This is a genomic window from Komagataeibacter europaeus (assembly GCF_002173515.1).
GTDB classification, from domain to species: Bacteria; Pseudomonadota; Alphaproteobacteria; order Acetobacterales; family Acetobacteraceae; genus Komagataeibacter; species Komagataeibacter europaeus.
Genome location: NZ_CP021467.1, coordinates 810,861 through 926,203 on the forward strand (window position 1 = coordinate 810,861; position 115,343 = coordinate 926,203).

Sequence of the window (115,343 nt, forward strand, 5' to 3'; positions counted from 1 at the left end):
TGCCTTGGCCGCATCCGACAGGTAGCCGCCGCGCCGCCACGCCAGCGTCATGTGCCAGAGCATGCCCGGCCCATCGAGCGCGATGGCACGAATGCCGTCATGCTGGCGCGTTTCCACCATCATGCGCGGCAGGAAACCGATACCCAGTCCCGCCGCGATCAGGTCGAACAGGAATTCAACCTGGGTTGAGCGTGCCGTGACCTTCGGCATGAAGCCATTGCGGCGGCAGACGGCAAGCACGATCTGGTTCAGCGAAAACCCTGTCTCGAACAGCAGGAACGCTGAATCGGCAAAGGCGGTGATCGGCACCGACCGGCGCGCGGCAAGCGGATGCGCCGCCGCGACGACAGCCACGACCGGTTCCACGCACACATCCTGCCATGCGAATTCATCGGACAGGGGCAGAAGCAGGCCGGCAAGGTCGATTTCACCCGCGCGCAGCAGATCCTTCAGGTCCTGGCAGCCACGTTCGATCAGGTGGATCCCGATCCCGGGATACCGGTCGCGAAACGCGACGAAAGTGGGCGCAAACAGCGTGTCGCTGCCGATTGGCGGCAGGCCAAGCCGCAATTCGCCGCGCTTCAGCCCGCGCAGTTCCCGCAGTTCCACCAGCAGGTCGTCGCGTTCAGCCAGGATCGTCCGGGCCCGGCGCAGAACCACGTTACCGGCGTCCGTCAGCGTGATGCCGGGGGCCGCCCGGTCAATCAGGACAAGACCGAGTTCATCCTCCAGACGCTTCACCGCCTTGCTGACGGTTGACTGGGTGGACAGCACCGCCTTGGCCGCCTGCGAGAAACCGCCTTCACGCACGACCGCGATGAACAGGCGTAATGTATTGATATCCATATTCTATTCCATATCGGACTTGTATTCATTCAACCAATTCGTTTTTTTCACGTCCACGTCATTTCCCGCGCCGCATGCGGGGGAATAATCCTCTCCCTACCGGCCGCAGAGCCGGGCAGGGGGAAGGAGTTCGTCACATGGCGACTGGAACCGATGACTTTGGTGACTTTGACTATATTGTAATCGGCGCGGGCAGTGCGGGTTGTGTACTTGCAAACCGTCTCAGCGCCGATCCACGCAACAGGGTGCTGGTACTGGAAGCCGGCGGCAACGACAACTGGATATGGATCCATATCCCGGTCGGCTACCTGTTCGCGATGGGGAACCCGCGTGCCGACTGGATGTTCAGGACCGATCCGGAATCCCATCTGGGCAACCGCGTGCTGAATTACCCGCGCGGGCGGCTGCTGGGCGGGTGTTCGTCGATCAACGGCATGATCTACATGCGCGGGCAGGCCGCCGATTATGACGGCTGGCGGCAAATGGGCAATACGGGATGGGGATGGGATGATGTCCTGCCCTATTTCATCAAGGCGGAGGATAACTTCGCGGGCGCCAGCGCCTTTCATGGCGTGGGCGGGCCGCTGCATGTCGACCGGCAGCGGTTGCGCTGGAAGCTGCTTGATGCCTTCCGCGACGCCGCCGCACAGGCTGGCATCGCGAAGATCGACGACTTCAACCGGGGTGACAACGAAGGGTCATCCTATTTTCAGGTCACGCAGAAACACGGGTTTCGCTGGAGTGCCGCGCGCGGCTACCTGCACCCGGTCATGAAGCGGCCCAACCTGCGCGTGCAGACCGGCGCGCTGGTCCATCGCGTCCTGTTCCGCGATGGTCGCGCAATCGGGGTGCGCTTTGAAGCCAACGGCGTGGTGCGGAGTGTCCACGCCCGTGCCGAGGTGATCGTGTCTGCGGGCGCGATCGGAACGCCTGCCATCCTGCAGCGTTCAGGCATCGGGCCGGGTGAACGGCTGCAGGCATTTGGCATCGAGGTTGTAAAGGATCTGCCCGGCGTGGGTGAAAACCTTCAGGACCACCTCCAGATCCGCAGCGCCTACAGGGTCAGCGGTGTCGAGACCCTCAATACCGAAGCCGGGTCACTGTTGGGCAAGGCGAGGATCGGCCTGCAATACCTGCTGACCCGGTCCGGCCCCATGTCGATGGCGCCCAGCCAGCTGGGCATCTTTGCCCGGTCCAGTGCGCGTTACGCGACGGCCAACCTGGAATATCATGTCCAGCCCCTCAGCCTTGCGGCCTTTGGCGGCGACCTTGACCCATTTCCCGCTTTTACTGCGGCGGTGGCCAATGTCCGTCCCGAAAGCCGGGGCAGCGTTCACCTGAAATCCGCCGACCCGGCCGTGCCGCCCGCGATCCACCCGAACTACCTCTCGACAGAGGAAGATCGCCGCGTGGCCATTGACTCCGTACGCCTGACACGGCGGATCGTGGCGCAGTCAGCGCTGGCGCGCTACCGGCCGGAGGAGTTTCGCCCCGGTCCGTCGCTGGAGAGTGACGCCGACCTGGAAAAGGCGATCGGGGAAATCGCCACCACCATCTTTCACCCCGTGGGCACCGCCGCCATGGGGCAGGGATCGCAGGCCGTGGTTGACCACGAACTGCGTGTACACGGCATGGCGGGGCTTCGTGTCGCGGATGCCTCGATCATGCCGCGCATTACCTCGGGCAATACCAATGCCCCGAGTATCATGATCGGTGAAAAAGCGTCGGCAATGATCCTGAATGCCGCCAGATCACCGTCAACACCGGCGCTTGTCGCCTGAAACAGGGATTGCTTACATGCCTCTTATCCGTTTTGACATGCTCGAAGGCCGTTCCGAAAAGGAACTGACCGCCATACTGGACGCCGCCCACCAGGCGATGCTGGACGCTTTCGGCGTACCGCCGCGCGACCGGTACCAGATCATATATGAACACAAGAAAAGCCGCGTGCGCATCGAGGATACCGGACTGGGCATTCCGCGCACCGACGATGTCATGATCATCTCGGTCACCACGCGCCCGCGCACGGTCGATGAAAAAACCGCCTTCTACCGCCTGCTGACCGAAGCGCTGACCGCAAAGTGCGGCATCGCGTCCAGCGACGTGATGGTCAACTATGTTGAAAACACGGACGCCGACTGGTCATTTGGCAACGGGGAAGCGCAATTCCTGACCGGAAAGCTTGGCACGCCCAAGGTCTCGTGACGTCAACGGGAACAGGGCCGGGGTTCTACTCCCCGGTCCTGTCTTCACAACGGGAAACAGGCATGCGGCCCTGTACCAGCCGTCATTCAACATTGGCCGGGGCCATGATATAAAGGGATTCAGGGGACATGATAAAAGTTTTATCCTGTTTACTGACAATGGACCCGACAACCTGCATGTTGCATATGTCATGCGTCATGTCGGAACACTTGACGACTGCCTTGCGCAGGTCGCTTCCATCAGCAACATTCTGTACGCTGAACGCCAGATACTGGTAATCACCAGCCGTACTGGATTCCAGCGCGGCCTCTGTCGATATGATACATATATTGGCGCTCAGGACACATGACCCGCGGCCATTGACCTGAATATGCCTGCCTATGATGGAATTCCCGGCGGCAATCACGTCAATGATGCTATAGACCGGCGTAACAGGCGGGGCCTGCGGTGCAGGCGATGACGCGCCTTTGGCCGCCTGCTGCGCGGCCATGAAGTTTTTCATGTCCTGATCGGTCGCGGCATCGATGCATGGCTGTCTTAATACAGCATTCGTCCGGAACGCTTCATTACATCTGCGCGTCATGTATTCCAGCGCGCCCTGCGACTGCACTTCCTGCGCATCGGCAGGCGTGGCAAATTCACTATTGGCAATGTCACGGCCAGTACGCTGCGCAAACTGGGCTGGCGTTTCCTGTGCGCCACCGTCCTGAGCCTGCGCGGTTGATACACCGGCCAGTAATACAAATATCAAAAATGTCAGTCTATTCACATTTCACCTATAATAAATAAAATAATACCATAATTTTTCATCACTGGCCATGCTTTCATGGCAACATACTTCATGCCTGCCAGCACGGAAAGTCACGCCCGCAGCACTTGCTGACATTCAGGCGGGTCAGATGAAAGATGGCAGGAACATTCTGGCAATGCGCGCCGCGTGACCACGGCGGTCCATCCATAAACCACGCCACGGTTCCATGCCCGGCCATCAGTCATGACCGGAACCCGCCTGCACCCGTTGATGAACGATACCGTATCGTTTATATAACCCGGAACAGAGTCAGCGCACCGCAGGTGTCGCGGGCGCTGATCGGATCGATACATGCGAAAAGGAATGGTTCATGACCACAAGAACAAAAAGATATCGGATCATGAAGACCGGCATCAACAGCGCAGGGGTGCTCGTCCTGCTCTTATCGGGAATGAATACGTGCCTGGCCGCCGGGAGCACACGCGCGCGCGAAGCCCATGCATGTGAAAGGGACGCATTCAAATTCTGCGGGAAGGACATTCCCAACAAGAAAAAAATTGCAGCCTGCCTGCAGGCCCGACGCGAACAGTTGCGCCCGGCCTGCCGCGCCCTGTTTCCTGTTGCCGGGACACTACCCGGAAACGACGCGCAGGCCACGCATATCGTGGACTAGCCGCCAGCGGAGGGCAGGGAAGAGCGCAGGCGGAAACCGCCGCCGCAAATATTATTCCCTGCCGATCGCAATGTAGTGACCGCGACCGTGGGAACATATCGAGTATCAGCGGCCGGTTTCGCCCATCGGCACAGAAATGACGAAGCACAACCGAAAAAAGGAACAGACAGATTTCCTGACATTTCAGAAATTATGCAACCCGACAGGTGCGCCAGGTGTTTTCCGGTCTCATGGCATGAAAGAAATAGACAGCTTTCAGTGCCCATCCGTTCGGGGGAACACGGTTGAAAGACTGTGGATGCATGAATGAAAACGCTTACAGACGCACGGAAGCTGGTAACGAAAATTGTCGTGGTCGTCACGATGGGTGCGCTCGCATTCGGCTATGACACGGGGGTGATCGCAGGCGCGCTTCCATTCATGCAACTGCCATCCGCGCAGGGCGGGCTGGGCCTGACCCCGCTGACCGAAGGGCTGGTTACGTCCGCGCTGGTGCTGGGGGCGGCCGTCGGGTCGCTGCTGTGCGGTATCGTGGCGGACCGGGTGGGGCGGCGCGACAGCCTCATGGGGCTGTCCGTGATCTTCATGTTCGGCGCAATCGGCACGTCACAGGCCCCTACGGTCCCGGTCATGGTCGTGATGCGCGCCGTACTCGGCTTTGCCGTCGGCGGCGCGTCCGCCCTTGTCCCGATGTTCATTTCGGAAATGGCGCCGCCGGGCAGGCGTGGGCGGCTGGTCAGCCAGAATGAGATGATGATCGTGACCGGGCAACTGGTCGCCTATGTCCTCAGCGCCCTGCTGGCGCGGTTTTCCGGGGCCAATGACATCTGGCGCACCATGCTTGCGATCGCGGCGGTCCCGGCTTTCCTGCTGGGGCTTGGTCTGGTTTTCGTGCCGCGCTCCCCCCGCTGGCTGGCCAGCCGTGGCCGGACCGACGAAGCGCGGAAGGTGCTTGAACTCATCCGCTCGACCGACACGCAGGTCAGCAGGGAAATGGGGGAAATCAGGGCACAGGTGAACGAGGAATCCGACCAGATGGGCTGGCGCGAGGCCCTGGGCACGGTCTGGATCCGGCGCCTGCTGCTGGTCGGGATCGGGCTGGGGTTTTCCGCCCAGTTCACCGGCGTGAACGCCTTCATGTATTTTACGCCCATCATCCTGCGCCAGACCGGTCTGGGCACCCAGGCGGCCCTGACCGCGACAATCGGCGCGGGTGTCGTCGCGGTCATCGCAACCTTTCTGGGGATATGGATGATCGGGCGGTTCGCGCGTCGTTTCACGCTTCTGGGCGGCCTTGCCGGTGTCGTATGCGCGCATCTGGGCCTTGGGGCGACGTTACTGCTGATGGGTGGATCGCCCATGCAGGGCATGGTGGCGCTGGGCTTCATCCTTGTGGCGCTGCTGTTTATCCAGATGATGGTCTCGCCGCTGTACTGGCTGCTGATGTCGGAACTGTTCCCGATGCGTGCGCGCGGCATCCTGACCGGGCTGTCCGTTGCGGCCCAGTGGGTTTTCAACGCCACTGTTTCCTTCCTGTTTCCAGCCGCCCTGCACTGGATTGGCGCATCGACCTTCTTCGCCTTTGCCGCGATCAATCTGGTTTCCCTGATGTTCGTGGCAAGGTTCCTGCCGGAAACGAAAGGCCTGTCGCTGGAAAAACTGGAGGGGCACCTGGAAGATCACTTTTCCCCCGAAGGCCGCCCCGGTGCCCATGCCGGCAACGACCCGCACGGCCTGGCGCGTGGCCTGTAACCGGCGGGTCATGGCATTACGGTAAAGTAATGAGGAAGAACCATGCACCTGAATGTCTATATTTATTTAAATGATAATCGTTTTCATAATATAATTTAATATAAACTCCTGCCCGCAGATCATATATTCAGCTTCGCGTCAGGTTTTGCTGTCATAACTCAGGATGGCGTGGGCTTTATATATGATGGGGAACAGGGCAGGCATGCGAAATATACTTCTGGCCGGTCTAGGCACAGGACTCATTCTTTGAGATGGAAGATGAAGCTTGCTGCGATGTGGATTGCGGATATGAATGTATGAGCGCAGCGGTCGTATCTGGTCGCTACACGTCACTCACAGCCTGACCTCCATCGGTAAGCCTGTGAATCGCAATGCCTTACTCAGTTCAATAAATTAACAGGTCCTGAGCCTGGCAATACAGGGAAATAAAGATGTGTATCCGCATGAGATTTCATGAAATGGCCTGACATTGGAAATGCTCCGCCGTCTCTGATATCCCGGTTATGAGAGCAGAAAGGAGAAACCGGTCATGGTCAGGACAATAGTGGTGCGGCCTCCGGGTGGTTTTGAAAATGTAACCATCACGGAACAGGCGGCAAGGGCTCCGGCACATGGTGAAATCAGGGTCAAGCTGCATGCCTCATCCCTCAATTATCATGATTATGCCGTTGTAAGCGGCATGTGGGGGCCAACCGTTCCGCGCATCCCCATGGCGGACGGGGCTGGCGAAGTGATTGAAGTTGACGCGGGCGTTACGGAATTCGCGCCCGGCGACAGGGTGGTCAGCACTTTCTTCCCTACCTGGCTTGCCGGCGCGCCGCAGGTGATCGGGTTTACCACGGTACCGGGCGACGGGGTTGATGGCTATGCGCGTGAAGATGTCACGGCGCCTGCGACCTCGTTCACACATGCCCCGCGCGGCTGGACCCATGCCGAGGCCGCGACACTGACCACGGCGGGCCTGACCGCATGGCGTTCCCTGTTTGTCGATGATCAGGTCAGGCCCGGTAGCACCGTGCTGGTGCAGGGGACAGGTGGTGTATCGATATTCGCGCTTCAGTTTGCCAAGATGGCCGGGGCGACAGTTATCGCCACGTCCTCCAGTGACGAAAAACTTGAACGCCTGCGCGAACTGGGGGCAGATCACCTCATCAACTACCGGCACGATCCCGCATGGGGTAAAACGGCCTGGGAACTGACCGGCGGGACAGGGGTTGACCATATTATTGAAGTCGGCGGCGCCAGGACCCTCGAACAGTCAATGGAAGCCGTCAGGGTGGGAGGGCATATTTCCACCATCGGCATTCTCAGCGGGGTTTCAGGCCAACTGGAAATCGTGCCGATGTTGCTGAAGCAGTGCCGCCTGCAGGGCGTGCTTGTCGGGTGCCGGGCAGATCAGCAGGCCATGATAAGGGCATTTGACGGTAATGCCATCCGGCCCGTCATTGACCGTATATTCCCGCTGGAAAATATTGTGGACGCCTTCAGATATCAGGAAAGCAACCGGCATTTCGGCAAGATATGCCTTGATTGCCAGAAATAGGGCAGGGCAGCCGGGATAAGAACCTGTCCTTTCCGCCTGCTGGCGCGACCGGTCCGGCGCAGAACCCGCGCGCCGGATACCGCGCCCTGATACAAAATTATCTGCCCCGCGCCACAAACCGGGCCATGCCGCAGCCGTTATCTGAAGCCGGATACCCCGTGAACCACGGGGCATCATAGCCGACAGGAAACAGGCAGGTGGCATGAATGCGATTGTTCAGCTGGCGCTTGCCCGTCCCTACACATTTGTCGTCATGGCCATCCTGATCGCCATGGCCGGTGTACTCTCCGCCATCCGCACGCCGGAGGACATCTTTCCCGATATCGGCATTCCCGTCATTGCGGTGGCCTGGACCTACAGCAATCTCTCGCCACAGGACATGTCGGGGCGCATCGTACTGCCCTTCCAGCGCACGCTGACCACGACGGTCAACAATATCGAACATATCGAGGGACAGTCGCTGACAGGCATCGGGGTGATAAAGATATTCTTCCAGCCCGGCACCGATATCCGCATCGCAAATGCGCAGGTCACGGCCATTGCCCAGACCATCCTGCGCCAGCTTCCCACTGGCACCACGCCGCCGCTGATCCTGAATTACAATGCCTCCACCGTGCCGATCGTGCAGCTTGCGCTGTCGGGCGAGGGCATGACCGAACAGCAGCTTTATGATTACGGCTTCAACTTCATCCGCAACCGGCTGGTCACGGTTCCGGGTGCCGCCATTCCCTATCCCTATGGCGGGAAGGTGCGCCAGATCCAGATGGACCTTGACCCCGGCAAGCTGCAGTCGCGTGGCGTTTCGGCCCAGGACGTGGGCAACGCCCTGACCACCCAGACACAGATCACCCCCGCGGGTTTCGTGAAAATCGGGGAATACCAGTATAATTTCAGGCTGAACAACGCGCCCCTTTCGGTCGCACTGCTCAACATGCTGCCCGTGCGCACGGTCAATGGCGCCGTGGTGCGCGTGGGCGATGTCGCCCATGTGCGCGACGGGTCCATGCCCCAGCAGAACGTGGTGCATGTGGATGGCCAGCGCTCCGCACTCATGACCGTGCTGAAATCGGGCGCCACCTCCACCATCGCCATCGTGGCGGGGGTCAAGGCGATGATCCCCGATGCGACACGCGGCCTGCCGCAACAGCTCAGGCTCCGGCCCGTCAACGATCAGTCGCTGTTTGTCCGGGCCGCCGTGAACGGGGTAATGCGCGAGGGGGCGATCGCGGCCGGGCTGACCAGCCTCATGATCCTGCTGTTCCTTGGGTCATGGCGGTCCACGCTGATTGTGGCGACGTCCATCCCGTTATCGGTCATGGGGGCGATTGCGGCCCTGTCCGCGCTGGGCGAGACGCTGAATGTCATGACGCTGGGCGGCCTTGCCCTGGCCGTCGGCATTCTGGTGGACGAGGCCACGGTCACGATCGAGAATATCGAGCGTCATCTGGAAATGGGCAAGGATGTCCATGCCGCCATCATCGATGGATCGGGGGAGATCATCGTCCCGGCCTTCCTGTCGCTTGTGTGTATCTGCATCGTGTTCGTGCCGATGTTCTACCTGCCGGGGGTGGCGGGCTTCCTGTTCGTGCCGATGGCGCTGTCGGTCATGTTCGCCATGGTCATGTCCTTTGTCCTGTCCCGCACGCTCGTGCCGACCATGGCCATGTTCCTGCTGCGCCCGCATGAGGAGGCAGGGCAGCGCGGGGAAAATGTCTTCACACGCTTCCAGCATGGTTTCGAGCGGCGTTTCGAAGCGCTGCGCGGGCACTACGGCGCGCTTCTGGAAAGCATTCTGGACCATCGCGGCCGGTTCGTGGCCGGTTTCCTGTGCTTTGCCGCGCTAAGCATGGGACTGCTCCCGTTTCTTGGCCGCAACTTCTTCCCGCAGGTCGATGCGGGCACGATGACCCTGCACGTGCGTGCCCCCATAGGCATGCGCATAGAGGAGACATCGGCCCTGTTCCAGCGTATCGAGAAACAGATCCGCCAGCGGATTCCCGCGGACGAGGTTGATTCGATTGCCGATAACATCGGCCTGCCCACCAGCGCCATCAACACCGCCTATAACGCATCGGGCACCATCGGGCCGCAGGACGGGGACATCCTTGTCGCCCTGAAGGAAAACCATCACCCGACCGGGCAGTACATCCGCACCCTGCGCCGCGAACTGCCCCGGACCTTCCCCGAGGCCAGCTTCGCCTTCCTGCCATCGGACATCACGACCCAGATCCTCAATTTCGGCGCACCGGCACCGATCGACATCCAGGTATCCGGCCCCAGTCCGGATGAGACGCGGCAGTTTGCAAACCGCATACTGCGCGCCATACGCCACATTGACGGCCTGGTCGATGCCCGCATCCAGCAGCCCGGCCATTACCCTGAACTGCGTTTTGAGGTCGACCGCACCCGCATCAACCAGCTTGGCCTGACGGAAGGCGACGTGACCACCTCCATCGCCACGTCCATTGCCGGGACCGTGCAGACCGCCCCGTTGTACTGGCTGGACCCGCACAGCATGGTCACGTACCCCATCGCGGTGCAGATGCCCGAATACCGCATCAGTTCGCTGGCGGATATCATCGGCCTGCCCGTAACCGGGGTTTCAACGGCCCAGCTACAGGTGCTTGGCGCGCTTGGCACGATTACGCGCGGCACGACCTCCCCGGTCGAGGCACAGTACAACATCCGCTCGCTGGTCGATGTCTTCGCAGGCGGCGACGGACGCGACCTGGGCGCCATCGCCACGGACGTGCAGGCGGCCCTGCGCCACCTCGATCACGACCGGCCCGGGACCGTCACGGTCACGCTGCGCGGTCAGTACCAGGCCATGACAACCGCCTTCTCGGGCATGGGGTTTGGCCTGCTGGGCGCGATCGTGCTGATCTACCTGCTTATTGTCATCAATTTCCAGAGCTGGACCGATCCGTGCATTGTCGTCCTCGCACTGCCGGGCGCGCTTGCGGGCATATGCTGGATACTGTTTGCAACGCATACCCCGCTTTCCGTTCCCGCGCTGACGGGGGCGATCATGTGCATGGGGGTGGCGACGGCCAATTCCATCCTGGTCATCACCTTCTGCCGCGAACGGCTGGCGGAACATGGGGATGCGCGCAAGGCGGCGCTGGCCGCGGGCAGTACCCGCCTGCGGCCCGTGATCATGACGGCGCTGGCCATGGTCATCGGCATGCTGCCCATGGCGCTGGGGCTGGGCGAAGGGGGCGAGCAGAACGCGCCGCTGGGGCGTGCCGTCATCGGTGGCCTGATATTCGCCACCTGCGCCTCCCTGTTTTTCGTGCCGGCGCTTTTCGCCATCATCTACGACCGGCGTGCGCGCCACGATACGGACGGGGCACGCGCGCATGGCTGAAACCCGCACCGCCATACATGCCGGACCCAGGCCACACCTGCGCTGGATCGTTCTTGGGGGCGCCTGCCTTTTCGGGATCATCCTGGTGGTGGGCACGATGACGCGCATCCATGACCGCCGCCAGCTTCACGCCACCAATGTCGCGGCGCTGGTGCCCAGCGTGACGGTCGTGCATCCGGGTGGTCACGCGGTTGATACGCTGGTCCTGCCCGGTATCCTGCAGGCATGGTACGGCGCGCCGGTCTATGCACGGACCAATGGCTACCTGCGGCAATGGTATGTCGATATCGGGCAGAAGGTGGCGGCGGGCCAGCTTCTGGCGGAAATCGATACGCCCGATGTCGACCTGCAGCTTGCCGGTGCAAGGGCGGCGCTGGGCACGCGGACCGCACAGCGCGATCTGGCGCGGATCACATCGCGCCGGTGGGACCGGCTGAATGCCCAGAACGCCGTATCCCAGCAGGAAACGGATGAACGCCGGGGCAATCTTGCAGCCAGCGAGGCCACGCGCCATGAAGCCGCGGCGGAGGTCGAACGGCTTGAAACGCTTTCCGCCTTCAAGCGCATCATTGCCCCTTTCGCCGGTGTGATCACCAGCCGCGCGACCGATATCGGCGCGCTGATCGTGGCGGGGACGGCGGCCAGCCAGCCGCTTTTTACCGTATCGGACGTAAGCCGCCTGCGGCTTTACGTACGTGTGCCACAGGCCTATGCCGCGCGGATGCGCGAGGGATTTGTCGCGCATTTTACGGTGCCCGATTATCGCAACCGGCAGTTTGAAGCCCGTCTGCTCCATTCTTCGGACGCGGTTGATTCCCAGTCGGGCACGATGCTGGTCCAGCTTGTCTATGACAACGGGGAAAACCTTCTCAAGCCGGGCGCCTATGCCCAGATCTCCTTTGCGTTTCATGGCCCCGGGCCACAGGCGCCGCCTACCGCGCGCATTCCCGCCAGCAGCCTGCTCTTCCGCCAGGACGGGACAACGGTGGCGCTGGTGGACGGGCAGGACCATGTCAGGATACGGCCCGTTGCGATCCTGATCGATTTCGGGACCGAACTCGAGGTGACGGGGATTACACCAAGCGACAGGATCATAACCAACCCGCCGGATGAGATCGGGGACGGGGACCCCGTCAAACCGCGTGAGGGCGGGCATGGCGCCTGAACGGAGCAGGGCGGTCCTGTTTCTTGTTGTCCTGCTGTGCGGCTGCAATCTCGCCCCCCGTTACCACAGGCCCACGCTACCCGATACGCCCGCCGCATTCAGGGAAACCGGCGTGTGGACACCGGCGCGGCCCGCCGACACCGCGCAGCGCGGGGCGTGGTGGTCGGTCATGGGTGATGCGGGGCTGGACCGGCTGGAAGACAGGATCGAACACGGCAGCCCGCAACTGGCCGCCGCCGTGGCGCGATATGACCAGGCGCGCGCATTGGTCAGGCGGGCGCGGGCCGACTTCTTTCCCCAGATTGACGCAACCGCCAGCGCACAGCGTGAACGCGCGCTTTTTCCCGCCACCGGCAATTATTACGAATATCATGACTATGAATCCGGCGGCACCGTTTCGTGGGAGCCGGATATATGGGGGCGCATCCGCAATCTGGTCAGGGCGGCGCGGGCCAATGCGCAGGCGAGTGCCGCCGACCTTGCGTCGATCCGCCTCAGCCTGGAGGGCGAACTGGGTGATGATTACTTCCAGCTACGCGGTCTGGATGCCCGCATCAGCCTGCTGCAAAAGACCATGGCGGCCTATTCTGCGGCGCTGGACCTGACCACAAGGCGATTTGTGGGCGGGGCCGCGAATGAACTGGATGTCGGCCGTGCCCGCACACAGCTGGCCACCACACAGTCCCGGCTGGAACAGCAGGTGGCGGACCGTGCGCTGGCGGAACATGCCATTGCGGTGCTGATCGGTGAACAGCCTTCCACTTTTTCAATCCCGCCGGCGGACAGCCTGCCGCCCGTACCGGTCATTCCCGTAACCGCGCCCGCCCACCTGCTGGAACGCAGGCCCGATGTCGCATCGGCAGAGCGGCACATGGCAGCGGCAAATGCCCGGATTGGCGTGGCGCGGGCCGCCTTCTTTCCCAACATCACGCTTGGGGCAAACGGTGGTTCGGAAACCACGACCGGCATGCTGGCCTCCGCCGGGAGCGGCGTATGGGCGCTTGGCCCGGCGCTGGCGACACTGGCCATATTCGATGGCGGGCGGCGGTTCGCCAATCTGGCGCTTACGCACGCGGAATATGCACAGGCCGCAGCCAGTTACCGGCAGACGGCCCTGACGGCCTTCCGTGAAGTGGAAGACCAGCTTGCGCTCCTCAACCACCTGGCCGACGCCGCCACATGGCAGGAGGAGGGGGTGACGGCGGCCACCCGCACCGACCATCTGGCCAATGTTCAGTACCGCGAAGGGGCGGTGGACTACCTTCAGGTCGTCATTGCCCAGACGGCGGAACTACAGGCGCGCGAAGACCTGATTACCATCAATACGCGCCGCCTGATGAGTGGCGTCGACCTTGTACGGGCCATGGGGGGCGACTGGGGCAGGCATGGCCCCGATTATCCGCCCCGCCCGTGACAGGCCACGAAACTCCGGCACGCAGCCATGCTTTATAGCGGCACGAAGCACGGTTCATGCCGACTGAAAGGACAGATCATGTCGTTCCTTCATAACCTTACCTGCCGCCGATGTTTCGGCCGTGCAGTGGCCACGACCCTTGTCGCGGCCCCGCTCATGGCCATTGCGGGACGGAAGGCCGGTGCGGCCGATAAAAAGCTGGCGCCGGTGCCCGGCGGTCCGACATCCCTGCGCAGCGACGTACTTGATACAGCCGCAGGCGCCCTGCAAGCCAGGAAACCGATCGATGCGATGAGCGAGTATCTGAATGGTTTCCACTTCTATGCCGATGACCTGGGGCGTCAGGTCGAAGCCAATCATTTCTGCACACATCTGGGCGAAGGCTTCCATCAATGCGTGATCTATGAAGCCAACCAGAAAAACGCCCGGCTTATCGGCGTTGAATACATTGTCAGCGAGGCGATATTCAGGACGCTTCCCGAAGAAGAAAAGAAATTATGGCACAGCCATCATTACGAAGTAAAATCCGGCATGCTGGTCGCACCCGGCGTGCCCGACATGGGGGAACATGCGTTCATGGCCGATCTTGTCACCACTTATGGCAAGACATGGCACACCTGGCAGATCGACCGGGATCATGACCTGCCCCTGGGCATTCCCCAGTTGATGATGGGCTTTACCAGAGATGGGCAGGTCAGCCAGTCCTCGCTCGATGACCGGGACAGGCGTTTCGATATTTCCACCCTGAGCGAAAAAAAGAACCGTGCCGACATCCCGACACCGCAGATCGTGCCGGGCGCCAATGCATGGCAGGGCGGCACGACGCCACAGTTACAGCTTGTGGAAATGCCCGTCAGAAACCTTACCCTCTGACAGGGTCATGAAAACAAGGGGACGCATGCACGATGCCCGCAGTGAAAACACCCACGGCCCGGGCCGGCCATGGTGTCATGCTGACCCATCCGGACCGGGTCTACTGGCCGGATGCCGACATAACCAAGGCCGGTCTGGCCGATTATTACAAAGCTGTATGGCCACGCATGGCCCCGTTCATCATCGACCGGCCACTGGCGCTGCTGCGCTGCCCGGAAGGGATCGAGGGGCCACGTTTCTTCCAGAAAAATGCGTGGAAGGGCATGAACGCCCATATCGTGGCGCTTGATGACCCGCAGGGCACGCCACGGGGCCATCTGATCGGCATCCATGATCTTGATGGCCTCATGGGGCTGGTGCAGGGGGCCGCACTGGAAATCCATCCCTGGCAGGCTTCATGCCATGACTGGGAACGACCCGACCAACTGGTCATGGACCTTGATCCGGGGGAAGGGGTCGGGTGGGCAGACGTCATTGCTGCCGCGCGGGCCGTGCGCGCGCGGCTTGAAGCCTCCGGGCTTGCGGCCTTTGTCAAGACTTCTGGCGGCAAGGGGCTGCATGTCATCGCCCCGCTTGAACCCGTAGCCGACTGGGCGGGCGCAAAGACCTTCGCCCATGCACTGGCGCAGGACATGGCCGCCGACAGCCCGGACCGTTTCATTACGACTGTTTCCAGGGCGAGGCGGCATGGCAGGATCCTGCTTGATTACCTGCGCAACCAGCGCGGGGCGACATCCGTGGCGCCCTATTCAACCCGCGCGCGTCCCGGCGCCCCGATCTCGATGCCGGTAAGCTGGGCGGAACTGGACGCACTGACGGGCCCGGCGCAGTTCACGGTGGGCAACGCCATGGAACGGCTTGCATCGCAACGCGCGGACCCGTGGGCGGATTTTCATGCCGCGCGCCGACCGATTGGAACACGCGCCCCCTGAATGGCTGACATGGCGCGCCATATGGCGGCAGGCGGGATCAGTCTTTCTTTTCCCTGCATCGGTGGGGGGACGTGTCAGTGGGGGGCTGGACGGCCGCGTGGTCGCTCCCTGTCACGTAATCCTCCAGTTCCTGCACTTCGTGTTCGGCATTTTCAGCGCGTAGCTTGACGATGTCCCCGATGCTGACCAGCCCGACAAGTTTTTCATTTTCCAGAACGGGCACGTGCCGGTTGCGGGAATATGTCATGCGGCAGGCAATATCATAAATGCTGTCATCAGGTGTTGCGACCGGCATGTCCGTGGCCATGATGTCTTCCGCGGTCAGGGTCGATATGTCCGCGCCATGCAGTGACAGGGCATGGACGATCCCTTTTTCCGATACAAGACCCACCAGTTGCCCATCGTCGCCCAGAACCGGCGCCCCGCCAATATTATGCCGCGCCAGCGTGGCGGCGACATCCAGGATGGGGTCATCCGCCCTGACGGTTATGACCGTGCTGCCTTTTTGCGCCAGAATGTGAAAGACACGAGAGGACATGAGAAGACCCTTTCCATGTTTTGGATAATCACAAACCTGTCCGGTCAATGAGTCGCGCCATCCCCCGTTCCGGATGGCGCAACAGGCGGGGGTAGAAACGGATGGATGGCACGGGCGGGGAAAAGCCCTCCGATCACGACGATCATGCTCAGAACGATGACAAGCACCGTCAGTTCCGGACGCATCTGCCGGTTCAGGCTGACGGAGGGTAACGCCGGGGACGCCATCATGGTCCGGACGATGTTCAGGTAATAATACAACCCGATAATACTGCCGATTATAAGGAAACAGAGCAGCAGGTCACGCTGATGTTCAACACCGGCCGCGGCGATGCCGAATTTCGCGAAAAAACCGATTCCGGGTGGAATACCCGCAAGCGAAAGCAGCATGAGCGACATGACCGACGCCAGGAATGGACGACTGGAAAACGCGCCCTTCCATTGCGCGACAACCCTGCCATCCGGCCCGCCGGGGATGGCAAAGGCATCCATGGCCGCAAATACGCCCAGTGTATTGACGGTATAGGCCGCAAGATAAACGCTCACGACCCCGGATTGCAGACGGCCCGGACACACGAAGGCAATCAGCAGATATCCCATGTGCGCAATGGATGAATAGGCCATAAGGCGTATGAAACCGGCCTGGCGCAACGCCATCAGGTTGCCACCCATAATGGTCAGGATAATGACGCCACACAGGATGTCATCAAGGAACGGAGGCTGGTTCTGCGTCCCGAAATAACGGACCAGCGCGGAAAATATCGCAATTTTCGAAACCACGGCCACAAACGCCGCCACGGGCACGGGTGCGCCCTCCATCACATCGGGCAGCCACATGTGGAAGGGGACCGCGGACAGCTTGAAGAACATGCCGGCCAGAATCATGATCGTGGCGGCAACCGGCAATGCGGCGGGAACGGCACCTGCCGCAATGGGCGGCATGAACCGCAGGGATCCCGTGACACCATAGGCCAGGCCGATACCGAACAGGAGAATGGCGGAAGAAACACCGGACAGGATCAGGTATTTCATCGCGGCCTCATGACCCGGCACGGCGCGGTGTCCGAAGGTCACAAGTCCCATGATGGAGACGCCCAGTATTTCCAGACCCAGAAAAAACGGCATGTAATTCGCACTGAACACCATGGCCAGCGCACCCAGCGTACCCAGCATGAGCAGCAGGGGATATTCATCTTCCCGCGCGACCCCCGCATCCCGCCATGACATGAGCATGATGCACAGGGTGGAAAACATGATCAGGATGGCCGTACAGGCCGTCCATCGATCCTGAACGAACAGGCTGTCGCCACCATCGGGCGCCTTGCCCGTATGGTGCCCCACGACCGTAATGGCCAGCAGCAGCATGCCGGTGGCGCACAGGAAGCCGCGTCCCACCGAACGCCGCCATGCCGTCGCGGCAAGCATGACCATGATCCCGATGGATACGACCAGCAGCGGGGCCGGCACGAAGATGTCATGCCCGATCATGGCGTGGTACCCCCCGGACCGGCCATGGCCGTGGCGGGCAGGGGAAGCGGGGCGGAAAATATCATGAAAGGCTGCGGATACAGGCCCAGCAGGACAAGAAAGGCCATGACACAGGCAAAGACCGCCATCTGCCAGGACGGAAGATCCGTTACCGGTCGCGTATCCGCCCGCGGTGCAGCCAGAAAGATGCGGTTGACCATCCGCAATGCATAGATGGCGGCCAGGACCAGTCCCGTCGCCGCCAGTGTCGCAAGCAGGGGACTGATGCGCCATGTCGCCAGCAGCACCAGGAACTCACCGGTAAAATTCCCCAGTCCCGGCATGCCGAGGGCTGCCATGGCAAAGAACAGCCCCGCGCTGGACAGGCGTGGCATGGCGGCCCACAATCCGCCAATACGGTGCATGTCACGCGTATGCAACCGGTCCTGGATAGCGCCCGCGATCAGGAAAAGTGCCGCCGTGCCCAGGCCGTGGGCCAGCATCTGCATGACCGCCCCCAGCATTCCCATGCGGGAACCGGCAAAAATGCCAAGGAGCACAAAACCCATGTGGCTGATGCTGCTATAGGCGATCAGGCGCTTTACATCATCCTGCGCGCTCGACAGCCACGCCCCGTACAGGATGCCCGCGACACCCAGCCCCATGGCGATGGGGGCAAACCGGGCGGCGGCATCGGGAAACAGCATGACATTGAAGCGGATCATGCCATACCCCCCGGTCTTGAGCAGGATGCCCGCCAGCAGTACGCTGGCCGCGGTCGGGGCCTGCGTGTGGGCGTCAGGTAGCCAGACATGGACCGGCACCACCGGCAGCTTGACAGCGAAGGCGATGAAGAACCCCAGCATGAGCAGCATGGCGCCGGTGGGGGACAGGGATGTGTGGGCCAGCGTGAAGTAATCAAACGTCAGCACGCCCGTCTGCCGGTAATGCGTGATGACCAGACCGAGGATGGACAGCAGCATGACCAGCCCGCTGCCCTGCGTGAACATGAAAAACTTCATGGCGGCGCGCTGCCTGTCCTCATGCCCCCATGCGGCGATCAGCCCGGCCATCGGCACCAGCATCAGTTCCCAGAAAAAGAAGAACATGAACAGGTCCGTGGCCAGGAATGTCCCGATGACGCCCGTAAGGGTCGCAAGGAACAGGAAACGGAACGCCCCGGCATGCGCCGTGACCTGACGGGTGGCAAGCAGTACGCACAGAAAACACAGGATAAGCGAAAGCCAGATCAGCGACAGCGAAAGACCATCCATGTCCAGCCTGACCGCAATGCCCATGGCCGGGATCCATGGCATGGCAAAATGCCCCGGCCACGGCCCCGCATGGGCGCGGTGGCTGAATGTGGCCATCGCCAGCACAAGCGTTTCCACAACCAGGGTTGCAAGCACCACCCACCATGACGCATCGCGCATGGACGGACTGGCACGGGGCCACATGCGTCCGGCCCCCCAGGCCAGTCCCCCACCCATGATGGGCAGGAGCACAAGGACGGGCAGGGGGTTCATGACAGTACCGCCATGGCCAGCCCCGCGCACAGCCCGCCTGCGATCCATGCCGCATACCACCGCACGCGGCCATTCTGGAACAGGCCCGGCAGGTGACCTGCCCATCTGGCCGTTCCGGTCGCCCGCATGGCCAGCATATCCAGCAAACCGGCCCGTACCCCGAGAATTCCGGCACTGGCCGCCCGTGTCAGCCGCCCTGTCCCGGTTATGGCATGACCGGGGATATCAAGCCGTGTCAGCCATGCCAGCAGGCGGAAGGGCTGCACGAACACCCGGTCATACAGCACATCCATGCCCCGGCCGGTGCGGGCGGGACGGATAACGCCCGCCTGCCCGGGTATTTCGCGCATGACGGGCGAAGGACGCCCCCACAACACCCATGCGACCCCAAGCCCGGCAAGCGGCGCGAGCGCACCGGCCAGCACAAGCCAGACCGGTTCATCCGCATGGGATAATGGCGTTCCGGGATCAAGAAGGGCGCTGAACAGATGAAGGGAGGGGAGTGTATCCGGCATTTCAATGACTCCGCCAAACAGCGAGAGCACAGACAGGCAGACCAGCGGAATGCCCATGAGGCGTGACGTCCGGCCCGCAGCCCTGGTTCCCGCCTTCCCGCAAAAGACGATGAAGACACAGCGGAAAATGTACAGCGCGGTCAAGAAGGCCCCCAGCAGGGCAATTCCCCATAGCGGATGCCCGCTCAGGGTCCATTCCCGCGTCAGGCCAAAATGGACGTGCCATACGCCAGACAGGATCATTTCCTTGCTGTAGAACCCGGCCGTCACCAGCGGCAGGCCAGCCAGCGCGGACGCCCCCGCGACAAAGGCTGCGGTCAGTCCCGGCATGGCGCGGCGCAGGCCGCCCAGACGGAAAATATCCTGCTCATGGCCGGCGCGCATGATAACGGCGCCCGCCGTCAGGAAAAGCAGCGCCTTGAAGAAGGCATGGGTCATCAGATGAAACAGCGCCGCCTGCCACACCCCGCACCCAAGGGCGAGAAACATGTAGCCAAGCTGGCTGATCGTGGACCATGCAAGGATACGCTTCAGGTCGGACTGCACCAGCGCCGTGCACGCCCCCATAAGCAGGGTCAGCGCCCCAAGCACCGCCGTCAGCGCCATGACGGGGGCGGCCATGGCAAACAGGTCATGCACCCGCGCGATCAGGTAGACACCCGCCGTCACCATGGTGGCGGCATGGATAAGGGCGGAGGTCGGCGTCGGCCCGGCCATGGCGTCCGGCAGCCATGCCTGGAAGGGGATCTGCGCCGACTTGGCTAGCGCCCCCACCAGTATGAAGGCTGCCGCCACATTCACGCCAGATGCGGGCAAACGTCCGTCCGCAACCGATGCCAGCACGCTGCCGATGCGCAGGGAACCCGTCGCACAGGCCAGCAGCAGCAGGCCGCACAGCAAGGCCACGTCCCCCATGCGTGTCATGTAGAAGGCCTTGCGCGCGGCAGCGGTATTGGCGGGATCATCATACCAGAACCCGATGAGCAGGTAGGAACACAGCCCCACGCCTTCCCACCCGATGAACAGGCACAGCAGGTCGGACGCCAGCACCAGTACCAGCATGGCGGCCACGAATAGCGTCATGCAGCCAAAAAAGCGCGCGATGCCCGGATCGTCGCGCATGTAGCCTGCGGCATAAACATGGATCAGCAGCCCCACGATCGTGACGACAAGGACCATGACCATGGAAATCCGGTCCAGCGTGAAGGCGATATCCGCCGAAAGACCCGCAACACGCATCCATGGCCATAACGTCACCTGCAATCCCCCCGCCACAGGCCCGGACAGGAGCATGACGGACAGGATGATGCTGAGCACGGCGGAAATCCCCACCCCGGCACAGGCAACCGTCCCGATGGCCCGTGCGCCCATGCGCCCGGCGGATAGGAACACGAGCAGCGACGCCGCAAGCGGGCAGAGGACGAGAAGGGGAAGAAGGATTTCAGCCATGGCCCTATCCCCGCAGCAGGTTGCCGGTATCGGCATCCAGCGTGGGACGCCCCCGGGCATGCAGGCACACGATGATGGCAAGCCCCACCGCCGTTTCCACGGCGGCGAGGGCAAGGATCAGCACGAACATCACCTGTCCCGTCGCATCATGCCAGCGCGCGCCCGCCCCCACGAACACGAGGGCCGCGGCATTGAGCATGATGTCCAGCGACATCAGCATGAACACCATGTTGCGCCGGACCAGAACGCCCGCCAGGCCGATCGAAAACAGGACCGTGGCCACAAGCAGGGTATCGTTGAAGGAAAAGGCGGTCATGTCAGCGTCCTCCCGCCCGGTTGCGCCCGATGTAAAAGGCCGAGACCAGACCGGCCAGCAGCAGGTAAGACACCAGTTCCACCACCAGCACGTAGCGGCCGAACAGGTCCGCTCCCACGTCATGCACCGTAATGGCGGCAGGAACGGGTGCAGGCCCGGATAACGGGCTGGTGCAATAAAGCAGTTCCGCGCAGATAATGGTGGCCAGAACGCCCGGCCCCAGCCATGCGCGCGGCCGCAGCCATTCCTTTTCACGCGCGCTGTCCGGCTGACCCAGATTGAGCATCATGATGACGAAGACGAACAGCACCATGATCGCGCCGGCATAGATGATGATCTCCAGCATCGCGGCAAATGACGCGCCCAGCATGACCAGCACCGTCGCCAGCGCCAGCAGCGTCACCACCAGGTACAGCACCGCATGCACCGCCACCCGCCGGGTAATGACCATGATGGCCCCCACGACGGTCACGCACGCGGCAAGAAGGGCCAGGGCATGCATGACGGTTACGGCAGCAGGGAATGGAGATCGACCGGCGGGCGTTCGCGTTCGGACGCGCCACGCGCCTTGCCGGGAACGGGAATGCCCGCGACATGGTAGAAACTGTAATCGGGATATTTCCCGGTCCCGCTTATCAGCAGGTCTTCCTTTTCATAAACAAGGTTCGACCGCGCGTATTCGCCCATTTCAAAATCGGGCGTCAGCTGTATGGCGTAGGTGGGGCAGGCTTCCTCGCACAGGCCACAGAAAATGCAGCGGGAGAAGTTGATGCGGAAATATTCCGGGTACCACCGGCCATCGGCTTCGGTTTTCTGCAGGCTTATGCAGTCCACCGGGCAGGCGACGGCGCACAGGTTGCACGCGACACACCGCTCCGCCCCGTCGGGATCGCGCGACAGGATGATGCGCCCGCGGTAACGCGGCGGCAGGTAGGGCGGCTGTTCGGGATACTGCACGGTCGCGCGCCGGTGGAAGGCATGCAGCGCCGTCAGGAACAGGGTGCGCAGGGTATCAAGCATGGGAGATGCCTTTGCATCAGGCGTGTCATCAGGACGCGCGCAGCATGAGGATGGTTCCGGTCGCCATGACATTGAACAGTGAAAGCGGCAGCAGGATTTTCCAGCCCAGCGCCATCAACTGGTCATAACGCGGACGGGGCAGGCCCGCCCGCAGCAGGATGAAAAACACCACCACGCCCCCTGTCTTGAGCGCAGACCACACGGCAGGCGGCAGGAACGGCCCGCGCCACCCCCCAAGGTAAAGCGTGGTCACAAGGCTGGAGACCAGGATGATCCCGGCATATTCGGCAATGAAGAACATGCCGAACTTCATGCCCGAATATTCGGTATGGAACCCCGCGCCCAGTTCGTTCTCCCCTTCGGGCAGGTCAAAGGGCAGGCGGTGCGTCTGTGCAATGCCAGCCAGCATGAACACGACAAAGCCAAGGCATTGCGGGATGATGAACCATACCCCCGCCTGCGCCGCCACGATGGCGCGCAGGTTGAATGACCCGGCCATCATGACCACGCCCAGCACGGACAGCCCCATGAAGACTTCGTAACTGATCATCTGCGCCGCCGCCCGCATGCCGCCCAGCAGCGCGTATTTGCTGTTGGACGACCACCCGGCCAACACCACCGCATAGACCCCAAGCCCCATCATGCCGAGGATGAACAGCAGCCCGACATTCATGTCCCCCGCAATACCCGTACCCATCGTGAGCGGAATGGCGGCAAAGGCCAGCAGGACCGTCATCATGCCAATGGCCGGCGCCGCGACAAATATACCCCGGTCGGCAAAGGGGGGGATCCAGTCCTGCTTGAACAGGATCTTGGTCCCGTCCGCCACGGCCTGGAACATGCCGCCCGGTCCCACGCGGTTGGGCCCGTACCGGTCCTGCCATACCCCCAGCAGCCGCCGTTCGACCCATGTCAGCACGGTGGCAAGGCCAAGGATGACAAATGGCGTGAGAATGATGGCGGAAAGCGCCGGATACGTCATGACCGTTCCCCTTCGTCCGGTATCCGCTCCAGCCGGGCCACGCGGGGAAAACGGAATGCACGCGCGACCATGTGCGCCGGGCACAGGACAATGCCCGCAGGCAGTCCGGGCACAGGTTCGACGGGCAGTACGTGCGCTCCGTCATCCAGATGCAGCACCATGTGGCGTGATGTCGCCATGGCGGCAGGCAGTCCCAGCGCTGGCGCGGTTGCGCGCGCCATGACGGATGGGGAATGCATGCTCAGTTCCTCGCTGCCGAACAGGCGCGTATCGGGCAGCACCACAACGGTGTCTGCCTGCGCGGTATGCGGCGTGGGAATATCCGTGGCATAAGCGTATGGACGCGGCCCCGCTTCATCAGATGCGGTGCGCGACAACAGCCGGATACCGGATGCCCCGCCACGCATGTCGCCCCCGATTTCGTGCTGGAAACGGTTCAACGCCTGAACCGAATTCCACGGAGACGCCTGATAGCCCGACACCAGCGCGGCGGGCATATCCGGCCCAAGGGCCCCTTCCATCGAACTGCTGAAGGGGGCGTCCGGACTGCCAGGTGGCGGCTGGTCACGCACGTTGACGAAGGAACGGATGACGGTCCGCCCGCTGGCGCGGTAGGTCTGGCTACGCAGTTTCTGGCCATTCATGCGGTAGTCCGCCCCCGGTGCGGCCTTTGCCGCAGGGGCAAAGCGGGGAAACGCCACCGCCATGGCCGCAAGGACATCATCCAGATCCCGCCAGCCGGTCAGTCCCGCCATATGCAGCATGGACGGGTCAAGGCCACGGGCCAGCGCCTGTACCCACCGCCAGCCGGCCTGTATGGGGGCAGGGGGAAAGACTGCCTGAAAAAAGCGTTGCGCCCGGCCTTCCTGGCTGACCAGCGTGCCGCTGCATTCGCTGAAGGCCGCAACCGGCAGGACAAGGCTGGCCTGCTGGCACAGCGGTGTGGCGGTATGGTCGATCACGACGATATCGGCAACCGCCGCCACCAGTTCCGCCACATCCGCCGGGGACAGATGGCGGGTCAGGTCATTTTCCGTAATGACCAGGGTGGAAATTTCGCCCGCCCGTGCCTGTTCCATTACCGTTTCCAGCGGCATCCCCCCCATCATGGCCAGCCCCATGCTGTTGCATTCCGGCAGCACCAGCGACAGGCCCGCTTCAGGCGTGGCGCGCGCAAGGGCCGCGACGATACTGGCGGCGGCCTGCATCAGGGCGGGGGCGCCATACTGCATGCCGGATACAACCAGCGGCTTTCCGGCTGCCACAAGCGTATGCGCGATACGTGCGGCAAGCAGCACGTCATCCGGCGCCAGATCCGTGACGGCCGGGGCGGCGGGATCAATTTCATGGGCGATGGCAAAGCCAAGCCGGGCGATGTCATCGGGGGCGGCGCGCAGGGTTTCCGCGGCGACCCCGTCCAGATCGGTTGGAGCGGGCGTGAGGACATACAGGCCGGACGGGCATTCGGCCCCCAGCGTGCGCACCGCCGCATCCATCCAGCGTGGCACCCTGGCGTCGTCCGCCGTATGGAAGGACGCCTGCCGCACCGACTGACGCAGAGACAGGCCAAGCCGGGGCGCGGTGGCGCATACGTCCTCGCCCAGTACCAGCACGGCATCGGCGCTTTCCATTTCATGCAGGGTGGGCAGGACGCCGGGGTGGCGGTCGAGCAGGGCATGGGCCAGTTCCACGCATTCGTGTTCCTGCCGCGTCTGGCCGGTGCAGAAATGCTGCGGACCCACCAGCGCATGCAGGCTGAAGCAGGTCTCCAGCGCCGCGCGGGGGGAGGCTATGCCCACGACCCGCCCCCGTGCCGCCATGCGTGCGAAGGCCGTCAGGGCGTCCGCCACGGGGACCGGCACCTGCTGCCCGCCAATGGTGCGCAGCGGCGTGCGGATCCGTGTCGGCGCGTTGACAAAGCCATGTCCGAACCGGCCCCGGTCGCACAGCAGGTAGCGGTTGACATCCGTATTGTAGCGGTTGAGGACACGGCGAAGGGTCTCCTCACGCGCATTGGCAATGGTATTGCAGCCCACCGCGCAGTGTACGCACACCGATGGCGCGCCACGCATGTCCCATTTGCGACTGTAGACGGCGGAAAAGGGTTTGTCGGTAAATACGCCGGTCGGGCAGATTTCCACCAGGTTGCCGCTGAAGGCGTTCTGCAGCGTGCCATCTTCGGCACGCCCGAAATACACATTGTCATGGGACGCAAAGACCGCCAGATCGTCCCCACCCGCATAATCACGGTAGAAGCGCACGCAGCGGTAGCAGGCGATGCAGCGGTTCATTTCATGCTTCACGAACGGCCCGAGATCCTGATTGCGATGGGTCCGCTTGGTGAAGCGGTAGCGACGGGCGTTGTGCCCGGTCATGACCGTCATGTCCTGCAGGTGGCATTCGCCGCCTTCCTCGCATACGGGGCAGTCATGGGGGTGGTTGACCATCATCCATTCGATGATGCTGGCGCGGAAATCCCGGGCTTCCGGGTCGTCAATGGATATGATGGTATTTTCGCTGACCGGCGTCATGCAGGCCATCACGATGCGGCCCTTCGTGTCATCAGGCCCGCTGAACTGCCTGATGGCGCACTGGCGGCACGCGCCAACGGAGCCGAATTCGGGATGCCAGCAGAAATAGGGCAGGCTGGCCCCCGCTTCCAGGCAGGCCTGCAGCAGGTTGATGCCGCTGCGTGTCGGGCAGTCCCGTCCATCAATGCGGATGCTGGTCATGGTCATGCCCCCGGCTGCTGCGGGCAGCGGCCTTGCTGGATGTGGGCGGCAAAATCGGCGGCGAACAGTTTCAGTCCACTGGCAAGCGGCGCCATCGCCCCCGGCGCATGGGCGCAGAAGGTCCGGCCCGGGGCGCCCAGCATCCGGGCATGGCGGCCTAGCTGGTCCATGTCCTCCTCCTGTCCCGACCCGTTCTCGATCGCGTCCAGCAGGCGTTCCACCCATGGCAGCCCGTCACGGCACGGGGTGCACCACCCGCAGGATTCCTGTGCAAAGAAATGTTCCAGGTTACGGATCATGCCGATGGGGCAGGTCCGGTCATCCAGGATGATGGCCATGCCGGTCCCAAGCCTGCTGCCCGCCTTTTCCACCGATCCGTAATCCATGGCGACATCGATTGCCGTCGCGTCGAGAAAGGCGGTGGACGCCCCGCCGGGCAACAGGGCGCGCAACCGGTAGCCTGGGCGCATGCCACCCGCATGGTCTTCAATGATCTGGCGCAGCGGGGTGCCGATGGGCAGTTCCCATGCGCCCGGCTTCACGACCCGCCCGCTGACGCCATAGATCTTGGTGCCGCCATCTTCCCCCAGCCCGAGGCCCGCGAACCATTCCGGCCCGTTGGTGATGATATGGGGCAGGTTGCACAGTGTCTCGACATTGTTCACCACGCTGGGCGCGCCCCACAGGCCGCCGGTCTGGGGAAAGGGCGGCTTGCTGCGCGGTGTGGCGCGGCGACCTTCCAGCGCGGTCAGCAGGGCGGTTTCCTCGCCACATATGTAGCGTCCGGCGCTGGAATGCACATGGATGTCAAAACTGAAGCCGGAGCCGAGGATATTCTCCCCCAGCCAGCCCTTCTCCCTTGCTTCCCCGATCGCTTGGTGCAGGCGCGCGCAGGCCAGATGATATTCCCCGCGCAGGAAGATGACGCCATGCCCCGCCTGCACGCCATAGGCCGCAAGGATCATCCCCTCGATCAGTTGCAGGGGATTGCCCTCCAGCAGCAAGCGGTCCTTGAAGGTGCCCGGTTCCATCTCATCGGCATTGGCGATCAGGTATTTGCGGCGGTCGGCTGCGGGCTCCTTTGGCACGAAGCTCCATTTCTGCCCGGTTCCGAAGCCAGCGCCCCCACGCCCGCGCAGTTTCGAGCGTGTCACCATGTCAATGATCCCGGCCGGGGCAAGGCGGCCCAATGCGTTGCGCGTGGCCTGCCACCCGCCTGCACGTTCATATGCCGCACAGTCCGGTGGCCCGGCGGCGGGATCGATCATGGCGGTCAGGGGCCGTTCGGTCGGGGGCGTCATGGCGTGTCCCTCAGCGTGTCGATCAGGCGGTCAAGGGTGGCCGTGTCCACATCCCCATGCAGCGTGTCATCAACCAGCATGGCCGGGGCATGGTCACAATGCCCGATACAGACCGTGGGCAGCAGCGTAATGGCGTTGTCCGCCGTGGTTTCGCCCGGCTTTATGCCCAGCGTCCGGCATAGATGGGCGCAAAGCGGTCCACGCCCCATGATCCAGCAGGAAACGCTGTCGCACAGCATGATCACATGCCGCCCGACCGGCCGGCGGAACAGCAGGTTGAAATAGGTGGCGATACCGTCCAGATCATCGGCCGACATGCCCAGCAGGCCAGCCACTTCGCGCAGGTGCGCAGTGCTGACCCAGCCAAAGCGGGCCTGCACCAGCCGCAGGGCCGCGACACCCGCGCCACGCGGATGCGGTTCCCGCGCCGCAAGCGCCAGGATTTCCGCCCGCACGGGCGCGGGCAGGGGGGCTTCAGCGGTCAACATCGGCCATGACGAAGTCAATGCTGCCCAGGATCGCGATCAGGTCCGCGATCATGATGCCGCGGCTGAGCAGCGGGATCATCTGCAGGTGGGCAAAGGACGGGGTGCGGATGCGGGTGCGGTAGGACGTGGTGCCCCCATCGCTGATCAGGGTATAGGTATTGACGCCTTTCGTGGCCTCGATGCTGGCGCGCGCTTCCCCCGGTGGAATGACCGGTCCCCAGCTTACGCCGAGGAAATGGTGGATCAGCGTTTCGATGTCATGCATCGTGCGCGCCTTCGGCGGCGGGGTGGTCAGCGGGTGGTCGGCCTTGACCGGGCCCGCGGGCATGTTGTCCACGCACTGGCGGATGATGCGCAGGCTCTGGCGTATTTCCTCCACATGCACGGCAATCCGGTCATAACAGTCGCCATTGGCGCCGGTGGGAATGTCGAATTCAAGCTGGTCGTAACAGGCATAGGGCGCATGCCTGCGGTAATCCCACGCCAGGCCCGTGGCGCGCAGCCCCGGCCCGGTGACACCCCATTCGATGGCTTCCGCCGTGGTATAGGCGCCGATCCCCTTCGTCCGTGCGCGAAAGATGGGGTTGCGCATGACCATCGCATCGTATTCGTCCAGCCGTCCGGGCAGGTCATGCAGAAAGGCGCGGACCAGTCCCTCCCACCCTTCGGGCAGGTCCATGGCCACGCCGCCGATGCGGAACCATGCCGGATGCATGCGAAAGCCGCAGATCGCCTCGATGATCCCGAACACGCGTTCGCGGTCGGTAAACATGTAGAATACCGGCGAAAGCTGCCCGACATCCTGCGCCATGGTACCGTAGAAGACGAGGTGGCTGGCAACGCGGAACAGTTCCGCCAGCATGACGCGGATCATCTGCGCGCGTGGCGGCACGGTAATCCCGGCCAGTGTCTCGACCGCCATCACGTAGGGGAAATTGTTCATGACCCCGCCAAGGTAGTCCACCCGGTCGGTATAGGGGATGTAGCTATGCCACGACTGGCGTTCCCCCATCTTTTCCGCGCCGCGATGGTGGAAGCCGATATCGGGCACGGCATCGACAATCCGCTCGCCTTCCAGTTGCAGCGCGATACGGAAGACCCCATGCACGCTGGGATGATTGGGGCCGAGGTTGAGGAACATGAAGTCGCTGTGGTCACTGTGACGCCGCATGCCCCATGCGGAGGGATCAAAGCGCATGGCGTCCTGCTCGCGTGCCTCGTGTTCCTCCGTCAGGCTGTAGGGCGGCATTTCGGTGGCGCGGGCATGGTGATCCCTGCGCAGCGGGTGCCCGGTCCATGTGGGTGGGGTCAGGATGCGGCGCAGGCAGGGATGGCCATGGAAATGGATGCCGAACAGGTCCCAGACCTCGCGTTCATACCAGTTGGCGTTGGGCCACAGGTCACTGATGCTGGGAAGGGCGGGGGCGGTTGCGCCAAGGGGAACCTTGATCCGTACCTCATCCATGCGCGCGGTCAGGGAAATCACATGATAGACGACCGTGAAAGCCGCCTGTGGCTGTCCGTCGCGGTGGGTGCGATCGCGTTCGTCTATGGCCGTCAGGTCCAGCAGCATGAGGGATGTGGCGGCCGGGGCCTTCAGTGCAGCGAGAACGGGGCGAAGGTCGGCCGCCGCAATCCAGATGGCGGCAACCCCGTCGCACGCGGGCTGGATGGCCAGCGCCCCGTTGGGAAGCCGGCCAGAAATCTTTTCCGCAAGTCCCTGTTCGCGGGCGGGAGAAAGAAGGGTGGTCATGACGTCAGATCCCGTCAGGCGTGCGCAGGTCGCGCATGCCCTGCCGGTGGGCGCGCTTTTCATCGCGCAGGCTGGGCGGTGTGACGGGTTGGGCGCCCTGCGGCCCCATCAGCCAGCTAAGGGGCCTGCGCTGCGTGCCGATGGATTTCTGCAGCAGCAGCAGTCCCTCCAGCAGTGCTTCGGGACGGGGGGGGCAACCGGGCACATACACATCCACCGGCAGGAAGCTGTCCACGCCCTGCACGACACTGTAAATGTCGTACATGCCGCCGGAATTCGCGCACGACCCCATGGAAATGACCCATCGTGGCTCCAGCATCTGGTTGTACAGATGCTGGATGACCGGAGCCATCTTGACGAATACGGTGCCGGAAATGACGATCAGGTCAGCTTCGCGTGGGGTGGCGCGCAGGACTTCGGAACCGAAGCGGGCAATGTCGAACTTGCTGGTGAACGCCGTCGCCATTTCCACATAACAGCATGACAGCCCGAAATTCAGTGGCCAGATGGAGTTTTTCTGTCCCCATGCCACGAAATCCTGCAACCGGCCCATGACCAGATTACGGCGCAGGGTCTCGCTGAAACCGGGTGTGGCACGCGCAGGCCCGGCCGCATCGGGGGAAGAAAGGAACCAGTTCATGATACGTGATCCCCGTGCGTGTCCGCCATCTGGCGCTGGCGGACACGCGGCCCCCAGTCCAGTGCCCCGGCACGCCACAGATAGGCAAGGGAGACGCCCAGAAAGACAGTAAAGACAAGGACCGCGCCATAACCGGTCCATCCCGTTTCGGTCACAACGGTTGCCCATGGCAGCAGAATGGCCGTTTCCACGTCAAAGATGACAAAGAACATGGCCACCATGTAATACTGTACAGGCAACCGCAGATGTGCCGACCCCGTAGGCTCCATGCCGGATTCAAAGGGCATGGACATGGAACGGCCCATGGCCCTGCCGCCCCGCCGGGTACCGGTGATGGCGGACAGCCCAAGCATGCTGGCCAGAAGCATGGCTATGACCATGGCACAGGCGAATACCGACCATATATTGGAAATGTTTTCCATGACGGGCATTTCCGTTTCTGTTCGTTTTATTTGCAACGGAGGCGATCTGCACCATGCCATGTGCATTGATGCGCAATAACCGGCCAATACTGTATAGGCGTCACCTGCATGCCTTGATATATCTGGCGATGCACGAAATGCCAGAACAGGCTGCCAGTCGCCTATACGCGGCAGGATCGGGGAAGTTGCGACCGGATCATGCAAGTTTTTCAAAGAACAGGGCCATGACGACATCCGCGCATGACCCACGCCTCACGGCTTATGAATCTCTACAAGGCGGCATGAAATGCGCAAACCATCGATGTCAGGTCGTAAACGGATAAGAGTTGTGCAGCCCCGGTGGCCCAGGCGGGCGTTCCGGACCATGTATCCCAGGGCTTATCGCATGGCGGCATTCCCGCGCAGAAAGGGCAGCTTCCCCGCACGATCGGACAGACACGCGGCGGCCTGAATTCAAATCTTCATGCTGCCCATGATGACGCGGGGCGTCCCGCGCCATCAAAACCCATCAGGCCGGATTTTCAGGAAAATCCTGGGAAATGGCGCGTTTCAGGGCAGTGAAATAGGAGGCCCTGAATTGCCTGCTCAGGGGTGCGTCGGGAATGAACACGTCAAAGACATGATAGGCACCGGGGATAACACAGACCTCCGTCGGCACGCCAGCAGCCATCAGGCGCCGGGCATATTCCAGATCCTCGTCCAGAAACAGGTCAAGGGAACCCACGCCGATATAGGCGGGCGGCAACCCCGTCAGGTCCGTTGCGCGAAAGGCCGCGGCATATTCCGAAATGCCCGGGCTTCCCGGCGTCTTGCCGAGATAGGCATTCCATGCGTAATGATTGGCGGAACGCGTCCAGATATATTCGCCCAGGGCAGGCGATGGCATGAGCGTTGTTCCGGTCCGATCATCCAGCATGGGATAAATCAGCAGCTGGAAAAGGACTTTGATTTCCGCCCGGTCGCGTGCCAGCAGGGCAAGGCAGGCTGTCAGGCCCCCGCCTGCGCTATCGCCGCCAATAATCAGGCGGTTCCGGTCAATTTTCAGGTCGGGTGCATGGTCGTGCGCCCATTTCAGGACAGCATAGCAATCCTCGATCGCCGCAGGGCAGGGGGCTTCTGGTGCCAGACGATAGTCAACCGAGAAGATGACCAGACCCAGTTCACTGACCATCTGCCGGCAGCGTGCATCATCGACTTCCGGCGTGCCGCTTACGATACCGCCACTATGGATATAGACCAGCGCGGGGGCGTTCGGGGAACTGGCGACAGGCCTGTAGGTCACGACCGGAACATCAGGGGCACCAGCGGGCCCGGGCACGTGGCATTCCCCGACCAGGACGTCAGGATGCCCGGCAACCCTGACGCTGCGGATTGCGGAAATGAATGCCTTGCGTGTCTCCTCCAGGGTCGCATCCGAAAGACCATCAAAGGAGGGCAGGACCTTCAGGGCCGCGCGAAATTCCGGGGCGACGGGATTGTGAGGCATGACTGTTTCTCCGCGTTATCTTTTCCTCACGATAGGCGGCATCGGATCAGAAGCATCATCACGTCCAACTGATTGAACAGAAAGTGTTATTCAGGGAATTTCAGGCTCATGAATCCGGGGCGGTCCATACAGGCGCATTGTTTCATGCTGGAATATGCGGGTATGCGTTTTTTGTATTTATGTTACTTCACCTATATTTTATCTTATTGATCAATAAAGGCGCCTGGAATCATATATGATAAGAACTTACCACCATGGCCATATATAAATACTGAACATAGGATAAATAAAAATGCCTGTTGAGCAGATGCGCAAGAACATGTCGGAGAACGCGGGTTTCATCGCGGCCCTGGACCAGAGCGGGGGATCAACACCGGGGGCGCTGCGGCATTACGGCATACCGGACAGCGCCTACAGCACCGATGCGCAGATGTTTGCCCTGATGCACGAAATGCGGGTCAGGGTCATTACCGCCCCGGCCTTCACGGGCAAAAGCATCCTCGCCGCCATCCTGTTCGAGCAGACCATGAACGGGCTGGTCAAGGACACGCCGGTTCCCACCTACCTGTGGAAGGAAAAGGGCGTCGTCCCCTTCCTGAAGGTGGACAAGGGGCTGGAGGCCGAAGCAGGCGGCGTGCAGATGATGAAGCCCATCCCCAACCTTGAATCCCTGCTGGACCAGGCGATCAGCAAGGGCATCTATGGCACGAAGGCGCGCTCGGTCATCCGCCTGGCCGAGCGTGAGGGTGTCGCCGCCATCGTGAAGCAGCAGTTTGCCCTGGCCGAGCAGATTGCCGCCCGTGGCCTCGTGCCCATCATGGAACCCGAAGTCCTGATCAAAAGCCCGGACAAGGCAGGGGCGGAAGCGCTGCTGCATGACGAACTGCACCGTGGGCTTGATGTGCTGCCCGGTGACTACCAGGTGATGATCAAGGTCTCGATCCCCGAAAAGGCCGATCTTTACCTTGACCTGATCAGGCACCCGCGCGTGCAGCGCGTCGTGGCGCTGTCCGGTGGGTATCCACGTGACGAAGCGTGTCAGCGGCTGGCGAAAAACCATGGCATGATCGCCAGTTTCTCGCGCGCGCTGCTCGAAGACCTGCGCTACACCATGACGGATGCGGAATTTGACGCAGCCCTCGCGAAGTCCATCGAACAGATATTCAAGGCATCGACGCAAAAGGGCTGATCACCGTCTTTCCTTCATCTCAGGCAAAAACGGCTTCCGGAACCCTCCGGAAGCCGTTTTTTTATCCGCCTGCCGTCCCGTATCAGGCAGACGGACGCGTGGACACGTTTCCACCCTGCGGCAGGGAACGCGCGCCCAGGTCGCGCAGGGGCCAGCCCGCAAGCAGGTGGGATTCAATATCTTCCAGCGAAACCCCCTTCGTTTCCGGCACGTACAACAGCGTGATCACGATAAACAGGCCATTCATGCCAGCAAACAGCCAGAACGTGTGGGCTTCCCCCAATGTATCAAGCACGCTGAGGAATGTATTGCTGACCGCCCAGTTGGTGGCCCAGTTGGTAAAGGTGGAACAGACAATGCCAAAGTCACGACCGCGCAATGGCTGGATCTCAGCGCATAACGTCCAGACCAGTGGCCCGGCGCCAATGGCGAACCCCAGGACAAACACCAGCAGCGATCCCACCATGGCAATCTGGGCCATGGTGTCATGACCGCCATATTCAACTAGCCCGCCGGCCAGCAGCATGCTGCCCGTCATGATGGCACAGCTGAGCAGCAGCAGCGGCCGGCGGCCCCAGCGGTCAACCGTCACGATCGCGACACAGGTGGCGACCAGGTTGATCAGGCCGATCAGGGCCGTGGCCCATCCCGCGGCGGACGCGCCGAAATTGGCGGCCTGAAAGACCTTGGGCGCGTAATACATCAGCACATTGATACCGGTAAGCTGCTGCATGACCTGCAGCACGATACCCAGCCCGACCGAGCGCCGGAAATTGGCGTTATTGCGAAAAAACGAAAATCCCTCCGACCGGCCCCGGGTCAGTTCCGTGGCGATATCGGATATTTCCCGGTCGGCCTGCTGCGGGCTGGGGCGCAGGTAGCGCATTACGGTGCGCGCGCGCAGCTTCTCCCCACGCATCATGAGCCAGCGCGGACTGTCCGGCAGGAACAGGCAGCCGATGAGGAATACCGTCGCGGGCACCATCATGAGGCCCAGCATCCACCGCCAGTGCGCGCCATTCGCCAGTACCCCATCGGTTACATAGGACAGGAAGATGCCGCCCGTCATCATCAACTGGTAACAGGCAATCATCGACCCGCGCTGCGCCACGGCCGAGACTTCGGATATGTAGAGGGGGGCCGTAAAGGCTGCGATCCCCACCGCGAAGCCCAGGAAAATCCGACCGATGATGAGAAAGGCAACGGACGGGGCCAACGCGCTGATCAGGGAACCGACAAGAAAAAGAATGGACGAACCCAGCAGCGCGCGCCTGCGGCCAAAACGGAACGAGATGGTCCCGGCGATCAGCGAGCCCACGGCTGCCGCCGCCATCATGGAGGAGACGATCCATTCCTGCGTACGCGGCGATGCATTGAAATCCGTGCCGATAAAGCGCAGCGCGCCCGCGATCACCCCGGTATCCAGTCCAAACATCAGACCGGCAAGGGCCGCCAGCACCCCCACGACAATGGCATGTCCCGTCGCGGGCGCGTCAGGGGCGGGTACCTGACGTGGTGGAGTGGCATGTATCATGGCATGGGAAACCAGATCTTCTTCGGGCATGCGTGACACCTTTTCTTTATTATTTATTGAAATGCGGCTGTTCCGCTAGATGACTGGCGTGGAGGGTCCGGGGTCTTCCGGCCCGGCCATCATGAACGGTCGGGTCATTACAGACGCTGACATGCATGCATCAATGCATGGATTGCCCCCTGCGGGACAATAGATATGAACCGGATCGCCAACATTTTTCTGTGACCCGGATATCTAATATTTTTATATAAATCGAAGAAAATCCTGATAACGGTGACAAAGCCTCGTCTCTCGGCTTCCCTGCCTGTCAGTTTCAGCATGACGGGCGAAAAATCATCCCTGAAATGGCGTGGCGGGACATATTATGTGCAATCCGTATTGCAGATATAAGTAACGGAATCTGCGCTGGAATAAGAATCGCGTACTGGACTGGTCCGATTCTCCGAACGTATTTTATTTCTACATATGTTTTATCCACGAATCTTAAAAATATATTCGATTCCTGCCTTATGTTATTTCCTTAACGTGTGATCATGCACATATTTTTGTGTACTGCGCCTGTATGCAGGCCTGTTTCATCGCGTCCGGGCCGTCCGTACGCACTTGCATTTCCGATCCCTACCTTCTGCTGAAAAACGTCAGGAAACCGCATATTTTTCGGCTCTGACATATCTTGTCACATTCCCATAACAGCATATAAAAAATGTATGGCCATGCACAGGAAGAATAAATGTGCATCGAGAACTCGTGAATGGGCGAGGCTGGAATTAGACCCGGATTGGGACTTCAATGCAGGAACTGCCGCGCCAGACATGACGCACTGTTCCACGTGAATAAACCGCATGACTGAATCAACTTCATCCAGCCTGCGGGTTATACTGGAAATATGTCGGCGCATCGGTCCCTGTACTGTCATGGATGGCAGCAGGGTAATGGATCTCGGCACAGGTATGTGACGTACGTGGCATGCAGGCATGACCGGATGAATGCCGTCCTCTCATGCAGTTCCATGTAACGCCCGTAGCGAACAGGGCTGGCCGTGACAACGGAGGACGGTTTTCATGCGTTCATTATTTCCCTGTCCCGTATGGGCACCTGACGGTGCCGGCAATGCACGGGCGGATATTGATACCCTCTGCATCAATACAATCCGTACACTGGCTATGGATGCGGTGCAGAAAGCCAATTCCGGACACCCGGGCACGCCCATGGCGCTGGCCCCACCAGCCTATGCATTGTGGCGCGAGGTCCTGGATTATGATCCCGCCAATCCCCTGTGGCCCAATCGCGACCGCTTCGTGCTGTCGATCGGCCATGCCTCCATGCTGCTGTATTCGCTGATCTATCTTGCCGGTATCCGTGACGTGAAGGATGGCCGCGTACAGACGGACAGGCCATCACTGACCCTGGCGGATATCGAGCAGTTCCGCCAGCTTGATTCCCGCACCCCCGGCCACCCGGAATATGGCCACACCGCGGGCGTCGAGACCACGACCGGCCCGCTGGGGCAGGGATGTGGCAACTCCGTCGGCATGGCCATCGCCCAGAAATGGCTGGCCGCGCATTTCAATAAACCCGGTTTCGACCTGTTCACCTATCACACCTATACATTCTGCGGTGACGGCGACAACATGGAAGGCGTATCCAGCGAGGCCGCGTCCATCGCGGGCCACCTGAAGCTGGGTAACCTGACCTGGATCTATGACAGCAATCATATTTCCATCGAGGGCAATACCCGCATCGCCTTTACCGAAAGCGTGCATAAACGCTTCGAGGCCTATGGCTGGCATGTCCTTGAACTCAAGGACGCAAACGACACGGGCGATTTCCGTCGCCTGCTGGCCGAAGCGAAGGCGGAAACATCCCGGCCGACGCTGATCATCGTGCATTCCATCATCGGCTGGGGTTCGCCGCACAAGGCGGGCACCGCAGCAGCGCATGGCTCGCCCCTGGGGGTGGAGGAAATACGCGAAACCAAGAAATTCTACGGCTGGCCGGAAGACAAGAGTTTCTACGTGCCCAAGGGCGTGCCTGAACACTTCCGGCAGGGCATCGCCACACGCGGGGCCGCCGCCAGCAAGGCGTGGTACGACCTGCTGGCCCGCTACCGCACGGCACACCCCGACCTTGCGGCCGAACTGGACCTGGTCCTTGCGGGAAAGCTGCCCGAAGGCTGGGACCGCCAGATCAGTGATTTCCCTGCGGATGCGAAGGGGCTTGCCTCCCGCGCCAGTTCCGCGACCGTGCTCAATCAGGTGGCCGCCCGCTATCCATGGATGATCGGCGGATCGGCCGACCTGTCGCCGTCGACCAAGACGCACCTGACATTCGATGGCGCGGGTGATTTCCAGCCCCCGCAATGGGGCGGGACCTATGGCGGGCGCAACCTGCATTTCGGTGTGCGTGAACATGCCATGGGGTCGATCTGCAACGGGCTGGCGCTTTCGTACCTGCGGCCCTACTGCTCCGGCTTCTTCATCTTTTCCGATTACATGAAGCCGCCCATCCGCCTTGCGGCGCTGATGAAGCTGCCGGTGCTGTATATCTTCACCCATGATTCCATCGGGGTGGGGGAAGACGGCCCGACCCACCAGCCGGTCGAACAGCTGGCCCAGCTGCGCGCCACACCGGGGGTAACCCTGATCCGCCCGGCGGACGCCAATGAGGTCGCGGAGGCCTGGCGCACCCTTGTCCCGCTGGCTGATCGCCCCACCGTCCTGGTCCTGACGCGCCAGAACCTGCCCACCATCTGCCGCAAGACCTATGCCCCGGCCAGCGGCCTGGCAAAGGGGGCCTACGTGCTGGCCGACAGCAGCACCGGCACGCCCGATGTCATCCTCATGGCGACGGGCAGCGAGGTCGGGCTGATCGTGAAAGCCTTTGAACAGCTCAAGGCCGAGGGGGTCGGGGCCCGCATCGTCTCCATGCCGTCATGGGACCTGTTCGAAGCGCAGCCCCAGTCCTACCGCGACAGCGTGCTGCCGCCCGATGTCACCGCCCGCGTGGCGGTGGAACAGGCGGCACGGCTTGGGTGGGAACGCTATGTCGGCCTGCGGGGCAGCACCATCGTGATGCACACATTCGGTGCCTCCGCCCCGGCGGGTGAGCTGGAGGTCAGGTTCGGGTTCACGGTGGACGCCGTCCTGACCGAAGCCCGCAGGCAGCTTGCCACCCGGCGCTGAGCGCCCGCCCGACCATAATTGCGACAGGACAGCCACCCCGCGCCGCCCGCCGGATGGCTGCCCGCAACACATGAAGGAAACATGCCATGACCGCGTATGACGCCGGCACCAGTGAAGCCGCCAATCCGTTAAAACAGCTGGCCCGCTTTGGTCAGTCCCCGTGGCTGGACTTCATCCAGCGTTCCTATACCGAAAGCGGCAAGCTGAAAAAGCTGGTGGAGGAAGACGGCCTGAAGGGTGTCACCTCCAACCCGTCCATCTTCCAGAAGGCCATGGGCCACGGGACCGATTACGATCCGCAGATCCGCCAGATCCTTGAACACCAGATCGTTGACGCCGGGACGCTGTATGAAACGCTGGCGATCCATGACATCCGCGCGGCGGCAAAGGTGCTGCACCCGGTCTATGAACAGACCGCGAAGGTGGATGGCTATGTCAGCCTGGAGGTCTCGCCCTATCTGGCGCGTGATACCGGCGCCACCATCGCCGAGGCACGGCGGCTGTGGCTTGCCGTTGGCGCGCCCAACCTCATGATCAAGATCCCCGGGACGGATGAAGGCGCGCCCGCCGTGCAGGCGGCCATCGCGGCAGGGATCAATGTCAACGTAACACTGCTGTTTTCCCTGAATGCATACAAGAAGGTGGTCGAAGCCTATATCGCAGGGCTGGAAGAGCGTCTGGCGCGTGGCGAGAGTGTCACGGGGATTGCAAGCGTCGCCTCCTTCTTCGTCAGCCGGATCGACGTGAAGATCGACAGGGAAATCGATGATCGCGTCGCGGCGGGGGACAAGGACGCAGCCGCGCTGAAGGCCCTGCGTGGCAAGGTCGCGATCGCCAACGCCAAGCAGGCCTATGAATACTGGCAGGACGTGGTGAAAAGCGCGCGGTGGCAGAAACTGGCGCAGGCCGGCGCCATGCCCCAGCGCCTGCTGTGGGCCAGCACCAGCACGAAGGACAAGACGTTTAGCGACGTGCTGTACGTGGACGGCCTGATCGGCCCGGAAACCGTCAACACCATTCCGCCCGCGACCTTTGATGACTTCCGCGATCACGGCAAGGTTGCACAGACCCTGACACAGGACGTGGCGGGCGCAAACAGGGTCATCAGCGAGGCCCGGCGCCTTGGCCTTGATCTGGATGGCGTGACCCGGACATTGGTGGATGAAGGGGTGCGTGGCTTCGAGGATGCATTCGACGCCCTGCTTGGGTCGATTGCCGCCAAGCAGGCCGCGTTCCTTGGTTCCAAGCTCACCACGACCACGCTCGACCTGCCTGCCGACCTTGATGCGGCGGTCAGGGCCGAACTGGAAACATGGCGCACGCAGGGTGATGTCCGCCGCCTGTGGGACAGGGACGCAACCCTGTGGACGGGTCATGACGAGGCACGCTGGCTGAAATGGCTCAGCATCGTTGATGACCAGTTGCTGGATCTGGCGAAGTTCGAGGAATTCCAGGCCGAAGTGAAGGCGCGCGGCTTCCGTGACGCGCTGCTGCTGGGCATGGGTGGTTCCAGCCTTGGTCCCGAAGTGCTGGCGCAGACATTCGGCAAGCATGAAGGCTTCCCGCACCTGTATGTGCTCGACAGCACCGATCCGCAGCAGATCAGGGATTTTCAGGACAGGATCGACATCAGCAGGACGCTGTTCATCGTCTCGTCCAAATCCGGCGGCACGCTGGAGCCGAATATCCTCAAGGCCTATTTCTTCGATCAGGCGAAAAAGGTGCTGGGGGAGCGGGCCGGTTCGCACTTCATCACCGTCACCGATCCCGGTTCGCACATGGAAGACGTGGCGAAGAAGGATAAATTCTGGAAAATCTTCTACGGTAACAAACAGATCGGTGGCCGGTATTCCGTGCTGTCCGATTTCGGCATGGTGCCCGCGGCCGTCGCGGGCCTGCCGCTGAAGCGGCTGCTGGATTCGGCCCTGCGGGGTGAAAAATCCTGCGCCGCCTCCGTCCCGCCCGCGCAAAACCCCGGCGTCGTTCTGGGCAGCGTGCTGGGCGTGGCCGCGCGATCGTTCGGCCGGGACAAGGTCACGCTGCTGGCGTCGCCTGCCATATACGACATGGGCGCGTGGCTGGAACAGCTTCTGGCGGAATCAACGGGCAAGGACGGCAAGGGGCTGATCCCCATTGACGGGGAAACTGCCGGGCCGGCTTCGGTATATGGCAGGGACCGCGTGTTCATCTACCTGCGGCTGAGCGAAAAACCGTGTGAGAAGCAGGATGAAGCGTTCAAAAAGCTGATCGCGGCGGGTGAACCGGTCGTGACCATTGAACTGCATGACCGCTACCAGATTGCCGAGGAATTCTTCCGCTGGGAATTCGCGACTGCGGTCGCCGGGTCGATCATCGGCATCAATGCCTTCAACCAGCCTGATGTCGAGGCATCGAAGATCGAGACGAAAAAGATCACCACCGCCTATAACGAAACCGGCAGGCTGCCGCCGTACGAACCGTTCGCCAGGGACGGCAGCCTTGCCTTCTATGCCGACCCGAAGAATGCCGCGGCACTCAGGGTCGGCCACACGGCGGAAGGTATCCTGAAGGCCCATTTCGCCCGGGGCAGGGCGGGCGATTATGTCGCCCTGCTGGCTTATATCGACCGCGACACGGCCACGCGCGAATGGCTTCAGCAGGTGCGGCTGTCGGTGCGTGATGGGCTGAAGCTGGCCACGGCCGCCGAATTCGGCCCGCGTTTCCAGCATTCCACCGGGCAGGCCTACAAGGGCGGACCCAACACCGGCGTATTCCTGCAGATCACGTGTGATGACGAAGTCAGTCTGCCGGTGCCGGGGGAAAAATATACCTTCAGCATTGTCAAGGAAGCGCAGGCCCGTGGGGACCTGGAAGTACTGGGTGAACGCGGCCGTCGCGCCCTGCGCGTGCATATCCACGGCGACCTGAAATCCGGCCTTGAAAAACTTGCGCAGGCCATCACGGCCGCCGTCTGACCGCACGACGGAACAGCCCCGCCATGGTCGGCAGAAATGGCGGGGCCCATTTTTCACCAGCCCGAACGCGGGCTGAATCGCAGGGCACGTCCCTGCCACGGGAGCAGTAATAATCATGCAGATCGGTATAGTGGGGCTGGGCAAGATGGGGGGCAACATCGCCATCCGCCTGACACGTCACGGCCACGATGTGGTTCTTTATGACCGCACGCCAGCGGTCATGACCAAAATCGGGGAACAGGCCGTGGCCGGAAAGACCATTGCCGCATCCGGCCTGAAGGACATGGTGTCCAGGCTGACCGCCGAGCGGCGGATCATCTGGCTCATGCTGCCAGCAGGCCCCGTGACCGAAGCGGCGGTGCAGGAACTGGGTGGCCTGCTGGGCAAGGGGGATATCCTGATCGACGGCGGCAATTCCTTCTACAAGGACGATATCCGCCGCGCCGCCGAACTGATGAAGAAAGGCATCCACTACATTGATGTCGGCACGTCGGGCGGCGTGTGGGGGCTGGAACGCGGCTACTGCATGATGTACGGCGGCACCAGGGACGCCACCGACCATATCGACCCGATCCTGTCCGCCCTTGCACCGGGGATTGGCGATATCCCGCGCACGCCGAACCGTGACAAACCCGGTTTCGACCCGCGCGCGGAACAGGGCTACCTGCATTGCGGGCCCGCCGGGTCCGGCCATTTCGTGAAAATGGTCCATAACGGCATCGAATACGGCATCATGCAGGCCTTTGCCGAGGGCTTCCATGTCATGAAGTCCAAGAACTCGACCGAACTGCCTGAAAACCAGCGTTTCGAGCTGAACATGGCCGATATTGCCGAAGTCTGGCGGCGCGGCAGCGTGGTGTCCTCGTGGTTGCTGGACCTGTCGGCGCGCGCGCTGGCGGGCAATCCGGACCTGTCCAATTACAAGGGCGACGTGGCGGATTCCGGCGAAGGCCGCTGGACCATCGAGGCCGCAATTGAAGAAGCCGTACCCGTCCCGGTGATGACGGAAGCCCTGTTCACGCGTTTCCGTTCACGCACCGGCAACAACTTTGCCGAAAAGATGCTGTCCGCCATGCGTTTCGGCTTTGGCGGCCATATCGAAGGCACGAACAACTGATAGTGCGCGCCTGATAACGCACCCGGCAGGCCAGACCACGTTGGCACCATAACGACCACGGGCGGTCTGTCCGGGTTTTACACGCTGAAAAAAGTTCAGGGAGAAGCAAGATGGAGAGCATTGTCGCATCCGCGTCCTCGCAGATTGACGACACGCGGCATGAAAACGTGCCGCGTCGCGGGCCACCGGGCGTATTTGTCATATTTGGCGGGGGCGGGGACCTGACGCACCGCCTTCTGGTGCCCGCACTGTACAACCTGGCCAGTGCGGGGCTGCTGGACAGCCATTTCTCCATCATTGTGGTGGACCGGGCCGATGTCTCGGCTGCCGACCTGCGCCAGAGCTTCCATGAGTCGCTGGAAAATTTCGTAACCAGTCGCGGGACCGAAGCCGTCAGGCTGCATGACGACGTGTGGAAGCGCCTGTCGTCCAACATCGACTATGTGCGCGGTTCGTTCGAGGATAGCGCGACATATGATGCCCTGGCCCGGAAAACAGGCAACCAGAACTGTATTTTCTACCTTGCGGTGGCCGCCCGTTTCTTTGGCACCATCGTAGACCAGCTTGGTATATCGGGCCTTGCGAAGGAAAGCGGGCAGGCCTTCCGCCGGGTCATTATCGAAAAGCCCTTCGGCAGCGACCTGCAATCCGCCATCGCGCTGAACGAACGGCTGTTGCGCACGCTTGATGAAAGCCAGATTTACCGGATTGACCATTATCTGGGCAAGGAGACGGTGCAGAACATCCTGGCCCTGCGGTTTTCCAACGGTTTTTTCGAACCTTTGTGGAACCGCGACAATATCGACCATGTGCAGATCACCGCGGCCGAGACGGTGGGCGTGGAACAGCGCGCCCGGTTTTACGAAAGCACGGGCGCCGTGCGCGACATGGTACCCAACCATGTCATGCAGCTTCTGGCCATGACGGCCATGGAAGCCCCCATTTCGTTCGATGCCGATGCGGTACGTGATGAAAAGACCAAGGTACTCAAGGCCATCCATACCGTGCAGCACCATGACGTGGTACGCGGCCAGTATGCGGCAGGCAGCATCAGGGGAGAACCTGTTGCGGGCTATCGTGACGAACCCGGCGTGGATCCCCATTCCCATACCGAAACCTATGTCGCGATGAAGCTCATGATCGACAACTGGCGCTGGGCCGGGGTGCCGTTCTATGTGCGCACCGGCAAGCGCCTGGCCGCGCGCAAGACGGAAATCGCGGTGCATTTCAAGTCAGCGCCCTATGCCCTGTTCCGTGACACGCCGGTGGACAAGCTGACACCCAACATCATGCTTTTGCATATCCAGCCAACCGAAGGCGTGACATTGCAGTTTTCCGCCAAGATACCCGGCCCCACGGTACACCTGGGCGGCGTGCGCATGAAGTTCGACTATTCCGAATGGTTCCACGAGGGGCCAAGCACCGGCTACGAGACGCTGCTGTATGACTGCATGATCGGGGATGCGACCCTGTTCCAGCGCGCGGACAATATCGAAGCCGGATGGCGCGTGGTCCAGCCCGTCCTGGACTGGATGCACGCCCCCGCGGGACTGGATTTCTACGCCGCTGGCAGCGAGGGGCCAAAGGCCGCCGATGACCTGCTGGCCCGCGACCACCGGCACTGGCTGAAAATCGGGTCCTGACGGAACCTGACGCGCGCCCAGCCCGACCGACATGACACTGACAGGAGGACACTTCCGTGTCTGACCCCGAAATACGCCTTGTACTGGCCGATGTGGATGGCACCCTGGTCACGAAGGACAAGATCCTGACACCCCGCGCGATCCGGGCTGTCGAACGCCTGCGTGAACGCGGTATCCTGTTCACCATCACCAGCGGCCGCCCGCCCAAGGGCATGAAGATGGTCATTGACCCGCTGAAGATTTCCGAACCGATCGCGGGTTTCAACGGCGGGATGATGGTCAGGCCCGATTTCACCGTGATCGAGGCCCGCACGCTGCCAGCCGATACGGCGCGCAGGGTGATCGGCATCATCCGCGACCACGGGGCCGATCCGTGGGTCTATAACGGCAATGACTGGATCGTCTCGAAACTCGACGCCCCGCATGTCGCGCGCGAACAGTGGACGGTCAAGTTCCCGCCCGTGGTGGGCAATGTGGAAGCAAAGCTGGACCAGGTGGTCAAGATCACCGGCGTCAGCGATGACCTGGCCCTGATGAAGCGCCTCGAGCACGACCTGCAGCAGGCACTGGGCGATACGGCGTCCGCCGCCCTGTCACAGCCGTACTATGTGGACGTGACCAACAGGGACGCCAACAAGGGCGGCGTGGTGATGGCGCTCGAACGCCTGCTGGGCATTCCCGCCAGCCAGATGGTGACACTGGGCGACCAGCCCAATGATGTGCTGATGTTCCGCAAGAGCGGCATGTCCATCGCCATGGGGCAGGCCAGCCCCGAGGTGCAGAAGCAGGCGACCCATGTCTCGACATCGTGCGAGGAGGAAGGGTTCGCCAACGGGATCGAGAAATTCGTGCTGGGAGATGCGTGACATGACAGGTGGACATGACGTGAAAACGGGCGCGATGGTGGTCCTGCCCGATGCCGAAGCCATTGCGCAGTACATGGCGAAATGGCTGACGGAACAGGCGCTGGCGAAAAAGGGCGGCCCGTTCGTGATCGCGCTTTCGGGCGGGTCGACGCCCAAGCGGCTGTACCAGATCCTGGCGTCGGATGAATACCGCGACCGTTTCCCGTGGGCGAACACGCAGTTCTTCTTTGGCGATGAACGCTTCGTGCCCGACAGCGATCCGGCCAGCAACTACAACATGGTCGAGAGCGAAATGCTGGCCCATGTGCCGGTGCCGCCCGCCAACGTGCACCCCATGCCGACGTCGGGCGACCCGGCGCAGGCGGCGGCGCAATACCAGGCGGAACTGGAAAAGGTATACGGCGGCACGGTGCTGGAACCCGGCCGCCCGTTGTTTGACGTGGTGATGCTGGGCCTGGGCGATAACGGGCATACTGCGTCGCTGTTCCCGCGCCAGCCGGTGCTTCGGGAGAAAAGGCTGTGGGTTTCGACCTGCGTGCCCGATGACGCGCCGCATACGCGCCTGACGCTGACCTATCCCGCCATCCATTCCAGCCGCCATGTGGTGTTCATGCTGGCCGGGCCAGCCAAGCGCGAGGCCTTTGCCAGGGTGCGCGCCGGCGACCCGGCGGAACCCGCCAGCCACATCACGACCGAGGGCGAACTCATCTGGCTTATGGACAAGGCGGCTGCGGGACAATGAACGCGGTAAAGGCCGCCGCGCCGCCAGCAGGGTGCGGGATGGATACAGCCAGCCAGAAGGATAGCAGGAACCCGGACATGACAAGCCAGATAAGTGACCCGCGCGAGGAACAGAAACGCCATGCCGCGATCGAAGCCGCATCCATGGTCAGGGAAGGCATGGTCGTCGGCCTGGGTTCGGGCACCACGTCGGCCTACATGATTGACGAACTGGGTCGCCGATGGGCGGAGGGGCTGCGTTTTTCCGCCATTCCCACGTCCGAACGCTCGGCCGAGCAGGCGCGCGCGCATGGTATAAAACTGGTGACATTCGCCAACCATCCGCTGATCGACCTTGATATTGATGGCGCGGATGAAGTGGAGATGGGCACGCTCAACCTGATCAAGGGGCGGGGCGGGGCGCTGTTCCGGGAAAAGATCGTGGCTGCCGCCTCCCGTCGCTTCGTCGTGGTGGTGGATGAAAGCAAGCTGGTGCCACGGCTGGGCCACCACATGCCCGTGCCGGTGGAGGTCACGACGTTCGGCTGGGAACTGACGGCCACCCGGCTGCAGGATCTGGGCGCACGTCCCACCCTGCGGCTGGACCCGCATGGCGCGCCCTTCAATACCGATGGCGGCAACCTGATCCTGGACTGCAATTTCGGGGAAATCGCGGATTCCGTGGCATTGGCAGGCAGGATCCGCTCCATCGTGGGCGTGATCGAAAGCGGCCTGTTCATTGGCCGCACGTCCGAAGTCATCGTGGCGGGCCGGGACGGCCTGAAGCATCTCATGGCCGCGTGACCGCGCGCATGGTGACACGAAACAATCATGGTTGTGGGGATTGATCTTGGCACATCGGCCCTCAAGGTCGTGCTGGTGGATGGCGGCGGATCACCCGCGGGAGATGGTCGCCGGCACCGGTATCGGCCTGTCAGGCCAGCAGCGCGGGGCGGTCTTGCGGAACGCGCACGGGAATGCGCGGAATTCGAACACAGGTTTCCCCGTAAGCCGACAGGTCTACGGCACCATCGCCTTGCCCGTCTTTTAACCGATAGAAGAACGTGCTGGCAGGCAGGGACATGAATGCAACCGGCCGCCCGCTATTTCCGTTGCACGTGAACCTATCGGGGAAGAGCGCCATGTTCAGGATGCAGGTCACAGATAATCCGGATATCCCCGTGCCGTCTGAACTACCACCCACGGCACCACCGCCCACGCCCATTTCAGATCCCGGGCCTGACCCGGATGACAGTCCGCTGGATGATCCCCGACCGGGTGTCCCGGACTGGGACAATGATGACGAACCGGTTGATCCGGGCACGGATGATCCACTCGATCCCTTTGCACCTGACGAAAAAGACAGGGAGACGGTTGAAGACTGGTAAGCTGGCGGTTTACATTCGCAGCAGGTTAAGGCTCTACCCCCAACAGGTGAGATGCCGCTGCTGCAGGATGATATCCTGCTGGTGCATATCCGCACCATTTACGGGCAGGGCGAGTAAAAAGCTACGGTCGTACCCGGATGATAGCGGATCTTGCCGTAACGACGCCGGTGGGTGGTATTCTGTTTGCCTGTCTGTCGCTCAGCAATGTGCGCCAGCATATTGTGCGGAGCTTTCCCGCATCCACACGTATCGGGCTGCAGGTGGGTGTCGGCCTGTTTATCGCCGATTTCTGCCTTCGCAACGGGGGGGGTTGTTGTCACGGATATTGACGGCGATATCGCTTTTGGCAGCCTGCGCTCCCCCGCCGTTGTGGTGATCTTTCTTTCGCTTCTCCTGATCGCTGCATTGGTGACGGCACGCATGCGGGGCGCAATGCTCCTGTCCATTATGACGGTCACGGTTGCGGGCCTGTTTATCCAGACGGCGCCCGGCCATTTCATGACTGTTCCGCCCGCGCGGGTGGTGGCCTTGCCCCATATTCCCACAGCCCATTTCCTTGCTTTTGATACGACCGCGTTTTTTCCATAATTTTTTTCTGTCCGATTTCTTTCCGCCACCGCTACCATGATCGTGGTAACGCGGCGGGCCGGCATGATGGATGCGCAGGATAATTTTCTCAATTCACACGACGACTTTTACGATGGCCATATTGTTTGGCCTGGGCATGTTTTCATGGCCACTGCTGGCCTGTATTCCCCCTCAGGCTAGCATGGCGCCTCCTGTCATGGTCGGTATCCTGATGATGGAGGGGCTGATGCCGGTTTTTCTTCTGCCCAACGTTCTGCTGGTCATCTATCTCGTACTGGTGGCGTACACCGTAAACCGATGGGTCATGCCCGGTAAGAAACATGGAACGCTATCCGGCACGCAGCTCGCTTAATTCTCCATGACGGTTCAGGCTGTTGTCCCTCACATAATACGGTAAAGAACAGATACGATGAATGATCGCCAGCAATTCGCCAGTGATAATTATGCAGGCATGTGCCCTGAAGCGTGGCAGGCCATGATGCAGGCCAATAAAGGTTCTCTTGTTCCCTATGGGGAAGATGAATGGACCAGTCGTGCAGCCGATGCTTTTCGCACGCTGTTTGAAAAGGCGTGCGAGGTATTTTTCGTGTTCAATGGCACGGCGGCGAACTCGCTTGCACTGGCTGCCCTCTGCCAGTCCTATAATAGTGTGATCTGTTCTTCTTATGCACATGTTGAAACGGATGAATGCGGGGCGCCGGAGTTTTTTTCCAACGGTTCCAAGCTTCTCGTGGCCCGGACGGACAGCGCCAAACTGACCGCGCATGACGTGCGCACGCTTTCCACATGCCGACATGACATTCATTACCCCAAGCCCCGGGCGGTTACCATTACGCAGCCGACCGAGACGGGAGAACTGTATTCCTTGACCGAAATACGCCAGATTGCGGCAGCATGCCATGAACTTGGCCTGTATCTGCATATGGATGGGTCACGTTTTGCCAATGCGTGCGCGGCCCTGGGCTGTTCTCCGGCAGACATGACCTGGCGGGCAGGGGTTGATGTACTGTGTTTTGGTGGAACAAAGAACGGCATGGCAGTAAGTGAGGCCATACTATTCTTTGAGCGCAGCCTGGCAGACGGTTTCGATTATCGATGCAAGCAGGCAGGACAACTGGCTTCCAAGATGCGTTTTTTGTCAGCCCCGTGGGTTGGTATGCTGGAAAGCGGTGCATGGTTGCGTACTGCGCACCATGCCAATGCCTGCGCCAAACGGTTGGCGGAGCAGTTGACGGACCTTTCCAATATTACATTGATGTTTCCTGTTCAGACGAATAGCGTTTTCATAAAGTCGGAAGAACGCATTCTGGATCGATTAAGGATGCGCGGCTGGCGTTTTTATACTTTTATTGGCGGAGGGGCCCGTTTTGTATTTGCCTGGGATGCAGACCCCGCGCAGGTAGACAGGTTGGCAGCAGATATCCGGCTCCTATCTAGGACAGAACCGTTGAACGCGGCTGTTGAGGACCAGTTCTCTGATCCTCAACAGCCATCATCTTTGGACTGATCCCAGACTTCTGGCTCAGCGCCGCGAACGATGTTTTCGATCGCTGTATCGCGGCTTACATGACATGTATGATCGCGGCGCCGCCATGACGTATCTGTCCCGTACGCTTTCTTTCAATCGTGTGAAAATAACGCACCATCAAACCCCGGGACAGATACCTAGCGTCCGAAGCCCATGGCGGATTTTTCTACCGAACCGGTATAGGGAATCCGCTCGCTGCGTGGTTGCCACAGCGATGCGCGGATCTGGTATTCGATCACGGCCTGCAGTTCGCGCAGGTTGTGGTTCTGCCTGTACACCTGCCTGATCTCATCCATGTCCGGGACGAATTCAAGGTTGCCCAGGTTGTAGCGCTTTGTCACGTCCTTGATGACCCCCGGCACGATCCTGTCGAGTTGCGAACTGTCGGGGGCGGCTATGGCCAGCATCCGCACGCGCGTCATCATCGGTTCCGGAATGGCGTGGGTATTGTTGGATGTCATGATATAGGACAGATACCCCAGGTTTATGCTTTCCTGCAGGCAGTTATCCATATGCACGGATGCGGTTTCGCGTTCCAGCAGCGGCAGGAGCGCTGCATATGGATCGCCACCACGGCTGTCGATCCCCATCTTTTCCACTTCGTCAAGCAGGATGATGTTATTGATCAACTCGGTCTTCTTGAACGTATTCGCATAAAATCCCGCGCGGGCTTCGGAATACCCCTGCTCCGACCCCAGCAGGGCCATGGTCCCGCTCATGCCGCTGCAGTTCAGCATGTCGAACCCTGCGTTGCACAGATGGGCAACCCGCATGGCAAAACGCGTCTTGCCGATACCCGGCGGCCCATCCAGTAGCAGCGGTGGGAAGGTGAAAGGCACCTTGCCATGACGGCTGATGCACGCAAACGAGCATATGTAGTCGATGGCTTCCCCAAAATTGGGGAATTCCGCGATCAGGGTTTCATAGATGACTTCCGGCCGTTCGATGACAGGCCAGCCCGGAAGCGGATCAAGCAGATAGCAGTAGCGTTCCGACAGCCGTTCATTATCGGCAAAACCGGTGCGTGACGCCAGTGGGGCGACGGACGTGCAATGCGTGTCGATACAGACCGCATCCGCGCCTGGCGGGGTCACGCACGTCTCGATATCGAAAAATGAAGAAACGGCAGCATCGCTGTTGCTGTCAATGAATGCGCTGAGAATATCGTCCGGATTATGGCTGTTGTCTGCCACAGATGCCTCCCGAAGTGCATGATGAGAGATTACGGCCCCTTCCACAATCCCTGAACGGCGTTGCACCGTCGCACTGGCGCTTCCAAAAGGAAGCGCGCAAAATAAGAAGACCAGCTTCCCTTATACGCGCCCGAATTAAAAAATAAAATTAAATAAAGTTAATCAGCGCCGGGAACAATGGGACAATGTCCCTGTCATGCCGGATCGAACCGGGAAGACTACGCAACACATGGGCCAACTGACCGGGCAGGGGGAAAACCCGGTTTGTGGCCCGACGAACCCGTGGTCGACGCTGTCATATGCAAAGCCCCCAGCCGCTATTGGATTTGTGTCAGTCTGGAAGTGATTATGTCAGATAGGGAGGGGTATCGACCGCCATGTGCCGCTTCGATCCCATCTTTCCTACTGCCAGACGCAGTACAGCCCGGAGATCGTGATGTGACTGCAATCTTATGGCGCAAAGTATCTTTCGTGATTGGGTTATTAGGGTCCATTAGGAATTAAGTTTTCTCAGGAGCCTTGATGTGATTCACAACCTGCATGGATCGCTTTGTATTGACGGGCGAAAATGGCTCCCCCTGTGTCTTGGCAAGAAAACGGATTGGGGACGCGGCGAGAAGGATAAACGTCTTTTCATCAAGGGCGGTATTATGGATAGCACGGACAGGAGGCGAAAGCCGGACCGAAGAACAGATGATCGGATGCAGTGTGACGGAATGGTCAACCATGAATTATCGCCATGACCGACGCCCTGGGCAATCTGGTCCACTTTCCTCTCATCCCCGGCCAGTATTACGATACGGTTGGGGTTGCTCCACTTTTTGAGCCAGCGGATTTCAGGAGCATTCTTGCCGATAGGGCATTCGACGCCCACTGGATCGTGGACACCATACTGTGCAAGGGGCCTGTGTGATCATCCTCCAGTGCGGGAACCGCCTCGACAGACGCCCGTTCGATGGAATGCTGTTCAAAGTGCGCCATCTCATCGAGAACTTTTCCTGCAATTTCAAGGGGTTCAAGCGCATCGCCATGCGAAGCGACAAGACGGATGGATCATTTGCAGCCATGATCTATCTCGTAGCCGCAATTATCAATTCACGATAATTCCCAACAGGCCCTGACAAAACATTTCGTGATGTTCTATTTTTTTTGCATATTTCCTTTAAAATTTAAAATATAATTTACACACAATATCGACCTTAAAATGAGAAATATATCCATGAATTCAATTTTCTCGTTTTTAAATAAAAAAGACGTCCCATCTCTCATGATGGAGATACAGGCCAGGCCTGGTGGAAATCTATCTTTGGATGAACATTTTTTAAAAACACCTCGGGAGGATGTATTTTTTCTGTTTTTGGAAAAAGTTGGATGCACAACGCTCAAGCATCTGCTGATACAAACATTCTGGGGTGATATTTCATCTATAAACCCCGAATATTATATGGATAATTGGACAGAAAGAAATCTGATACATGCCATATCATTCGAAGCCTTGGTTATCAACGGGCGCGAGGTTTTAAATAGAAAAAATGTAAAAATCATTACATTCTGTCGAAACCCTTATGATAGATTTGTCTCGGCTTATGTGGATAAGATAGCAAACACTCCGAAGCAGGAAACGGATTTTTTCAAATGGATAAAACGAGAAATATTATTTAAAAAGCTACGCGAAAATTTTGGAAACAAAAAAATAGTCGAATCACTTTTAGAGATAAGTATAGCCGATTTCGTAGAATTTGTAAAACATACGCCAGAAGAACACAGAGACAAACACTGGATCAGCCAACACGCATTAAACCTTGCCGACATTATAAACATTAGTGAAATAATTAAGCTTGAAGATTTTAATCAAAAGATCCCCATCGTGTGGAAAGAATTGTTCGGCATAGAAATAAGTATGGAATCTGATATCTGCGACAATAAAGTACGAAGAAACAAAAAATATCTCACAGAGGAGGTGGCAAATACCGTATACGAAATATATAAAAAGGATTTTGATCTATTTGGTTATGAAAAAGATAGTTGGCGTGGCCTGTAGTTTGAAACCTTTTATCTTATTTGAAATAAACGCAGCGCGCAGGCCATACCGAGAATGTACCAGCATATTATCAGGAAACTTCCGCGACCGCTCGAACAGAATCGTGGCCTGAACCTTCAACCGCATTCCAGTTGTTCATCATTGCCTTCACCTGTCCCGACGGTTCATCATGGCCAACGACCGAACCGGCAGCCGAACAACAGGGGGAATTGGCCCGCGAGAATAAACGCTTTTGCCCGGAAAACCGTATTTTGTAGAAAATATCAGGACCGAACCTTCCAGGAACACAGAAACCCTGTACATGCCGGTCGATACGATTGGTTGTGTCGAGTTTTCACATATCAACTGGGCCGACCCGAATACCAATACGCCTGTATTCAACCCCTTATTCCACGTGCGCGACGCTGGAAAACAAAGTGTGCTGGGGCCAATAATATCCTGCTGACAGCGGCCAAGCAAATCCTGCATTGCCAAGAAAAGCATCAGAAGGATGTTTCCACACGCCGGCTATGAAATAAAGGGAACCCCATGATTGATATGCTGATCAAACAGCGCCGCCGCAGTCTGGGCGGGGGACTGGAAGTGGGTCGTGTCCTGCCCTTCGCGCGGCGACGGATGATCGGGCCCTTTATCTTCTTCGATCATATGGGGCCACTGGATCTGGCCGCCGGGGTCGACCGTAGCGTTGATGTGCGGCCTCATCCGCATATCGGCCTGTCGACTGTTACCTATCTGTTTTCAGGTGAAGTCATGCACCGCGACAGCCTGGGGTCCGAACAGGCGATAAGGCCGCAGGAAGTCAACTGGATGACGGCAGGCAGCGGGATCACACATAGTGAACGCTTCGAGAAGGCAAGGGCGGTTGGGGACCACCTACATGGAATTCAGGCCTGGGTCGCGCTTCCTGATGGGGCCGAGGAAACGATGCCGTCCTTCTCGCATCATGAAGGGGATGACCTGCCGCAATGGGATGGAGAGGGCATACGGGGGCAACTGATCGCAGGGGAAGCCTATGGTCTGACGGCAGCAGCGCGAACGCATTCCCCACTTTTTTATGCCCATCTCGAACTCGAGGCGGGTGCAAGGGCGGAAATTCCTTCCGGTTACGCGGAGCGTGCCCTTTACATCGCCACGGGAGCAGTCGAGATCGGCGGGGAGCGGTACGGGGCGGGACAGATGCTCGTGCTGACGTCCGATGCATCGTCCTTTCAGGCCATGGAACCGACGACAGCCATGGTGCTGGGCGGCGAACCGATCGGTGAGCGGTTCCTGTTCTGGAATTTCGTCAGTTCCTCAAAGAAGCGGCTGACGGAAGCTGCCGAGGACTGGCAGGCCGGGCGGATGAAATTGCCCGAGGCGGACCACGACGAATTTATTCCGCTTCCTTCAACCGATACGTCACCGCCACCGATGTCATAACGGCCATTTCCGGTCTGTCTGTTGACCAACGTGTGGACGGTATGGTCCAGGCGATAACGCAGATAGTGGCGCCCGCTCACACCATAAAACGCAACTGTAGCGCTAAGGCTGTTGTCGTGGTGTCATAACAGACTTTCTCCATGAATTCCGTTATCCACGATCACAGGTTGCAGGAAAACAGGCATGGTAGAAGGAGAGCAAGGAAGCCCGCGGAACGGAATACTGCTATACTATAAGTGAGATTTATCGTTACCTTGATGCGAAAGTCTTTACCTATCGTTTCGATAACAAATTGAATTATTGATGATGAGAAGGGATGGATATTCCATCTTTTCCGTTCTGAAGTCGACACTACGAAAGCAGGTGGTCTGGCAGCTTATGTGGCATGGCGATATGCCAGATGAAGTCAGTAGAAAGCGCGCATTTTTGAAGTTATGGCCCAGAGCAGCGCTGAACCAGTCATACCGGGCTGTTACATGCCGATGCCAGCCAATAAACTGTCAGGACGATGCGTCAGTACCCGTCATTCTTTTCTGCCTGTTTTCAAGGAAAGGCGACCCCATCACCAAGCATTCGAGCAGGGGACAAAACTGAATGACAGCACGGTTCATTACGTGACCAGTGATCTTGATGGAGGCCCCTCATCATTATCGAACAAGACATAAAACATATTTCTCAGGCAGATACGCCAAACGAACAGATCCAAATAGCAAGGGATATTGAACAGCATGTCCAGCCAAAGCGCGGCGCGGTACCACATTGAACAGTGTACCATCGTGAACGGTAACAAGACAATCGTTTTTACATCCTGACCTTTTGATTGACGTGATCGCGGAATAGACGAAATGCATATGCAAAACATCTCGGCCCACCTGATAGATGGCAAGGCTTTCGCCGCAGGCCTGAGACAGCAGATCGCAGCTGATGTTGCGCGATTGCAGGCAAGCCACGATTGCGTGCCCGGCCTTGCGGTCATTTTGGTTGGTGATGACCCCGCAAGCGATATCTATGTGCGCAGCAAGGCCCGCCAGACGATGTCAGTCGGAATGCGGTCATTTGTTCACAGGCTGCCGGCCTCCACACCACAGGCGGAACTGCTGGATCTTATCGCCAGGCTCAACGCTGATGAACAGGTTCACGGCATACTGGTTCAGCTTCCCCTGCCGCGCCATATTGATGTTTCAAAAGTCTTGGACCAGATCGATCCCCATAAGGATGTAGACGGATTTCATGTTACCAATATCGGGAAACTGGCCGTTGGGCGTCATGATGGCTTCATCCCCTGTACGCCGCTGGGCTGTCTCATGCTGCTCAGGGCCGAGCGGAAAGACCTGTCCGGGCTGCATGCGGTCGTGATCGGGTGTTCCAATATTGTTGGCCGACCCATGGCCCAACTGCTGCTGAGGGAGAACTGTACGGTTGTTATTACACATCTCGCGACACATGACGTGGCGGCAGAAACGCGCCGTGCGGATATCGTCATTGTTGCTGCGGGACATCCGGGCCTTGTCAGGCGATCATGGATCAAACCGGGTGCTACCGTCATTGATGTCGGCATCAACCGCGTACATGACCAGACCGGCTCCCATATTGTGGGCGATGTAGCGTTTAATGAAGTGGCGGAAGTCGCAGGCGCCATTACGCCCGTGCCGGGCGGGGTAGGGCCGATGACAATCGCCTGCCTGCTACACAATACACTTCAGGCCGCACAAAAAGGTATTGAAACGGGAAATGGGCAGGCATAATTTCGAAAAAAGAGCATATCCTTTTATTTATAGTGAATAGACTGTTATGCCGTTATAACATTTGGGGCATCATAATGATGACTGACAGCATTCTTCCCTTTGGAACCCTCAGGTTTGATCCCATGCGCAAGAGTCATCTGTTTATGAAGGGACATGATGGCTGCATCATGGTGAGAAAGGGCGGCAGGCAACCATCGACAAGAATAAAAAACGAATCGTTAATGTAACTATTATTGAATATCCGGAGCGGCATCCATATAAATATTCCCCGTCGTTCCTGCAGCAATCCGGGTATCTGGACACGCGATGCCTATTATCCAGAACGATTTTGGTGCGTCTACAAATTATCTGTTCCGGTATAATAACATATTGTTGCGTATTGCCGTGCCGACTGCCCTTGGGGCCACGACCTGCGTCGTGATCGCCGTCTCCCTTCACATGCGGGGATCAGTCGTGGGGAACCAGGAGGTTTACGCTTTCTCGTAAGGTAATGAAACCGCACCAACAGGGAAAAGCAGAAATGGTAGACAATTTCAATATTTCGTCATCCAGTACGCGCGATAATATACGTCTGGCGGTAAGCGCCAGTATTGGATCAGGTATTTCGCATCTGGGATCAACCATGATGCCGTTCCAGACCAATTCCCTGATCGAAGGATTCCATATATCTGCCTCGGCCGCAGGAATGTTCGGTTTTTTTGAAATCTCTTCCTTGTCTCTCGCCATGCTTATGGTTGTGCCTTTTCTGGGAGCGCCCATCCATGGCCGTCTGGCATTCGGGGGGGCATTAATCGTTATTGCCGCGCAAATAATGATCTATCTGGGGCCGTCCTCGGTGCCTTACCTGTGGGGCTGTTCCATACTGAGTGGATGCGGGTTTGGCGTTATCTTCTCGGCCTTCATCTCCCGGGTATCGGCCCTCAGGAATCCCGATCGAATCTATTCCATAAGCTGCGGCGGAGGCGCGGTGGTGACCGTATCAACTGTAATGACAATACCATGGACCACTGCATGGCTCGGTCAGCGTGGTCCGTTCATGAGCATTATTCTGGTTGTCGCTGTCCTTATGCCATTCCTGTCTTTCCTGGGACATAAGAACAACGATATCCAGAAAAAGAAACCATTAAAGATAGAATGGCCTGGATATGTAGTCGGCACCATACCCATATTGATAATGTGGGCAGGATATTCCATCGGATCAGGTATTGTCTGGTCTTTTGTCGATGGCATAGGACAGTCGATTCATGTCAAGGAAAGCGTGATCGTCTTACTGTCGTCCGCCGGTATTATCGCAGGTTTCCTGTCCAATGTCTTTGGGGCCGTAATTGCCGGCCATATCAATCGGAGGCTTCCACTTCTGTTTGGCATAATAGGAACGGCGCTATCCTTTTTGCTGACCGGACTGGCGTGGAATACGGTCATATATTGCCTTGGCATCATTTCTTACTGGATTTTCGTCATGATCGCCTATGCCTACCTGCTGGGGGCAGCGGCGGGGCTGGATCCTACTGGCAAGGTGGGGGCCATGGGGGGAAGCTGTGACCGTATCGCCTATGCCGTCGGTGCGTTGATGGGGGGCTTTCTGGTTGATGTCAGTTCCTATTCCATGCTTGGCATTGCAGGGTTCATATCATGCATCATGACATTGCCGGTCTGTATGCCCTTGGTAAGTCGCGCATTTCACAATCATGCCGTGGCGCGGGACCAGATCGCTCCGACACTCAATTAGAAAAATTAATAGAGACCTATTCGAAATAACTGATAGGGTCATTACGTAAGAAAAAAGTTCAGGTGCCACGGAATCCGGTCAGGACTTGCCCCGCTATCCTGCAACGACTGATGATGTCCAGGCCGCATAGAATACAATATAAAATAAACAACAGGTGTAATGAACGCATTCTGATTTATAATCCAGCAACCATGCCGAAGTAGCAAGGGAATCTGCCAACATGCTGCCAGAAGATAATATTTACCCTGCATCACTGCCGGAAGGTTATGAATTCGTCATCGAGGACGAACCCGAATTCGATCCGGCCATTCACCTACAGCTTGAACGCCCGGACAGGATCTGGATGCTCTCGGATCTGGGCTATGACGAAAAAGTCATATCGCGTTTCGCATCGCCTGTCGCGGCGACCAGTGCCGCGCGGCTGCTGTCTGACGAAGGCATTGCAGTCATGGCGGACATTACGCGCAAGCTGCACCCGTTCATCCGTCATAACACACATGGTGCACGCGTGCCGGCGACACTGCGGGGCACGACACACCGCTCCCGCTTTGTCCGGGATCTGTGCCTTTCACCCGAAATTACAGAATTCTTTTCAGAAATGTTCCATACTCAACTGGTGCCACATACGATAACGCACCAGCAAGGGCATATGAACTTCCAGCCAAAGGAATTACGGAAGGAAGTCGATACATGGCATCATGACGCAACGGCATTTGACTGGGTACTAATGGTCCATGATCCTAACAAGATCAGGGGCGGGCGGTTCCAGATTTTCGACGGAACCCGCGAAGAGGGATGGAAGCTGATGCGTTCAGGCGCAGGCATTCCCGAAGATCGGATCATCACGCCAGATTTCGCCGGGCCAGGTTATGCCTGTTATATGCAGGGAAGCGCCGTCTTCCACCGCGCATCACGTCTGGAAGAACTTGGTGAACGGGCCAGCCTGGTACAAAGTTATGTTTCAACCAACGTCAAGGTGCCCGATCCGAACTGGTTTGACTGGATCAGGCCGACCGAAGGGTCGATCAATGACGTCAATTATATGCTGGAACAAGCCTGCGCCCCAGCGGAATGGGCACGGCATCGTGCCTGGGTCGCCAAGCGCCGCCTTCAGGAATTGATGGATGAACTGCCGCTTAATGCGACTGCGCAGGAAGTATTACATGCCATGGAACATGTCACCAATGATCTGAATGATCTGAATGACCTGTTGCGGCGCGGACCGGTTTCGCATGAGGAATCGCAGGTTAATCGCGACCTGGTGGATGCGCGGCATATATCATGAACCGGGCATGATTTTTCTACCCGGGAATTATTGGGTTATTATTTCATGATATGAATTTCTTTGGAATTAGAGAACATATGATAAGGGGTTACGACACATAATGTCGCAACCCCTTATTTTTTAATAAATTTTATATTTCTCCATTCATGGAAATCTATTTCCGCATGGACGTATGTCATTGCCAAAATTCAACACGAGGAAAACTATTTTCCTATGGATATTAAAATTTCTTGCAATGTGGACTGCGTTCATGCTGAATAAAAACCGTCATAAATGTTCGTTACGATAAAACAATAATAAATTCTTATACTGTATATATTTACCAGTTTTACCGAAGTGGTCCGAAAAATACGGGGAAGTTCCATGAGGCTTATCACCTATAGGTCATCTATTGTTCTCGCGACCCTGCCTTTTTTACTCTATCACCGTTCGGGGCAGGCGCAGTCACAGACTTCGTCCACGGCAATTCATCAGACTGGCCGCACAACAGATACAACAGAAAATACAACAACAAGTAATAGTGCCGCCACGCATCATCGTACGCGGGCCCAGCGGGATCTGGCACCCTCCCGATCCGAGGAAATTCGGGTGTTCGGGGGGGGCTCGACCCGGCAGATGGTAACAATCTCGTCTGCGGAACTATCGCGGGCCGCACCGGGCACCAGTGCAATGAAGATGCTGCAACGTCTGCCAAGCGTGAATTTCATGTCCGCAGATCCGTTTGGCGCCTACGAATGGTCGACGCGCATGACCGTGCGCGGTTTCGATCAGGACCAGCTCGGTTTTACTCTGGATGATATTCCACTCGGTCCGATGGAATATGACAGTGAACGCGGCCTGAATATAAACCGCGCGATCATATCCGAAAATATCAGAAGGACGACAGTATCCCAGGGGGCGGGGTCGGTGGAAGTCCCGTCCTCCAGCAACCTTGGTGGTACGATCCAGTTCTATTCCGGTGATCCCGAAATGAAACAGGGGGGAACCCTTCAGCAGACCTTCGGAAGCAATTCCACATTCCGTACTTTTGCACGTTATGACAGCGGTGCATTGAACAGGTCGGGGACACGATTCTATATTGCATACGCACATTCGACCCTTGATAAATGGAAAGGGTCGGGACGGAACGAATACGATCAGATCAATGCGAAACTGGTCCAGCCCTTTGGTGAGAACACAACCTGGACAACGTTCTTTGACTGGAGTTCACGCAAGGAGATCGATTACCAGGATCTGTCGATGAACTATATCAATGTCCTTGGTTCAAACTGGGATAACTACTATCCCAACTATGCCGCCGCGTATCATGCGGCACAGGGCCAGTTCAGTTCGCAGGTCGCCAAAACCAATGATCCAATGGATGCCGCCTATTATGCGGGATCCGGGCTGCGGCGTGATTTTGTCGGTTCGACAACCATCAATACCCGCCTTGGCCATGGGCTGGAATGGCGCACGACAGGATATGCCATTGCCGATAACGGTTTCAGCACATGGGTCACGCCTTACGAATCATCGCCTAACGGTGCGCCCCTGGCCATGCAGGGTCGAAACGAATACGGGCGCCGCTTCGGTTTTAACAGCCATATTACATGGAAAACGAAGCGCAATGAATTTCATGCCGGCATATGGTATGAAAATAACGATTACGAGCAGGATCGCGCCCTGTGGGAAGAACCCGTACTGGGGCAGGGGGCGCCACTCAGCCCCTATACATGGCGCAATCCAAGGTCAGCGTTCATGAATGAATGGGATTATGCATTCAATACCAATACATTCCAGTTCTACATGGCCGACACATATCATATTCTGCCAAACCTGCAGATCAATGCCGGCTTCAAGACCCTGATCGATACCACGCACAGCCATGTCATCCTGAACAATCCGGCATTCACCGGGCAGAGTTCCCTGCCCGATGGCGGCCTGACCGCCGAAGCGCCAGCACTGCCACAGATTAGCGGCAACTGGAAAATAACGCGCAATGACGAATTCTTTTTTGATATTTCAAAAAACATGAGTGGCTACGATTTCAGCGGATGGAATCAGGGATCCGCTTTTGGCACCACCGACGCGAGCGCATTCGCCGCCCAGGAACGAAACCTCCGGCCGCAGACAGCCTGGGTCTACGAAGCCGGTTACCGCATGCACCGCAAATGGTTTGACGGACTGATTACGGGCTATCGGGTCAATTTTGCCAACCGCCTGATCGCGCTGGCCGAGGGCACGATCATCAACTCCGTTTCCACTGTCCAGAATGTCGGCAGTGTGACCATGAACGGACTGGAACTGAGTGGAACGGTCCATTTCCCGCATCACATTTCACTCTACAACAGCTTCAGCTGGAACCGTGAAACATATGACAACAACTACAACACTGCGTCCGGCGAGGTCCGTGTGCGGGGCAAGCAGGCCCCCAACATGCCGATGCTGATGTGGAAGAGCCAGCTGACCTACCGTTACAAGGGCCTGACATTCGATATTGATGAAAACTATGTCGGCCACCGCTATGTCGATTACATGAACACGGTTTCAGCACCGCATTACTTCATTACGAACCTGGGCGTGCGCTACGATTTCGGCAGCTTTGGTATCCTGAAGAACCTGAACCTGCAGCTCAACGTCTATAACCTGCTGGACCAGCACTGGATTGCCGTGGTCGGTGAGGAAGGAAATCCCGTGCAGGGCGACTACCAGTCCTTCATGCCTGGCGCGCCGAGGCAGTTCTTCGGCACCCTGGCGGCACATTTCTGATGGGTGGTTTCCTGAAATCTGCCACCCGCGCAGCAGTTCTGGCCACCAGCGCGTTTGCGTTGCAACTGGAACTGACGATGGCCGCCCGGGCGTGGGAACCGATCAGCCCTGTTTCCGGCGTGGAGTCCGTTGTCCTGACGGGCCATGACATGACACTGTCTGACCTGATGCATATAGCGCGTGACGGGGCGAAGGTCAGCCTGTCCCCCGAAGCGGCCCAGCGCTCGCATGACGCCTTTGACCTTCTGCTGGAGGCAGCACGTGAAGGAATGGCGGTTTACTGGTTCAATCGTGGCGCCGGCGACAAGCGGGAAAACTGGATATTCAAAGGCGACCCGCTGGAGGCAAACAATCACAGGCTGCTGGAAAAAATCCAGTTGCAACGCTTCCAGGAAGAAGCCCCCGTACCAGGTGAGCCCGAAGTGCAGGATGAGGCCCTTGTCCGTGCCGTGATGGCCATCCGCGCGAACACAATGACTTACGAGGCCGCCAGTCCCGCCTTGACCCGGATGCTGCAGGACCTGCTGAACCATCGCATCACGCCGGTGCTCCCGCTGCGTGGATCGTTGGGGGAAGGGGACCTGCGGATCCTGTGCGGGATTGCCGCGACCATGGTTGGCGTGGGGGACGCCTATTACAACGGCGTGCGCATGAGTGCGGCCGACGCCCTGCACAAGGCCGGCCTGACACCCCTCAAACCCTTTGGCGCGGATGATGCCGCACTGATCAGTTCGGATGCCTATGCCGTTGCCCGCGCGGCCTTTGCTGTCGAGGAAGGCCGACGCGCGCTGGACTGGGCCGACCTGACGCTGGCAATCGACCTGCAGGGCATGAACAGCAGCGTGACCCCGCTTAGCGCGCCGGTACAGGCCGGCCATCCCTATCGCTGGCTGAACTGGGATGCGAAGCGGGTCATGCAATTGCTGCGGGGAAGTTACCTGTTCGATGCGGACCCGCACCGTGTCATACAGGACCCCGAAAGCCTGCGCGCTTCATCCATCAGGCAGGGGGCCGCGTGGCAGTCATGGTCCGAACTGCAGCATACCGTGCAGATCGAACTGAACAGTTCCGATCATAATCCGGCCATACGCGTCGGGGTTTCGCCCGATGATTCGTGGGAACTGTCCACGCCGCAGATGATGCAGTATTACGTTCATGGCAGTGACGCGGACCGGCACCTGCATGGCTATATCCTGTCGAACGCCAACTGGGATCCCTATCCGCTGGCCAATCAGGTGGAAGCCTTTACAATCGCGCTGGGCAACATGGATGTCGCGATCACCCAGCGGATATACCGGTTTGAAAATCCGTTCTTCACGATTGTCAGTCCCCGCAACGTTCTGAATGATGCACAGTACAGGGAATATTTCGGTTCCCGTATTGGCTATGCCGCCGCGGACGTTTTTCAGGACGTGCAGGGACAACTGAACCCGGTCCCGCCTGAAGGGAATGCGATCATCGCCACGGTGGAGGATCTACAGGCCCAGACCTACCTGAAGACAGTGCGGCTGCAACAGACCGTCACCGATACGATGCACCTGCTTGCAATGGATATGAATCAGGGATGCAGCTGGATGGTGCTGCGGGGGATTCAGGACGCCAGGAGGACATTCGGGCCAACGTCACGCAAGGCCTGCGATCTCCTGCCCCGGGGACCATCCGCGCGCATGGCGTTCCTGACCACATACGATCCGGCGGTCCTTATGCCTGATACCCCTCCTGTCATGGAACAGGCCCCTTGAATACCGGTCGGCCATATCCGTGCTAGATCCGTTTCATGATCAGTTCCGATCTTCCGTTTGACCTGCATGCGCTGAAGGTTTTCCTGCAGGTCTGTGAACACACCACGATGGCGGGGGCCGCGCGTCGGCTGGGTATCACGCAATCGGCCATCTCGCAGGTTATCAGTGATCTGGAGCATCGGCTGGGCGTAGTCCTATTCGACCGGTCGATGCGTCCGATCGGCCTGACGGCAAGCGGTGCCCTGCTGCGCGAACATGCCCTTATCCTGACAACGGAGGCACGGCGGGCCAGCATCAGGCTGCAGGAACTCCAGCGCGGGCGGCCCAACCTGCTGCGCGTTGGAATTATTGACAGCCTGTCCCGGGCGCTGCTGCCCCCGTTAACACGTTTCCTGCGCGAACGCGCGGAGCGTTCCGTCATTCTTTCAGGCCCTACGGAATCTCATTACGCCGCACTGCTCGGCAGGCAGATGGACCTGATCGTGGGGGCAGGGGATCTGGAGGACATGAATGGCCTGGAATGCTGGGTCCTGCTGGAAGAGCCGTATGTCCTGCTATACCCCGCAACCGGACCATACCCGGACGGGCCGAAGGCGTTGCAGGAAATCAATCAATATATGCCATTCATCCGCTTTTCCGCCCGTTCGCGGATCGGGCAGGATATTGAACGTTACCTGCGCCGCCTGCGTCTGGAGTTACGTTACAGTCTGGAATTCGACTCTCCGTTCGGGGTCACGTCAGCCTGCATGGATGGCGGCATGGCCATCACGACACCACTATGCATGCTTGAATGCGGGGAAGCAGTCCCGCACTTCCGTTGCATGGCCCTGCCGGGACCACCTGCACGGCGGCAGCTGACACTTATTGTCCGCAAAGGTGAACTGGGAAGGCTTCCGTTTGATCTGGTCCAGACACTTCGCCAGCATCTGCGCGACAGCGTGCTGCAGCACCTCAGGCATTTCTGCCCCGATGAAGCAAAGTTCCTGAAGGTACCCGCAACAAGGGTGCCGGATCACGGCTGACATCCCCGACGCATCTGGCGGCGTCCGTGGGCCGGGCGGGATATTCGGCGGATCATCTCTCCGTGTCGAGGTGGAACAGCCCTGCCGCCGTGGCGACACGCAGGCGCTGCCCCACCACATCCTATGACAGGATCATGTCGACCAGCGCCATGACGGAACTGCCCAGTTCCCTATCCTCATCAAGGGCGGGCACACGGTCACGTATGGCCTTCTGGACGGACAGGATCCCCTCACCAAGCGTATCCGTCACGCCACGCAGTTCCACCGCTTCAGCCGACAGAAGCAGTTCCATGGCAACCATATAATGAAATCTCCTGACGATATCCTGCGTTTTCGAAATGACACGCGGCGCCATGGAAGACTGGTCTTCAATCCCGTCGGATACAGGAATGGGGCTGAGTGAAACGGGCAGCGCCAGATGCCGGATTTCAGCCTCCATCGCGGATATGGTTTTCTGGAGTTCCGCATAACCGCCCCGGTTCTGCCCTTTTGCAGCAAGGAAGCGCGGCAGGTCGGATACGGCGGGAGACATGATTTTCATGCAACGATGCGCCGTGCCGGTGGCGCAATGCGCGATCGCCTGTCCCAGCCGCTCCCACGACAGGACAAAGGCTGTCATATCAAAATTACCCGTCGTCACGATCCTGCCGGTATCGGCCAGAACAACAGGATTATCAGCCGAACTGCCCAGTTCGATTTCGGTTGCCTGACGGGCTTCGTCCAGTGCGTGCATGAATCCTCCCCATACCTGGGGAACGCAACGGTAACTGAGGGGATCCTGCAGGCGTCGCGCCGCCCCCGGTGCCCACAACCCGCTGCCGACCAGCAGATCGCGCAGGCATGCACCGGCACGCTGCTGGCCCATGGCGGGGCGTGCCGCAAGCCCTTCCTCGTCCAGGGTGGCAAGGTTGGCACGAAAACCTTCAAAATTGAGTGCTATGGCCCGTAATGACCATGACAGGGCGCGATCAGCATCTTCCAGACACAGACACGCGGCCCCGGTCGAAAGGCTGTTCGTCGCAATCAGCGCGTGACCATCCTTTATGCGGATATCAAGCGGTTCCAGTCCCGCACGCGCCAGCGCCTCGGCCGCGGGCATTATGCTTTCCCCATATTCAGCCAGCCCCAGGCCCATCAGGCCCATGCTCATATGGGCAAGAGGCGCCAGATCCGCGGCCCCGATGGATCCCCACGCCGGAATGACGGGATGCACGCCCGCATTGAGCGCGGCAACAATGCCTGTCACGATCCCTTCGGATGCACCGGTGCCGCCTGCTGCCATGCCGCTTACGCGGGCGGCCATCATGGCGCGGACTTCCTCACGCGGGAGGACCGGCCCGACCCCGACGCTGTGACTGTGGGGTACGCGTTTCTGGAAGGCGATCATGTCCGCATCAACCAGCGCCGTATCGACACTGGCGCCCAGCCCGGTGTTCAGTCCGTAAACGACCCGGTTTTCCGCCACATAACGTTCAACGACCGCGCGCCCGGCACGGATCCTGCACATCCCTTCGGCGCTCAGGGACAGCTTTGCGCCACGACGGGCAATATCGGCGATATCGGTGATGGAAGGTGCTGCGGCCCCCATGCAAATGTCATGTGCTTTCATTGGAATGATATCCGTAATTGATGGGTACTATGGGTAGGGATCGGGATGACACTGTCCGGGGCGGGGTCAGTGTTCCTTCCATCGACCGGGAAGGTCCACGGGCAGGTCAAAAAGATCGATTATGCGCGCTGAAGTATGGCAGATAATGTCTGAAATGCTCTGGGGACGGGGATAGAACGCAGGCACCGGGGGCATGACAATCCCGCCCATTTCAGTCAACTGGACCATATTGCGGCAGTGACCGAGATGGAGCGGCGTTTCCCGGAACATGACAACCAGTCGCCGCCGTTCCTTCAGCACGACATCCGCTGCCCGTGAAATCAGGTTTCCGCCCAGCCCGGTTGCGATTTCAGCCAGCGTCTTGGCCGAACAGGGGACCACGATCATGCCGGCAGTGCGAAAGGAACCGCTGGCCACGGGGGCGGCAATATCACGGTTGTCATAGGTATGGTCCGCAAGCGCCTTCAGGTCATGCACCGTCAGGCTGGTTTCATGCCCCATGGCCAGCATGGCGGAACGGGAAATGACCAGATGGGTTTCAATACCCAGATCATGCAGGATTTCCAGCACGGTGGCGCTGTAGCCGAAACCGGAGGCCCCGGTCACGCCAACAATGATATGTTTGCGGGCCGGTATGGGCGTTGTGTCGGTCATCAGTAATGTTCCAGTTTTTCCTGCAGGGTGGCAAGGACATCGGCGGGAATACGGACCCGTTCGGAATTGCCGCCCCGTTCGCCATCACCCGGCCTGCGACACGCCACGATCCCTACCTTGGTAATGGTCAGGTTTTCATGCACGGGGTCGGCCCGGTCCGCCTTCATGCCGGGCAGGACCAGCAGGTCCTGATCCCCCCGGAACCGGGCTGCGATCGACCATTCGACCTCCATGGGATTTTCCGGATCAATATCATCATCGACAGCAATGACATGCTTGAGCAGGTTGACCTGACCCATGGCGAGTATGATCGCGCGCTTCGCCTCACCCGGTCGTGGCCGGTGCATGACGATAATGGCATGCAGCCTGCCCATTCCCCCTTCCGTCACGACAACGCGGCGCACGCAGGGGATGAGGCCCTGCAGCAGCCGCAGGCAGACGGCTTCGATGGCGACAGCCCCGATCAGGCAGTGTTCGGGCGCAAAGCCGGGCAGTATCGCCTGATATATGGGTAAGCGACGGGTTGTGACACACCGGATTTTCCCGCCTGTCCCGAAACCGTAATGGGCATAGAACCCGTGAAATTCCGAAACGGTCTTTTCTTCAACCTGATCGCGGGCATCGATATGCCCTTCCAGCACGATCTCGGCTTCTGCCGGCACCTCCAGGGGCACCGTGCGGCACCTGACCAGACGTAGCGGTTCGCCAAGCAGGGCGCCTACACTGTCGAATTCGTCATCACCCAGTCCCAGATAGAGCTGGGATCCGATCAGGACCGACGCACAGTTTCCGATGCTGACCGCTATGGGCAGTGTCGTGTTCATGGCCGCGGCTTTTTCCGCCAGGATGTTCAGGTGGTGGTTTCTGGCGATCCCGACCATGATCCGCGCGCCGCCGTCCAGTCTGATCCGCGCGATGGAAACGTTCCGTCGGCCTGTTTCGGGATCCCTGGCGATGATGACGCCTGCGGTAATATAAGGCCCGGTTTCATGCTCGAACCATGTTGGGACAGGCAGCAGGGTCGCCAGGTCAGGTCTGTCGTCATGGACCATTTCCTGTACGGGTCCATCCTCCACCACAACAGGGGGAAGGGAACGGGACAGGATGTCTTTCAGGTGACCTGGCAGCGATGCCTCCGTCACACCCAGCAGCGTGGCGATCCGCTGGCGGGAGTTCAGCACATTGCCCGCAACGGGCATGGCGCAGCCATGGACATGTTCGAACAGTTGTGCCGGTCCCGTACGCCGCAGCCACAGCAGGCCACTGATTTCGTAACGTGGGTCCGTAGCTTTCCTGATGCGGTGCAGGGCGCCCATCTGTTCCAGGCGGGAAAGATCGGCACGGAAGCTCTGTGCCAAAGGGGTGGACATATCGCCATTTCTCCGCAGGCCCCGAATTCCCATCAACCGGGGCACTTACGGTCATGATACGGAACGGCGTTGCGTAATATTTATATCAAAATCCGGACAGATGATATCATGCTGCCATCAGGGAGGGGCCAAGATGCGCTTTACCACACTTGCCCAGGCGTTGGCTGTCATCTGGTTTCATTCCGTGCGGGAGGCTGCCGCCGCACTCGACAGGCCCGTATCGAGTGTGGCGGACGCGCTGGAACGTTTTGAAAGCCGCCTGGCGACGCGCCTTGTATACACGGCGGCGTCAACGCTGTATCTGACCCCGGCGGCGGAGAAACTGCGCACGATATTACCTGACTTCATCACAATACTGTCGGGCATTGTCGCCCTGCATGGTGACGGACTGCCGGAAGATGGCAATGATACCGTATCCGTACTGCATCGTGCCGCACGCTTTCCACTATCGCTGACCTTCATTGAACGTTTCGTTACCGTGGCGGAGGCCGGCAGCATCCACCATGCCGCAAATCGTCTGGATATTCCCCAATCCAACCTGTCACGACAGATTTCGCAAGCGGAACAGCAACTGGGACGACATCTTCTGTCCCGATCCAGGAATGGCTGCACGCTTACACCGGATGGAGAGGCATTCTACCATGCCATTCGTCCCCTTATCCGCCAGATACATCTGCTGACAGCCCATGCAGACCAGCGTTTCAGCCATGCGCTGCGGGATATCCGCTTCGGCACCATTCTACCCATCAATTATGAAAGCAACCTGACCTCCAATCTTGCGCAGCTTGTCGCTGGCTGGCAGCACGCCTATCCGCATCAGAACCTGCTGATCAGCAGCGGAACCGCCGAAGACCTTTTCAGGGATCTGAAATCAGCGATGCTTGACATCATCCTGACCGACACCACGGTTTCCACGGATGTGTTTGAAAAACGTGACCTGTTTGCGTCCGAACTGGTCCTTGCGGGTCCTGCGCGGGTCGTCGGCCCCACGGCGTCGGTTCCGGATCTGCTCGCCGCACATCCGATTGCAGTTCCCAGCCTTAAAAGTGGTCTGCGCCAGAGTGTCTGGAAAACGCTGGAAACCGTCATATCGTTTGAAAACACGCAACCCGTTATCGTGGAGGTCGATGCCCTGCCGATCATGCTGCGTCTTATACTTGATCACGGCTATCTGTGCGTTTTACCGCAGGATGCGATTAAAAACCTGACTGCACGCATTGGCTGGCTACCCCTGCCATACCAGCCGAAGGTATCGATGCGCCTTGTATGGCCCAGAATGCCGAAAGCGCGTCAGGCTGCGGACAGGATCATCACCCTGCTTGGCTATGCGCCGGCGGGAGAAGACGGCTCCACGCCGGAACGTACCATGGATACCGGCGTTCAAAAGCCAGCCATGGCGTCATGTAGCAAAATGGGAACCTTTTGATTTCCCGTCATATAGGGAGACAGATGGAACCATCCGGATCAAATCACGTGCCGGAAAACGCAGGCCGTGGAAAATGTTATGCCCGATCCGCACTGTATTTTTTTATATAGGGATCAAAAATATTGACCCGAAGGAAAGTTCTTATCTAGGCTACGAGTCCCATTAGGTACCCCTGATGTTTGATGGATCAGACAACAAATGCCGATGTTGACACTCAGTCCACCGACAGACCAGTTGCCGTCATGGCTGGCGCAGGCAGGAACAGTCGCCGCTGAAATCGGCGCGCCTGATTTCTACTGTCGTCTGTTATCCCTGCTGGAAACGTTGATTCCGCATCACTCATCCTGGATTATTTCCTATTCAACCGAAATGCATCCGGATGTCATCTATACCAATGGCGTCTCGATGGTCGTTACGCAGTGGTATGTTGATGCATATCGTAATTTTGACCCATTCTGGCGGATGTGGAAACATCGCCGCATGGCTGGCGTCATCACGCTGGAACGGCTTGATACGGCAATCAAGGCCGATATCTATACAGATCTGTTCCAGAGAGAGGCCGGGTTCCGGGATGAACTTGGCGTCATATTGCCCAGTCAGGGCAATCACTCCCTTATATTGTTCCTGCAACGCAATGACGGCGTGTTTACACAGTCGGATATCAATCGTGTCCAGACCGTTTTCCCCATCATGCAGGGACTGCATCAGGCGCATGTGAACTTTCTGTTCAACATGATCGATGGTAGCGGCATGGCCGACAGCCGTCGTGCGGTGATGATTCGCGACCGAAGCGGTGCATGCTGTTACAAGACTGCCGGATGGGATGTTTTCGCCCGGACCTTTCCCGATCGGGTGGGGCAGATCATGGACTATTCCCGGACATGCCAGACGGGGGAGGCCGCACAGCGTATCGAATTTGAAACAGGCATGACTGTTCAGATAAAAAACCTGGGGGAATATTACCCCCTCGCGCCGGGGGCGACGTTATACACGGTCGAATGCATGGATCGTGCCAGAGTGAAGGCGGCCGATATCACCCGGCTGGGTCTGACCAACCGGGAAAGCGAGATCCTGTCCCTCATCCTGGCGGACAAGAGCAGCGGCGAAATCGCACAGAAATTACGTGTCAGCAAGGGCACGGTCAAAAATCACCGGGCCCGTCTTTATCGCAAGATAGGGGTTACGTCCGAACGTGCACTGATCGCCTATTTTGCACGTGCGGGCTGATAGCCGGAAGACAGGACTGTCGGTTGCCCCGTCTCCAAAGCCGTGAAATGGCACGGGCATGAAAGACCATGTCCGTGCCGTCGCGCGCTTCACGCCCGCACCCTTGTCTTGTCCGGATCAAAGTGGGGAAACCGAACAACGGTGGCGTTGATGCGTTTCTGCTGCCCGTCAAGCTTGCCGATCTGAACCGCCGTGCCGATTTCAGCCTGCGTTACATCCAGACGTGCAAGTGCAATGGTCCGTCCCAGAAGCGGGGAGCGCACGGAACTGGTCACGACACCGACCTGTGCCCGGCCGATATAGACGCCATCACCATGGTGTACGGCCTCATGCCCCTCGATATCAAGCCCGACCAGACGGCGCAACGGGTGGGCCCGCCGGTTTGCCAGCGCTTCCCTGCCGATATAATCGTCGGTTTTCCGGGCCGGAGTGGTAAAGCCGATTCCGGCCTCGAACGGATCTGTCTGGTCACAGAAATCATACCCCGCAAAGACCAGACCGGCCTCGACACGCAGCAGGTCCAGCGCCTCAAGTCCAAGCGGACGCATGCCATGGGCTTCGCCTGCACCCCATATGGCGTCCCATACATCGGTTGCCTGGGCAGGGTGGCACCAGACTTCGTATCCCAGTTCACCGGTATATCCGGTACGCGACACGGTCACCGGAACACCCCGCGCGTCGCCGATGCGGCCAGTGGTAAAGTGGAACCATTTCAGTTCATCCAGACTGGTATTATGTTCGGGAGTAAAGATGACCTTGCGCAGGATATCCCGGCTTTTCGGGCCCTGAACGGCTATATTATGCAAGGCGTCAGTCGAAGACTTGACCCAGACCTTCAGCCCGTGGCGGGTCGCCAGTTCCCGCAGCCATACCCCGCAGTAATCGTCACCACAGACCCAGCGGAAATTGCGTTCACCCAGGCGAAAAATGGTTCCGTCATCAATCATGCCGCCGTGCTCGTAGCACATGGCGGTGTATACCACCTGTCCTACGGACAGTTTGCGGACGTCACGTGTAACGGCCATCTGCATGAGTTCTTCCGCGTCTGGCCCGATGACCTCGAATTTCCGCAGGGCGGACAGATCCATGATGGCGGCCCGTTCACGGCATGCCCAGTATTCGGCAATGGCGCCTTCATTTGAAAAACAGTTAGGCAACCAGAATCCGCGATATTCCACGAAATTGCGGGTCAATGCCGCCGTGCGGTCGTGGAATCCGGTCTGGCGTGTCAGGATCGGGGCGGCATCAGGTGTCATGCGGTGTGCAATTCCTTTTGGAAAGCTGCAGGATCGGTCATAAATCCGGATATGAATGTCAGTCGGCTGCCATCCATTGGCTTCATCAATGTCATCCGCGCAGGAGGAAGACGCACAAATCAGATCGGTAAGGGCGCGGAACAGGACATAGTCACCCGGACGCGACCATGGTTCATCTACCGTTATGGCGCCGTCCGGCATTACGGATGTATTGAAAAACAGATTGACAGCAGGCCAGCCATAACGGGGGGCGACCCCGTGCGGCTCCAGCGCCGTGTTGAAATTGTCGGTGCAGTTTGCATGCCCGAAATAACCGGCATCATCATAATACTTGGCGGTACAGGCCTGCAGGAAGGTATCATGCCGGCCAACGGCATCCTGCACGACCTCGACAAGGGGTTGCATGGTTTCATCAAAATACTTGGAATGAAGACCGGGTGTTGAGGATGACAGCCCCATCAGGGTCCGGGTTGCCGTCATGTCCAGTCCACGCTCCACACCCTGTTTCAGGGCATTCGCATCAAACGCCAGGAAATCCGAACACTGTTTGCCTGATACATCGATGATCTGGATATAATCCCCTGCTTTTACAAAGTAACTCCGCGCGGTGGCGGCGGGAATACGCATGCTGGCGATTTCAGGCGCAAGGGGCAGGGGCAGGTCGTCAACGGGCGTATCCGTGCCAGAATGGATTTCGATGGACAGGGCCGTCGCGGGCAGCCATTCTTCTGCTACCGTTCCGGCCGGGGCATGCGCCAGGCATGTAACAGGACGGTGCGCGGTGACCGAGACAACCGTGCCGGTTTTCTGCGCCCCGGAAAAATGAAAGGACTGCCACTGCCGGGTGGACAGACCTGCCGCCTGAAGCTGTTCAAGCAATGCGGCGCCCTGGTCACTGGACGTCAGTACATCCGTCAGGGAACGGCCCGCAGCGGGATCGGGTGGGTCCAGAACCGCACCATCACCCAGTATGAACAGGTCCACTGGCTGCAGCCCTTCCGGGTCGATCAGGCTGACCCAGTCACCTGCATTCAATGTAAAATAAGTAAAACCGTTGCCCGGCAGTCTCAGGCGTCGCACGGCAGATTGAGGTGTTTCGCTCCTCACTACATTCATGACGGATATATCCTTGTTAAGCCGTCAGACTGTCGGATCCAGTCTCAGCCTTGTGGCAGTCGGGCGCAGGGTGCATCCGGGAATACGGAAATAGCGCGCGCAGGCCTGCGTGAACTACAGAAAACGGCACGGCGGTGTTGTTGAGGAAATGGATATTTCCCGAATTCTGCTTACGGGAAAATATTTTGTCAATAACATTTTGATTTCAAAACAACGCGCCATAAATATTTCTGCCCGGTGGCCATCACAACCATAGGCGGAAAGATGCGTCCGCCGCCATGATGTGGGTGGAACTGTAATGAATTGGAGCAAATAATACTTATTTCTGCACAAAATTATGCATTTATGCCTAAAATATAGTCATTTCTGATCATGATACTGGACGATTATGTGCCATGAGGCATTATTGCGTCCTCGGAATGGTATCACTAGCATCATCATGTCTTCTCCACGAATGCGGAGAATACTTCTGGTAGCCCACCGTATTCAGGCGCGCTGCCACGGGGCGTTTTGATATAAGCTGCTTTGAGAAGGAATGAACATGACCAAGCGGGTTGGTATTATCGGAGCGGGTCCCAGCGGTCTGGCCGCACTGCGCGCATTTGAATCCGCCCGTAAAAAAGGTGCCGAGATTCCTGAAATTGTCTGTTTTGAAAAGCAGGCGGACTGGGGCGGTTTATGGAATTATACATGGCGTACCGGGCTGGATGAATGTGGTGAACCGGTGCATGGCAGTATGTACCGGTTCCTATGGTCGAATGGCCCCAAGGAATGCCTGGAATTTGCGGATTATTCCTTCGAGGAACATTTCGGGCGTGAAATCCCTTCCTATCCGCCACGTGCCGTACTGTACGACTACATTACGGGCCGGATCAGCAAGGGGAACCTGCGTGATTACATCCGTTTCAGAACGCCAGTCCGTGGCGTGACATGGGACGACAGGACAGCCAAGTTTACGGTTACGGTCGAGGACCTGGAAAAGAAACACGTCTATACCGAGGTATTCGATGACGTGATCGTCGCCAGTGGCCATTTTTCAGTGCCCAACGTGCCATCATTTCCCGGTTTCAACAATTTTCCGGGCCGTGTCCTGCACGCGCATGATTTCCGTGACGCCAATGAATTCAAGGACAAGGATCTGCTTATGATCGGCAGTTCCTATTCCGCCGAGGATATCGGCACGCAGTGCTTCAAATACGGCGCGCGCTCCGTTACCTTTTCATGCCGTGGCAAACCCATGGGGTATGACTGGCCCGAAGGATTTCACAAACGTCCACTGCTGGAGCGCGTGGAAGGCAATACTGCATATTTCATTGACGGCAGCACAAAGAATGTTGACGCCATCATCCTGTGCACCGGCTACCGGCATCATTTCCCTTTTCTGCCTGATAGCCTGCGCCTTGAGACAAACAACCGGCTTTATCCGCTGGATCTGTACAAGGGCGTATGCTGGATCAAAAATCCACATCTGTTCTATCTTGGCATGCAGGACCAGTATTACACATTCAACATGTTCGACGCGCAGGCGTGGTTTGCCCGTGACGTCATAATGGACCGCATTCATCTGCCACCTGCCGCAGACATGACGGCCGATACGCTGGAATGGCGTGCACGGGAGGAAGAGGCTTCGACCCCGTATGAAGAAATCGATTTCCAGACCGACTATGTCCGCGATCTTATCAGCCTGACGGATTATCCTCCCTTCGACCTCGACCACGTGGCCCAGAGCTTCAAGGACTGGAAGCACGACAAGGTCGAGAATATCATGACCTATCGCGATAAATCCTATGTATCGGCCCTTACCGGCAAGCTGGCGCCCGCGCACCATACGCCATGGATGGAAGCAATGGACGACAGTCTTGAGGCCTTCCTGAAGCAATAAGGGGGACAGTCCCCATGGCCCGAACGCCTGTTCGTGAACAGGGGTCGTGAGCGCAAGGGGAGGGGAGGAGACCTTCCGGAATCAGCGGGTATGGGTCAGCGCAGAAGGATGGTAGGAATTTTTCTTCAAAGGATATTTATATTCCTTATGGTTGACTTTCGTGGGTATCCTCTTATCGTAACATCGATTTCCTTATTTCAGGTGTAACGGGATAACATCTGGTTACACTGTTATATCCTTCATGTTCATGCGGTAATAAATAAAACGCATCAGTATGAATGTTTTGTTCAAAATGAAAATCACATGGCAATTGGGGAAAATCGAACATGACCTATAGCTGGCGGCATAGTGTTCTTTCTGATCGACATTCTACCCTGGGGTCTTCTCTCGAAGACTGGAATGGCATGGGGACTGCATGGACCTATGACAAGGACGTGCAGGATGACTATGTCGCCATACGCACGCGTGCCGGTCTTATGGATGTATCCGGCCTGAAAAAGCTGCATCTGGTCGGGCCGCATGCTTCGGGCATACTGGATTATGCGACAACCCGTGATGTCCGCAAGATTACACCGGGCCGTTCAGCCTATGCCGCGGTACTGAACGATCAGGGAAAATTCATAGATGATTGCATTCTCTATCGCACGGGACCCAATAGCTGGATGGTCGTGCATGGTGCCGGCGCGTTGCATGAAGTGCTGGCGAATATGGTCGTGGGCCGCAATGCAAGCCTGCTGTTTGATGATGACCTGCATGATCTGTCCCTGCAGGGACCTGTTGCCGTCGATTTCCTGTCCAAACATGTCCCGGGCATTCGGCAGCTGAAGTATTTCCACCATATGCAGACAACACTGTTCGGTGCGCCGGTCATGATTTCCCGTACCGGCTATACCGGTGAACGCGGTTATGAAATTTTCTGCAAAGGAGAAAATGCGCCCCTTATCTGGGACAGCATTCTTGCCGATGGCAAGGAAATGGGTATCGTGCCGACCTGCTTTACGGCGCTCGATCTGCTGCGGGTTGAAAGCTGCCTGCTGTTTTATCCTTATGATAATTCAGAAATATATCCATTTGATGAATACCCTGCTGGTGATACCCTGTGGGAACTGGGGCTTGATTTCACAGTCAGCCCGAAAAAGACGAATTTCCGGGGCGCCGCCGCGCATTTCGCCCTCAAGGGACACGAACGGATCAAGATATATGGCCTGCTGCTCGACACCGACGCCGTGGCACAGGCTGGTGACGCGGTTTACGCACAGGGCCAGAAAATTGGCGTTGTGACCTGTGGCATGTTTTCAAGCCTGACCGGCAAGTCCATGGCCCTTGCCCGGCTCCTGCCCTCCTTCGCCACGGAAGGCAAGCAGATCGAAGTCCATTCCGGTCAGGACGCCCTGAAAGGCATCACCCATTCCCTGCCATTCGACGATCCGCAGAAGACAAAAAGAACGCGCAAGGATTGAAGGGCAGGCAGGCGCGAGGAAATTGAACTGTTCTGTTTCGAACATGTCTGGTCGGCATGACCAGCAGCCAGGAAGCAGGGCGGTTTCTATGGCAGGAACGTAATATGGATTCAATTTCCGGTTATCATGCGACCCTATCGTCTATTGATGTTCTGTCACCTGATCTGCGCCGGTTCGTGATATCGGCCAGGGAAGGGGCGTTTCCGGCGATATCGCCCGGCAGCAATGGTGTGTTTGCGTTTGGGAACAAGGACCGTATCTGGAAAAATGCCTATTCCATTGTGGAAAGATCGGATGACGGCAGGTCACTTCATATCATTGTCCGTCGGGCCGCACCCTCACGCGGAGGCTCCCGATTTTTATATGAACATGGAAAAGTTGGCCTGGATATTTCCGTAACGGGACTTTCCAATCGATTTCCTATCGTCAAGACCGCGCAACGGCATATACTTGTTTCAGCCGGAATAGGTATTACGCCCTTTTTATCCTACATGAACATGATGCAGAAAAACGGCATGGACTTTTCCTTGCATCATTATGTCCGGCCAGCCGAAAAATCGGCTTTCAAAGCATTGTTATCATCATATGACCCGTCAAAAATCATTTTCCATGAAGGCCGGGACGGTGCGGTAGGGACACTGCATACGATTCTGGCGAATGAACCGGTCACATCCCATCTTTATGTCTGCGGTCCGGACAGTTTTATGGAATGGGTCAGGGAAACGGCGACGGATGTCGGCTACGTCCCTTCGAAAATTCATTATGAACGATTTGTATCGCCTTCCGGCGGCCGTGTTTTTGATGTTGTACTGGCCCGCAGTGGAAAGACCATTACGGTCCAGGCGGAAGAAACCCTTCTCGAGGCACTGGAAGGCGCGGGCATACAGGCGCCATGCATGTGCCGGGGTGGTGCATGTGGAATGTGCCGCGTGGCTGTCCTGGAAGGCGAAGCCGAGCACCGTGATCATGTCCTGACCGAAGGCGAGCGCGAGGAAGGCAAGGCAATCCTGACCTGCGTATCACGTGCCAGGTCGCGTTTCCTGAAGCTTGATTTGTAAAAAACAGATCGGATGGCGAATAGACAATGATGCAGGAAATCCCCTTCAGAACGGCAGGAAGTTACCGGGCCCCATATAATCTGGAAAATACCACGGCAACGGTTCTGCGGTTCCCGTTTCCCTTTCCTGAAGACCGTTACATGTATTCGATGAATGTTGAGCCGCATGTCAGGGAAGGGGAAGTTGACTCGCTCCGCAGGACATTCGACGTTGATGAACACTATATTGTGGAATGTCAGGAAAAGGCGCGAATCCTGTCCGAAGACCCCAGGCGGTGCATCGTTCTGCCCCATATGCATGAGGCGGAGTGGGATTTTGTCGAACTGGCGATGGAAAGCCTGTCTCAGGATTATCCCGATCTCTTTCATCTTGCCCGGAATGGCCGATACTGGCACTGGATCAATCGCCCGCTGGATATTGACCAGCATTTTGTTTTTGGCGATGCGGATACACTCCCGCATGGGCCGTTTGCCTTCATGGCACGCCAGATGCAGGGTGATTTCACCCTGCAGGACCAGCGCGAGAACGACCTGTGGATGGACGGGGGAATGGTTACGTCTCAGGCCGACTGGTCCCTGAAATTCGATCTGGGCATGTCATTCAGGCAATGGCATGCTCCGGTGCCCAAAGCGGGTGAAATGGGCATCTTTGATCGCGCGTTGCGCTTTCTGCTCATGCTTCAGCATGGCAGGCCGGTGCGGCGCCTGAACTGGACCATGACCATCAATCCCCGTCTTGATACGTCGCCTGAGAATTTTACAATCTGGGGGAAAGACCGCGCTACTGTAACAAATGAAAATGCGCAGGATCTGGTACATCTACGCGTGGAATTACAGACATTGTTTCGTCTACCACGCTCCAATGCCATTCTTTTTTGTGTCCGCTGCTACCTGCTGCCGCTGCGTGAAATTGCACTGGTGCCCAAATGGCGTATCCGCCTGCATCGTGTCCTGCGTGACCTTGATCCTGCATTGTCCGCGTATAAGGGACTTGATTTGTACCGGGCTCAGGCGGTCAGCTATCTGTCGCAATTTGACCATGGTGAAACTCTGACCTGCGGCATAGGACCGGAGTAAGGATACGGTTCAATGCTCCGCCATGACACCACGGCTGCTGTCAGGCCTGAATATCAACAGATCCTGCGGCTCCATTGATCGGGGCCTTATGTTCGACCTTGCGCCAGGCGTTCCCTCTGTTCCATAATTTCGGCGAACAGGCATATCGTGACAGTTCCATGACCGGCACCAGCACGATACGCCTGAACCATATTCCAGTCTTACGTCAGAACATGCGCACCGCTGCCCCGAATGCGGCACGGCGGATTACCTATTTGACACCAAGATAGTTGATATGCCGTTTGGCCGCTTCATCATGGGCGTCTTCGTAGCCCGCATCGGCATATCGCATGATACCAAGACTGGTATCATTGGTCAGGGTTTGCCCCAGCCGCTCATCGGCCTGCTCCGAACCGTCAGCAATAACGGTAATGCCCGAACTGGTCATGTAACCGGCATATCCACCGCCACCGGAATGAACCGCCACCAGATCCGCCTGGGATGAACAGGCAAGCATCGCATTGAGCAGCGGCCAGTCGGCAATGGCGTCAGAACCATCCTTCATGTTTTCGGTCATGATGTTCGGGTGCGCCATGGCGCCGGCATCCAGATGATCACGGGTGAAGGCCACGGGGCCCGACAGGATGCCGTCACGCACCATCCGGTTTACGGCCAGCCCAACCTGGGTGCGGGATTCATGACCGATCCACGCAATGCGCGCAGGCAGCCCCTCGAAGGGAATGTACTGACGGGCGAGAGTTATCCAGTTAACAACCGACGCATCATCCGCAAATGTTTCAAGAAGATAATCGTCTATCTTACGGATATCTTCCGGGTCATTCGAAAGGGCGATCCAGCGGAACGGACCGATGGCGCGAGCAAACAGCGGGCGCAGATAGGCTTCGGTGAAAATGGGGATGTCAAACGCGTCACTGACCCCGGCCTTATGGGCCTGGGTGCGGATCAGGTTCCCGTTATCAAAGACAACCGAACCCTTCTTGCGGAATTCCAGCATGGCCCGCACATGATGCACGATGGACCGGGAGGAAAGCGCCATAAGATGGTCTGGCTCCTCACGGCGGAGCCGCTCGACTTCCTCAAAACTGACACCGGCGGGAATATAGCCATATACCAGATCATGTGCAGATGTCTGGTCCGTCACGATATCCGGCACGATGCCGCGCGCCAGAATTTGGGGGAAGATTTCAGCAGCATTTCCCACCAGTCCGATCGAGCATGCTTCCCGCTTTTCCCGGGCGGCCGCGATCATGGCCAGTGCTTCATCCAACGTATCCGCCCGATGCTGCAGGTAACCTGACTGAAGACGCTTTTCGATCCGTTCGGGATTGATTTCCACGCACAGGATCACAGCCCCCGCCAGCCTGCCGGCCAGGGGCTGCGCCCCACCCATGCCACCCAGACCGGATGTCAGGATAAGACAACCGGCAAGGCTGCTGTTGAAATCCTGCTCCGCAATACGGCGGAAGATTTCATATGTGCCCTGAATGACCCCCTGTGACCCGATATACTGCCAGTCGCCAGCGGTAAGCCCACCCCAGCAGATCAGGCCCATCTTTTCCAGACGGTAGAATTCCTCCGCCTTGGCCCACTGACCGATCATGTTGCAGTTCGCCATGACAATGATGGGGGCTGCCGCATGGGTCTTGACGACCCCGATGGGCTTGCCGGACTGGACAATCAGCGTTTCATCATCTGCCATGGTCTTCAGCGTGGAGACAATGGCGTCATGTGAAGGCCAGTTGCGCGCCGCACGTCCCAGCGCCGCATACACGACGAGGTTATCAGGATCCTCGCCCACGCTCAGGACATTTTCAAGAAGACGCAGCAGCCCTTCCTGCCGCCAGCCCCGGCAGCGCAGCGTATTGCCCGAGGTTACCGAAAAACGTTGCTGCGTCATGATGCCTGCTTCTTTCCTGTTATGGCATAGGATGCGAGTTCAATGCCCAGCGCACGTTCAACCGGCGGATACACCGCCGGATCAATGACGCTGGATGAAAGGGGGAATTTGGTCTTGTCCACATGGAGCACAAGAATCTCCATGCCTTCTTCCACTTCGCCTACGCTCAGCGGATAGCCATCGGTATCAAGGGTGGTGATCACGTCGGGAAAGGATGCAAGGCGCTGGCCGTCCGGCGTGTTCACCGCCATGTATTCGTTCATGACATGCAGAATGACGGCGGATGACCCGCTGCCGACCGTTATGGTCCCGATGTCAAAGGCTTCATCGGTGTAGCGTACGGCTTTGCGGGTTACCTGACCCTGCGCCATGATGCAGCCATCCAGTTCGCGCACGATCGCATCAATAACGGCATGGCCACTTTTCTTCTGGGCCTGAAGTATGGCTTCACCCAGTTGCAGCGCACGGGAAATGCCACCTGCCGCCGCGTGGGCCCGTACGTAGGCGGCGGGCAGCGGGTTGCGGCACGAGGCGATAAATCCGCCCGACATGTCCGACGCCGTACGCAGGATGGGAGAAATACGCGCGGTCGCCCCCTTTGCCACCATCTCGATATAGGCGTTGTTGGTCCGGTTGCCGCCAACGACCGCCTGAATCATGGGAAGAGGAGAATTGGCCATGCCGATCGAGCCCATATCTCCGGTCGGGTGGGCGCGCATGTCTCCCACGGCGTCGACCACCTTTGTCCCGAGGATCGCACCCGGAAGCCACGCATTCAATGTGCTGGATTTACCATTCTGGCCAATCATGAGGCCATGGATCGGTGCGCCCAGTTCCTTCTGCACCAGCTTTACGGCATTGATGTAATCAACGCCCAGCATTTCCCAGTGCGTTGTGCTGGCGGGGGCGCCAATGGCAGCCGCAGTGGCGATGATCGCATCATCGGCGATTTCATCCATGCTGACCAGTTCGGGCTGGCCAGCATTGACCGCGGCGGTACCCAGCATGCGGCCGTGTTCGACCCATCCACCGCCGCCACAGGCGAAAACCGAGCCACCGTGAATGGCGGCTTCGACATCTCTGGCTACAAGTATTCTACCCACAGTGAGACCTCTTGAAAGGGTTGGGATATTTCATTGGTGCGCATTCAGGGCATGCGGTCAGCCGCCATGATCGCATCTGCCAGCACGCGTGTGCCGTTGGCTGCATCATGCGACGTGATCCATTCATCCGGGTCATGGCTGCGGCCATCACGGCAGGGAATGAACAGCATGGCGCTGGGTGCGATGCGGGCCATGAAGGCTGCGTCGTGTCCCGCACCGGATACCATGCGGCGACTGGACAGCCCCAGTATCCGCGCTGCCGTCTCCAGTTCCCCGGCGAGAACGGGGTTGCAGGCTACCGGGCGGGTATCCGACTGTATTTCAAAGCCCGCCAGCGTGACATGGGCGTCCGCAGCCAGGTCTGCCGCAGCCGTACGGAATCTGGCCACCAGCCGTTCACGCGTTTCGCGTTCGCTTACGCGTATGTCAATGACCAGCCGTGCCTGACGGGGCACGACATTCGAGGCATTGGGCTGGACTTCCATCACCCCGCACGTGGCCGTGACATGGCCTTCACCCGATCGGGCGGCATCACGGGCGAGGTGAGAGACGGTAGTGACCATCCCGGCCGCCGCAACCAGCGCGTCCTGCCGGCAATCCATCGGGGTGGTGCCAGCATGATCCGCACGACCGGCAAAAATGACCTCGATCCGGGTCACACCCACAATGGCGTCCACAATGCCGATATCCGTGCCTGCACGTTCCAGCACGCGACCCTGTTCGATATGAAGCTCCATGAAGGCCGCTATATCGTGGCGCCGTGCGCATGCCAGGTCGGCCGGGTTGCCGCCCATGCGGGTCATGGCATCCGCCAGGCTTTCCCCCCACGGTGCCCGCAGGGCAAGATGCCCGGCCGTGAGGCTGTCGGTCATGCCCCGGCTGCCAATGCATGACAGGCCGAAATCGCTGGGTTCCTCGGCCAGAAAGTCGATCACCTCGAAATGGTGCGACAGGGCCGCGCCGCAGTCCTGCATGGCACGGGCGATTTCCACCCCCGCCAGCACGCCGAGGATCCCGTCGAACCGGCCGCCTGCGGGCACAGTGTCGGAATGCGAACCGGTCATGATCGTACGCGCGCTCGGCGACGCCGCGGTCCTGCGCCCGATCAGGTTGCCGGCCGTATCAGTCCGGCAGGTCAGTCCCGCCTGTTCAAGACGCCCGCACAGCCATGCCCGTCCTTCCAGGAAACGGTCTGAAAAGGAACGGCGGGTATAGGGGCGATCGGGATCGGTAATCGTACCCAGTTCCATAAGGTCTGCCCATAACCGCTCGGGCTGGATATGGGAGGAGAGGGGAAGGGCCATCATCCGTTCCCTTCCGGGGTTACGAACTGTCCGTGACCTGGCGCGGCGAGTACCTGCGTGCCGTCGAACACCTGCGTCCCGCGCAGGTAGGTGGCGGCGATGCGCCAGTCCAGCGTGCGGCCTTCGTACGGGCTCCAGGTGGCGAATGAATTGCCACTGGCTCGGGGATCATAGGTCCAGCTTTCGCGACGGGCGACGGTAATATCGGCGTCACGGCCAATGGCAATGCCACCCTTGCGCGATGTCAGGCGGAACAGCCGCGCGGGGTTTTTCGCCAGCAGCCGCGCGGCCAGAACAGGAGATAGATGCCGCCGGGAGAGTTCGCTTAGGAAAAGAGGATAGATAACCTCCAGCGATGGCGCACCGGATGCGTTTTTCAGCATGTTGGGGTTGGTCTTGCGTTCCTCGCTCCATGAAACGTGATCGGTTGAAACCACGGTCACGTTACCGGCGACAAGGTGCGCCCATATCCCTTCCACTTCCCGGCGGGGGCGAATGGGGGGATTGATCTTGGCCTTTCCCCCCAGACGCGCGACGTCATTTTCCTCATCCAGCGTCAGGTAATGGATGCAGGCCTCGATCGTGGTATCGAATCCCTGCCGACGATAGGCGGCGCACAGTTCATATCCGCGTTCGATGGAAGCATGGACCACATGCGCGGAACAGCCGGTCGCGGCGGCGAGTTCATAGATTTCGGATGTCGCCAGCGCTTCGGACAGGGCCGGGCGCGACAGTCCATGCGCCCGCCAGTCGGTAATGCCTTCTTCCTCCACACGGCGGATATTGGCGCGCACCATTTCATCATGTTCATTATGTACGCCTGCCGCCAGGCCACAGCGCGCAACCGCGGCGAAACAGGCCGCCAGCAGATCGGCCGGGATACGGGGAAAGCGTACAGGATCCGTGCCGAAGGTCGAGAATTTGAATGCGCAGGCCCCGGCTTCCGCCATGTCGGGAATATGACGCGGGCCGTCATGGGGCGCGATGGTACCCCATAGGGCGAAATCTACCCTGGCCTGCTCGCCTGCCTCGCGTGCCTTCAGGCGCAGGTTGTCTGCCGTACAGACCAGGAAGCCATCATCATATGGCATGTCGGCGATGGTGGTTACGCCACCGGCCGCAGCCGATCGTGTCGTCCAGATGAAATCTTCCTGTCCCTTCTGGGATCGGGAATGGACCTGTGGATCGATCGCACCGGGCAGGAGCAGGGCATTGCCATGGTCTTCCGTTTTCGCGGCCTGTGGTGGCGTGCCCTGACCGAAACGGGAAATACGGCCATCATCAATGGCGATCCAGCCATCGGACAGGACAGCAGCGGTGGTAACGACCGTTCCGGTCAGGACAAGGTCATGCATTTTCATGCTGCTCCTCTATTATGCCATCAGACCCGAACAGCAGGCTGGACGGGCATGATGCAGCGGTTTCGGTGGAAAACAGGACCTCACGTGCGGCTTCAAACACGTCGCATAGCGGGATCAGGTCATTGACCGGCCCGATCCGGCCCGCCAGTCGCCCATGCAGCAACCCGGCCAGCCCATGCAGGCTGTCCGCATGGCCTGACAGGTGTACGGCCTGAAAGGCTGTAACCGCTTCCTGTGCGATCAGCCGCTGCAGCAGGGCGGTCTGCAGCTCCAGCGCCTGTCCGATGAGGGAAAGATTGGTTGCTTCGTCTTCAACGCCGTTGGCGACGGGCACCTGATACAGGGATGCGGGGGTACCTTCGCGCATTATGCGCATCGTCAGGTCCGCCGCCAGCTTGGTCGCCGCGCCGAAAGCGATATCATGACCAGCCAGAAGCGTAAGGTTGCGGGGCAGGCCCGACAGGTCATCGCGGCACATGACCAGAATGCGCCCCATTGAACCGCGGGCGTAATGCGCCACGGCCTGGGACAGCATCTGTATGTCAAGCGTCAGTTCCAGTGGGAGCGACGCACCCGATGTCAGGATCTGCCCATCCACCACTAGTGGATTATCATCGCAGTGATTGAAGGCATGATCCAGCGCGGCCTGCGCCCGCAGCAGGGCCGATAGCAGCGCGCCAGCAATCTGGGGCAGGCAGCGGAAACTGAGCGGATCCTGAATATGCCCGCGTGAATTCCAGTCATCCTTGCGCGTGGCATGCATGAGAAAGGCGGAGACGCGTTTTTCTGCCACCGTCCCGTTGGCATGGGCTGCCTGCCATGGGGTCCGAAATGCCGCGAACCCTGCGCAGGCAAGAGCATAGACGCCCAGACCGAGCGGCAGGCTGGCGCGCAGGTCGGACACTGCGAGCGCCGCCGTCGCAACGGAAAGCGCATTACTGGACAGGATGGTCATCATGTCTTTCGGGCCGGGCACGACAGGTGACAGCCCGTGGCGACGCAGGGCGGACAGGGCGGGTTCCACCCCTTCATGCTCCGGCGTCGTGACGTTTCCTTCACCCAGCAGGACCTGCCCGACATGGGACATGAGCCCCACATCTGCACAGCCGATCGAACCATACATGCGCACGACCGGCGTGATCCGGTCATTAAGCAGGTTGCATAGCGCGGTGGCCAATGCAGGGGATGCGCCGGTCTGGCCGCTCAGTATTCCGTTGAGGCGGATGGCCATGGCCGCCCGTACCGTGCGCACACCGAAATCCGGCCCGACCCCCAGCGCGTGTGAACGGAGCAGGCGCCGGGCATAGGCCGTGCCATCATCGGCAGGAATGTCGCAGTCCTTGAAGGCGCCCACCATGCTGGTCGTGCCGTAGATCTCGCTGCCGCCTTCCATGCCGCCCAGAAGGACAGCGTGTCCCGCAGCGGCACGTTCCAGCCCTTCGGGCGACAGGATGACACGGGCGCCATCGGCTATCCGCGCAACATCCGTCAGGCACAGGGCATGCCCTGTCAGAATAATGTTACTGTCCCGTTTCATCCCTGGACTTTCCTGTTGTGCACAGTCTCGCATTAATGGTGTTGCCGGTCTCATGCTTATGTTTACGCAAGTCATGCTTCAGGCTGCACAAACCGGCGCGCGGCCAGAATGGTGGCCACAATCGCAGGAATTGACGTAAGGGTGACGTAAAGCGCCGGGGCCAGGGCCATATGCGCCCGTACCGCCATCATGCTCAGGAACGCCGGTGCAAATCCGCCAAAAACGGTCATGGCGGCATTGTAGCCTATGGCAATGCCGCTGGCCCTGACATGGCGGGGGAACAGGCTGGCAATCCCCAGCGGGGCAGCCCCTACATACAGCGCCACGAACCCGCACAGTCCGGTTTCGACAGCAATGGTAGCGGCCAGGCCGGGGCCATGGGGCAGGGCAGCCGTAATCAGCAGCGGCATGATGGCCAGTGCAAGCGCGCTGCAGCACAACATGCGCCATGGCCCGATCCGGTCAGCCAGCCAGCCCGCCACAAGGGAACCGGCTACAAGCGCCACGTTACCAGACATGAAGGCGACATAACTGGCATGGGCCGATACGCCGAACGAGTTCTGCATGTAAAGGGGCAGGTAAATGATCAGGCTGTAAGGCGCAGACGCCCATAAAATAGAAATACAGGCTGCCAGAACGATATTCCTGCGGTATTTTGTAAAAAGTTCGCGCAGGATTTCCTTCCTGCGTGGTGCCGCGCCAGCAGGCGGTGCATCCGTCAGAACGGAGCGACGCAGATAGATGCCGACTGGAATGATGGCAAGGCCGATTGCAAAAGGCAGACGCCATCCCCAGGCATACAGTTGCGTATCACTCAGGAAGCCGGTCAGCACGGTGGCCACACCTGCCCCCATCATATTGGAAAAACCCATTGTGGCCTGCAGGTATGATCCTGACAGACCGCGCTGGTGAACCGGGGACTGTTCATTGAGGAAGGCGGCCGCGCTGCCTATTTCGCCACCTGCGCATATGCCCTGTAACAGCCGGGCGCAGCACAGGACAAAAATGGACAGCCGCCCCATATAGGCATAAGGCGGGTCCACAACGATCAGCGCCGCCCCTGCACCCATGAGAATACAGGTGAGGGACAGCGCTTTCCTGCGGCCGTGCAGGTCGGCATAAAGGCCCATGATCACGGCGCCCAATGGCCGGGCGACGGTGCCCAGACCAAAGACCAGCAGGCTTTGCGTCAGCTGGGAAAAACCGTCTGATACAGGAAAGACGGCCTTGCCTATGTACCGCGCAAAAAGGGCGTAGATCGTGAAATCATACCATTCCAGAAGGTTGCCAATGGAAGCCGCCAGGATCAGATGACGATGCGGGCTACGCGATATCTGCACGGTCGTATTCCTTCATGACAGGGGATGACTGCCCGGTGGAAAATCAGAAGTTCGTGCTGATCGTGCCGAAGAACTGCCGCGGCGCACCCATCAGGAAATAATTGTAACCAGCCGTAAAGGTATTACCCAGCTCATTCGTGGTCGATACATAGGTCTTGTTGAACAGATTATAGACATTGAAGCTGGCGTTGATGCCCTTGAGGATCTTGTAGTCCCCGAAATTGTAATGCATGCCGAAATTGGCCAGAAAATAACCGGGCACATGTGCATCGTTGGTATAGGTCAGCTGGCGGCTGGAGATGTAGTTGCCATCCAGGTTCGCCTTGAAGCGATGCCATGTATAGGAAATGCTGCCCTTGTACATGAAGGTGGGGTAGTTTGGCACCAGCTTGCCCCGTGTTGGTTCAAGCCCGCTGGATGTCAGGACATTCTGGTCATACGTGGAATGGGCGTAGGAAAAGGAGTTGTAGATGGACAGTCCGTTAACCGGACGTACCGTCAGGCTGGCTTCCGCCCCGTTGGTGGTCACGCCACCGACATTGGAAATGGCGGTCTGGGCATTGATCCCGTGTCCGGAAGTAATCAGCTGGAGACGGTTGGAGAAATTGACACGATAAAGCGAGACCAGTCCGCTCAGGACAGGGGTGTTGTACCTGTATCCCAGTTCATAGACCCAGTCCTTTTCAGGACGCAGGTTGTTTTTGGTTGACTGGAACGCATTCTGGGTTTCCGTCCAGGGCGTTGCGGATACGTTGGTTGAAAAACCGTCTTCCGGATAGGTACGCATGTTCTTGGAAACATCAAAGAAAAGTTCGTGATGCGGCAGGAAACGCCACGCAGCCGAAACCTGCGGCAGGAATGCATCCGATGCCGTAAGGTTCCCCTGTGCGATCAGTCCATCATTGGCCGCGACGTTCTGTGTGGGCACGGTATTGCCCGCCGATACGATCATGGACTTGAAGCCCGCATTGATCTTCAGGTTCTTCATGACCTGAAATGTATCCTGCAGGTGGAAGGTAAATGTATTGCTGTGGAAAATTTCCTGCCATGGCGTGGCGAATACATTGGATGGATAACCGTCTGTCGGGTTGCCCAGCGTACCCTGTCCCAGCAGGGGCGCCTCGGCAAAGGAACGCCCTTCGGTAAAACGACCGTATTCGTACCACACGCCGGCATTGATCTTGTGGCGTGCGATGCCGTAGGTCACGGCAGTCACGAACCCGCCGCGCTGGATGCCGGGATCCTGCACACGCTGGGACAGGGGCGCGCCATTGGGGGAAGGCATGTACGGCGTGGTCCATGTGCTGTAGCCACTGTCACCATGGCCATAGACCGTTGTCTTCCAGTTCAGCTGAGATGTCAGGTTTTCATCCAGCGTAATGCCGCCAAAGTAATCCACGCGGTTGGCCGTGCCGGCATAATAACCCGCATCATACGGATCGTTGGATTTCAGGTACTGGGCGGGATAGATACCTTGGGCCGCCTGATAGGCCGCGGTATAGTTTGGGTAATAGTTCGCCAGCTTGGGGCCGATCGTATTCAGGTAGTTCTGCGTCATGTCCTGATAGTCGAACTGCTGGGTTGAACTCCAGTCAAAGAACGCCTTGAGCGAGGAATCATGGGGCAGGGGCTGGACAATCTTGGCATTGACCTGATCGGAATAATCATACCCTCCGCCCTTCCACAGGTTCATGTCCGTACGGGCATAGGATGCGTAGAAGCGTGTCCCGCTCCTGTTCAGGTCGCCACTGTTGATGCGGGCGAAGGTGCGGAAGGTCTGGTTGCTGCCGAATGTCTGTTCCACCGTCCCGCCACGCTCATGGGAAGGGTCGATGGAATGGAACTGGATCGCACCGCCAAGGTTGCTGTTGGACGCGACGTCCACCGCCCCCGCCCCCTGTGACACATCCGCACCACCCACGTTGTCGGTGGTTATGGCGCGGGTGATGCTCAGACCATTGTAGTTATTGAACTGCTGGTCACCCAGGGGAATGTCATCCAGCGTGAACCCGATCTGGTTCTGTGAAAATCCACGCATGTACAGCGAACTGGAATATTCATAAGCCCCAAACGGATCGGCGGACTGATACACGATGCCCGGCAACTGGTTGAGAACCTTCATGGGCGATGTGCCCGGTACGCTCTGTTCCATCATGCTGCGGGTGACACTGGTCATCTGTCGGGTGGAACCGTGTCCGAATACCGAAATGGTCTCCGGCCGGGTGCGTGCCAGCGTGCTCTTGCGCGCCTGTGCCACATGCCGGGTATCTGCCTGCGGGGAATGGGTGGCATGATCGATTGGCGCGGATGGGGCGGCAAAAGCGTGGTATGGTACCCATATCGATACCGTGGCCAGAAGTGTGGAACGCACTAGATTTTTCTGGAAGTCCATAAGGAATGCATCCTTTGCTTGTCCCCGCACGGGGTGGATAGGACCAAAAGTGTTACGAAAGGCGCCCGAACTATTCGTTCAGGCCGTAGCGATAAATTCCGGCGCACAGGAGACCAATGACGCCAGCAACGAGCAGCGATGGAACAAACGAACGGAAGTGATCGGCGATCATCCCGGTCAGTGCAGGCGCCAGGGCACCCCCAAGAGACCCGCCTGTATTCTGGATTGATTCCATGGTTGCCACGCAGTCTTCGGTCACAACGACCGCCCCCAGGGCCCAGCCGCAGGTCATGGCGATGCCACCGGCGAAAAGGGCAATACAGATCAGGGCGATGGAGAGACCTAAAAAGGGAACAAGGCCTGTCAGCACGGTCATGATGGAGGCACACACCAGTCCCCAGACCAGCGGTGTACGGCAGGCGACTACCGGCGATACGCCACGACGGCCCAGCCAGTCGGTCAGGAACCCGCCCGTGATGCTACCGACAAAACCGAACATCTGGGGCAGCGCCGAGAGAAGGGACGCCTGGCGCAGGGTAAGATGATGGGCCTTCTGCAGATAGGCCGGCAGCCACGCGCCATATAGCCACGTAATATAGACGATACCCACAAAACCGCCGGTCATGACCCATGTGGAACGCTGCCTGAGCAGTTGCATGGGGAAGGGACGCCGCACATCTGACCGGTGTCGGGCGGCCATGGCCTGCGCCGGATCGCGATAGACCGTCAGCCAGACAAAAGCCAGAACCAGACTGACGCACCCGACGGCCACGGACATGCCGCGCCATCCCCACATGCTCATGATCAGCAGCAGCAGCGGGGGCGCCATGGCCGGACCCAGCGTGGCGGATGCGTTGAACAACCCGATTGGCCGTCCCCGCTCTTCGGCACGGTACCAACGTGTAATGACACCCGTGCCAGCAAGAAACAGTGGGGCCTCGCCTGCGCCCAGAAAGGCGCGGCAGGCAAAGAAAGCCCACAGGCTGGATACCAGCCCGAAAGCAATCTGGGCCAGTGACCAGATGATTAGGCTGATCCCCAGTACGATGCGGCCACCCCACCGGTCTGATACAAGTCCGGCGGGAACCTGACACACCAGATAGGCCCAGGCGAACGCCGACAGCATCCACCCCATCTGCGTATCGGAAAAGTGCATATCCGCGGCAATGGTTGTATTGCCGACAGACAATGCGGAGCGGTCGATATAACTGATGGCGCCCGCTACCATGAGAAGTGCGACAACACAGCCCCGACGCCGGGAATGGATCCGGCTTCCTGTTACGGATGTCATGCTGCTTATGCCGCGCTTACGTGTGGGGGGCGTATGGTCGTGGAATTGCCGCGCGTGCGCCGGGACTGGATATCCATGATACTGTCTTTCAGGCGCTCTATGCCTACACTGTCGGCGCGGCTGGTTTTCCAGACCAGACGTGTCGTCATGCGGTAGCGCTTTGGCAGGGGAAGGGCGCGAACCATGGCGGGATTGAACGAACCTGCCGGCAGCAGCGCGCAACATGTTCCATCCATCACCAGTCGCAGCAGAAGGGACAGGGACTGTGTTTCCACCATGCCGGCAGGTATGATCCCCTCATTTTCCATGAACATGTCCGTCAGGCGGCGCAGGCCGGTTCCAAATCCGGGCACGGCCAGGACATGGCGCTCCATGATGAGGGGAAACGACATGGCTGGTGATTCCTGGCTGTTCCGGGGCAGCACCAGATGGAGTTGCTGTGTCTCGACATTAATCGACTGGAAGTCCGCCGGCAGGTCCACGAGGTCACACAGCCCGGCGTCGAAATCGGCATTGATCAGACCGGTAATGATGTTGGGGGCCGCCGTTGTGGAGATGGTCAAAGGCGGAGAAAAACGCTTTTCCCGCCAGTAACTGACCAGCGTCGCCAACAGGATGGTCAGGGAACTGTCCGGGCTGGACGGCATCATGGCGGCAAGGTGCAGGGCACGTATCTGAAGGAAGTAGCTGACATTTTCATCCTTCATGATCTGGCGATACATCCGGTCTATGGACTGGCATCCCTGAATCAGCTGCCGTGCGGATGCTGTCGGCTGCACGCCGCAGGCTGATCGGACAAGTAATGATTTGCCGACAATATTTTCCAGCTTGCGGATCTGACGTGTTACGGTCGGCTGGGTAAGTAACAGTTTGCGCGCCGCCCCCATGATGCTGCCTGCCTCGCACACGGTCAGGAACTGGGCGATCATGCGAAGGCTCAGGCCTGAATCCAGGATGCGGCGCAGGGTTTCATCTGGCAGGCCGGGCAGCGCCACGCGCCGGCTTGAATAGAGATTCAGCCTGAAACGGGGCACCTGGGACGTCCTGCTGAGAAGCAGGTCATTGCACCAGTGCAGCAGCATGACGGATGAACGATAGAGATTCTGTCCGTAGGCGGTGGCCATGCCAGTATGATTGCGGCGATGTTGCCCGCGGGCGATAAGGGGAGCCGCCATGCTATGTTCCAGCGTGGAGACGGCATGACTGATGGTTGACTGGCTGACATTCAGCGCCGTCGCAGCGTCATGGGTCGATTTATGTTCGACCAGCGAGACGAAATAGATCAACGCTGACAGTTCCATCTTTCTCCTCCCTTTAGTCAGGAATGCTGCGATGATGCAGGCTACACGCTATCAGCAAAATAATAGCGCATCACTATGTTATTTATTTTTTGCACTATGGATATGATGCATAAAAAATAAAAAACGTGATTTTACGTTAATTATAGGAGTGTAAATTCCGCGCTATTCATCTGAACGTTTCCCCAGTTTTCAGCCATTTTCAGGCTATGATAAAAAGTTCCGTTACCGCAACAACCAAGCATGAAAAGGCATAGGCTCAGCATAATAAGGTATGGGCCAGGCACCCACGGCGATAATGGCCATGACTGACAACCGGGTGCATCATCCAACATCACAAAGGGATCCCGCCCCGGATCTGAATTGCTCCAGACTTTCCAGGGACAGGAAGCCGGGGGGACGCGTAACGTTATTTCATGGCTGGTCTACCGAAGCGCCATTCACCCGAATATCGTGGGCGTGCAGCAGGCGGTCCGGTGTTTATGGCACCCACCGGCCCCAGTACGCAGTTGCATTTTGTGGCGTAAATGAGCACGGATAGCGCTGGCCTGATGTGTTCGTCGCAAGACGGACCTTAGGATATGTGCGACGGGTAGCCTGCGTTGGGCAAGTTTTACGACGAAGCGCCTGATTTCCCGAATGGACCAGCGGACAAGGACCGTCATAACCAGGAAGACATGCCGATGTCCTCCATGCCAGGAGCGGGTTTCGTTATGATCGGGACCGAATTCGTTTTTTGCAGTCTCGAACCCTGCTTCAATTCTCCAGCGCGTCCCGTTGACGTTCACCAGTTCCTGCATGGTGGCACGTGCTATTGTGGACTGACATGTTTCCACTCGGTCCACATGGGCCTGGCTCCCGCTATCTGGCTGGGTTCTCTCCCTGTCGGCAGTGTTTCCTCATGGAAACCCGCCGTGGCCAGGGTCATCAGGAGCTTTACAGGGCTGAACCGATCCCGTGGCACGGGTCATGGCGAAACGGGAAATTCAGGGCGCTGTTTCGGATACGCCCATATAGGCACCGATACGACGGGAAAAATGGGGACGCACCGACAGCAATCCCCCGCAACCATGACAAGTCAATTCGTCGTGGGATACGTTGTCATGCATGGTATCGCAGTGAATGCACATGACCCGTCGGGCAGGGAAGGTGGGCGGACCCAGAAAGACTTCCTCAACAGACAGCCCCGCTCCGTCCGTAACCTTCACGACATCCGACAGGAACTGGATGTTGCCGGCAGCATATATCCGCAGTCCGACACGTGCGGTTTGCAGGTGGCTGGCAAGCTGCTCCAGCACATGGGCAACAGACCGGAAGGATACGTCTGGCGCGTGTTCTTCCGGCAGGACGTCACATTGCCGCTTTACGGTCCAGACCGACAGGATCGCAGGGATCGGGCCTTCTGGCAGGGCACAGTCCGGATCCTGCCTGATAAACAGATGACGCGTGCCCGTCATGTCAAAACGGAATTTCCGGAATGGAAGGTTACTGTAAGTCATATCCGCCTTGTCCCCGATACAGTCATCTCACCTACGGTCACCCTGCCAGACAAGGCCGGTAAAGGACGGTCCGGTGCAGGTTTCTTCATTTCTAATAACGGCACGTGCCGCACGCAGCGTATTGTAAAGCAGGCCGGAAATGGAGACAGGAGCGCACCCCACGATAGCGCGGCCCTGCAGGATGCTGATGTCTCGCCTGATTTCCGTAACGAAACCGGCAGGAAAGGTCCGGTCGCCCATCAACCCTTCTGGTACGATGCGCGCGCCCCCTTCCTGCTGTTTCGTATCAGGGCATGACTGGTTCAGGATGTAAATACGATTGTCTTGTGCCCGTTCATGATGGCCCGTCGCTCGATATGGTACCTTACGGCACGGGCGAGGACGCGGCGTTCAATATCACGTCCCTTGCGCACGAGGTCATCGGGGGTATCAGCATGGGAAATCCGCTCGACATCCTGTTCAATGATCGGTCCCTCATCAAGATCGCTGGTCACGTAGTGCGCCGTCGCCCCGATCAGCTTGACGCCACGCGCAAAGGCCTGATGATACGGGCGTGCGCCCTTGAATCCCGGCAGGAAGGAGTGATGGATATTGATGCACCGCCCCGACAGCCTGCGTGACAGGTCATTGGACAGGATCTGCATGTAGCGCGCCAGCACGACCAGTTCGGCGTCACTTTCCTCCATAATCTGGATAATGCGGGCTTCCTGTTCCGGCTTGGTCGCACGGGTAATGGGCAGGTAATGGAAGGGAATACTGCCAAAATCCAGATGCTGGTAGGTTTCACGCGGGTGGTTGGAAATGATCCCGACCGGATCAATCGCCAGTTCCCCTATGCGCCAGCGATACAGCAGGTCCACCAGGCAATGGTCAAACCGGGAAACCAGTATCAGGACCTTTGGCCGCACATTTGTGGTCGTCAGTGACCACGACATGGAAAACTTTCTGGCCAGACGGTTGAATTCGTTTTCCAGCACCGATCTGTCTGTTGCACCATTCAGTATTTCAAAGACAATGCGCATGAAAAACTGTTTGCTTTCGGTCTCGTCAAACTGCTGGGCTTCCGTAATGTTCGCCCCCAGTTCAGCCAGACCGTGACTGATGTCCGCGACAATTCCCGGTCGGTTGGGGCAGCTGACAGTGACAATATAGGTCATATTGGCATTATTGGTCATGAAGGAAGTTCCGATAAAGGGATGCCACTACATGCTGCGTGGCAAAGATCGTGGTGAAGACTATGTGCAAGGCTGCGAAAAACGAAAAGATCGTATGTCGGCGTCGCATCCTGCTGCAGGATCTGGACCGGGACATGTCCCGCAAGGGTCAATGCCGTGCTGCCCGGTGCGAATGCACGTGCGTGCAGATCAATGGGAATGAGCTTGGACAGTACTGCACGTGAATCCAGACCACTAACCCGCAATATGGCGCGTCCGTCGCCCTGCCGCGTAACAGTTGCATGGAGATGAGTGACCTGCTGCACACTGGCGGCAAGGTCAGGATGTTCATCCGGGGCGCTGACCAGCCACTGGTCCCGCCCCGACCAGATGCAGCACACCCCATCGCGGCCCGTAACAAAGGTGGGTGTTGTGGGCAGTTCAATGCCATATGCCGCCATCAGGGCCGACTGAACCGCCGCCTGCGCGGCAGGGGCGCATTGCAGGCTGACAAGCTGCCGGGACGGACCGGGCGCAATGCTGACACGGGCGGCCTGCGCGCCGGAGGGCGGCGTAAAGACACCTGGCGGAATGGGGGCGGTAGCGGTCAGGATATCAGACATGCAGGCGTGCTCCATCAGGATCAAGGAATACCGGGGAGCCTACCGTCGCCGCGACGACGCTATCGGCCAGCAGGTTGTGGACCATGACCGTCTCACCATGGCGTGCGGGACCGTTTGACAGAAAACCTAGCGCAATCCAGCCATCCAGCGTGGGCGACCATGCGGCGGATGATATCCATCCTTCGTCATGCGCGCCCGTGGCTGCAACACCGCGGGGCAGCAGATGGCTCCCGGCCACCAGTTCGTCGCGCGCATTGACCGGGCGCAGGCCAACCAGCGTGGGGCGGGCTGAATCCGTCAGGGCAGGGCGGGCTGCCATGGTGCGTCCGATGAAATCCTTCCTGGTGGACAGCATCCGTCCCATGCCAAGATCATGCGCCGTGGTCTGCCCATTCAGTTCCGGGCCGGCAGGATGACCCTTTTCAATGCGCATCACCCCCAATGCTTCGGTACCGTAGGGGGCGATGCCATAAGGGGCGCCTACCGTCATCAGCAGACGGGCCAGCGCATCGCCATAGCGTGCGGGCACCGCAAGTTCATAAGCCAGTTCACCGGAGAAGGACAGACGGAACAGACGCGCCGCCTGTCCGCCACATATCGTGATGTCCGCTGCCCCCATATATCCGAATGCCTCATGTGACAGGTCAAAATCCGGATCGACGATATGGCGCAGCACATTACGGGATTGAGGTCCGGCAATAGCCAGCTGCGCCCACTCGTCGGTCACTGATATGAAATGGATATCCAGCTCCGGCCATAACCATTGATGGCACAGTTCCATATGCTGCATGACCGCCCCCGCATGTGCAGTGGTCGTGGTCATGACATAATGCTGTTCCCCCAGGCGCGCCGTCGTGCCATCATCAAAGGCAAAGCCGTCCTCGCGCAGCATAAGACCATAGCGCGCCCGTCCAACCGGCAGTTTCTGCCACGCGTTGACGTACAGACGTTCAAGGAAGACCGCGGCATCAGGCCCCTGAATGTCGATCTTGCCCAGTGTGGTGACATCACAGAACCCGACGGCCGTGCGGACGGTGCGGACTTCCCGATTGACGGTATCGCGCCAGTCGTTTTCCCCTTCCTGCGGGAACCACTGCGCACGATGCCAGATGCCATTGGCCGTAAAGACGGCGCCCTGCTGACGCGCCCATTCATGGGTGGGGGTCAAACGGTCGGGCTTGAAGTGCCTGCCGGTATGTGCGCCCGCAAGCGCGCCGATGGCCACGGGCTGTACGGGGGGACGGAACATGGTGGTACCCGTCTGGGCAATGCTGCGATCAGTCTGCTGGGCCAGATGCACCAGACCGTTGATGCTGGATGTCTTGCCCTGATCCGTGGCCATGCCAAGTGTAGTATAGCGCTTGAGATGTTCGACGGAACGGAACCCCTCCAGTGCCGCCAGCCGTACATCCTTGACTGTGACATCGTTCTGGAAATCAATGAACGCCTTGCCATCCTTTCCCGACTGGCCATGGGGCAGGGGCTGCAGGGATTCAATGCCGTAGCTTTCCGCGTCCACGGCTGGCAGGGCTGGCGGTTCAACGGCAAATCCGCATGCGGCCGCCGCATCCTGCCCCTGCCGGGCACCTTCATCCAGGCAGGCAGCAGTCGTGAAGGTACCATTGGCCACACCTGCCGCCTGCATGCCGGGGGGAAAGATCGTGGGAACAAACGCACACGATTGCGCATTATAGGACGGTTTCGCGCCATGGTGGGTCGTCAGACTCAATTCGGGATTCCATCCGCCTGACATGGCAATCAGGTCGCACGCGACATGTCTTGTCCTGCCCGAACGGTCACGGATGGCGGCGGTATGGACCCCCAGCCGCCCATATGTGCTGACGATCGCCCCCCCGATGAACAGCTTCGCACCGGCCATCTGCGTCACCTGTCGGGCCAGCGGGGTTTCGGCAGACCGCGTATCGACAACGGCGGCGATCTGCGCACCTGCCTGGTGCAGGTCCGTAACCGTGCGCAGACCGTCGTCATTATTGGTGTAAATAACGGCACGCCGTCCCGGTACCACGCCAAAGCGATTGACATAGGTGCGTACTGCGCCCGCCAGCATGATGCCCGGACGGTCATTGCCGGAAAAAACCATGGGACGCTCGATCCCGCCACTGGCGACAATGCAACGGCCCGCCACGATACGCCACAGGCGCTGGCGTGGCTGCCCCGCTGCGGGCGTGGCGACATGATCGGCCACACGTTCCAGCGCACCATAGGTCCCGCTGTCATACGCCCCGAAAACACAGGTGCGCGTCATGATACGCACTTCAGGCATCTGGCGCAGGCTGTCCACGGCCTGTTGCGCCCATTGCCAGCCCGGCGCACCATCCAGTTCGGTCCGATCCGCACGCAGGCGGCCACCGGTAACGCTGTCCTGTTCACACAGCACGACCCGCGCACCCGACCGCCCCGCCGCAAGGGCGGCAGCCAGCCCTGCCGGGCCACTGCCCACTACCAGCACATCACAGAATGTAGTGGCTTTTTCATACAGGTCCGGATCGGCCTCATCCGCCGCCCGGCCCAGGCCGGCCGCACGGCGGATGAGCGGTTCGTATACCTTTTCCCAGAAACTGGCAGGCCACATGAAGGTCTTGTAGTAAAACCCGGCCGTGAAAACGGGGGAAAACAGGCCGTTTATGCCAAGCGCATCCACCTTGAGGGACGGCCAGCGGTTCTGACTGCGCACCTCCAGCCCGTCAAACACCTCGGTCACGGTGGCGCGGCTGTTGGGTTCACGCCGTGCGCCGGTACGCAGTTCCAGCAGGGCATTGGGCTCTTCGGGGCCTGCCGACAGGATGCCACGGGGACGGTGATACTTGAACGACCGTCCCACCAGCCGCTGCCCGTTAGCCAGCAGGGCCGATGCCAGCGTATCACCCGGATGGGCGGGATAACGTACGCCGTCGAAAGTAAAATGGATCACCCGTCCCGGATCAACGCCATTGCCGCCGCCCTTACGCAGGGACTGCGCCATGGCGGGTGTTGTTTTCTTGCCAAACAGTATCATGACGCAGCACTTTTCCTGTCATGGCATGCGATATCGACCGCACGGGTCACATCGGCGATTTCATGGGTGCGTGTGTCACGCGTGACAACCAGCCACGCATGGCAGCCTGCGGCATGGTACCACAGTTCACGGTGCCACCCCGCCGGATTGTCACGCAGATAGACATAGTCCACCCAATCCGATGCAGTTGCGTTGACGGCGGGACGGCGAACCGTGGCATCCCCCCGATAGGTAAATTCCTCAAGGCCGCGTGGTCCGCAGCAGGGACAGTTCAGACGCATTGGAACCTCAGTGCAGATTGGGCTGCGCGCCCATGCCTTTTTCATCAATCACGGCCCCACGGCCAAACCGGTCCAGCCTGAATGCCGTGGCAACCGGATGGGGTTCGCCACGGGCGATCAGGTGGGCAAAACACAGGCCTGACGCGGGCGTGGCCTTGAACCCGCCATAACACCACCCGGCGTTGAGATAGAGATTGTCCACTGTTGTCCTGTCGATAATGGGACTGCCATCCATGGTCATGTCCATCAATCCGGCCCAGTGGCGCAGCAGCCTGACACGGCCGATCCGGGGCATGAGCGCCATGCCGCCTTCACACACGTCCTCGATGACCGGCATGTTCCCGCGCTGGGCATAGGAATTGTAACCGTCGATATCACCGCCAAAGACCAGCCCGCCCTTGTCGGACTGGCTGATATAGAAATGTCCCGCGCCAAACGTCACCACACAGTCGATAAAGGGTTTCAGCCCTTCGCTGACAAAGGCCTGCAGTACGTGGCTTTCAATCGGCAGGCGCAGCCCGGCCATGGCGGCGACACGGGACGAATTGCCAGCGCAAGACAGCCCGACGCGCCCCGCGGCGATGAAGCCGCGCGTGGTGTCGACCCCCACGGCACGGCCCGCGCGCATGCGGATGCCGGTAACCTCGCAGTTCTGGATGATGTCCACGCCCAAACGGTCGGCCGCGCGGGCATACCCCCATGCCACGGCATCATGCCGCACGGTGCCTCCACGCTTTTGCAGCAATCCGCCCCGTATCGGGAAACGGGCATTGTCGTAGTTGAGGAAGGGCAGCTTCCGCTGCACCGCCGCCGCATCCAGCAGCTGTGCATCCACCCCATGCAGCCGCATGGCATTACCCCGCCGGATATAGGCATTGCGCTGGGCATCGTTATGGAAAAGGTTGAGTACGCCGCGCTGGCTGACCATGGCGTTGTAATTGATGTCCTGCTCCAGCCCTTCCCACAGCTTCATGGAACATTCGTAAAAGGGCACATTGCCCGGCAGCAGGTAATTCGAACGGATGATTGTTGTATTGCGACCGATATTACCGTTGCCGATCCAGCCTTTTTCCACGACCGCCACCCGGCGGATGCCATAACGCCGCGCAAGGTAATAGGCGGTCGCCAGGCCATGGCCACCACCCCCTACTATTACAACATCATAACCAGGTTGGGGCGTGGCGTCGCGCCATACGGGCTGCCAGCCTGTCTGACCGCGCAATGTTTCCCGTAAAAGGAAAAAAATGGAATAACGATCATTTTTCATTACGAAATCTTCAATCCGTTACTGAAATCCATGCTAGATGGTTTCGTAACAGGAACATTATAAATTTCTCTTATGGTATGGTGTGATGACGCTTCATGTTCCACCGTTCGATCTTGCCGCACTGAATGTCTTCCTGGCCGTGTGCGATAATGGCAGCATGGCGGCAGCCGGGCGCATGCTGGGCATAACCCAGCCTGCCGTGTCACAGACGATTGCCGATCTGGAAAAACGTGTTGGCACGCAACTCTTTGACCGGGGGGTGCGCCCCATGGTGCTGACAACGGCCGGCACGGTGCTGCGCCAGTATGCCACCGGGCTTATGGTCGAGATGCGACAGATTGCTGCCCGCCTGCAGGAAATGCGGTCGGGAAGGGTACACCTGCTACGGATCGGCGTCGTCGATTCCCTGTCACGTGCCGTAATGGGGGAAGTCTCCAGCTTCATGCGTGCGCGTGTGGACCGTCTGGTGGTGCATGCCGGCCTGACTGAATCTCACGCCGCCGCCCTCCTGACCCGCCAGATCGATTTCATCCTCAGCGTCGATGACCTCGAAGACATCGCGGACCTCGAACGCTGGCCGCTGTTTGAGGAACCTTATATACTGCTGTGCCCCGCAGGCGTGCGCCCCCCGACGGAGGCAGCGGACCTGCCCGCCTTTTTCGCCGCGCAGCCCTTTGTGCGGTTTTCCCTGCGCTCACGCACGGGCAACGAAATCGAACGCTACCTGCGGCGGCTGAAGCTGGACATACCCTATGGTCAGGAATTCGACCGGCCGGAGGGGGTCCTGGCTGCCTGCAGGCTTGGGGGCGTGGCCATTACGACGCCGCTGTGCCTGTATGAATCAGGGTTTGATGGCAGTTGCGGGCTGACATGTCACAGGCTGCCAGTGGGCGCATTCCGGCGGCGGCTGACGCTGGTTGCGCGGCGGCGGGAATTCGGGCGCCTGCCATTGGATTTTGCTAAATCACTCCGGACTGTTCTTATGGAGCAGACACTTGGCGAACTGGCGGGCTATTTTCCTGTCTTTGCCGATCAGATGGACGTCCTGTCCTGATTTTTGTGTTTTCTGGAGAGTATGCATGGCCGCACCCCGCAAGTCCCGTTCCGAAAAGGCCACGGCCGACCTGACCACCGGATCATCCGCAGGTCCGGTCCGTGAACTGACGCTGGAGGAATCGCTGGGTGCGCAGATCCGGCTTCTGCGGCGGCGGGCCGAACTGACGGGGGCAGACCTGGCCAGTAGCGCGGGCATATCGCTGGGCATGCTGTCGAAAATAGAAAACGGGCAGATTTCTCCCTCGCTCTCCACGCTGCAATCAGTGGGCCGTGCGCTGAATGTGCCACTGAGCCAGCTATTCGCGACATTTGAAGAACAGCGCGACTGCTCCTTCGTCAAGGCGGGCAAGGGGGTTGTCATTGAACGCCGGGGCACGAAGGCAGGACATGAATACCAGCTGCTGGGCCACCTTCTGGGCGGCAGCATGGTGGTCGAGCCCTATCTCATCACACTGCACGAGGACGCCAAGCCCTATACCAGTTTCCGCCATCAGGGGGTGGAGATCATCTACATGCTCAGCGGACGCGTTCTGTACCGGCATGGTAACGAATCGTATGAAATGGGGCCGGGCGATACCCTGATGTTCGATTGTCAGTCACCGCATGGCCCGGAACGCCTGATCGAAAAACCCATGAATTACCTGTCGATTATTGTGTACCCACGGCAGGAGGACTGATCACGAATTTTCTTAAAAAGAAAGTTTTGTTCTTTTAGATTGACACGCCGGCGGGATGGGAGCTTGATGATCACATCCTTTCCTCTCTCGGCGGAGAATAACGATGTGTGGCATCGTTGGGTTATTTCTGAAAAATCCCGCGCTTCAGCCTGAACTCGGACGGCTGACGTCCCAGATGCTGAAGGTCATGACGGAGCGCGGCCCTGACAGCGCCGGTTTTGCCGTTTATGGCGGCGCGCGCCACGGGCAGACCAAGATTACGGTACGGAACATTGCCCCGGAACAGGTCGCGATATTTGAAAAGGGACTGGCGCATATTGCCGGTCCCGATATTGGCGTGACCTTTCGCAATGATCACACGGTCATTACCCTGCCGACCGAACATGAAAAGGCCGTACGCCAGTTCATTGATGCCTTCGGCCACGGGGTTGCATTCGTATCCAGCGGCGACAGCATCGAACTGTATAAAGGCGTTGGCCTGCCAGAAGATGTCGCGACCCGCTTCGACCTTGCGGGCATGAGCGGCACCCACGCCATCGGGCATACCCGCATGGCGACGGAATCAGCCGTAACGACTGCTGGCGCACACCCGTTTTCAACCGGCCCGGACCAGTGCCTGGTCCATAACGGTTCGCTGTCCAACCATAACACCCTGCGCCGCCAGCTGGTGCGCGAAGGGCTGCAATTCGCCACTGAAAATGACTCGGAAGTGGCGGCGGGCTACCTGTCGTGGCGCCTGTCGCGCGGGGAACGGCTGGATGAAGCCCTGACAGCCTCCCTTGCCGACCTTGATGGTTTCTTCACCTTTGTCGTGGGCACCCGGGACGGGTTTGCGGTCTTGCGCGACCCGGTGGCGTGCAAACCCGCCGTCATCGCGGAAACGGATGACTATGTCGCCTTTGCTTCCGAATACCGTGCCTTCGCCCAACTTCCGGGCATTGCCAGCGCAACGGTCTTTGAACCCGAACCGCAGCGCGTCTATCACTGGGAACACGCAGCATGAGCAACATGCAGGAAATCGATCTGGCCCAATGCTCCCTGCGCGAAGCCAACAGCCAGTTACAGAGCGAGGATGCAACAGGGGCATGGGCCATCCGCAACCCGCGTGGGCGCCACGCCCTGGCCGTCGGCCTGAACAGCCCGATTGACGTCCTGATTGACGGGCAGGCCGGTTATTACGCCGGCGGCATGAACCAGCATGCCAACATCACCATTGAAGGCAATGCCGGCCCCGGCGTGGCTGAAAACATGATGAGCGGTCGCACCCACGTACGCGGCAACGCCAGTATGGCCGCCGGTGCGACAGGCCATGGCGGGCTGCTGGTCATTGATGGGGATGCCGGAGCGCGATGCGGCATATCCATGAAGGGCATCGATATCGTGGTACGTGGTTCGGTCGGTCATATGAGCGCTTTCATGGCGCAGTCCGGCACGCTGGTCGTATGCGGCGACGCGGGGGAAGCGCTGGGGGACAGCCTGTACGAAGCCAGGATCTTCGTTCGGGGTGAAGTAAAAAGCCTGGGCGCGGACTGCGAGGAAAAGGAAATGACCGCAGAGGACATCGCCCTGCTGCAGTCCCTGCTGGAAAGCGCGGGCATGACCGAATACCCGGCGGATAGCTTCCGTCTCTACGGTTCCGCGCGTCGCCTGTATCATTTCCATGTTGATAACGCCGCGGCGTACTGAGGCCATCATGACTGATAACACCAAAAAGATTCCGCTTACGAAGCCGCGTTTTTCCGCAACATTCGATCCGTTCACCATTTCTGAAATCCAGCGCGCCGCCGCCACCGGGATCTATGACATCCGTGGTGCGGGCACCAAGCGCAAGCTGCCCCATTTCGATGACCTGCTGTTTCTCGGGGCGTCGGTCTCGCGTTATCCGCTGGAAGGCTACCGGGAACGTTGCGATACGGATGTCGTGCTGGGCACGCGGTTTGCCAAGAAACCCATCCGCCTGAAAACACCGGTCACGATTGCGGGCATGTCCTTTGGCGCGCTGTCGGCACAGGCCAAGGAGGCACTGGGCCGCGGGGCCAGTGCCGTGGGTACTTCCACCACGACCGGCGACGGCGGCATGACACCGGAGGAGCGTGGACATTCCTCCACCCTTGTCTACCAGTACCTGCCTTCACGCTATGGCATGAACCCCGACGACCTGCGCCGCGCCGATGCGATCGAGGTGGTGGTGGGGCAGGGGGCCAAGCCCGGCGGCGGCGGCATGCTGCTGGGGCAGAAGATTTCCAAGCGTGTCGCAAAGATGCGCGACCTGCCCGAAGGCATTGACCAGCGCTCCGCCTGCCGTCACCCGGACTGGACGGGGCCGGACGACCTTGAAATCAAGATCGAGGAACTGCGTGAGATCACGGCGTGGGAAAAGCCCATCTATATCAAGGTCGGGGCCAGCCGTCCCTATTACGACGTCTCGCTTGCGGTAAAGGCAGGCGCGGATGTGGTCGTGCTGGATGGCATGCAGGGCGGCACGGCAGCCACGCAGGAAGTATTTATCGAACATGTCGGACTGCCCATCCTGGCGGCCATCCGTCCCGCCGTGCAGGCATTGCAGGATCTGGGCATGCACCGCAAGGTACAGCTTATCGTATCCGGCGGCATCCGCAGCGGCGCGGACATGGCCAAGGCGCTGGCGCTGGGGGCGGACGCAGTAGCCATCGGGACCGCGGCCCTGATCGCGCTGGGGGACCAGAGCCCCGACCTGGCGGAAGAATACGCCAAGCTAGGCACGGTTCCCGGCGCCTATGATGACTGGCAGGACGGGCGCGACCCGGCTGGCATCACCACGCAGAACCCCGAACTGGCCGCGCGCCTTGACCCGATCCTGGGCGGACGGCGGATTGCCAACTACCTGTCTGTCATGACCATGGAAGCACAGGCGATCGCACGAGCATGCGGGAAAAGCCATCTTCATAATCTTGAGCCTGAGGACCTTGTTGCCCTGACGATGGAAGCGGCCGCCATGACCCGTATCCCGCTGGCGGGAACGGAGTGGTATCCGGGCAGGCAGGGGTTCTGAAACCACAAGGGGCGTATTCCGGCGGGAACGCTCCTTTTCGTGTTTTTTCAAATATACTGAATACGGATATTCTGGTGATGGTTCAAGATGTTACAAAGGAATGCCCCCCTGTCGATCTTGCTGCCGAGGCCGAAAGACGGGGCATAAGCTACTTCCTTATTTCCTATACGGACCTGTCGGGCGCACAGCGGGCCAAGCTGGTCCCGGCATCAGCCATCCGGGGCATGCAGGAAAAGGGGGCGGGCTTTGCCGGATTTGCCGCCGCGTTCCAGCTTTCCCCCGCTGACCCCGACCTTGTCGCCGTGCCTGATCCCGCGACCCTGATCCAGCTGCCGTGGAAACCGGAAGTCGGCTGGCTTGCATCCGACCTGAAAATGCATGGCCAGTTCATCGAACAGGGACCACGCAACACGTTGCGCCGCATGATTGCCCGTGCCGGGGAAATGGGCCTTACGGTCAAGACGGGGGTTGAGTGTGAATTCTTCCTGCTGACCCCCGACGGGCAGGCCATTGGCGATCCGCATGACAATGCGCCCAAGTCCTGTTACGACGCGTCCGCCCTTATGCGGCGTTATGACGTCATTACCGAAATATGCGACGCCATGCTGCATCTGGGCTGGGAGCCGTACCAGAACGACCATGAGGACGCGAATGGCCAGTTCGAGATGAACTGGATATTCGATGAAGCCCTGGTGACGGCGGACCGCCACGTCTTCTTCAAATTCATGGCGCGTTCCATTGCCGAAAAGCACGGGCTGCGGGCAACGTTCATGCCCAAACCCTTCATGAACCTGACCGGCAGCGGGTGTCATGCCCATATCTCCCTGTGGAAAGGGGATACGAATATATGCCAGGCGGATGATGACCCGCTGGGACTGGGCCTGTCGGCGGAAGGATACCATTTTGTCGGCGGCCTGATTGAAAATGCGGATGCGCTGTGCGCGTTCCTCAACCCCGTCGTGAATTCCTACAAGCGGATCAATGCGCCGCGCACCGTCTCGGGTGCGACATGGTCCCCCAATTCCGTAACCTATGCGGGCGACAACCGCACCCATATGATCCGTGTGCCAGGCAAGGGGCGTTTTGAAATGCGCCTGCCCGATGGGGCGGCCAATCCGTACCTGCTGCAGGCATCCCTGCTGGCCGCCGGGCTGGATGGGCTGGAGCGCAGGCTGGACCCGGGAAAACCCCTTGATATCAACATGTATACCGAAGGTCACACGATCCGGGATGCCAAGAAGCTGCCCCTGAACCTGCTGGATGCGGTGCGGGCGCTGGACACGTGCGGGGCCATACGTGGCCTGTTGGGGGACGGGCTGGTCGATCCGTATATTCACCTGAAAATGGCGGAATGGAACGCCTATTGCAGCCATCTGTCCGAATGGGAACGGCAGGTCACGCTGGATTGCTAACAGGCTTTTTTCTGGTTTTCCGGGGAAAGTCGGTCAGAACAACGAATATGCATATTTCAGGATACTGAAAGACTCAATATATCTTAATGTTTCTTTTTAGAAACGGTTTTCTGGCACAGATGCACTGTATGTCCGTTCATAATAGGGATGTGATACTGCATCAGGAATAAAATTTCTTCCGTCAGGAACCATTTTCCTATTATGTTAAAACCCTGAATGATGATTTCTGTCATGTAATATCAATATATCCTGCCTGTTCCATTTCCCTATGTAAATATGTTACTATACCGTAATGCTATGTGTGGAGAGGGTCGTAAACACCGATGTCAGCGCTTTACCCACCATGCTCTTGCACAATGTCAGGCGCGCCAGAAGTGCCCGTATGGGATCGTTCCTATAGATGGGGACGGCGAATGATGGCTGTCAGTTTTCCTCATCTGTTCCACCCCTTGCAGATTTGGGGGAGTAACCCTGAAAAACCGTGTCATGTCTACGGGCCATGATACGGTCATGCTGGCAGACGCAATCGTGAATGATCACCTGATTGCCCTGCTGGCAATCGTCCCGGTGTTGCTGACGTGCCTGTACCGGCACGGAAGACAGGATGAAGGCAATCTGCAGTTACAGGAATGCGAACCGGAACATCCGCTGTCGGTTTCGTTACATAAATAAGCATAAACAGAACTGACATGTATTCAGGCAATGACATGATGTATAATAGAAATATCATATCGTTTTTTTATGTTTTTTTTATATTTATCCTGATTCCTGTGGTCGGAAATGCCAGCACCGTCCAGGTGGAATATAATTACAGCCTGATTGATACCACATATGTGGCGACATGCTGTTTTATTGTCATGTTGATGATGCTGCCTGGTCTGGCCCTGTTTTACGGGGGAATGGCACGTAGCAAGAATGTCCTGTCCGTAATGACACAGGTATTTGCTTCTGGCGTTTTCATTATTGTTTTGTGGATTATTTTTGGCTATTCATTTATATTTTCTAACAGTCCATTGCGTCCGGTAATAGGTGGATTTGATAAGATATTCCTGCGTGGAATTAATACAAACAGTGCAGTCGGAACTTTGCCCGAATATCTGTATTGCCTGTTTATGGCCCTGTTTGCTGCCATAACTGTCGGGATAATTGTTGGATCGGTCGCTGAGCGTATGCGGTTCGGGGCCTTTCTTCTATTCATATCATTATGGTTTTTGATTGACTACGTGCCGATGGCCCATATGGCATGGGGTGGCGGCTGGATTGAACCCCTGGACATACAGGATTTTGCCGGAGGGAATGTTGTTCATCTCAATGCAGGTATGGCCGGGTTGGTTGCCGCCGTAATGCTGGGCAGGCGGAAGGGGCTGGGCACCACGAATATGGCGCCCCACGATGTCAGCATGACCTATATAGGGGGATGTCTGCTTTTTGTCGGTTGGTTAGCTTTTTGCGGTGGCTGTAATTACTCAGTTAACGGACTGACCATTTTGTTAATGTTGAATACCCTGATTGGCGGCGCAGGTGGAGCCATTGCATGGTGTTTTACCGAATGGCGCTATCATGGTCGTCCCAGTACATTGGGGATTATATCAGGCGCCATAGCCGGACTGGTTGGAATTACACCAGCATGTGGGTATGTAACCCCCATGTCGGCATTTATAATAGGCATCATAACAAGTATTTCCTGCCTGTGGTCTGTCAACAACCTGAAAAAACGTTTTGGATTTGATGATGCTTTTGATGTTTTTTCAATTCACGGGGTGGGCGCACTAGTGGGTGGGCTACTCACCGTTATCTTTGCCGCTTCATTTTTTGGGGGAACGGGATATCCACATGGTCGAAATATGTGGGAACAGATGAGCATTCAGATACTGGGAATTTCTTTCAGCATGCTCTTTTCAGTTGTTGCGACATATTTCTCTCTGAAATTAACCCGTTGTGCTATTCCCCTGCGGGTAGAGGAAGACGAAGAGTCCATCGGACTGGATCTGGAATCCCATGGTGAGGTCGCATATCACACAGATAGAATTGGTAGCGACTGACTTGCTCCTATCAGTGGAAGGGATCAGCCTTTTGCCGATCATATAAAAAATATGACATTTTATAAAACGATCCCGGGCGGATGGCCGCCTGTGCGGCATAAATCCTGTTTCTGTCGAACCGTTCCAAGCCGTGCGTCTGCGTAAAGCTGTCGCTTTTGATGATAATCTGTAAAGAGGTCGTCATCATTCCCGATGGTGCACGTCGCATTATTGCACCAGCCAACGCAAGCCAGCATGATTTTTTCGCGGCGCCGGGCGTGGATCTGGTATCTCGTAATCAGCCAGCGCTACAGAGGCGCGAAAGCTTCTGATGCTGCGTTATCTTCTGAATACAAATTTCTGCATCCGCGTAATACGCGATCGTCCAGAATATCTGCGCCAGAAGCTCAATGATAATGCAGAAGCTCTCTATATCTCCGACGTGGTGTTGTACGAACTTCTATATAGTGCCGAGAAGTCACAGGATCCCTCAAAGGTGCGTAGGGGGTAGAGCACTTCGCAGCGCGTCCAGGAAACACGTTCGGACTACAGGCATCCCATAATGCCGTATGTTGCAAAATATCTTTCCCCATTCGAAATCCTTCAGGGATTGTTATATTATAACATTCCATATAAGTTTGGTGGATCACAACCGAATGAAGGGTGTCCGTCATGCATGAAAGGCTTCCGGTAACGGTTCCTTCCGGCTTTCCCGGAGCGGGAAAGACGACGCTTCTCAACCATGTGCTTAATAACCGCGAGGGCCGCAAAGACGATGGCAGATAACGAGCGGACCCTGCGGCATGAGATGTGGCGGCGCTATGCGGGTGATGACTGGGCAGCCTTCGATGCTCTTCCCGCCGCGATCCGCAACAGGGTTGCAGCACATGCCTATGATGCCTGGTCGGTCAATGTCATGATGCTGTGGCAGCATTACAAACGGCTCTATGGGCGCACGATGCGCGCCGAGCGGGCGTTGATCCGGTATCTTGATTATTGCGAGCGGCTGGAGCGGGAAGTGTTTGCCTCGCGCTATAGCGAATCCTACGGCATGACCCTGCCGCATGATGCGGCAGGCGTGACCGTGCTGAGATGACACTGGCATCCGAATGCCAGCATTCTGGCTTTTTATCTGCCTGTAGCCGCCTGTCGGGCTATCTGGCCTGACGGGTCTGCCGCTTTCGTTGCCAGATCATGATACCCGTTACCACCAGCATGCACACGGACAAACCCGACAGGCATATGAGGATACGTCCGGCAAACCCGGCTATCCTGCCGCTATGCCATGGCAACTGCATCTGCATGACCAGATTGCCCGCAGCCCCCCGACCGGGCATGTCACCTGCCGTGACCTGACCGGTTTTCAGATCCACGGTAACTATGGGACTGCCCAACCCGGAGGGTTCTGTTCCCTGATTGCTGAAAAGGTAGAACATGGCGGTCCCGCCATCCGGGTCCAGCAATACTGCGGCCGGTCTCTCGCCGCTGCCATGGGCCTGCACGAAACCTGCGGCGAGGCCTTCCGCCTGATCAATCGTAACCGGATGGGCCGGGAGCCGTGTGTCCGTCATGGGCGACGCGGTGGGCAGGATGGTCCGGATGACGGGATTGAAGACCTCATCCTCAAGCGCCAGCGCCACCCCGCTTATGGCAATGCCCAGCAGGACAACCCATAGCCAGAGCGAGACGGCCCGATGCAGGTCAAACGTGATCCGTATGGAAGAACGTCGCAGGCCAATCGCCCATGTCTTGCGCCATTGCCGCCAGAATGCCTGCCGCCATGCAGGCTGGTGCAACGGAAAGGTCAGGAAAAGGCCGACCACACAGTCAATCGACCACAGCATGGCCGAGATCCCCATGACCCACATACCCGCCTGGCCCAGATCAAGGGAATAATGAACACGGTATATAAAAGACATCAGCACGCGACGGTTGAAGCAGCAGCCTTCGGCCGGGCGCATGCCCTGAATGCGCCCCGTGCCGGGGTCGAGAAAAATTTCATTTTCAACCGGATCTGTCCTGCCCGCGACCGTTTCGGACGAATAAACCACGATCGCACGCCCCGCAGGGGGGCGGTAGAGCAGGGCGGTCACCTGTGTTTCAGGGCGCTGCAGCTTCAGCCGCGCCAGCAATGCTGAAACCGGCAGGGGATGTGCCGGGGCAGGGGCATGGAACAGGTCAGGATTGAGGGCTGCGTCAATTTCCGTGCGGAATACGCTGATGCTTCCCGTAAGCCCTGCAATGAACAGCACGCCCGACAGCAGCAGCCCCGTATATCGGTGCAGGCGCACAAGGGCCGGACGAACGGTTTTCAGGGTCAGGACAGCCATCATGCATGCCTTGGCACGCCCGTCAGGGCAGGGCAACAAAAGAAAATAAGACGCGTTCGCATATTTGGTCGTCCGGTTTCCCAAACGCCCCGCCGGGACACGACATGCGTGAAAGCCCCGGATTGTATCGAAACATCACAGTGCTATTCTTTCATTGATAATGATTCTTATATTCATATAAGGAAGGCGCGCCCTCGTCCGGGCGCTGACGCACGCTGTCAAGGAACCTTCAGGCCGTGGCCTCGACCGATCATCTTCTGGAAATCTATCTGGCAAACCGGTCGCGTTTCGTGTCCTTCGCCGTATCCATGGTCGGTTGTGCGGCACAGGCGGAAGATATCGTGCAGGATGCTTTTGTTCAGGTCGCATCCGTCAGGCGGCAGGGGATCATTTTCAACCCCGTCGCGTATCTGACCACGATCATACGCAATCTGGCGCTTGATCATCTGCGTGCCGCGCGCAGGCAGATTCCAACCGAAATCGATCATGCCCTGCTGGCTGATACAGGTGCGGGGTCGATATCGCCCGAAGCCCATTGCGGGCACCGGCAGGAACTGCATACCGTGGCACATGCCCTGGCCAACCTGCCGCCACGCACCCGTCGCGCGTTCGAGATGTATCGCATCGGTGGTTACACATTGCGGGAAATCGCGACCGTTCTGGGTGTTTCCACCACGCGCGTGCACAGGATGATCCAGATCGCGCTGGTGGCCTGTGCCGCGGCCCTGCCAGACATGGAGCCGTAAAATTTTCCCCCTGGCGTTAAAAAACAGGCACCTGCGCCGTCCCTGTTCCTGGAACTACGTTCAACGCCACGGGCGCGGAACGAATGGGGATGGGCACGGATGAACACACAGCCAACACCGGGCACCGAACGTGCCATGCTGGAAGCCGCCACCTGGAAAATCCGCCTCAATGAGGCACCGGATGATGAAACGGTACGGGCGAAATGGGCCGCATGGCGCGCGCAGAACCCCGACCATGAGCGGGCATGGCGCCGGATGGAACGCGCCTGGGCCCTTACGGGCCAGATGGTTCCCGTAACGCCCCCGCATGACCGGCCCGCAACACCCCGGCGGCCTGCGGCTGGCAGAACTGCCCGGGCACGCCCGTTGCGGATTGCGGCGGCCTGCATGCTGCCGGTGGCGGCGAGCGTGCTGGCCTTTGCCACACCAGACCTCATGTTCCGCCTGCAGGCCGATTATTACACGAAAACCGGCGAAACCCGCACGGTCAGCCTGTCGGATGGAACGGCGGTGACCCTGGCGGGTCATTCCGCCATCGCCGTGCATTATTCGGGTCGGGAACGGGGGGTTACGCTGCTGGCCGGGGAGGCGTTTTTCAGTGTCGTGCATGACGCAAAACGCGGCTTTGCCGTCAGGGCAGGGAATGTGACGACGCGCGATATCGGCACCACCTTTGATGTGCAGATGACCGGCCCCCATGTCACTGTTGCCGTGCGTGAGGGGATCGTAAGCGTATCCCGCCAGTCCAACCCCGCCCTGCGCCTGACCGCCGGCCAGACATGGGCGGTCGACCAGCACACGGGGCAGGCCCACCGCGGCACGATCGACCCGGAGGATGTCGGTTCATGGCGGTCAGGGCAGATGGTGCTGGACGACGTACGGTTTTCTGACGCGGTCGCGATGCTGGGCCGCTACTATCCGGGCACCATCGTGACCCATGATCTTGAAGACGACACCATCCCGGTAGGGGGCGTGTATGATCTGCGTCATCCCAGGGAGGCGCTGGAAGCCCTTTGCGCGCTGCATGGGGGCAGGCTTGTCTCGCTTCCTGCGGGCTTCACCCTGGTGCTGGCTGACCACAAGACGCCCTGACAGCCCATCAGTTTTTTGCATCGGAACATAAAAAAAGTTTCACCCACACGTTAAAAATAAATCGTCTCAACGGACATGGATATACGCGAATGCAATTCGTTTGCATTTCATGCCAACCGTCCGCCCGTGAGACCCGACCATGCCGTGTGTTCTTCTGCCGTCCCCCCTCAATCGCATCCGGCTTTCCCGATCCAGCCTGCTTACGGGCACGTCCGCCCTGCTGTTCGTCATGTGGACCGCCACGGGCCATCATGCCGCGGCCGCACCGGTTGAGGGCAACGTGGCCGTCCCACCATCACAGGCACAGCCCTTCAGTATTCCTGCCCAGCCACTAGGCCGCGCCCTTGCCGCCCTTGGCGCACAGACCGGTCTGCAGATCGCGTTCGACAGCGCCACGATAGCAGGCGCACGCTCAGGGGCGGTGAACGGGCAGATGACAGCGGAACAGGCGCTTGCCAGCCTTCTGGCGGGCACGGGCATCAGTTACCAAAGAACCGGGGCGCATTCCGTCTCGCTCATCCGCGCGCCAGCCACCATCACCCTTGATCCGGTGCGGGTGGAAGGGCAGGGGAACGGGCACGGCAGAACAGGCTGGAAAGAAGAGCAGATCGCCGTTTACGCCACATCGGGACGGGCCGGTCTGGTCCCCAAGAATTCCAGTGCCGCCACCAAGACCGACACGCCCCTGATCGAAACCCCGGAATCCATATCCGTCGTAACCCGCGCGCAACTGGACCAGCAGAACGCCCGCACCATAGCCGAGGCCCTGCGCTATAATGCCGGTGTGTCGGGCGATGTGGCGTCGGGCTACACCACGCGGTTCGACATGGTTGAAATCCGCGGCTTTCAGGGTGCTGCGGGCGCGGATGAGTTTGTTGACAATTTGCGCCTGTTCAACGGCGCGTACTACGCCACCCAGCAGATCGATCCCTACCTGCTCGACCGGATCGACATCCTCAAGGGGCCGCCTTCAGTCCTGTACGGGCAGTCCAATCCCGGGGGCGCCATCGTGCTGACCACAAAACAGCCAACGGCCACGCCCGTCCACTCCATCTCGGTCGAGGGCGGGACATACGGCTACGTGCGCGGCACCGCCGATTTTGGCGGGCGGATCGACCGTGATGGCAAGTGGCTGTACCGCATCGCCGCAACCGCCACCACGTCGGGCACGCAGGACGAACACACCCGCAACGAACGCTTCGGCGTCCTGCCATCGCTGACATGGACCCCCAATGACCGCCTGACCATGACGCTGTCCGCCTTCTGGCAGCGCGACCCGCGTGGCGGCAATTTTGATACAGCCCCCCTGCAGGGCACCATCCTGCCTAATCCGAATGGCAAGATTTCGGACCATTTCTACCCCGGCGACCCGAATTTCGAGACCTACAAGCGCACCCAGACGGCGGTGAACTACCGCCTGAGCTACCAGATTGCGCCCAACTGGACCTTCAAGTCGTTTGCCCGCTACGCGAATGTGGGGGCGTTTTTCCAGCAGGTATCCTCGGGCGGGATGCTCGATGATGACAACCGCACGCTGGAGCGCGCCGCCTACGGGTCGGAGGAACATTTCGACACGATCACGGTGGAAGAACAGATCCTTGGCCATTTCCGCACCGGGCCGGTCAGGCACAACGTGATCATTGGTGGCAACTGGCAGAATATCCGTGATTCCGCCAATTTGTATTACGGCGATGCGCCGTCGCTGGATGTCTTTTCCCCCACATACGGGCAGAGCATCGGCAAGCTGGACCTGTATGAAGCCCAGAGCATCACCACCAATCAGGAAGGCATCTATGGCGAGGACCAGATGACATGGGGCCACCTGCATGTGCAGGGCGGCGTGCGCCATGACTGGTCCACCATCGACACCCGTGACCAGACGGATAGCGGCGGCAGCTTCAACCAATCCGATCAGGCCACGACGTGGCGTGGCGGCATCCTGTATGCGTTCCCCATCGGGCTTTCACCCTATTTCCATTATGCGGAATCCTTCCAGCCCGCCAACAACCTGTCCTTCAATGGCACGCCGTTCAAACCCACGCGGGGGCGGCAGTTTGAAGTGGGGCTGAAATACCAGCCGCATGGCTTCAACGGGTTTTTCACGGCAGCACTGTATGACCTGAAGCAGAGCAACGTGCTGGTTACCGATCCGGTCCATATCGATTTCTATACCCAGACCGGCGGGATACGCTCGCGCGGGATCGAACTCGAAGCTCATGTGGACCTGACCCGCAACCTGAACATCATCGCGGCCTATACGTATCAGGACGTGGCCTATACGCGCGGCAGTGGCGACCTGACGGGCGAGCGCCCGATTGCGGTGCCCAAGCAGACATTCTCGGTCTGGGGGCATTATGACCTGCGCAATGGCCCGCTGCGGGGTCTGGGGTTTGGCGCGGGCGTGCGCTACAACGGCAATACGCTGGTGGACAACACGCTGGAATATGTCACACCCAGCTATGTTCTGGTGGATGCGCAGGCACAGTATTCACTCGATGCCGTAGCCCCACGGATGAAGGGCATGCTGTTTCAGGTCACGGCGCAGAATCTGCTTAACCAGCGGTACTATCCCGGCTGCGCGGGTGCCGATACCGGCTGCTATATCGGCGCGAACCGCAATGTGATCGGCAAGGTGACGTATAGCTGGTAATGACTGCAAATATTGACTGTCAGTTATGCGATTAACGCATGGTTCAGCGAACGTATCCCATACAGACGATTTATCCCGGAAGGAAATAACAGCGCGCGCCAGCCGCCGTCCGATATTTTTGGACGGTTCCGTTCAACATACTGATTTACATATATTTTTCCAAGAACTCAGAAAACATGTCGCATGTGTCCCGACGGTGACATACGAAACTTTAACATGCGAATGATTATTATTACAGGACATGAAAACAGCAGGAGATACGACGCACGACAAGGCAGAGCCCCGTGCGTCGATCTTCTTGGAGGCGGTGCCCGTGTCCTACGCGGACAAGATTTTTCTGGAAGTCCTTGAAATCAACAAGCGAGATCCTGATCATCGGCGCTGTGCTGGCCGTCTATCTGACATTGGGCATGCTTTATGAAAGCGTGTGGCACCCGCTGACCATTCTCTCTACCATCCCCTCGGCGGGGATCGGGGTAGTCATGGCGCTCGATCTGTTCGGACTGCCGCTCCCGGGCATGGCGGTGATCGCCATGCTGCTGTTCACCGACATCTCGCTCAAGAACGCCATCCTGCTGGTGGATTTTGCCATCCATGCCGAACGCGAACACGGCCTGACATCACGCGATGCCATCCTCGCGGCCTGTCTGCTGCGTCTGCGGTCCATCGTCATGACGACCTTTGCCGCCGCCCTTGGCGCGCTGCCGCTGGTGCTGATGGGCGGCTATGGGATGGAGCTACGCCAGCCGCTCGGAATCGCGCTGATCGGTGGCCTGCTGGTCAGTCAGGCCCAGACCATGTTCACAACGCCCGCGCTTTATCTGCTTGTCGCGCGATGCGCCTCTTTTTTCAGGAAAGCAGAAACATCATGAGATTTTCCGGTCATGTGATCAGGGTAGGGGACTGACGGATGGACTGCCTGCAGCGGCTGAAATAGCGGGTTTATCGGAATGATAAAAATATATTCCGATATATCTTGACATAAGATATATCGGAACGTATATCGGTAAGCATGAAACACAGAAACAGACACGCAGGCGGTC

Annotated in this window: 90 protein-coding genes and 5 pseudogenes (2 of these 95 cut by a window edge); 52 read left to right on the top strand and 43 right to left on the bottom strand. The window is 59.0% G+C overall.

What is annotated here, in order from left to right; all coding sequences use genetic code 11:
* A protein-coding gene (locus S101446_RS03605; RefSeq protein WP_087607631.1) for a LysR family transcriptional regulator crosses the window boundary here: on the bottom strand, window positions 1-846 show its 5' portion. It extends 30 nt beyond the left edge of the window; the window shows 846 of its 876 coding nt (coding positions 1-846); the start codon lies at window positions 844-846; the stop codon falls past the left edge of the window.
* 137 nt (window positions 847-983) lie between these two features.
* Between S101446_RS03605 and S101446_RS03610 the strand changes: the two genes are divergently transcribed.
* Both S101446_RS03610 and S101446_RS03615 read left to right on the top strand, forming a co-directional pair.
* The gene (locus S101446_RS03610) at window positions 984-2,627 is read left to right on the top strand and encodes a GMC family oxidoreductase (RefSeq protein WP_087607632.1); all 1,644 of its coding nucleotides are present in this window, start codon (window positions 984-986) and stop codon (window positions 2,625-2,627) included.
* A 16-nt stretch (window positions 2,628-2,643) separates the two neighbouring features.
* Window positions 2,644-3,051 carry a tautomerase family protein gene (locus S101446_RS03615; RefSeq protein ID WP_019087239.1) on the top strand — a complete coding sequence of 136 codons (408 nt, stop codon included), beginning with the start codon at window positions 2,644-2,646 and terminating at the stop codon, window positions 3,049-3,051.
* A gap of 82 nt (window positions 3,052-3,133) precedes the next feature.
* Here the strand turns inward: S101446_RS03615 and S101446_RS03620 are convergent, their stop codons facing one another.
* Window positions 3,134-3,802 carry a hypothetical protein gene (locus S101446_RS03620; RefSeq protein ID WP_087607633.1) on the bottom strand — a complete coding sequence of 223 codons (669 nt, stop codon included), beginning with the start codon at window positions 3,800-3,802 and terminating at the stop codon, window positions 3,134-3,136.
* A gap of 370 nt (window positions 3,803-4,172) precedes the next feature.
* Between S101446_RS03620 and S101446_RS03625 the strand changes: the two genes are divergently transcribed.
* From S101446_RS03625 to ligD, 8 genes are all read left to right on the top strand, one after another.
* The gene (locus S101446_RS03625) at window positions 4,173-4,475 is read left to right on the top strand and encodes a hypothetical protein (protein WP_244184468.1); all 303 of its coding nucleotides are present in this window, start codon (window positions 4,173-4,175) and stop codon (window positions 4,473-4,475) included.
* A 306-nt stretch (window positions 4,476-4,781) separates the two neighbouring features.
* On the top strand, window positions 4,782-6,227 hold the full coding sequence (locus S101446_RS03630; RefSeq protein WP_087607634.1) for a sugar porter family MFS transporter: 1,446 nt from the start codon (window positions 4,782-4,784) through the stop codon (window positions 6,225-6,227).
* A 529-nt stretch (window positions 6,228-6,756) separates the two neighbouring features.
* Entirely contained in the window at window positions 6,757-7,770 is a 1,014-nt protein-coding gene (locus tag S101446_RS03635; RefSeq protein WP_087607635.1) for a zinc-dependent alcohol dehydrogenase family protein, read from the top strand.
* A 202-nt stretch (window positions 7,771-7,972) separates the two neighbouring features.
* Window positions 7,973-11,137: an efflux RND transporter permease subunit gene (locus S101446_RS03640; RefSeq protein ID WP_087607636.1), complete on the top strand. Its 3,165-nt coding sequence runs from the start codon at window positions 7,973-7,975 to the stop codon at window positions 11,135-11,137.
* Entirely contained in the window at window positions 11,130-12,302 is a 1,173-nt protein-coding gene (locus S101446_RS03645; protein ID WP_010510261.1) for an efflux RND transporter periplasmic adaptor subunit, read from the top strand. The genes S101446_RS03640 and S101446_RS03645 overlap by 8 nt, the downstream gene beginning before the upstream one ends.
* Window positions 12,292-13,716, top strand: a complete 1,425-nt coding sequence (locus S101446_RS03650) for an efflux transporter outer membrane subunit (RefSeq protein ID WP_087607637.1) — start codon at window positions 12,292-12,294, stop codon at window positions 13,714-13,716. Before S101446_RS03645 ends, S101446_RS03650 begins: the two co-directional genes overlap by 11 nt.
* Window positions 13,717-13,794: 78 nt before the next feature.
* Window positions 13,795-14,589: an OBAP family protein gene (locus S101446_RS03655; RefSeq protein WP_244184471.1), complete on the top strand. Its 795-nt coding sequence runs from the start codon at window positions 13,795-13,797 to the stop codon at window positions 14,587-14,589.
* 32 nt (window positions 14,590-14,621) lie between these two features.
* Complete coding sequence (gene ligD, locus S101446_RS03660; protein ID WP_087607639.1) at window positions 14,622-15,521, top strand: non-homologous end-joining DNA ligase; 900 nt, start codon at window positions 14,622-14,624, stop codon at window positions 15,519-15,521.
* A gap of 37 nt (window positions 15,522-15,558) precedes the next feature.
* On the opposite strand, the gene S101446_RS03665 is transcribed toward ligD, so the two are convergent.
* The 15 genes from S101446_RS03665 to S101446_RS03735 all read right to left on the bottom strand — a co-directional run bounded on the left by S101446_RS03665 (window position 15,559) and on the right by S101446_RS03735 (window position 32,155).
* Window positions 15,559-16,059: a CBS domain-containing protein gene (locus tag S101446_RS03665; protein WP_087607640.1), complete on the bottom strand. Its 501-nt coding sequence runs from the start codon at window positions 16,057-16,059 to the stop codon at window positions 15,559-15,561.
* Between the two features lie 44 nt (window positions 16,060-16,103).
* The gene (locus S101446_RS03670) at window positions 16,104-17,546 is read right to left on the bottom strand and encodes an NADH-quinone oxidoreductase subunit N (protein WP_087607641.1); all 1,443 of its coding nucleotides are present in this window, start codon (window positions 17,544-17,546) and stop codon (window positions 16,104-16,106) included.
* Entirely contained in the window at window positions 17,543-19,051 is a 1,509-nt protein-coding gene (locus S101446_RS03675; RefSeq protein ID WP_087607642.1) for a complex I subunit 4 family protein, read from the bottom strand. The genes S101446_RS03670 and S101446_RS03675 overlap by 4 nt, the downstream gene beginning before the upstream one ends.
* Window positions 19,048-21,015: an NADH-quinone oxidoreductase subunit L gene (gene nuoL / locus S101446_RS03680; RefSeq protein ID WP_087607643.1), complete on the bottom strand. Its 1,968-nt coding sequence runs from the start codon at window positions 21,013-21,015 to the stop codon at window positions 19,048-19,050. The genes S101446_RS03675 and nuoL overlap by 4 nt, the downstream gene beginning before the upstream one ends.
* 4 nt (window positions 21,016-21,019) lie before the next feature.
* Window positions 21,020-21,331 (bottom strand): NADH-quinone oxidoreductase subunit NuoK, encoded by a 312-nt coding sequence (nuoK, locus tag S101446_RS03685; RefSeq protein WP_019092110.1) that lies wholly within the window; start codon window positions 21,329-21,331, stop codon window positions 21,020-21,022.
* Between the two features lies 1 nt (window position 21,332).
* Entirely contained in the window at window positions 21,333-21,833 is a 501-nt protein-coding gene (gene nuoJ / locus S101446_RS03690) for an NADH-quinone oxidoreductase subunit J (RefSeq protein WP_087607644.1), read from the bottom strand.
* 5 nt (window positions 21,834-21,838) lie between these two features.
* Complete coding sequence (gene nuoI / locus S101446_RS03695; protein WP_010510243.1) at window positions 21,839-22,351, bottom strand: NADH-quinone oxidoreductase subunit NuoI; 513 nt, start codon at window positions 22,349-22,351, stop codon at window positions 21,839-21,841.
* A 28-nt stretch (window positions 22,352-22,379) separates the two neighbouring features.
* On the bottom strand, window positions 22,380-23,333 hold the full coding sequence (gene nuoH, locus S101446_RS03700; protein WP_087607645.1) for an NADH-quinone oxidoreductase subunit NuoH: 954 nt from the start codon (window positions 23,331-23,333) through the stop codon (window positions 22,380-22,382).
* Window positions 23,330-26,065 (bottom strand): NADH-quinone oxidoreductase subunit NuoG, encoded by a 2,736-nt coding sequence (gene nuoG, locus S101446_RS03705; protein WP_087607646.1) that lies wholly within the window; start codon window positions 26,063-26,065, stop codon window positions 23,330-23,332. Before nuoG ends, nuoH begins: the two co-directional genes overlap by 4 nt.
* A gap of 2 nt (window positions 26,066-26,067) precedes the next feature.
* Entirely contained in the window at window positions 26,068-27,366 is a 1,299-nt protein-coding gene (gene nuoF, locus S101446_RS03710) for an NADH-quinone oxidoreductase subunit NuoF (RefSeq protein ID WP_087607647.1), read from the bottom strand.
* The gene (gene nuoE, locus S101446_RS03715; RefSeq protein WP_019086130.1) at window positions 27,363-27,854 is read right to left on the bottom strand and encodes an NADH-quinone oxidoreductase subunit NuoE; all 492 of its coding nucleotides are present in this window, start codon (window positions 27,852-27,854) and stop codon (window positions 27,363-27,365) included. Before nuoE ends, nuoF begins: the two co-directional genes overlap by 4 nt.
* Entirely contained in the window at window positions 27,841-29,607 is a 1,767-nt protein-coding gene (gene nuoC / locus S101446_RS03720) for an NADH-quinone oxidoreductase subunit C/D (RefSeq protein WP_087608819.1), read from the bottom strand. The genes nuoE and nuoC overlap by 14 nt, the downstream gene beginning before the upstream one ends.
* 4 nt (window positions 29,608-29,611) lie before the next feature.
* A complete protein-coding gene (locus tag S101446_RS03725) occupies window positions 29,612-30,247 on the bottom strand; it encodes a NuoB/complex I 20 kDa subunit family protein (RefSeq protein ID WP_019092103.1) in 636 nt (211 codons plus the stop codon).
* A complete protein-coding gene (locus S101446_RS03730; RefSeq protein WP_167376415.1) occupies window positions 30,244-30,669 on the bottom strand; it encodes an NADH-quinone oxidoreductase subunit A in 426 nt (141 codons plus the stop codon). Before S101446_RS03730 ends, S101446_RS03725 begins: the two co-directional genes overlap by 4 nt.
* A gap of 508 nt (window positions 30,670-31,177) precedes the next feature.
* Window positions 31,178-32,155: an alpha/beta hydrolase gene (locus tag S101446_RS03735; protein WP_087607649.1), complete on the bottom strand. Its 978-nt coding sequence runs from the start codon at window positions 32,153-32,155 to the stop codon at window positions 31,178-31,180.
* 292 nt (window positions 32,156-32,447) lie between these two features.
* Between S101446_RS03735 and S101446_RS03740 the strand changes: the two genes are divergently transcribed.
* Window positions 32,448-33,344, top strand: a complete 897-nt coding sequence (locus tag S101446_RS03740) for a fructose bisphosphate aldolase (RefSeq protein WP_087607650.1) — start codon at window positions 32,448-32,450, stop codon at window positions 33,342-33,344.
* Window positions 33,345-33,426: 82 nt separating this feature from the next.
* Here the strand turns inward: S101446_RS03740 and S101446_RS03745 are convergent, their stop codons facing one another.
* A complete protein-coding gene (locus tag S101446_RS03745) occupies window positions 33,427-34,908 on the bottom strand; it encodes a sugar porter family MFS transporter (RefSeq protein ID WP_087607651.1) in 1,482 nt (493 codons plus the stop codon).
* Window positions 34,909-35,939: 1,031 nt separating this feature from the next.
* Here S101446_RS03745 and tkt point away from each other — a divergent pair.
* From tkt to S101446_RS03790, 8 genes are all read left to right on the top strand, one after another.
* Window positions 35,940-38,060 carry a transketolase gene (gene tkt, locus S101446_RS03755; protein ID WP_087607653.1) on the top strand — a complete coding sequence of 707 codons (2,121 nt, stop codon included), beginning with the start codon at window positions 35,940-35,942 and terminating at the stop codon, window positions 38,058-38,060.
* A gap of 86 nt (window positions 38,061-38,146) precedes the next feature.
* Window positions 38,147-41,014, top strand: coding sequence for a bifunctional transaldolase/phosoglucose isomerase (locus tag S101446_RS03760; RefSeq protein ID WP_087607654.1), 2,868 nt, complete (start codon window positions 38,147-38,149; stop codon window positions 41,012-41,014).
* A gap of 115 nt (window positions 41,015-41,129) precedes the next feature.
* Window positions 41,130-42,131, top strand: coding sequence for a phosphogluconate dehydrogenase (NAD(+)-dependent, decarboxylating) (gene gnd, locus S101446_RS03765; protein WP_087607655.1), 1,002 nt, complete (start codon window positions 41,130-41,132; stop codon window positions 42,129-42,131).
* Window positions 42,132-42,241: 110 nt separating this feature from the next.
* Complete coding sequence (gene zwf / locus S101446_RS03770) at window positions 42,242-43,774, top strand: glucose-6-phosphate dehydrogenase (RefSeq protein WP_010510226.1); 1,533 nt, start codon at window positions 42,242-42,244, stop codon at window positions 43,772-43,774.
* 56 nt (window positions 43,775-43,830) lie between these two features.
* On the top strand, window positions 43,831-44,640 hold the full coding sequence (locus tag S101446_RS03775; RefSeq protein WP_019087001.1) for a Cof-type HAD-IIB family hydrolase: 810 nt from the start codon (window positions 43,831-43,833) through the stop codon (window positions 44,638-44,640).
* Complete coding sequence (gene pgl / locus S101446_RS03780) at window positions 44,633-45,382, top strand: 6-phosphogluconolactonase (RefSeq protein WP_087607656.1); 750 nt, start codon at window positions 44,633-44,635, stop codon at window positions 45,380-45,382. Before S101446_RS03775 ends, pgl begins: the two co-directional genes overlap by 8 nt.
* Before the next feature lie 77 nt (window positions 45,383-45,459).
* Complete coding sequence (gene rpiA / locus S101446_RS03785; RefSeq protein ID WP_026018709.1) at window positions 45,460-46,164, top strand: ribose-5-phosphate isomerase RpiA; 705 nt, start codon at window positions 45,460-45,462, stop codon at window positions 46,162-46,164.
* A 377-nt stretch (window positions 46,165-46,541) separates the two neighbouring features.
* On the top strand, window positions 46,542-46,748 hold the full coding sequence (locus tag S101446_RS03790; RefSeq protein WP_244184476.1) for a hypothetical protein: 207 nt from the start codon (window positions 46,542-46,544) through the stop codon (window positions 46,746-46,748).
* Between the two features lie 98 nt (window positions 46,749-46,846).
* Here S101446_RS03790 and S101446_RS17615 read toward each other — a convergent pair whose 3' ends face one another.
* Window positions 46,847-47,401, bottom strand: a complete 555-nt coding sequence (locus S101446_RS17615) for a hypothetical protein (RefSeq protein ID WP_157684808.1) — start codon at window positions 47,399-47,401, stop codon at window positions 46,847-46,849.
* A gap of 116 nt (window positions 47,402-47,517) precedes the next feature.
* On the opposite strand from S101446_RS17615, the gene S101446_RS17620 reads away from it, so the two are divergent.
* Both S101446_RS17620 and S101446_RS03805 read left to right on the top strand, forming a co-directional pair.
* Complete coding sequence (locus S101446_RS17620) at window positions 47,518-47,688, top strand: hypothetical protein (protein ID WP_157684809.1); 171 nt, start codon at window positions 47,518-47,520, stop codon at window positions 47,686-47,688.
* Window positions 47,689-47,745: 57 nt separating this feature from the next.
* A pseudogene (locus S101446_RS03805) lies at window positions 47,746-48,762 on the top strand (threonine aldolase family protein); the annotation flags it as partial.
* Window positions 48,763-48,772: 10 nt separating this feature from the next.
* Here the strand turns inward: S101446_RS03805 and S101446_RS18840 are convergent.
* A pseudogene (locus S101446_RS18840) lies at window positions 48,773-48,892 on the bottom strand (IS481 family transposase); the annotation flags it as partial.
* 109 nt (window positions 48,893-49,001) lie between these two features.
* Window positions 49,002-50,057, bottom strand: coding sequence for an AAA family ATPase (locus S101446_RS03810; RefSeq protein WP_087607660.1), 1,056 nt, complete (start codon window positions 50,055-50,057; stop codon window positions 49,002-49,004).
* 739 nt (window positions 50,058-50,796) lie between these two features.
* Between S101446_RS03810 and S101446_RS17625 the strand changes: the two genes are divergently transcribed.
* From S101446_RS17625 to S101446_RS03865, 10 genes are all read left to right on the top strand, one after another.
* Window positions 50,797-50,970 (top strand): hypothetical protein, encoded by a 174-nt coding sequence (locus S101446_RS17625; RefSeq protein ID WP_157684810.1) that lies wholly within the window; start codon window positions 50,797-50,799, stop codon window positions 50,968-50,970.
* A gap of 306 nt (window positions 50,971-51,276) precedes the next feature.
* Window positions 51,277-52,098, top strand: coding sequence for a sulfotransferase family 2 domain-containing protein (locus S101446_RS03820; protein WP_087607661.1), 822 nt, complete (start codon window positions 51,277-51,279; stop codon window positions 52,096-52,098).
* A gap of 528 nt (window positions 52,099-52,626) precedes the next feature.
* The gene (locus S101446_RS03825) at window positions 52,627-53,517 is read left to right on the top strand and encodes a pirin family protein (RefSeq protein ID WP_087607662.1); all 891 of its coding nucleotides are present in this window, start codon (window positions 52,627-52,629) and stop codon (window positions 53,515-53,517) included.
* Window positions 53,518-53,999: 482 nt separating this feature from the next.
* On the top strand, window positions 54,000-54,182 hold the full coding sequence (locus tag S101446_RS18745) for a formyltransferase family protein (protein ID WP_408884642.1): 183 nt from the start codon (window positions 54,000-54,002) through the stop codon (window positions 54,180-54,182).
* Window positions 54,183-54,362: 180 nt separating this feature from the next.
* Complete coding sequence (gene folD, locus S101446_RS03835) at window positions 54,363-55,262, top strand: bifunctional methylenetetrahydrofolate dehydrogenase/methenyltetrahydrofolate cyclohydrolase FolD (protein ID WP_087607664.1); 900 nt, start codon at window positions 54,363-54,365, stop codon at window positions 55,260-55,262.
* Between the two features lie 520 nt (window positions 55,263-55,782).
* Window positions 55,783-56,991 (top strand): MFS transporter, encoded by a 1,209-nt coding sequence (locus S101446_RS03845; RefSeq protein ID WP_087607666.1) that lies wholly within the window; start codon window positions 55,783-55,785, stop codon window positions 56,989-56,991.
* Window positions 56,992-57,439: 448 nt separating this feature from the next.
* Window positions 57,440-58,276 carry a hypothetical protein gene (locus tag S101446_RS03850; protein WP_157684812.1) on the top strand — a complete coding sequence of 279 codons (837 nt, stop codon included), beginning with the start codon at window positions 57,440-57,442 and terminating at the stop codon, window positions 58,274-58,276.
* Window positions 58,277-58,891: 615 nt separating this feature from the next.
* Window positions 58,892-61,024 (top strand): TonB-dependent receptor, encoded by a 2,133-nt coding sequence (locus S101446_RS03855; RefSeq protein ID WP_161804118.1) that lies wholly within the window; start codon window positions 58,892-58,894, stop codon window positions 61,022-61,024.
* Entirely contained in the window at window positions 61,024-62,766 is a 1,743-nt protein-coding gene (locus S101446_RS03860) for an aromatic amino acid ammonia-lyase (protein ID WP_087607669.1), read from the top strand. The genes S101446_RS03855 and S101446_RS03860 overlap by 1 nt, the downstream gene beginning before the upstream one ends.
* Before the next feature lie 35 nt (window positions 62,767-62,801).
* Window positions 62,802-63,788 (top strand): LysR family transcriptional regulator, encoded by a 987-nt coding sequence (locus tag S101446_RS03865; RefSeq protein WP_087607670.1) that lies wholly within the window; start codon window positions 62,802-62,804, stop codon window positions 63,786-63,788.
* Window positions 63,789-63,909: 121 nt separating this feature from the next.
* On the opposite strand, the gene S101446_RS03870 is transcribed toward S101446_RS03865, so the two are convergent.
* The 3 genes from S101446_RS03870 to S101446_RS03880 form a co-directional block, all read right to left on the bottom strand.
* Window positions 63,910-65,397, bottom strand: a complete 1,488-nt coding sequence (locus S101446_RS03870; RefSeq protein ID WP_167376417.1) for an HAL/PAL/TAL family ammonia-lyase — start codon at window positions 65,395-65,397, stop codon at window positions 63,910-63,912.
* 66 nt (window positions 65,398-65,463) lie between these two features.
* Window positions 65,464-66,051 (bottom strand): UbiX family flavin prenyltransferase, encoded by a 588-nt coding sequence (locus tag S101446_RS03875; protein WP_087607672.1) that lies wholly within the window; start codon window positions 66,049-66,051, stop codon window positions 65,464-65,466.
* Window positions 66,051-67,421 (bottom strand): UbiD family decarboxylase, encoded by a 1,371-nt coding sequence (locus S101446_RS03880; protein ID WP_244184478.1) that lies wholly within the window; start codon window positions 67,419-67,421, stop codon window positions 66,051-66,053. Before S101446_RS03880 ends, S101446_RS03875 begins: the two co-directional genes overlap by 1 nt.
* Window positions 67,422-67,554: 133 nt before the next feature.
* Between S101446_RS03880 and S101446_RS03885 the strand changes: the two genes are divergently transcribed.
* Window positions 67,555-68,847, top strand: coding sequence for a LysR family transcriptional regulator (locus S101446_RS03885; RefSeq protein WP_167376418.1), 1,293 nt, complete (start codon window positions 67,555-67,557; stop codon window positions 68,845-68,847).
* Between the two features lie 198 nt (window positions 68,848-69,045).
* Window positions 69,046-70,074: a helix-turn-helix domain-containing protein gene (locus S101446_RS03890; RefSeq protein WP_087607674.1), complete on the top strand. Its 1,029-nt coding sequence runs from the start codon at window positions 69,046-69,048 to the stop codon at window positions 70,072-70,074.
* Window positions 70,075-70,163: 89 nt separating this feature from the next.
* On the opposite strand, the gene S101446_RS03895 is transcribed toward S101446_RS03890, so the two are convergent.
* Window positions 70,164-72,446 carry a DUF1989 domain-containing protein gene (locus S101446_RS03895; RefSeq protein WP_087607675.1) on the bottom strand — a complete coding sequence of 761 codons (2,283 nt, stop codon included), beginning with the start codon at window positions 72,444-72,446 and terminating at the stop codon, window positions 70,164-70,166.
* Window positions 72,447-72,987: 541 nt separating this feature from the next.
* Here S101446_RS03895 and S101446_RS03900 point away from each other — a divergent pair.
* The 4 genes from S101446_RS03900 to S101446_RS03915 all read left to right on the top strand — a co-directional run bounded on the left by S101446_RS03900 (window position 72,988) and on the right by S101446_RS03915 (window position 77,922).
* Window positions 72,988-74,328 carry an NAD(P)-binding domain-containing protein gene (locus tag S101446_RS03900; protein WP_087608822.1) on the top strand — a complete coding sequence of 447 codons (1,341 nt, stop codon included), beginning with the start codon at window positions 72,988-72,990 and terminating at the stop codon, window positions 74,326-74,328.
* Between the two features lie 326 nt (window positions 74,329-74,654).
* Entirely contained in the window at window positions 74,655-75,788 is a 1,134-nt protein-coding gene (locus S101446_RS03905) for an aminomethyltransferase family protein (protein WP_087607676.1), read from the top strand.
* Between the two features lie 104 nt (window positions 75,789-75,892).
* Complete coding sequence (locus tag S101446_RS03910; RefSeq protein ID WP_087608823.1) at window positions 75,893-76,846, top strand: PDR/VanB family oxidoreductase; 954 nt, start codon at window positions 75,893-75,895, stop codon at window positions 76,844-76,846.
* A 149-nt stretch (window positions 76,847-76,995) separates the two neighbouring features.
* Entirely contained in the window at window positions 76,996-77,922 is a 927-nt protein-coding gene (locus tag S101446_RS03915) for a heme-dependent oxidative N-demethylase family protein (protein ID WP_279629055.1), read from the top strand.
* 250 nt (window positions 77,923-78,172) lie between these two features.
* Here S101446_RS03915 and S101446_RS03920 read toward each other — a convergent pair whose 3' ends face one another.
* The 17 genes and pseudogenes from S101446_RS03920 to S101446_RS04000 all read right to left on the bottom strand — a co-directional run bounded on the left by S101446_RS03920 (window position 78,173) and on the right by S101446_RS04000 (window position 99,285).
* Window positions 78,173-79,819: a urocanate hydratase gene (locus tag S101446_RS03920; RefSeq protein ID WP_087607678.1), complete on the bottom strand. Its 1,647-nt coding sequence runs from the start codon at window positions 79,817-79,819 to the stop codon at window positions 78,173-78,175.
* Window positions 79,816-80,922, bottom strand: a complete 1,107-nt coding sequence (locus S101446_RS03925; RefSeq protein ID WP_087607679.1) for a DUF917 domain-containing protein — start codon at window positions 80,920-80,922, stop codon at window positions 79,816-79,818. Before S101446_RS03925 ends, S101446_RS03920 begins: the two co-directional genes overlap by 4 nt.
* A 44-nt stretch (window positions 80,923-80,966) precedes the next feature.
* Window positions 80,967-82,229, bottom strand: a complete 1,263-nt coding sequence (locus S101446_RS03930) for a Zn-dependent hydrolase (RefSeq protein WP_208620550.1) — start codon at window positions 82,227-82,229, stop codon at window positions 80,967-80,969.
* Entirely contained in the window at window positions 82,226-83,587 is a 1,362-nt protein-coding gene (locus S101446_RS03935; RefSeq protein WP_087607680.1) for a dihydroorotase, read from the bottom strand. The genes S101446_RS03930 and S101446_RS03935 overlap by 4 nt, the downstream gene beginning before the upstream one ends.
* A complete protein-coding gene (locus S101446_RS03940) occupies window positions 83,574-85,124 on the bottom strand; it encodes an aromatic amino acid lyase (RefSeq protein ID WP_157684813.1) in 1,551 nt (516 codons plus the stop codon). The genes S101446_RS03935 and S101446_RS03940 overlap by 14 nt, the downstream gene beginning before the upstream one ends.
* Before the next feature lie 71 nt (window positions 85,125-85,195).
* A complete protein-coding gene (locus S101446_RS03945; protein ID WP_087607682.1) occupies window positions 85,196-86,464 on the bottom strand; it encodes an MFS transporter in 1,269 nt (422 codons plus the stop codon).
* 43 nt (window positions 86,465-86,507) lie between these two features.
* Window positions 86,508-88,835 (bottom strand): TonB-dependent receptor domain-containing protein, encoded by a 2,328-nt coding sequence (locus S101446_RS03950; RefSeq protein ID WP_244184483.1) that lies wholly within the window; start codon window positions 88,833-88,835, stop codon window positions 86,508-86,510.
* A gap of 91 nt (window positions 88,836-88,926) precedes the next feature.
* Window positions 88,927-90,147 carry an MFS transporter gene (locus S101446_RS03955; protein WP_087607684.1) on the bottom strand — a complete coding sequence of 407 codons (1,221 nt, stop codon included), beginning with the start codon at window positions 90,145-90,147 and terminating at the stop codon, window positions 88,927-88,929.
* Window positions 90,148-90,152: 5 nt separating this feature from the next.
* A complete protein-coding gene (locus S101446_RS03960; RefSeq protein WP_053322857.1) occupies window positions 90,153-91,448 on the bottom strand; it encodes a LysR family transcriptional regulator in 1,296 nt (431 codons plus the stop codon).
* Between the two features lie 659 nt (window positions 91,449-92,107).
* A pseudogene (locus tag S101446_RS17630) lies at window positions 92,108-92,242 on the bottom strand (IS701 family transposase); the annotation flags it as partial.
* A gap of 189 nt (window positions 92,243-92,431) precedes the next feature.
* Window positions 92,432-92,902 carry a dimethylamine monooxygenase subunit DmmA family protein gene (locus tag S101446_RS03970; RefSeq protein ID WP_087607686.1) on the bottom strand — a complete coding sequence of 157 codons (471 nt, stop codon included), beginning with the start codon at window positions 92,900-92,902 and terminating at the stop codon, window positions 92,432-92,434.
* A gap of 69 nt (window positions 92,903-92,971) precedes the next feature.
* The gene (locus tag S101446_RS03975) at window positions 92,972-93,184 is read right to left on the bottom strand and encodes a hypothetical protein (RefSeq protein ID WP_087607687.1); all 213 of its coding nucleotides are present in this window, start codon (window positions 93,182-93,184) and stop codon (window positions 92,972-92,974) included.
* Between the two features lie 62 nt (window positions 93,185-93,246).
* Window positions 93,247-94,119, bottom strand: coding sequence for a formyltetrahydrofolate deformylase (gene purU, locus S101446_RS03980; RefSeq protein WP_053322859.1), 873 nt, complete (start codon window positions 94,117-94,119; stop codon window positions 93,247-93,249).
* Window positions 94,116-94,721: a sarcosine oxidase subunit gamma gene (locus tag S101446_RS03985; RefSeq protein ID WP_053322860.1), complete on the bottom strand. Its 606-nt coding sequence runs from the start codon at window positions 94,719-94,721 to the stop codon at window positions 94,116-94,118. Before S101446_RS03985 ends, purU begins: the two co-directional genes overlap by 4 nt.
* Entirely contained in the window at window positions 94,714-97,737 is a 3,024-nt protein-coding gene (locus S101446_RS03990) for a sarcosine oxidase subunit alpha family protein (protein WP_244184485.1), read from the bottom strand. The genes S101446_RS03985 and S101446_RS03990 overlap by 8 nt, the downstream gene beginning before the upstream one ends.
* Complete coding sequence (locus S101446_RS03995; protein ID WP_087607688.1) at window positions 97,734-98,018, bottom strand: sarcosine oxidase subunit delta; 285 nt, start codon at window positions 98,016-98,018, stop codon at window positions 97,734-97,736. Before S101446_RS03995 ends, S101446_RS03990 begins: the two co-directional genes overlap by 4 nt.
* Before the next feature lie 7 nt (window positions 98,019-98,025).
* Window positions 98,026-99,285 (bottom strand): sarcosine oxidase subunit beta family protein, encoded by a 1,260-nt coding sequence (locus S101446_RS04000; RefSeq protein ID WP_087607689.1) that lies wholly within the window; start codon window positions 99,283-99,285, stop codon window positions 98,026-98,028.
* 85 nt (window positions 99,286-99,370) lie between these two features.
* Here S101446_RS04000 and S101446_RS04005 point away from each other — a divergent pair, with 85 nt between their 5' ends.
* From S101446_RS04005 to S101446_RS04060, 10 genes and pseudogenes are all read left to right on the top strand, one after another.
* Window positions 99,371-100,339 carry a LysR family transcriptional regulator gene (locus S101446_RS04005; protein WP_053322864.1) on the top strand — a complete coding sequence of 323 codons (969 nt, stop codon included), beginning with the start codon at window positions 99,371-99,373 and terminating at the stop codon, window positions 100,337-100,339.
* Between the two features lie 25 nt (window positions 100,340-100,364).
* The gene (locus S101446_RS04010; protein ID WP_087607690.1) at window positions 100,365-101,018 is read left to right on the top strand and encodes a helix-turn-helix domain-containing protein; all 654 of its coding nucleotides are present in this window, start codon (window positions 100,365-100,367) and stop codon (window positions 101,016-101,018) included.
* A gap of 103 nt (window positions 101,019-101,121) precedes the next feature.
* Window positions 101,122-102,021 carry a class II glutamine amidotransferase gene (locus tag S101446_RS04015; protein WP_087607691.1) on the top strand — a complete coding sequence of 300 codons (900 nt, stop codon included), beginning with the start codon at window positions 101,122-101,124 and terminating at the stop codon, window positions 102,019-102,021.
* Window positions 102,018-102,704: a GltB/FmdC/FwdC-like GXGXG domain-containing protein gene (locus S101446_RS04020; protein WP_375138800.1), complete on the top strand. Its 687-nt coding sequence runs from the start codon at window positions 102,018-102,020 to the stop codon at window positions 102,702-102,704. The genes S101446_RS04015 and S101446_RS04020 overlap by 4 nt, the downstream gene beginning before the upstream one ends.
* A gap of 7 nt (window positions 102,705-102,711) precedes the next feature.
* On the top strand, window positions 102,712-104,049 hold the full coding sequence (locus S101446_RS04025) for an FMN-binding glutamate synthase family protein (protein WP_087607692.1): 1,338 nt from the start codon (window positions 102,712-102,714) through the stop codon (window positions 104,047-104,049).
* Window positions 104,050-104,126: 77 nt separating this feature from the next.
* Window positions 104,127-105,461: a type III glutamate--ammonia ligase gene (gene glnT, locus S101446_RS04030; RefSeq protein ID WP_087607693.1), complete on the top strand. Its 1,335-nt coding sequence runs from the start codon at window positions 104,127-104,129 to the stop codon at window positions 105,459-105,461.
* A gap of 707 nt (window positions 105,462-106,168) precedes the next feature.
* On the top strand, window positions 106,169-107,503 hold the full coding sequence (locus S101446_RS04040) for an ammonium transporter (RefSeq protein ID WP_157684814.1): 1,335 nt from the start codon (window positions 106,169-106,171) through the stop codon (window positions 107,501-107,503).
* Window positions 107,504-107,813: 310 nt separating this feature from the next.
* A pseudogene (locus tag S101446_RS18350) lies at window positions 107,814-108,010 on the top strand (PIN domain-containing protein); the annotation flags it as partial.
* Window positions 108,011-108,154: 144 nt separating this feature from the next.
* Window positions 108,155-108,253 (top strand): annotated as a pseudogene (locus S101446_RS04055) (GTP-binding protein); the annotation flags it as partial.
* A 4-nt stretch (window positions 108,254-108,257) separates the two neighbouring features.
* The gene (locus S101446_RS04060) at window positions 108,258-108,578 is read left to right on the top strand and encodes a DUF6525 family protein (protein WP_087607696.1); all 321 of its coding nucleotides are present in this window, start codon (window positions 108,258-108,260) and stop codon (window positions 108,576-108,578) included.
* A 58-nt stretch (window positions 108,579-108,636) separates the two neighbouring features.
* On the opposite strand, the gene S101446_RS04065 is transcribed toward S101446_RS04060, so the two are convergent.
* Window positions 108,637-109,815 (bottom strand): PepSY-associated TM helix domain-containing protein, encoded by a 1,179-nt coding sequence (locus S101446_RS04065; RefSeq protein WP_087607697.1) that lies wholly within the window; start codon window positions 109,813-109,815, stop codon window positions 108,637-108,639.
* A 233-nt stretch (window positions 109,816-110,048) separates the two neighbouring features.
* Here S101446_RS04065 and S101446_RS04070 point away from each other — a divergent pair, with 233 nt between their 5' ends.
* From S101446_RS04070 to S101446_RS04090, 5 genes are all read left to right on the top strand, one after another.
* Window positions 110,049-110,558, top strand: a complete 510-nt coding sequence (locus tag S101446_RS04070) for a sigma-70 family RNA polymerase sigma factor (RefSeq protein WP_157684815.1) — start codon at window positions 110,049-110,051, stop codon at window positions 110,556-110,558.
* 99 nt (window positions 110,559-110,657) lie between these two features.
* Window positions 110,658-111,650, top strand: a complete 993-nt coding sequence (locus S101446_RS04075) for a FecR family protein (RefSeq protein ID WP_087607699.1) — start codon at window positions 110,658-110,660, stop codon at window positions 111,648-111,650.
* A 139-nt stretch (window positions 111,651-111,789) separates the two neighbouring features.
* Window positions 111,790-114,300, top strand: coding sequence for a TonB-dependent siderophore receptor (locus S101446_RS04080; protein ID WP_087607700.1), 2,511 nt, complete (start codon window positions 111,790-111,792; stop codon window positions 114,298-114,300).
* 347 nt (window positions 114,301-114,647) lie between these two features.
* Window positions 114,648-115,172 (top strand): efflux RND transporter permease subunit, encoded by a 525-nt coding sequence (locus tag S101446_RS04085; protein ID WP_087607701.1) that lies wholly within the window; start codon window positions 114,648-114,650, stop codon window positions 115,170-115,172.
* Window positions 115,173-115,312: 140 nt separating this feature from the next.
* Window positions 115,313-115,343 carry the 5' end (the start) of a PadR family transcriptional regulator gene (locus S101446_RS04090; protein ID WP_208620551.1) on the top strand. Its footprint extends 569 nt past the window's final position, so the window shows 31 of its 600 coding nt (coding positions 1-31); its start codon is at window positions 115,313-115,315; its stop codon lies off the right edge, out of view.

Bases quoted from the DNA above. Each gene is read 5' to 3' on its own strand.
- S101446_RS03610 (WP_087607632.1), top strand. From the start codon at position 984: ATGGCGACTGGAACCGATGACTTTGGTGACTTTGACTATATTGTAATC.
- S101446_RS03615 (WP_019087239.1), top strand. From the start codon at position 2,644: ATGCCTCTTATCCGTTTTGACATGCTCGAAGGCCGTTCCGAAAAGGAA.
- S101446_RS03625 (WP_244184468.1), top strand. From the start codon at position 4,173: ATGACCACAAGAACAAAAAGATATCGGATCATGAAGACCGGCATCAAC.
- S101446_RS03630 (WP_087607634.1), top strand. From the start codon at position 4,782: ATGAAAACGCTTACAGACGCACGGAAGCTGGTAACGAAAATTGTCGTG.
- S101446_RS03635 (WP_087607635.1), top strand. From the start codon at position 6,757: ATGGTCAGGACAATAGTGGTGCGGCCTCCGGGTGGTTTTGAAAATGTA.
- S101446_RS03640 (WP_087607636.1), top strand. From the start codon at position 7,973: ATGAATGCGATTGTTCAGCTGGCGCTTGCCCGTCCCTACACATTTGTC.
- S101446_RS03645 (WP_010510261.1), top strand. From the start codon at position 11,130: ATGGCTGAAACCCGCACCGCCATACATGCCGGACCCAGGCCACACCTG.
- S101446_RS03650 (WP_087607637.1), top strand. From the start codon at position 12,292: ATGGCGCCTGAACGGAGCAGGGCGGTCCTGTTTCTTGTTGTCCTGCTG.
- S101446_RS03655 (WP_244184471.1), top strand. From the start codon at position 13,795: ATGTCGTTCCTTCATAACCTTACCTGCCGCCGATGTTTCGGCCGTGCA.
- ligD (WP_087607639.1), top strand. From the start codon at position 14,622: ATGCCCGCAGTGAAAACACCCACGGCCCGGGCCGGCCATGGTGTCATG.
- S101446_RS03665 (WP_087607640.1), bottom strand. From the start codon at position 16,059: ATGTCCTCTCGTGTCTTTCACATTCTGGCGCAAAAAGGCAGCACGGTC.
- S101446_RS03670 (WP_087607641.1), bottom strand. From the start codon at position 17,546: ATGATCGGGCATGACATCTTCGTGCCGGCCCCGCTGCTGGTCGTATCC.
- S101446_RS03675 (WP_087607642.1), bottom strand. From the start codon at position 19,051: ATGAACCCCCTGCCCGTCCTTGTGCTCCTGCCCATCATGGGTGGGGGA.
- nuoL (WP_087607643.1), bottom strand. From the start codon at position 21,015: ATGGCTGAAATCCTTCTTCCCCTTCTCGTCCTCTGCCCGCTTGCGGCG.
- nuoK (WP_019092110.1), bottom strand. From the start codon at position 21,331: ATGACCGCCTTTTCCTTCAACGATACCCTGCTTGTGGCCACGGTCCTG.
- nuoJ (WP_087607644.1), bottom strand. From the start codon at position 21,833: ATGCATGCCCTGGCCCTTCTTGCCGCGTGCGTGACCGTCGTGGGGGCC.
- nuoI (WP_010510243.1), bottom strand. From the start codon at position 22,351: ATGCTTGATACCCTGCGCACCCTGTTCCTGACGGCGCTGCATGCCTTC.
- nuoH (WP_087607645.1), bottom strand. From the start codon at position 23,333: ATGACGTATCCGGCGCTTTCCGCCATCATTCTCACGCCATTTGTCATC.
- nuoG (WP_087607646.1), bottom strand. From the start codon at position 26,065: ATGACCAGCATCCGCATTGATGGACGGGACTGCCCGACACGCAGCGGC.
- nuoF (WP_087607647.1), bottom strand. From the start codon at position 27,366: ATGACGCCCCCGACCGAACGGCCCCTGACCGCCATGATCGATCCCGCC.
- nuoE (WP_019086130.1), bottom strand. From the start codon at position 27,854: ATGTTGACCGCTGAAGCCCCCCTGCCCGCGCCCGTGCGGGCGGAAATC.
- nuoC (WP_087608819.1), bottom strand. From the start codon at position 29,607: ATGACCACCCTTCTTTCTCCCGCCCGCGAACAGGGACTTGCGGAAAAG.
- S101446_RS03725 (WP_019092103.1), bottom strand. From the start codon at position 30,247: ATGAACTGGTTCCTTTCTTCCCCCGATGCGGCCGGGCCTGCGCGTGCC.
- S101446_RS03730 (WP_167376415.1), bottom strand. From the start codon at position 30,669: ATGGAAAACATTTCCAATATATGGTCGGTATTCGCCTGTGCCATGGTC.
- S101446_RS03735 (WP_087607649.1), bottom strand. From the start codon at position 32,155: ATGCCTCACAATCCCGTCGCCCCGGAATTTCGCGCGGCCCTGAAGGTC.
- S101446_RS03740 (WP_087607650.1), top strand. From the start codon at position 32,448: ATGCCTGTTGAGCAGATGCGCAAGAACATGTCGGAGAACGCGGGTTTC.
- S101446_RS03745 (WP_087607651.1), bottom strand. From the start codon at position 34,908: ATGCCCGAAGAAGATCTGGTTTCCCATGCCATGATACATGCCACTCCA.
- tkt (WP_087607653.1), top strand. From the start codon at position 35,940: ATGCGTTCATTATTTCCCTGTCCCGTATGGGCACCTGACGGTGCCGGC.
- S101446_RS03760 (WP_087607654.1), top strand. From the start codon at position 38,147: ATGACCGCGTATGACGCCGGCACCAGTGAAGCCGCCAATCCGTTAAAA.
- gnd (WP_087607655.1), top strand. From the start codon at position 41,130: ATGCAGATCGGTATAGTGGGGCTGGGCAAGATGGGGGGCAACATCGCC.
- zwf (WP_010510226.1), top strand. From the start codon at position 42,242: ATGGAGAGCATTGTCGCATCCGCGTCCTCGCAGATTGACGACACGCGG.
- pgl (WP_087607656.1), top strand. From the start codon at position 44,633: ATGCGTGACATGACAGGTGGACATGACGTGAAAACGGGCGCGATGGTG.
- rpiA (WP_026018709.1), top strand. From the start codon at position 45,460: ATGACAAGCCAGATAAGTGACCCGCGCGAGGAACAGAAACGCCATGCC.
- S101446_RS17615 (WP_157684808.1), bottom strand. From the start codon at position 47,401: ATGCCGGCCCGCCGCGTTACCACGATCATGGTAGCGGTGGCGGAAAGA.
- S101446_RS17620 (WP_157684809.1), top strand. From the start codon at position 47,518: ATGGCGCCTCCTGTCATGGTCGGTATCCTGATGATGGAGGGGCTGATG.
- S101446_RS17625 (WP_157684810.1), top strand. From the start codon at position 50,797: ATGACCGACGCCCTGGGCAATCTGGTCCACTTTCCTCTCATCCCCGGC.
- S101446_RS03820 (WP_087607661.1), top strand. From the start codon at position 51,277: ATGAATTCAATTTTCTCGTTTTTAAATAAAAAAGACGTCCCATCTCTC.
- S101446_RS03825 (WP_087607662.1), top strand. From the start codon at position 52,627: ATGATTGATATGCTGATCAAACAGCGCCGCCGCAGTCTGGGCGGGGGA.
- S101446_RS18745 (WP_408884642.1), top strand. From the start codon at position 54,000: ATGCCAGCCAATAAACTGTCAGGACGATGCGTCAGTACCCGTCATTCT.
- folD (WP_087607664.1), top strand. From the start codon at position 54,363: ATGCATATGCAAAACATCTCGGCCCACCTGATAGATGGCAAGGCTTTC.
- S101446_RS03845 (WP_087607666.1), top strand. From the start codon at position 55,783: ATGGTAGACAATTTCAATATTTCGTCATCCAGTACGCGCGATAATATA.
- S101446_RS03850 (WP_157684812.1), top strand. From the start codon at position 57,440: ATGGCGGACATTACGCGCAAGCTGCACCCGTTCATCCGTCATAACACA.
- S101446_RS03855 (WP_161804118.1), top strand. From the start codon at position 58,892: ATGGTAACAATCTCGTCTGCGGAACTATCGCGGGCCGCACCGGGCACC.
- S101446_RS03860 (WP_087607669.1), top strand. From the start codon at position 61,024: ATGGGTGGTTTCCTGAAATCTGCCACCCGCGCAGCAGTTCTGGCCACC.
- S101446_RS03865 (WP_087607670.1), top strand. From the start codon at position 62,802: ATGATCAGTTCCGATCTTCCGTTTGACCTGCATGCGCTGAAGGTTTTC.
- S101446_RS03870 (WP_167376417.1), bottom strand. From the start codon at position 65,397: ATGAAAGCACATGACATTTGCATGGGGGCCGCAGCACCTTCCATCACC.
- S101446_RS03875 (WP_087607672.1), bottom strand. From the start codon at position 66,051: ATGACCGACACAACGCCCATACCGGCCCGCAAACATATCATTGTTGGC.
- S101446_RS03880 (WP_244184478.1), bottom strand. From the start codon at position 67,421: ATGTCCACCCCTTTGGCACAGAGCTTCCGTGCCGATCTTTCCCGCCTG.
- S101446_RS03885 (WP_167376418.1), top strand. From the start codon at position 67,555: ATGCGCTTTACCACACTTGCCCAGGCGTTGGCTGTCATCTGGTTTCAT.
- S101446_RS03890 (WP_087607674.1), top strand. From the start codon at position 69,046: ATGCCGATGTTGACACTCAGTCCACCGACAGACCAGTTGCCGTCATGG.
- S101446_RS03895 (WP_087607675.1), bottom strand. From the start codon at position 72,446: ATGAATGTAGTGAGGAGCGAAACACCTCAATCTGCCGTGCGACGCCTG.
- S101446_RS03900 (WP_087608822.1), top strand. From the start codon at position 72,988: ATGACCAAGCGGGTTGGTATTATCGGAGCGGGTCCCAGCGGTCTGGCC.
- S101446_RS03905 (WP_087607676.1), top strand. From the start codon at position 74,655: ATGACCTATAGCTGGCGGCATAGTGTTCTTTCTGATCGACATTCTACC.
- S101446_RS03910 (WP_087608823.1), top strand. From the start codon at position 75,893: ATGGATTCAATTTCCGGTTATCATGCGACCCTATCGTCTATTGATGTT.
- S101446_RS03915 (WP_279629055.1), top strand. From the start codon at position 76,996: ATGAATGTTGAGCCGCATGTCAGGGAAGGGGAAGTTGACTCGCTCCGC.
- S101446_RS03920 (WP_087607678.1), bottom strand. From the start codon at position 79,819: ATGACGCAGCAACGTTTTTCGGTAACCTCGGGCAATACGCTGCGCTGC.
- S101446_RS03930 (WP_208620550.1), bottom strand. From the start codon at position 82,229: ATGATGGCCCTTCCCCTCTCCTCCCATATCCAGCCCGAGCGGTTATGG.
- S101446_RS03935 (WP_087607680.1), bottom strand. From the start codon at position 83,587: ATGAAAATGCATGACCTTGTCCTGACCGGAACGGTCGTTACCACCGCT.
- S101446_RS03940 (WP_157684813.1), bottom strand. From the start codon at position 85,124: ATGAAACGGGACAGTAACATTATTCTGACAGGGCATGCCCTGTGCCTG.
- S101446_RS03955 (WP_087607684.1), bottom strand. From the start codon at position 90,147: ATGACATCCGTAACAGGAAGCCGGATCCATTCCCGGCGTCGGGGCTGT.
- S101446_RS03960 (WP_053322857.1), bottom strand. From the start codon at position 91,448: ATGGAACTGTCAGCGTTGATCTATTTCGTCTCGCTGGTCGAACATAAA.
- S101446_RS03970 (WP_087607686.1), bottom strand. From the start codon at position 92,902: ATGACGGGCACGCGTCATCTGTTTATCAGGCAGGATCCGGACTGTGCC.
- S101446_RS03975 (WP_087607687.1), bottom strand. From the start codon at position 93,184: ATGGGCGACCGGACCTTTCCTGCCGGTTTCGTTACGGAAATCAGGCGA.
- purU (WP_053322859.1), bottom strand. From the start codon at position 94,119: ATGACCAATAATGCCAATATGACCTATATTGTCACTGTCAGCTGCCCC.
- S101446_RS03985 (WP_053322860.1), bottom strand. From the start codon at position 94,721: ATGTCTGATATCCTGACCGCTACCGCCCCCATTCCGCCAGGTGTCTTT.
- S101446_RS03990 (WP_244184485.1), bottom strand. From the start codon at position 97,737: ATGATACTGTTTGGCAAGAAAACAACACCCGCCATGGCGCAGTCCCTG.
- S101446_RS03995 (WP_087607688.1), bottom strand. From the start codon at position 98,018: ATGCGTCTGAACTGTCCCTGCTGCGGACCACGCGGCCTTGAGGAATTT.
- S101446_RS04000 (WP_087607689.1), bottom strand. From the start codon at position 99,285: ATGAAAAATGATCGTTATTCCATTTTTTTCCTTTTACGGGAAACATTG.
- S101446_RS04005 (WP_053322864.1), top strand. From the start codon at position 99,371: ATGACGCTTCATGTTCCACCGTTCGATCTTGCCGCACTGAATGTCTTC.
- S101446_RS04010 (WP_087607690.1), top strand. From the start codon at position 100,365: ATGGCCGCACCCCGCAAGTCCCGTTCCGAAAAGGCCACGGCCGACCTG.
- S101446_RS04015 (WP_087607691.1), top strand. From the start codon at position 101,122: ATGTGTGGCATCGTTGGGTTATTTCTGAAAAATCCCGCGCTTCAGCCT.
- S101446_RS04020 (WP_375138800.1), top strand. From the start codon at position 102,018: ATGAGCAACATGCAGGAAATCGATCTGGCCCAATGCTCCCTGCGCGAA.
- S101446_RS04025 (WP_087607692.1), top strand. From the start codon at position 102,712: ATGACTGATAACACCAAAAAGATTCCGCTTACGAAGCCGCGTTTTTCC.
- glnT (WP_087607693.1), top strand. From the start codon at position 104,127: ATGGTTCAAGATGTTACAAAGGAATGCCCCCCTGTCGATCTTGCTGCC.
- S101446_RS04040 (WP_157684814.1), top strand. From the start codon at position 106,169: ATGATGTATAATAGAAATATCATATCGTTTTTTTATGTTTTTTTTATA.
- S101446_RS04060 (WP_087607696.1), top strand. From the start codon at position 108,258: ATGGCAGATAACGAGCGGACCCTGCGGCATGAGATGTGGCGGCGCTAT.
- S101446_RS04065 (WP_087607697.1), bottom strand. From the start codon at position 109,815: ATGATGGCTGTCCTGACCCTGAAAACCGTTCGTCCGGCCCTTGTGCGC.
- S101446_RS04075 (WP_087607699.1), top strand. From the start codon at position 110,658: ATGAACACACAGCCAACACCGGGCACCGAACGTGCCATGCTGGAAGCC.
- S101446_RS04080 (WP_087607700.1), top strand. From the start codon at position 111,790: ATGCCGTGTGTTCTTCTGCCGTCCCCCCTCAATCGCATCCGGCTTTCC.